This window comes from Pseudonocardia sp. CA-142604, from assembly GCF_050948475.1.
In the GTDB taxonomy this organism is placed as follows: domain Bacteria; phylum Actinomycetota; class Actinomycetes; order Mycobacteriales; family Pseudonocardiaceae; genus Pseudonocardia; species Pseudonocardia alaniniphila.
In genome coordinates this window covers 3226637-3341979 of sequence record NZ_CP192045.1, presented here as the reverse complement: position 1 = coordinate 3341979, position 115343 = coordinate 3226637, and the positions used below count along the sequence as shown (strand labels likewise).

The window sequence follows — 115343 nt, the reverse complement described above, 5'->3', positions numbered from 1 at the left end:
GCCCACCGGCGTGGGATCACAGCGAACCCGCGTTGGCCGGCCGGTTTGCGTACTACCTCGACGGTCATGCGCAGGACGGTCTGTGCCCAGTCCAGAAGGCGTCCGGCGAGCCCGGCATCGGCGAACAGGAACCGCACCGGGGTGGTCAGGTAGGTGGCCAGCAGCACCGTCTTCGAGCCATCGCGGTCCTGGCGGGACGCGGTGCAGACCATGACGGTTAACAGCAGGCCGAGGGTGTCGGTGACGATGAACCGCTTCCTGCCGTTGATCTTCTTCCCGGCGTCGTAGCCCCGGGTTGTGCGTCCAACGGTGTCGGCGCCCTTCACACTCTGCGAGTCGATCAACCCGGCGCTGGGTTGCGCGTTGCGGCCGTCGGCCAGGCGCAGCTGTTCGCGGACCACGGGGAGAATCTTCTCGGTGACCCCGGCCTGTTCCCAGCGGGTGAAATACCAGTACACCGCCTCCCAGGGCGGGAAGTCCGCAGGCAGGGCCCGCCACGCGCACCCGGCCCGCACGACGTAGAGGATCGCGTCGACGACGTCACGACGCGGGTGCTTCTCCGGGCGACCGCCGGTCCTCGCTGGCGGGAGCAGCGGCTCGATCAGCGCCCACTGCTCGTCGGTCATGTCCGAGGGGTACCGCGGTGCACGTCGGGCCATCACTGCACCGTGGAGGATCACGCGGGGTGGGTCACGCAGACACGCCGAGGCTTCTCAAACACGTTCTCAGGATCTACCGCATCCACAAGACTTGATCCACGGGACCCACGCTAGTGCTTCATCAGGCAACGTTGGGTAGGTAATCGGGCTTGCGGATCTTGGAGCCGATGGCAAAGCGGCCCTTCGGGCGAGCACGCTTGTTCGACCAGCGGACGTAGCCGGCGATCGCGGCCTCCTGGGCGGCATGCGTCGGGTAGTCCGAGCCGTCGAGGGTGAAGTAGCGCAGCGCGGTGAACTCGCACTCGATCCAGTTCAGCCACGAGGCGTTGGACGGGGTGAACACCAGCTCGACCTGGTGTCTGGCGCACCAGTCGGCGACCTCGTGCTTGAGGTGGGGGGAGAAGTTGTCGCAGACCACGAACAGCGGCCCGGTCGGGAATCGGGTCCGCAGCTGGCGGAGGAACCCGAGGAACTCCGGCCAACGTTTCCGGTCCCGGAACCGATAGAACAGTTGCCCCGAGGCCAGGTCCAGCACGGCGAACATGTACCGGACGCCGGCGGTGCGGGTGTAGGTCGCGCGCCGTCGGGCTGGCTGCCCGCGGGGGAACCAGCCCCGGCCGGGGCGGGGTTGCAGGTTCAGCGGTCCGAACTCGTCGACGCAGATCACCCGACCGCCAGCGGGGACCTGACCGGCGGCCTGGTCGTAGAGCTCGAGGATGCGGGCCTTCTTGGCCGCGAAATCGGGGTCGCGGCTGTGCTTCCAGGTCTTCGTGGCCTGCCAGGTGATCCCGGCGTCGCGCAGGATCACCCGCACCGTCTCCGCGGAGATGTCGAGCCGGTAGTACTCGTCGAGGTAGCCGGCGAGCTTGGCCAGGCTCCACGTGGTGAACGGCAGCCGTAGCTGCTGCGGGGCGGTCTTCGCGGTCCGGCAGACGAGTTCGCGGGCGTGGGGGCGAACTTAGGTCGTCGGCCCCCGCTCCATTTTGGGTTCAAAGCAGCGAACCTCTGATCGTTGAACGCGTGGATCACCTCCCGCACGTACTGCGGGTCCGCGGCGAACATCACCGCCGCCTCGGTCGGGCTGCGGCCCTGCATCGAGGCCAGCACGATCCCAGCCCGGCGCAGCCGGACCCGATCCTTCGCGGTGCGGGCGATCTTCACCAGGCGCTGTGCCTCAGCGGGGTCAAGCTCTCGGACGAACACCTCGGGCTGTCGAGCCATCACCATCTCCGCCCGACAGCCTCCGACGCATCAGTCACTCGATCAACTCGGACCGATTACATGGCCAACGTTGCTGGATGCAGCACTAGCCGGGGGACAAGCGGGGGTCACGCGCCGCCGCGCCTCGCCGGGCGAAGCCTCTCGTGATCGCAAGGTATTCCTCCTACGTTGTCGCCACGATGTGACGTGCGGGTCGACCCGAATCCAGCTCCACGGATCTCGAGTTCGGGAGGATGTCCCACTTGAGGCATCTGCATCCGCCGCCGCGACGAACGGGCGCAGCATGGGCAGACCATGAGCTATCTAGGCCACTGGTATTCAACTTCAGTACTGTCCGGTCCAGTAAAGTGGAACGGCCTTTGGGATCATCACGGCATGTTTCCCGGGTAGGAGTGGCTCGAAGGACGGGTAGTACAGGACATCATGGGCCGAAAGGGATGTGCAGCCTTAAGGTTCAGAACCAACGTACAGAGCGTTGGGAAACCAGGAAAGTGGACTTGACAGTTCGCCAGGTAACGGAGATGGTTGGCCTGCCTGGTCCAGGAGAGTCGGTTGGTCCGTGGCGGCGGGTTCGCCAATCGAGCGTTCCTGCGAGTCAGCGTCGTCGGCGGCAGGATCGCGGGGTCGCGTTGCGCACGCCGCAGGGCGTCGTGGAGGTAGTCCCAGGAGGAGTCGGGAAGCCGCTCGGTATGGCCGTCGTCGACGGCCGACGTCGCTCGGGAAGACAAAGGTTTCCGACACGGTCGTGGAGGGTCGTCAGTTGCACACGGATGTCGCCCCGTGACGGACTGTCATCGAGAGGGGTTGCCGCTGACACTCGCGTGTCGGCTGGGCCGCGAATGGCTTCGAAAACATCTTAATTCTGAATGTAGCGTGCGCGCCGTGAAACGCGCAGCGGTGATTGCTCCAGCCCGACGGCGACTCGCCTCGAGATGGTGCCGTCGCTATGGTATGCGAATCAATGAGCCGCCTACGAGCGAAACTCGATCAACGGATCGAATGAGCTTCCTGCTCGATCAGCTACGCCAGTCATTCTGATCGAAGTTGTCACGATGCGGAAATGTGCACGTCAACTAGTGGGAGAACAAATTGGAGCGTCGCCAGGTCTCGCAACAGTCATTAGATATGGTGAGCAATTTAAGTCATGGCCACAGTGAGATTCCGGCAAGGATCACGACCGGCGGCTACTTGTTGGGCCATCCGGTCGGGGCGTTGGGCGGTTTCACGCTGTCCGAGGTGTTCTCGGCGGCCGTCGAGGCAGACCCCGACAAGGAAGCGACCACTGCAGGCGAGCGGTACTGGAGGTGGAGACAATGGTGGCGCCGGTCGGAGGCGCTGGCCAGCCGCCTGCAGGACCGAGGTGTCGAGCCGGGCCATGTCGTTGCGGCGCAGCTGCCCAGTAGCTGGGAGTTTCTAACCCTGCATACAGCCGCGGCGTCCGTCGGGGCGGCGTTGCTGCCGGTGCGCCACGCGTACGGGCACGGCGATGTGCGGGCGCTCATCGATCGGGTCCGTCCGGCCGTGGTGGTCGATACTCAGACGTGGCAGGGTCTGTCGGCGGCTGGAGCGGGGCGGAGGCCGGACGAGGTCGTGGTTTCACCGGACGCGCCATTCATGCTGCTGCCCTCGTCAGGTACCTCGGCCGGGCGTCCCATGATCTGCATGGACAGCCACGACGGGCTGCTGAGCAACGCTGCCTCGGTTTTGGCCGAGTCCAGCATGACAGGCAAGGACGTGGTCACCAGCGCCAGTCCACTGACCGACCTTTTCGGATTGCCGTCGATTCATCTGAGCTTGTTCACCAGAAATCGACAGGCTCCGTTGGCTGAATGGGATTTTCCGCGTTTCTTCGAGCTAGCGGAGAAGGCGGCCACGACCGTCCTCTTCGCCGTCTCTGCACTGTCCGATATCCTTTCCGGTGTCGCGAGCCGACCGGGGTTCACGCTGCGGGAGGTACGCGCGAGTGGTTCCTCCGTACCGACCTCACTCGTCACTCGCACGCAACAGGAACTCGGCGCCCAAATGATTGTGCAATGGGGGATGTCGGAGCTAGGAGCGGGAGCGTTCACGCGGCCGGATGAGACGGCGGAAACCATGTCGAGCACCGTCGGCACGCCGGTCCGCGAGGCCGAAGCCCGGGCGATGGAACGCGAGCTGCAGTTCCGTAGCCCCTCGCTGTTCCGCGGCTACTGGGGAGAGCCCGAGACCACCGATGCAGCGATAACCGACGACGGCTGGCTCCGTACTGGGGACACTGTCGACATCGACCCCGATGGCAGGACCATATACCTGGGCCGTTCCGCCGAGCTAATCGATGTCGGTGGCCGCAAGTTCAACGCCCGGGAGATCGAAGACCTGCTCGAGCACCTGGGGCCGGTGGCGCTGGTCGGCCGGCCAGATCCTCGGCTCGGCGAGTACCCCTGCCTGGTCGTGGAACGGCCTGGGATCGACCTGATGGAGGTCGTGCGGCAGCTACGCGAGGCCGGCTTCGCCGAGTACAAGATCCCGGCCGAGCTCGTCACGGTCGGCCGGATCCCGCTGACACCGACCGGCAAGATCAGCCGGCATGGCGTTACCGCTCTGATCGGCCGCACGGCTGCTCCGGATCAGCCTTGGACGGGAGGGCCTAGAGCGGGTCGGCCACACGGACGAGGTGTATCGCTTCCTGCAGGCGGTGCGCGAGTGCGCGGCCGCGGTACTCGACAGCGCGGATCTGCCCGCAGCGGACAGCACCTTCGGCAGCCACGGGATGGACTCCGTCACGGCCGTGAGGTTGCGCAACATCCTGTCCGAGGCGGTAGGCATGCTTTTGCCCGCGACACTCCTGTTCAACTTCCCGACCCCGATCACATAAGACAGAGGCAACTCACTGGGATACGCTGGAAGCTCTGATCGCCAGAATCAGATAACTACTGCTCGGCGTCGAGGAGTTGTATTCTGCGTCAGAATAGAAGGCATCATCAAATTAGCGTGGCATCAGTATGGATGGACTATCGGGCTGACTCTGACCAGGGCGCCGTACGACCCCGAAGTACGGTCAATGACGGGGCCGCCCAACGAGACCACCGAATCTGCCAATGCGGGTATTTCCGCTCGGAGGGATGCTGACGGGGCGGCTTCCCCGACCACGTAGCCAACCGTCCATCCCGTCTCGTCAGGGCGAGGATTGCCGCGGGACCCTCTGGCCTCGCGCTGTCAGTCCTCGTCGCTCACTCACTGCAGCACGCAGCCAGAGGTGTGGCTGAGCACGGGGCGGGAGGCACGGATGCCGCGCTCCGGGCGCTCCCGGTCACCTCTCGACCGGGAGGCGGACGGATCTGAGGGCCGCGCATTCCGCGCCTCTCGCGCGAGGACGTTCGGCGTGGGTGGAAAAAGTCACGAATTAGGAGTCGTCGGTGAGTGCCGCCCGGCAATCGCCATTTCGTAACGATCAAGCACTGCAATTCACGTGAACACTTGCGCTGTGAAGGAGTTCTACTGTGCCTGTCGATTTCCGGATTCGCCCTCCCGAGGTCGCGGCGCGCCGCTGGCGCGCCGCGGGGTGTGGAGCGACTCGGGGCAGATTCCCGAACTGCGTCGGTGGCGGGACGAGACGCCCGACGCGCCGGCCATCAAGGCCTATCGCGCCGACGCCGGCTCCGCATTGATCAGCTACGCCGAGTACGCCCGTCACGTCGAGCGGTTCGCGGGCGCTCTGTACGAGCTGGGTGTGCGGCCGGGACAGGTGGTGGCGTGCCAGCTCCCGAACTGGTGGCAGGGACAGGCGTTGTTACTCGCCGCCGCCCGGCTGGAGGCGGTGGTCGCGCCGATAATGACCACGATCCGGCCGCGCGAGCTGGAGCGGATGCTGCACCGGCTGGGCGCGGGTGTCGTCGTCACGGTCGACGAGTGGGCCGGGTTCGGCCACGCGGCTGCGCTGGCCGAGATCGCCCCCGGCCTGCCCGAGCTGCGCCACCGGGTGGTGATCGGACAACCCTCCGACGGCGAGATCGATTTCCGGTCCTTCTTCGTCGGGACGCCATGGGAGCAGCGCCATCCGGTGGCCCTCGACGACGCCCACGAAGATCCTGATCGGGTCGCCATGGTTCTCTTCACGTCCGGCACGACGGGAGAGCCGAAAGGCGCGCTGCACAGCCAGAACACGATGTACGCGGCCGCGTGCGGCATCATCGAGGTGTACGACAGCGGGTCCGGCGATGTGCGGTTCACCCCGCATGCGCTGATGCATGTCATGGGCCAGATCGGCGCCCGGGCCAGCCTGGTGTCCGGCGGGTCGATGGCCCTGCTCGACGCATGGTCGGGCGAGCGGGGCATGCATGCGCTGGCCGAGAGTGGCGCCACCAGCTTCTCAGGGGCGCCGACCTTCGTCTACGACATGATCGCGGCCACCGGTGGGGCTCCACCTCGGTTGCCCGCCCTCCGCGTTATGACCTGCAGCGCCACGACCATCCCGAGGACGCTCGTCTCGCAGGTGTCGGATGTCTTCGGGGCGCGTCTGCTGAGCGGATGGGGGATGACCGAGGTCGGCGCCGCCACCGTGACCCGCGTCGACGACCCCGTCGATTGGGCCATGCACAGCGACGGCCGCCCTGTCCGGGGCGTGGAGCTCGACCTGCGCTCGGAGGCCGAGATCACGAGGGACCGGCCCGCCCGGCTGTTCGTGCGCGGTGGCAGCGTGTGCCTGGCGACCGTGGGGCGGGACTCCGGGGCGCTGCACGTGATCGCCAACCACGACGACGGCTGGTACGACACCGGTGATCTCGCGGTGCCCGACGGGCGCGGCGGGATCCGACTGATGGGCCGCGCCGCCGACCGGATCGGCGGGGCGTTCATGATCCCGGTCGGTGACGTCGAGTCCGAGCTTCTGAAGAACCCCGGCGTCGCGGATGTCGTCCTGGTCGGTTATCCGGACGGCCGGGGCGGCGAGCTGGCGTGCGCCGTCGTCGTTCCGGCCACCGAGCCGCCGGTCACTCTGGACGAGCTGCGTAAGTACCTCACCGACGAGGGCATGACCGAGTGGTACCTGCCAACCCAACTGGAGTACGTCGAGAGGTTGCCGCGCAACGAGAATGGCAAGGTGCGCAAGGAGCTGCTCCGACGCTGGGTGCGGGGAGAAGCCTCCCTCACCGCGGAGGGTTGAGCGGCGACGCCGTCAGGTCGCCGTGGGGTACGGCGCCCCGCCTTCGTCGGGCGGATGAGCCCTGCGATGCCGGGCCGCCGGATCGCAGGCCGGGTGTCGTCGTGCATGGACGTGTATACCTTGGTGGCTGCGAGACCTGGCCGCGTCACCACCGACCTCCCGGCCGCCAGCAATCTCGTCAGTGGCCACGTTAGTTAGTGTTGCAGCGGTGATCAAGCGATCGGCGCGCGCCATCCTTCTGACCGACAACGGCGAACTGCTGCTGATCAAACGGACCAAGCCCGGGCAGCAGCCCTACTGGACGGCGCCCGGTGGCGGCGTCGAGAACACTGACGCCTCTGTGGAGGCGGCACTATATCGGGAGCTGGCCGAGGAATTGGGTGCGCGTGTGGCGGACGCGTCGCAGGTGTTCCTCGTCAGCATGCCCGCCGAGGGTGGGGTATCGCTGCAGCACATCTTCGCGGCACGCCTGTCGAAGATCGACGAGCAGGCCAGGAGCGGCGAGGAATACGCGGATCCCTCGCGCGGCGGCTACGAGCTCGAGCGCGTAGACCTGCGCAGCGACGCCCTCTCCGCGGTCGATCTGAAGCCAGCGGTGTTGAAAGAGTTCATCCTCGCCAACCGCGACGCGCTGCTGGCCGAGGTGGCCCTGGCCCCGTGACCGTCAGGCCGGCGCAGCTGCGTCGATCTGCGCGGCCAGCCCGTCGGCCCATCATCGGGAACCGACGTCTGGCGACGCCAGCTTCATGGATCGGGCACAGCCTGGGCGAAGCCCATACCGTTCGAGACCCGACCGCCAGACGGATTGTGACGTTAGTCACTGCTGACCACATTTGGGCTCGCTTGGCAAGGATCCCGACCTCATTTGGCCGTTACAGTCAAAGCGCGGAGCATGCCGCTCCAGATTCGCTCCTGCTTGACGTTCCATAACCACAGTGGACAGCCCGCGATGATCCACAAGGCCGTAAGTAAAACCGGCGCCCATTCGTGTTTCCGCAGGTAGAAACGCTGATGGGCGGCTCCCCCGACGTAGGGAACCGCCCATCGTGCCGTCGCGACGACAGGATTTGAACCTGCGACCCCTTGACCCCCAGGGTAGCCGCGAACCAGCTCCCGACCTGCGATAACAGCAGATCTGCAGGTCGTCGCGATGCAGCTGCCGTACGTTGAACTGTGTCCGGCGCAGTTCGCGGCCCATGTTGGCTCCAGATCGGCTCCAGCGACGATCACTCCAGCACGCGCCTATGCGCGATGTACGCATCGTCCCTCCAACGCGCGGACCACGCTGTGGCTTGTCACGCAGCCTCGGCCGGCCAACTGGTCCAGATCCGGATCGGTGAGCCAACGGCGAAGGTGGTCTTCGGCTAGGTGTGGGTGTTGCGCCAGCCGGATGTAGGCGGCAATCGCGGCGTTCTGTTCGGGGTAAGTGGGGTGGTCGGTTCCGTCACCCGGGACGAGCTGCTCGAGGTCATCACCCCCTCGCCCGCGGTCGGCTGGCCCAAGGCCGCGACCGCAGCCAACCATCGCGCGTACACCGGCCCACCGGGGACCAGCTGACCGACGCCAGGTCACAGTCCGCCGTCAGTCTCGCGCTCCTGTTTCACGCAATTCTATCGGCGAGTTCCGACTGCAGGACGTTCGTAAATCGGCGACCTCCGCGGTCAGCTGATGTTCACGACGTCCATGGGGAACGACCCCGGGGACTCGGCCCAGATCATCCGCAAGGCGATCGACGCCGGCATCAACGTCATCGACACCGCGGACGCCTACGGCGACTCCGAGGAGGTGGTCGACAAGGCGCTGGAAGGGTCGCCGGGACGATGTCGTGCTCGCCACCAATGCGGATGGGCTGGTCTGGGCCTGACCAACAGTGCAACGAGCGTCGCCTCACCGCCGCCGGGCCAGCGCCGGCTTGGTGGCGACCCGCAGCTGCGCGTGCTACCTCACGGGGCCCGGTTTCCCAACTCTCGGAAACTGTACGGCTGGTCCTGAGTTCGATGTCGACGCTGCCGGACTGGCTGCGCCAGCTGGCCGCCGTACCGGAGCTCGGCTGGCGGTCCAGCTCGGTCGGCGCGCCGGTCGTGACCGCGCGGACGAGCTCGGGGCGGACCAGCGCGTGCAGCGCCGTGGCGGGCGGCAGCGGCATCGCCTGCACGACGTCCTCGGCAACCCCCAGCAGCCGCGCCCGTTCCCGCGCCGCCAGCAGGCCCCGCCACGGCGCAGGCAGCTGGACCAGCCGGGAGAGCACCTCCGCGTCGACGAACACCGCCTGCCGGCCGGGCTGCGCGGGGTCGGGCCCGACGAACTCGACCACCGCAAACCGCTCCGGGAGGTCGGCGTTCAGCCCGGGCACCGCGTACAGGCGCGGCGCGTGCTCGGCCCAGGCCCCGTCCGGGTCGGCCCTCCGGTACGCGGGGTGCTCCGGCGCGACCTCCCGCATCGCCGGGCGCCGCTCGGCCAGCACCCGCAGCACCTGCGCGTGCTCGGCGTCGTCGAGCCGGGTGGGCGCGCCCGTGGCGCGGAGCACTGCGACCGCTCCGCCCTCGCGTGGGTCGGCCGGTGGGCCTCGCACCGGGTTCCCGGCGTGGCCCGCCGGATCGGCCCCGCCCGGCTCCACCGTGACCGTCCAGCCCGGCCCAGGGCCGGGGTGCAGCCACACCCGCTGCCCGGCAGCGGCGAGGTCGCGCAGCCCGGCCGTCGTCCCCACGTAGCGGCGCTGTCCACCCGGCCGCCCGACCGGCAGCGGCCCCGCGTCCGCCAGGGCGAGCGCCGGCTGGTCGGCGCCGGACGCGGCGACCCCGCGGGCCTGAGCCAGGTCCGCACGCAGCGCCTCGGGCAGGCGGCCGGCCCGGACGATCTCGGCGAACCGGTCGAGCCTGCGTTCGACATCAGCACGGCGTTCCGCACCGGGCACGACCGCGAGCAGCTGCTCGCGCGCCCGCGTCAGCTGCCGGAGCTGCGCGAGCACGTCCTGCTCCGTGAGCGCGCCGAAGACGGCCGCCGCACCCGGGGACCGGATCCGCAGGAACTCGTCGGGCGAGCCGTGGTCGGGCTGCAGGCCGCGGTCGAAGTCGACCCACCACAGCCTGCCGTCGGCGGCACGGACGAGGTTGGCGGCCCTCACGGCCAGCGCGTCGGTGTCGCCGATGAGCGCCGCCGCGGCGAACCCGGCGGCCACCTGGGCCCGCAGCGCCGCCGCGGCGAACCCGGCGGCCACCTGGGCCCGCAGCGCCGCCGCGGCGGCCCCGTGGAGGGAGGGGACCGGGCCGGCGACGTAGGTCCCGACCTCCACCAGCTCGCCCGCCCGCAGCACCACGGCACCGGTCGCGTCGTGCACGTCGTCGACGACCACGCCCAACGAGGTCGGGACCGCGCGCACGCCGGCGACCCGGAAGAGCGCCGCCGTGACGACCGCCGTGACCAGGTCCGCGACGGCGCGGTGGTGTACGACCAGACGGGACCCGTCGGCGGTGCGCACCAGCATGGTCGCGGGCCGGCCGTCGGGCAGCTCCTTGCTGCCCAGGGCCCGCTCGTGGACCACGGCGCGCAGCGGGCGCAGCAGCAGCCCGACCGGCTCGTCCACCACCGGCCCCGGCCCGGCCGTGACGTGCCGCCATCCGCCGGCGGCCGGGTCGTCGAGGGCGCGCAGGAGCTCGTGCTCCAGCCGGACCCGGGTGTCCAGGTCGAGCGCGGCGACCCGGGCGAGACCGGCCGCGTCCGCGACGACCCGGTTCCTCCCGGACTCCAGCAGGTACAGCACTCCCACCGGGCCCAGCCCCGGCACGTCGAGCGGAGCCGCGTCGAGCCCGTCGGCGACGGCGAACCAGTGGCCCTCGGCCCGCCACCACCCCTGCGGGCCTGCCGTGCGCTGCGCGGCGCCGTCGAGCCGGACCGCGTGCCGCTCCTCGAGTGCGCGCACCCGTGCGAGCACCGCCTCGACCGCCGCGGGCTCGGTGACGACCACGTAGCCGTCCGCGTGCTCGGCGAGCAGCGCGGCGCTGGGGCGGTCCTGCCGGATCCAGCGGTGCACCTCGACGGTGCCCGCGTAGGGGAGGTCGTGCAGGCCGCCCCACAGCACGTCGGCCCAGAGCCGCCACTGGCCGTCACCGGGGGCGGGGACGCGGATGTCCACGTGCTCGGCGGGCGACCGGGACACGTCGACGTCCAGGGCCCGCGCCTGCTGGGGGGTGAGCAGCAGCGGCAGGCCGCTGCGGTCGTGCCACCTGCGCAGGTAGCCGCCGAACGCGGGCGCGGCCGGGAGCCGGCTGCTGGTGTAGGGGGCCTCGCTCAGGGGCAGGAGGCCGTGCTCGGTCCGCAGGACCGCGAGCCGGGCGATCCGGTCACCGCGGCCGCCGGCCGGGGTGCGGCGCCACGCGTAGAGGACCGCGATGTCCGGGTGCAGCACGTAGGTCTTGGTGTGCTCGCGCATCACGCCGGTGGCGCAGTCGAGGCAGGACCCGCCGAGCCGCGGGTGGCCGAGCCGGAGGATCTCGACCGGGTCCGTCGCGACGCCCGCAACGACCTCGGTGCCCGCGGAGCCTTCGGCGGGAGCGCGGACCGAGCGCACGATGTCGGGCGGCGCGGAGTCGCGCAGCGGCCGCCCGGTCCGCTCGTGGGAGCGCGTCCCCCACTCCGTCCAGAAGGCGGCGGCGCGGTCCGTGGTGGCGCGGAAGTAGTGGGCGAGCAGTGCGTCGAACAGCGGGCTGCTCGAGCTGTGGTGGCCGATCAGCGCGTCCCACACGGGCGCGTCGAGCGGGTGCGGCAGCACACCGTCGGGGACGGGCACGCCGAGCTGGTGCAGGTACCCGGTGACCGCGTGGAGCTGCAGCTGCGTCGCGGCGGCGGTCAGCGCCGCAGGCCGGGCCGGCGGGGCCCGCGCGGCCAGGGTGTGCCGCAGTGAGTCGACGACACCGAACACGACCTCGTGCAGCGGGTCGGTCAGGACGGGCGCGACCCGCTCCAGACCCCGCACCAGGTCGAGCCAGGCGCCGATGAACTGGGCCCGGTCAGCGCGCCATCCGCGGTCCGGCATCGCCGCCAGCAGCCCGTCGACGCCGTCGCGGTGCAGGTCGAGGCCAGGGTTGACGGTCCACCGCACGAGCGCGGCCAGTGCGCTCTCCGAGCGCCTGCTCTTCGGGAGCTCGGCGAGCCACGCCGGGGCACCGGTCGCGACCGTCGCGAGCGCCAGCGCGAGCCGGTCCCGGCGCGTCCCGCGGGCCCAGAAACGGTCGAGCCACGCGGGCGCCGAACCGCTGTCCGCGGCCAGCGCGCCGGCGAGCCACCCGGGTTCGGCCAGGAACCGCCACTGGTCGCCGTCGTCGCCGATCTGTTGGGCGAGCACCGCGAGGATCCGGTCGAGCACCACGACACGCAGCGGCCCGGGCCGGGCGGCCGGCCGCTGCGCGAGCAGTGCGAGCAGCCGCCAGCTCGCCGCCCACGCGGTGACGGTGTCGCTCCAGTCGACGTAGGCGAACCGCCACACCGCCTGCATCTCGGCCAGCTCGGCCCGGGCGGCGGCGACCGGCCCGCGCAGCTCGGGCGCGATCGCGCCCCCGCCCGGCAGCCGGGCCAGTACCTCCATGCCGAACTCGACCTCGACCAGCGGGAGCAGCAGGGTGGACTTCCAGCCCGTGCCGGTCAGCACCCTCTGCAGCTCGCCGCCTGCCACCGCGAACACGTCCGCCGACCGCGCGAGCAGCGCGCGCTGTCCGGCGGCCGTCCGCAGGTCCGGCACGCCGATCGCCGAGCCGACGGCGGTCCACAGCCGCCCGTCGCCTGCCTCCGCATCACCGGCGACGAGGTCGAGCACGTGGACGGGCACCGTGAAGCGGGCCGTCGGAGCGTCCCCGTCCCGGTCGAGCAGCCCGGCGCCCGCGAGGTGGGCGAGCGCGGCGGGCAGCGCCGGGCCCGCGCGACCGGCGAGGGACCTTAGCTCGCGGGCCGGGGCTCCGCCGGGGTGGGCCGCGACCAGCCGCAGGACCTGCACCCACGGCAGCACCGCGGCGAGCCCGTCCACCTGGCGTTCCCGGGCGTCGGCGAGCTCGCGCAGCACCGCCGCCGCGTCCAGCGCGGTAAACCGGGCCGCACGCCGGGCGCCCTCGGCCGTGAGGCGGTCGGACGCCGCCGCGGCGGGCTCGCCGTCGGCGAGTGCAGCGGCGAACGTCGTGGCCGTGTCGGCCGCGAGGAGCAGCCACGACCGCCGGACGTCCTCCCGCCAGGCTGCGTCGACCCAATCGATCTGACCGTCCATCCGCACCAGCGCGTCGGCCGCTCCGGCGAGCCCGGCACCGGCCAGCACCCGCCTCAGCCCGGCGCCGTCCGCTGTCGCGGGGTCGGTCGCGAGCCGGGCGATCCCGAGCCCCGCGGCCACGGCTGCCGCATGGGCGTCGTGCCCGGCGACCGGCGTCCCGGTCAGGTGGTGGCGCACCTCGTGGGCGATCAGTTGGTGCCACCACTCCATGCCGAGCCGGTCGGCAGCGAGATGGTCGGCGATCTCGCGCGCCATCGCCACGGTCAGGACGACGACCCCGCCGGCGGCGACCGGGACGGCCGGGTCCCGCCAGCCGAAGGCCACAAGCCGGTCCAGCACCCCGGCCGGGCCCGCCGGTGCGGCACCGTCGAGGACCAGGACCGGCGGGGCCCCGGGCGGCCCGCGCGGCATCCCCGCCACGACCGCGTCGAGCGGCCGCAGGTGCCCGGCCACCGTGGGCAGCCACGCCAGCAGCGCGTCACGGTCGGCGGCGGACAGCCCGCCGATGGCCACCGCTCCCCCGTCGGCGCCTCCGCCCGGACGTGCGAACCGGTCGAAGGTCACGGCGTGCTCGGCGGTGAACAGGTGGATCCAGTCGAAGCCGTCCGGGTGCGCCACCCGCACCCGGTCCAGCACGGCGGCCAACTCCTCGGCGGTGGCGGGCGTGCGCGCCCAGATCGCCAGCCTGCCCAGCGACCCGAGCTCCCCGGCCGCGGCGACGGCCTGCCCGGCCAGCTCGTCCACGGGGCGCCCCGACACCGCACCGAGCAGCGCCGGGACCCCGTCCACCCAGGGCAGCCCGGCCCCGCGGATCTCGACCTCGGTGCCCCGGGCGCGCAACGCCGCCGCGACGTCCTCGACGGTGGCGGTCGACTCGTCCGCGGCCGGCGCCGGTCGCGGGGCGTTGCCGGGCGGGTCGGCGCGCGGCCGGGAGGGCTCGGGGCCGGTCCGGTCCGCAGGGTGCAGCGCCCGCTGCAGGGCCGGGAGCACCCGTCCGGGCGGGGCGCCGCGCAGGTCGAGCACCCACGGCTCGCTCGTCGCGTCGTCCACGTGGCCCGCGGGCAGGCTGATCTCCCACTGGCCATGCCCGTACGTCCCGTCCCGCCAGCCGTGGACCTGCACGTCGGCGCCGGTCCCGACGAGCTGCCGCAGCCGGCCAGGGCTCACCAGGCGCATCAGCCGGGATTCCTGCTCCGGCCGGTCGGCCGCACCGGCGAGCGCGCGCTCGGCGTGCACGGGCAGGTAACCGTCCGCCGGGCGCGCGTCCTGCGGGTACCGGGACGCCGCGGCATCGGCCGCCCGCTCCAGGTCGCCCAGCAGGGGCTCGGGCAACCGGGCCTCGGCCGCCATGCGCCGCACCCGGTCGAGCCGCGCGGCGAGCATCCGCCGCCACACCCCGCCCGGCACGCCGGACAGCAGCTGCTCCCGCAGCCGCGACACGTGCTCCAGCTGCGCCAGCACGTCGGCGGGCAGCAGGCGGCCGTAGATCTCCGGCCGCGACCCGATCCGCAGCCCGCGCTCGAACGGGCGCGCGTGCCGCCCGACCGGCAGCGACTGGTCGAAGTCGAACCACCACAGCCGCCCGTCCGCGGTGCGGATCCGGTCGTCCTCCGTGGCGCGCATCAGATCCGAGTCCTGCAGCAGCGCCGTGATCACGAACTCCCCGGCCACCTGCGCCCGCTGCATGCCGCTGCCGGGGGCGTCCAGCTCGGGCGCGGCCCCGTCGAGGAACTCGCGCACCACCAGCACGTCCCCGGCCTCGACGACGACCCGGCCCGCGCCGTCCAGGACGTCCTCGCTCGCCATCGCGAGCCACGCCCGGGCGGTCGGCACGCCGGCCCGCGCGGCGAACCCGGCCGCGGTGACCGCGGCGACCGTCACAGCCGGGTCGTGCCCCCACTGCATGGGGGCGACCAGCCTGCCGTCCGTGTCCCGGAGCAGGAGCACCTTCGGCCGCCCGCCGCGCACGGTCTCCGCAGTCAGCGCCCGCACGAACGTCACGCCGTCGAGCCGGTGCAGCGGCAGGCCCGGCGCATCGGCGACCGCGTCGACGGCCGCCGGCTCGTCGCGTCGCCACATCTGCTCCGCGGGCCGGTCGGGGTGCCGCCACCGCAGCAGGACGTGCTCCTCCAGGGCGACCCGGACGTCCTGCTCCAGCTCCCGCAGCCGCGCGAGGAGCGCCGCGTCGACGAGCACGCGGCCGCGCTCCCGGTCCACGACGTAGACGACGGCGAGCCGGTCGAGGCCCCGCGCGTCGAGCGTGCGGTCGACGGCCCCGGCGAGCCCGTCGGCCTGCACGGGTTCCAGGCCCTCGGTCACCCAGTGCCCGAGCGGGCTCACGACGTCCACCACCGACTGCCCGGCGGGGCGCACGCCACCCCGCTCCTCCACGGTGTGCACGGCGTCCAACACGGCGGCGGCGACCGCGGGGGCGGTCTCGTCCACCCACCGGGCCGCCCGCCGGCCGCGGGTGCTCACCGCGAGCAGCGCCACCCGTGCCGCGTCCCGGACGGCGAGCAGCTCGTCGACCAGCGTCTCCGCATCGCGGTCGTGGTCGGCGCCGTCGCGCCCCCCGCCCAGGTGGAAGCCCACCTCGTGGCCGATCAGCCGGTTCCACCAGTCCTGGCCCAGCCGCCCGGCAGCCAGATGACCGGCGATCTCGCGCGCCATCGCCGCCGTCAGGACGACGACCCCGTCGGAGGCGGCGGGCACGCGCGGATCCCGCCAGCCGAAGGCCACGAGCCCGTCGAGCGCGCCGGCCGGGGCCGCGGGAGCGGCGGCGTCCAGGACCAGCACCGGCGGGGCCTCCGGAGGCCCGCGTGGCATCCCCGGCACGACCGCGTCGAGCGGGCGCAGGTGCCCGGCCACGGTCGGGAGCCACGCCAGCAGCGCGGCCCGCTGCTGCGCCGAGCCCCCGCCGATGGCGACCTGCCCGCCGTCCGGGCTCCCCGTCGTGGCGGGCCGCAGCGGGATCACCACAGCCGTCCGGTCGTCGGTGCCGCCACGCCGCGCGGCCTCGTCAACCAGCCGGCGGGCGGCGGCGGCGGGGTCGTGCAGCGCGGCGGGCACGTCCAGCGCCGCGGCGAGGTCGGCCGGGCCCCGGAACAGGTCCGACGCGCCGTCGGTGAGCAGCACCAGCAGCCCCGGTCCGGACACGGTCACGGTCGCCACGGCCGGCTGCGGCGCAGGCTCCTGACCCAGCCAGCGGGTGCTCACCGAGGTCGGCCGCACCGGCGCCTCGCCCTCGACGGTCTGCGCCGTCGCGAGGTTGTCGTCCGTGGTCAGCAGCTCGACACCACCGTCGTGGCGCACCAGGTAGGCCCGGCTGTCGCCGACGGCCGCCACCGCGACACGCCCGCCTGCGCCCGCCACGGCCGCGATGAAGCTGGTCGTGTCCGGGTCCAGCTCGCCGGGAGCCGGGGTGGCCGACTGTGCGGCCGCGGCGAACACCGCCCGCGCCACCTGCTCGGGCCCGGCGGCGTGGGGCTGGCGGGCCGCGGCGTCGATCCCGGCGGTCACCGCCGCCTCGGAGACCGGCACCGTCCCGGCCGTCCCACCCTGCCGGTCGGCCAAGACACCGACCACGCGGGCCGCCGTCGCAAGTCCTCGCCAGGCATCGCCGCCCGCTCCCTGCCCGGTCCGCCCCTGCTCGCTCGCCGCGCCCAGCGCTGGCCCACTCGGACCGGCCACGCTCTGCACGCGGAGGCCGCCGCCGACCTCGTGCGGCTCACGCAGCTGCGGGGAGGACTCGATGATCGCGTCGACGGTCTCGTTGTTGGCCCGGATCGCGGCGAGCAGCCGCTCCCGCAGCGCCGCCAGCTGCTCGCGCCGCTGGGCGACGAGCTGCCGCGGGTCGACCGGGACCCCGCCGACGGTGAAGATCGCGGAGTACCAGGGCACCAGCACGGGCACCCGCCCGTCGGCCTCGGCCTGCCGCAGCCGCGCCAGCTCGGCCTCCACGATCCCCAGCTGCGCGCGCTGCCTCGTGACCTCGGCCCGGATCCGCGCCATCGCGCGCCGCTTGAGCCGCAGCTCGTGCCGGGCCGCCCGCTCCGGCATGCCCGCCGCCCACCGCCGGACCGGGCGGGGCACCAGCCCCAACAGCCCACGGCCCGCCGCCTGCAGCCCGCGGCGCACCCGTCCCGGCTCGGGCCGGGCGAGCCCGCGGGCGAGGTCGCCGGTGTTGATCATGTTGACCGCGACGACCCGGCCGTCCCGGACGACCTTCACCTTCTGCAGCGCCCAGCGGATCTCGCCGAAGTTGGGCTGTTCGAACTGCGCAGGCCCGATGCCGACACCGACGTGGAACTGGACCATGTACTCCAGCACGCGCCAGGTCGACACGGCCCAGTCGTGGCCGACGACCCAGTTGCCCACCCGCCGCACCGGGTGCCACCCGACCATCCGCGGCGACTGCGCCGTGCGCTCCAGCGGCTTGCCCGGCACGTGGAAGTGCACCACCAGCAGCCCGACGCGGAAGTGCCCGAAGAACGACACCATCACGTCACCGCGCACCAGCGGGAAGAACCCGAGGACGCGGTTGCGCCGCTTCGTCGTCGCGCCGAAGTGGTCGGCGGTGTCGAGCACGGTCAGGAAGCCGTAGTTGCCCGCCGTGCCCTTGAACCCGAGCTCGATGTGCTCCCCGAGCGGGACGGCCACGACGGACGAGACCATCACCCGCGGCCCGAACGTCCCCGCCCGGTTCCACACCGTCGAGGCGCGGACGACCCAGCCCCGCAGCCGCTCCCGCAGCGTCAGCCTGCCGTTCGCGCCGGCGGCCGGGCGCGGAAGCTTCGCGTGCAGCAGCTGGAACATCCACTCCCCGGCCGGGCCGAGCAACTCCTGCAGCCAGGTCGGGTAGAACCGCCGCTCGGTGACGAACCGCTCCCACCACGGGATCCGCGGCGTCGCGGCGGCCTGCTCCAGCACCCACGCCGGCGGGGACCACACGAGCCGCAGCCCGGCCACCGTGTCGATCCACCAGGCCCGGACCGCACGCCCCGCCCGAGCCGCGACGAGCCCCGCCCACAGGCCGCCGACCTGCACCTCGATCGGCAGCAGCGACCACCCGAACCGCGCGGCGGACCGCAGCGCGGGGACCACCCGGTGCCGCAGCCCGGGCACCGCGCGAGTGACCGCGCCGCCGCGGCCGCGGGCCTGCGGGCCCCGACCGGCCCGCCACATCGCGAACCGCTGCCACAGCATCAGCCCGCCGAGGCCGGCCGCGACGATCCCGGCGATCACCCGGGCGGCACCGGTCAGCACCTCGACCGGCGGCCCGCGGATCGACGGCCCGTCGCCGGGTCGCGGCAGGGCCGTCGCGGTCGGCGACGGCGAGGGCGCCGGTGCTTCCGGCCGTGCCGTCGAGGGCGGAGGCGAGGGCGTGCCCGGCTCCCCGGACCGGCCCGGCCGCCTCGGCACGGCCAGCTGCTCGCCGATGTCGATCGCGTCCCGGCTCGCCACCGTCGGGAACCGGGCGGGCAGCGCTCGCGCGAGGTCGGCTGCCGACAGCCGGAACCGGTAGGCGATCACCGTGAGCGTCTCCCCCCGCTGCACCGTCCAGCTCCCGGACCAGTTCGCGGGGACCCGCAGGCGCTCGCCGGAACGGATGAGGTGGCGGTCGGCGGCGTCCGGGAACCGGCCCGGGTTGGCCGCGACGAGGGCGTCGACCGGCATCCCGAGCCCGGCCGCCAGCCGGGACAGCGTGTCGCCGTGCACGACCAGCAGCTCCACTCCCGTCGTCCGGACCGACACGACTGCGGCGGGATGTGCGGGCCCTGCGGCGAACACGGCCGGTGCGGCGGGGGCGACGACCAGCGCCGCGGCGCCGAGCAGCGGCCCGACGACCCGGGCGGCGAGGGCGACCGCACGTGCCGGGCCACCGAGCCCGGCCGCACGGTTGATGCGCCGGACCAGGTCGTCGGCGTGCTGCCGGTGCGCGCGCTCGTCGTGCGTCCGGGGCGTGAGGTGGAAGTCGCGCTCGTGCGCGAGCACCGGCCCCCACAAGCCGGTGCGGGTCAGCACGCGCCCCCGCTCGACGGGCACGACGATCACCGAGGTACCCGAGCCGGTGTCGCGCCAGCTGAACGCCCACAGGCGTCCGGCGAGATCGGCCGCCGTGGCCCGGTCGACGCCGTCGCGACGCAGCAGGCGGGCGATGTCGGCCGTGCGCGGCAGGAGCAGCTCCTCGCCCGTCCGCACGGCGGCCGGTGGCGGGCCGCGGTTGCGCAGGCCGCCGGGCGCCCAGCGGCGCGCCGCCGGGGTCTGCCGCAGCGCGGCGAGGGAGCGCTGCACGAGCCGGGTCTCCGCACCGGTGAAGCCGCCGTCGGCGAGCGGGCCTGCCCGGTCGCCCGCGGTCCGCGGGTCCCAGTACCGGACGCTGTCGATGACCTCGGTGGGCAGGGAGGTCGGCTCCGACCAGGCCAGCGCGTCGGCGTAGATGAGGGCGACCCCGTCGGCGGGGATCTCGAGCATCATCGCCCGCCGCTGCGTCCCCGCCGGAACGGTGAGCACCTCGGGCTCGCCCTCGGCCGGGTTCACCAGTGCCGGGAAGATCAGCGGCCGGCCGGTGGCCTCCGCCCACGTCTGCAGCCAGGCGCCGAACGCAGGGCCGAAGTCGAGGGTCGCGCTCGTCGCGGGGGCGCTCACCACCAGGATCCCGGCGTCGGTCACCAGCGTGGAGAGCCGGGCCAGCCGCTCTCCGCGGGTGCCGTCCGGGTTACGGGCCCAGGCCTGCACCACCACCGCCCGCGGGTGCAGGACGTGACCCTGGCTGTAGGCGCGCATCTCGCCGACGACGCAGTCCAGGCAGGACCCGCCGAGCCGCGGATAGCCCAGCTGCAGGATCTCCAGCGGGTCGCGCTCGGCACCGACCAGCACCTCGACACCTCGGCCGCGGCCGCGCGCGGTCGCGACGACGTCCGCGGGAGCGGTGTCCCGCGCGACGAACGGCTCCGTCCCGTCCCCGGCAGGCAGCTCGGCGCGCCAGCGGAGCCAGAACGCCCGCGCCGCCGCGACGCGGTCCCCGGTGACCTGCCAGGTCCGCAGGTAGCGGGCAAGTAGCGCGGCGAACCGTGCGTTGTGCTCCGAGTGGCTGCCGATCAACACCTCCCACAGCCGCTCGCCAGGCCGGAGCGGCAGCGTCCGCTCCTCCGGCGCGGCCGGGCCCACCCGCAGCCCGACCGCGGGCCCGCCGTCGTCGACGGCGTCGATCTCGGTGATCCAGGCGTCGGTGACGATCCGCTGCAGGTGCTCGGTGCCGCGCTCGACCAGCGCCGCCCGCTGCGCCGGTGGCGCGGCGGCGAGGTCGGCGGCGAGCCCGGCCATCAGCCGGGCGACCGCCTCGCGCGCGGTGGCCCGGTCCGCGGGCCGCTCGGCGACCTCGGCGAAGAAGTCGAACCGCTGGCTCGTCTGGACCGCGTCGAGCAGCCCGATCCATGCGCCGAAGAAGAGCGGCCGGTCGGTCTTCCACCCCACCGGCGGCGCCAGCACGAGCAGCTGCTCCCCGATCTCGCGCAGCGGCTCCAGGTGCCCGTCGAGGTGCCAGGTCACCAGCTCCATCAGCCGGTGCTGGGCGCGGCGCCGCTTCGGCAGCTCGCCCACCCAGGCCGCCGCCCCCGTCGCGGCGGCCAGCAGCCCGAGCGCGAGCCGATCCCGGCGCGTCGCCCGGCTCCAGTGCTTGGCCAGCCAGGTCGGCTCCCCCAGCGCCACGGCGAGCCATCCGGCGGCGTCGAGGAACGACCAGTCCTCGCCCTTCCTGAACGGCTGGTTCATCCGGCCCGCGATGCCGTCGAGGAGCCGGCGGTCCGCGACCGTCCACTCCGCCCGCGGCGTCGACGCGAGCCGGGCCAGCTCCTCCCAGGCTCCCCGCCAGAACGCGACGTCCGCGGCCGGCCTCGCCAGCAGCCGGGCCCCTCGCAGCTCGTCGACGAGCGCGGCGGCGTCCGCGTCGTGCCCGTGGGCGTCCCCGGCCCCACCCAGGTGGAACCGCACCTCGTGCTCGACCAGGCGCGCGAACCAGTCGGTGCGCAGCAGGTAGGCGGCGGCGAGGCGGCCGAGCTCGGCAGCCGTCCGGTCGGTCACGACGACGACACCGCCCGCGGCCAGCGGCACACCCGGGTCGAGCGACCCGAACGCGACCAGCCGGTCCAGCACCCCGGTCAGCCCCGCAGGCACCTGGCCCGCGAGCGCCGCAGTGTCCAGCACCAGCACCGGCGGCCCGCGCGGCATCCCGGCCAGCACGCCGTCCGCCGGACGCAGGTGCTCGACCACGCGCGGCAGCCACGCCAGCAGCGCATCCCGCTGCTCGTCCGACAGCCCACCGACCGCCACCGCGCCGCCGGTCGCGGCGCCACCGGTGGTCTGCGTTGTCCCGACCGGGATCACCACGGCCGTGCGGTCGTCGATTCCGCCCAGCGCGCGGGCGGCGTCGACCAGCTGGCGCGCGCCCCGCTGCGGGTCGCGCAGCGCGGCGGAGACGTCGATCGCCGCGGCGAGCTCGGCCGGGGTGCGGAAGAGGTCGGAGACGCCGTCGGTCACGAGCACCAGCAGGCCCGGCTCGGTGACGGTCACGGTGACCACGCCCGGCTGCGGCGCAGGCACCTGGCCGAGCCAGCGGGTGCTCACCGAGGTCGGCCGCGACGGCACCGGCCCCTCCGCGGTCTGCGCGGCCGCCATGTTGTCGTCCGTGGTCAGCAGCTCCGCGGTGCCGTCGCGGCGCACCAGGTAGGCGCGGCTGTCGCCGACCCCCGCCAGCACGACCCGGCCGTCGCCGGTCGTCACGGCGGCGAGGAAGCTCGTCGTGTCCGGATCGAGCACGCCCGGCGCCGGCGTGGTCGCCGCGGAGGCGGCGTCGAAGACGGCCTGTGCGACCTGCTCGGCCGAGGCCCCTTCCGGCTGTCGCCCGGCCGCCGCGATTCCCGCTTCGGTCGCCACGACGGACGCCGGCGCCGGCCCGGACGTGCCGGCCTGCTGGTCGGCCACCATGGCGACGACGCGACCCGCGTGAGCACCGCCGCGCCAGGCGTCACCGCTCGCGGCGCCTGGGCGGCCCGGCTCGGTCGCCGCACCGAACGCGCGAGCACCACCGGTCACGGCGGCGGGCGATCGGCCCGCGGGCAGCGCCGCGGCCTCGACCGGAACCCCGAGCGCGGTCAGCGACTCGACGATGGCCTTCTCCAGCTGCCGGTTGTCGCGGATCGCCGCCACCAGCTCGGCGCGCAGCGCCACCAGCCGCGCCCGCTGCATCTCCAGCAGGTCACGCGGGTGCAGCGGCGTCCCGGCCAGCGTCGACATCGTGCTGTACCAGGGCACGACGACCGGCAGCGCGCCCGCGGCGAGCGCCTCGTCGAGGCGGGCCAGTGCGGCGCTCACCTCGACGAACCCGGCCCGCTGCCGCTCCAGCTCGGCCCGGAACCGGCCGAGCATCCGCTGCCGGTGCCGCACCTCGTACCGCGCGCCCCGGGCCGCCACCCGCTGCGGCAGCCCGGCGAGGTAGCCGCGCACCCGGGCCGGCAGCACCCGTCCGACGCCGCGGGCGGCCGCGGAAAGCACGCGCCGGAGGCCGGCGCCGGGGCCCTTGATCATGTTGATCGTCACGACGCGCCCGTCGCGACGGGTCACCCGCACGGTCTGCAGCGACCCGCGGTACTCCACCCAGTTCGGCAGCGCGTCCTGCGCGGGCCCGAGCCCCAGGCCGAACTGCGACTGCGAGATGAAGTCGAACACCCGCCACGTCGAGAGCGCGAAGTCGTGGCTCCGCACCCAGTTCACGACCCGCCGCACCGGGTGGAACCCGACCAGCCGCGGAGTGGCCGCCACCTGCTCCAGGGCCTTGCCCGGCACGTCGAAGTGCAGCAGGAACGGCTCGATCCGGAACGAGTGCCCGACCGCGATGCGCAGCGACACCCGGACCACCGGGAACGCCCCGATCGACCGGGTCTTCTTGGTCGTCCGCCCGGCCACCTCGGCCTGGTCGAGCACCGTGACCACACCGATGTTCCCGGCGCTCACCCGCAGCGAGACGTCCACCAGCGCGTCGAGCCACCCGGGCAGCGGCAGCCGGAACACGAGCGGCGGCAGGTACGCAGGCGTCATGCCGCCGGTCGCCGCACGGTTGTAGATCAGCCGGGCGACGACCTCGCGCGCCCGGGAGATCCGCTCGCGCAGCGTCAGCCGCCGACCCTGGACCGGGGCCAGCTTGTCCTTGCGGGCCAGCTTCAGGTGCAGCAGCTGGTCGACGAACTCGCCCGCCGGGCCCAGGATCTCCTGCAGCCACGGCGCGTAGAGACGGTGCTCGACGTCGGCGTTCACCCGGGTCCGCTGCGACGGTCCAGCCCGCTCGAGCACCCACGCCGGCGGGGACCACACGAGCCGCAGCCCGGCCACCGTGTCGGCCCACCACGCCCGGACCGCCCGGCCCGCCCGCGCCGCGACCAGCCCGGCCCACAGGCCACCGACCTGCACCTCGATCGGCAGCACCGACCACCCGGACCGCGCCATCGACCGCACCGCCGACGCCACCCCGGGCCCGCCCGCAGGCCGCGCGGCCACGCCCGACCGCGGTCCGGCCGGGACCACGCCACCGCCGGTCGCCACCGACCCCTGGCCGCCCCGCCGCACCGCGAGCCGCTGCCGCAGCAGCACCCCGCCCCGGCCCGCGGTGGCCGTCGCCCGGCGCAGGGCCGCCCGGAAGCGAGCCGCCGGGGCCGACGCCGCCCGGGCCTGCAGCAACGCGGCGACCAGCTCGGCGGCGGAGGCGTCGTGCCGGGCCCCGGTGTGCTCGACCGCGTCGAGGTGGAACTCCCGCTCGTGGGCGAGCACGTCCCGCCACCACCGCTCCGGCAGCCGCCCGCCGGCCAGGTGACCCTCGATCTCCGCGGCGGTGTCCCGGAAGACGAACACCACGCCACCGGCCGGGGACCGGCCCGGCGAGTTCCAGGCGAACGCGACGAGCCGGTCGCGCAGCGCGTCGAGCCCGGCGGCCCGCCGTGCGGCCGTCGGCACCACGAGCACGGTCGGCCCCGGCGGGCCGCGCGCGAGGTACGGGAACCGGCGCCCGTCCAGCGGGCGGGCGGCGGCGGCCATGGCGGGTGCCGCGGCGAGCAGCGCCCGGTGCTCCTCCTCGCTCAGCCCGCCGACGGCCACCGCCCCGCCCGCACCCGCGGGGAAGCCGATGCCGTGGCGGGCGAACGCGGCCCGGCCGAGGGCGAGCACTGCGCGGTTCTGGGTGTCGGTGTTCCCGCCGTGGTAATGCCCGCTCTGCACGTCGATGTGGACGCCGGTGACGGCGCCGTCGGGGTCGCGGGTGAGGCGGGCCTCGCCGGCTGCCAGCACGGACTGCCCGTCGGCCACGACCGGGTGTTTGACGAACACCTCGCCCGCCGGGCGCGCGAACGCCGTGCGCGGGGCCACCCAGAGGCTGCCGTCGGTCAGCAGCGCCCAGATCACCGTCCCGGACCTGAGCATGATCTGCTCCGCAGCCCTGGTCCCGACCGGGGCCGGGACGACGAGTGCGGCCATCGCCTCGCGCAGTTCGGGGGCGAAGGTCCGCGGCGACCGGTTGGCGAAACGGGACGCCGCCGCGAGCCGTGCCTGCCAGCTCGGGTCGACGGGTGCGGGACGCACGGCGGGTGGGGTGAGTCCCGCCGCGGTCAGGAGCTCCCGGATCAGCGCCGCCGGCACGGCGACACCGGCGGCGCCCGCGGGAAGCACGCCGACGAGCCGCTCGGGCTCGCCCGCCCGCGCCGGGGTGACGACCACACCGGGCCCGGTGCCGCCGTCCCAGCCGAGACCGGTCACCGGGACTCCGGTGCCCTCGCCCGCAGCGGTGACCGCGGCGCTGACCACGACGGTCCGGTCGGAGTCGCTGTGCTGCTGCCCCTCCAGGTACTGGACCACGAGCCGCACGTCCGGGGTCGCGGCCACCACGACCGGCTCGCCTGCCCGCGGCGCGGGCGCGAGCCCCAGCGGCGCTGCCGACAGCTCGGACAGCAGCGGGTCCTCGATCCGCAGGACCGCGAGTCCGGCCGCCGCCCGGCCCGCCGGCCGCGGCAGGACGGTGCCGGTCAAGTGCAGGATCTGCCCGGCCGCGCTGACGCTGACCCGGCGGGTCGCGCCGCCCGTGCCCGGGAGCCGGAACCGCGACGGCGCCTCGGTCAGGTGCGCCACCACGTAGCCGACGGCCCCGTCGGTCCACAGCAGCACACCGACGTCCGCGGGCCCGTGGGCGTCCGACCTGGCGACGTCCACCAGCCGGTCGAGGACGGCCGGGGCGAGCCCGCCGAGTTCGCGGCCCTGCAGGGCCCGCCGCCCGGACTCGCCCTGGACCGGGCGGAACACCGGCTCCGAACGGGTCCCGAAGACGAACGGGTCGGCCAGCGGGGGCAGCCACGGCAGCGGCGCCACCTCGTGCAGCTGCGCCTCCGACAGCTCCGGCCCGGCCGTGCGGGTCAGCCCGTGCAGGAAGAGCGCGCGGCGGGCGGCCGGGCTGGGACCACCGCCGAGGCGGGCCAGCACCAGCTCGGGATCGGCCAGCACCGTCTCCAGCACGCTCGGCTCGGCGCCGCGCAGCGTCGCGAGCACCTCGGTGTCGAGGTACAGCCAGCCGTCGCCGGACGCCCAGATCCAGACGTCGCCGCTCTCGCCCACCACCTGCAGCCGCGCGGTCAGCGCGTGGATCGCCCGCACGCCGAGGGCGCGGTGCGCGCCGAAGTCCTGCGCGGTGAGCCCGCCGGTGAGAGCGGGGATCTCCGGGGCGCCGGCCGGGATCTCCTCCGCCACCGGCGCCCGGGCGGCCACCGCGCCGATGACGGCGCGGCGGCGCGGCGAGAGCTCGCCGGAGCCCGCCGTCGCGTCCCCGGCGTCCGGCAGTAGCGCGTCGATCTCGGCGAGCAGGTCACTGCCCCAGCCCATCGGCCCGGGTCCGTCGGCACGGGCGCCCCGCAGCTGCGCGGCCAGCGGCGCGGTGTGAGCGTCGTGTCGGGCCCCGGTGTGCTCGGCGCCGGCCAGGTGGAACTCGACCTCGTGCCCGAGCACGGCAGGCCACCAGTTCGTGTCCAGCAGGCCGCGGGCGGTCAGCGTGTCGAGTTCGGCCAGCGTGTCGGCGAAGACCAGCACCACGCTGTGCGGGGCGTGCACCGGGTCGGTCCACCCGAACGCGACCAGCGAGTCCGCCAGGTCGCCCAGGCCGACCGCGGACCGCACGGCCACAGGCACGACCTGCACCGGCGCGGCCGGCGGCCCGCGCGCCAGGTGCGGGTAGGCCGACGGGTCCAGGGGACGGGATGCCCGCAGCAGGGCCGGTGCCACGCGGACCACCCGCTGCCGGGTCGGCTCGTCCATCGGGGTGGCGGAGAACCCGCCGCCGGTCCCGGCGGCCGGCGGGAGGGCCGCGGGCGCCGCGAGCTCGGCGGGGTCGACCCGCACGACCACCGCGGTCTTGTTCCCGCTGCCCAGCGGCTGGACGGTGTCGATCAGCCGATCGGCGGCCGCGGCCGGGGTCGGCGCGGTCCGGACGATGTCGCCGAGGTCGGCGCGGTTGGGGTGCTGTCCGGCCCGGTCCGGGTAGAAGTCGTGCAGCTCGTCCGTGGTCAGCACCACGGTGACCGGGCCGGTGACGTCGCGGACGACGACGGTGGGCCGGTGGTCGGCGCCCCGGCCGACCCAGCGGGTGACGAACTGGACCGGGTGCTCGGCGGGCGTGCTCTCGTCCCGGTTGACCACGCTCCACGTGTGGTCCTCGGTGGCCTGCGCGATCCCGTCCCTGGTCACCAGGTAGCCGCGGCCGTCCCCGACGCCGACGAACACAGCGCGCGCGGTGTCCGGGCCGGTCGGGGTGATGACCACGAGCAGGAACGCGGCGATGGCCGGCTCGGCGGCCGCGGCCCGGGCCGCCGCGTGGTACGCCTCGCGCGCGAGCCGGTCGGCCGGGACCGCCGGGTCGGCCGCGAGCGCGGCCTCCATCGCGGCGCGCACCGCGACCTGCGAGACCGGGACGCGGCCGCCGAGGTAGCCCTGCTGGTCGGCCACCGCCGCGACGATGCGCCCACCGGCCGTGCGCGCCGACCGGAGCACCACGGCGCCCATCGCGTCGACGTTGCGGTTCGCCGGGTGCCCGGGATCGGTGCGGCCCGCCACCGGCCCGAGGTCGAAGCCGACGCGACCGGCGCCGGACCCGGTCCGGTCACCGGGAAGGATCTCGGACGCGACCACGCCTGCGGCGGTGCCCGGCCGGGACGCCACCAGGGCCGGCTCGACCGGTGACGCACCCGCGATCGGGGCGAGCGGGCTGCCGGGGCCCTCCTCGATCGCGCCGCGGACGCCCATGTTGTGGTCGATCGCCGCGCGCAGCCCGTCCCGCAGCCGGCGCAGCTGGTTCCACCGCAGGGTCAGCGCCGCCAGCCACGGGTCGTTCGGGACGGCCAGCAGCGCCGGGTTCTGCAGCAGCCGCTGCGCGATCAGGCGTTCGAGCCGTGCCGTCGCGGCCTCGACCCGCTCCAGGCGGGCGAGCTGCCCGCTGACCGCGCGGTCCAGCACGCGCAGACCCCGGGCCCGCAGCGTCTGCTGGTAGGCGGCGCCCCGCGCGGCCCGGAACCCGAGCCAGCGCTCCCACGCGGCCACGGCGCGCCGCTGCGCCCCGTCCGGCAGGGCGCGGCCCACGAACCGGACGGCGCCGCCCAGCGCGCGGCCGAGGGCCTGCGAGACGTCCGCGACCAGGTTGATCGTGCGAACCCGCTCGCCGTGGCGGTAGACCTCGATCGTCTGCCCCGAGATCCGCCACTCGACGAAGTTCGGCAGCATGTCGTGCCGCGGCCCGATCCCGAACACCAGGTGGAACTGGGTCATGAACTCGAACGGCTTCCACGACCACGGCTTCAGGTCGGTCACCCGGAGCCAGTTCCAGATCCGCCACGGCAGGTTAAACCGCTGCAGGCCGGCCTGCAGCGGGGTGTCGACCTTCTGCTCCCACTTCTTGCCCGGCACCGCGAACGTGACGAACCCGAGGTCCAGCCGCAGCACCCCGGCGTAGAGCTGGAGGAACGACAGCCGAAGCAGCGGGAACGCCCCGCTCGACCGGATGTCCTTCGCCTGCGCGGGGTCCCTGCCGATCGTCCGGACGTCCAACGCGGTGAAGTCCGGGCCAGCCAGCAGGCCGCCGCTGACCTTCATCCCGACGCCGAAGAACCCGCCCCCGAAGTTCCACTCGGGCCCCACCGCGGGATGCATGAGCGGCATGCCGGAGGTGAAGGCTCGGTTGTACTTCAGCTCCCCGACGAACGCCCGCACCCGCTGCTCCCAGGCGCGCACCGCGAGGATCCGGCCCCGCAGCCCGCCGGGAACACCCGTGCTGCGCCGGGCCTCCCACCGTGCCTTCTCCTCGGCCCAGGCCTTGCGCGGGCCTGCGAAGACCAGCTTCAGGTGCAGCAGCTGGAAGAAGCCGATCGAGGTCAGCACCGGTCCCACGAACGGAAGTCCGTGCAGCACCGACTGGAGCCCCGTCGGGTAGATCCGGTGCTCGTTCTTGGGGTTGCGCAGCCGCCAGCCCGGAAGCGGCGTGCCCGCGTCGGTCTGCTGCCGGGTGAAGCCGGCGACCGCCGCCCGGCTGCGGGCCTCCTGCAGCGCTGCGGCGAGCGTGCGCTCCAGTTCCGCCCGCCGCTCGTCGGCGAGCCTGCGGGCCTCCTCGGAGACGGTCAGCTCGCCCACGAGCCTGCCCAGCGTCGCGTCCCGGTCGGTACCGGCCCGCAGCCGGGCCCGCAGGGGCGCGGGCAGCCTGCGCCAGGCGAGCCACCCGCGCACGCGGCGGCCGGCCTGGCGAGCGGCCGCGAGGCGCTGGACGGCGGCGAGCGCCCGCGCGTCGGCGCGCTCCTGCGCCCGGTCGGCGCGAACCTCCTGCGCGGCCGGGCGGACCGGCGCCATCAGCCTCCGCAGCTGCTGGACCGCCGTGCGCTGCGTCCACAGCGGGATCGCCCGCTGCGGCACCCACGCCCGCCATCCACTCCGCAGCGCGTTCCGCCGCCACACCACACGGCGCGCGGCGGCGAGCACGGCGGCCCCGAGCCGCTCCTCGCCCAGCGCCGGCAGGTCGACGCCCACCAGCACCGCGGCGGGGTCGACCGCCAGCGCGCCCGCGAACTGCGGCGGCCCCCGGGCCAGCAGCTGCATCAGCAGGTCGGCAGGCCGCCACCGAACCGCGCCCGTCGGGTCGACCGCCCGCACCACCAGCGGCTCCGTCCCCGCCGCCAACCGCGTCAGCGCGTCCCTGACGCCGCCGCGGCGCCCGGCCGCACGCAGCCGGTCGGCGAGCGCCACCAGCACCGCCGGGTCCCGGCCCGCGACGAGGCCCATCGCCGCGGCGCCACCGGTCAGCTGCTCGACGGTGAACCCGCCGACCCCACCTGCCCGCGGCGACCGGGCCCGCTCGGCCCACACCAGCAGGCGCCACACGTCGACCGGTGCGATCGCGGTGCCGGCATCGGGCGCCGTCGCGATCTCCGCCCAGCGGGCCAGCTGCCAGTTCCAGCCCCGCCGGCCCAGCCAGGACACGACCCGGACCGCACCGGCCGCCACCGCGACCCGTGCGATCACCGGGAACCCGGCGACGACGACGCCCACGGCCGGGCCGACCAGGTCGAACACCACGGCCGCCGCCGCTGCGGTCACCACCGCGACCCGCGCCGCCCAGCGCGCCCGTCCCGCCCTCGCAGGGGCCGCGGTCGTCACCGTCGCGGCGGGCGGGCCGCGCGCGGGGTTGGCGGCCAGCAGCCGCCGCAGCGCGTCGAGCGCCACGTCCACCCGGCCGGCGAGAGCACTGGCCCGGTCGGAGCCGGAGCCGTCCAGCACCCCGTCGAGCGCGCCCGCGAGCCGGTCGAGCTCGCGGGTCAGCCGCCTGCCCTCGACGAGCAGGCCCGCGTCCCAGCGGAACCGCGGCGCGGCGGCGAGCCGCTCGCGCGCCTGCCGGACCTGCGGGAGCATCGCGCGCGCGGCCCGCCGGTCGCGTACCCGACCGACCGCGCCGATCGCGCCGCCGGCCAGGCGCAGCGGCGTCCGGAAGACGGCTCGCAGCCCGCGGCCCAGCCCGGCCGCGGCGGCGCGCAGTGCCGCGGTGGACGAGCGCGACTGCAACGGCGACCCGGCCACCGCCTTCCGGACGACCTTCGCAACCAGCCACCCCACGGCCACGGCCGCCGCTCCGGTGGCACCCCACCGCAGCGCCGCCTCCACCCAGCCAGGAACCCAGTCCGCCGCCGGGAACAACCCCAGCGGTGCCGCCGCCAGCGGCCCACCCGACCGGTGGTCGGCGCCGAAGAGGCGCCGCAGCAGCGACGTCCGGCGCTGCGCCGTTGCCGGCTGCTCGGCCGGTGCGGCCTGGGGCGAGTCGTCCCAGGTGACGTCCCACCGGCCCACACCCCCAGCACCGGGCAGCTCGGCGTGCACCCACACCCGTCGCTCGATGCTCACCAGGTCGAGCAGCTGCTGTGCGGTGACCGTCTGGCGCACCCCCTGCGGCACCAGGTCGAGGCTGCGCGCGTCGACGTGCCGGGTCGGCGGCCCGTAGCCGCCCGGCGCCACCGGGACGCGCGGCGTGGCGTGGCCGGCGGCACGACGCTGGGCCCGCTCCAGGCCCACGCTCACCTCGTCCGGCAGCCGGCCGAAGCGCAGTGCTTCGGCCATCCACTCCAGCCTCTCCACGACCACCGCGCGGGCGTCCTCGTTCGGCAGCGCGCCGAGCAGCCGGTCCTGGTCGATGAGCCGGTCGGCGAACTGCGCCAGCACGTCGTCGAGGGAGAGCCGGCCGAAGATCGGGTCGAACAGCGAAACGATGACGCCGAACCAATCGTCCTCGACCAACCGCGCCTGGTCGAAGTCGAACCGCTGCAGCGTGCCCGCCGGGGTCCGGATGAGGTTGTGCTGCAGCACGCCGTCCCAGTCGTCGAGGACGGCGGTGATCGAGTAGTGGCGGGCCAGCTGCTCCTGGAGATCCGCGCCCGTCTCGCCCTGGAAGTCCGGGTGGACACCCTCGGCGACCTCGCTGATCGACACGACCTCGCCGACCTCGAGGACCGGCCGGGTGTAGAGGTGGTCGGCGACGGGTTCGACGGCGACGGCCAGCGTCGTCCACACCGGCGCCGCCCCCGCCACCCGATCCGCCGGCGAGAGCTGGAGCCGGTAGGCGGTCGCCGCGGTGACGCCGCCGACCACCACGCCGCGACCCACTGCGCCGCGCTTGACCACCCAGTGGCGCCCCTCGCCGTCGCGCATCAGCATGACGATCGGCCGGTCCCGGAGCTCCTTGCCGGGCGCCAGGTCCTTCACGAAGGTCAGACCCCGCAGCGGGCGCAGCGGAAGTCCGCCCTGCGGCACGCGGCCGGAGCGCAGCCACGCCCCGTGGAAGGCCCCGATCGCGGAGTGAATCCGGGCGATGAGCGCCCTGGCCTCGTCGTCGTGCGCCAGGCCGTCGGCGAACCCGCCGGTGACGTGACGGCGCTCGTGGTCGAGCACCTCACCCAGGAGGCCGATGTCCTCCAGCACGGCCCAGCGGGACTCGAGGAGCGCGAACACCGCCGTCCCGGCGGCCGGGTCGAGCCAGCTGAACGCCCACGAACCGAGGATCCGGTCGATCTGCAGGGGGGACGCCCCGCGCCGGCGCAGCTGCTCGGCGAGCACGTCCGGGTCCGCGGCGAACCACTCCTCACCCGCCCGGAGCTGCGGCAGGCGACCGGCATCCGCCGGACCGCCCGTGCGTCGCACGCCCGCCTGCATCGCCCGGACGGCCGCGAACGCCTCGTGCGCACGCGCGATCTCCTCCTCGGTGAGGAGGCCCAGCGCCCCGGCTCCCGGCAACGGCTGCTCGCTGTCCAGGACGAAGCCCGGCGCTTCGCCGTCGCGCCTGTCCGAACGGTGCGGGCCTCGCGGCAACGGCAGCCCGAAGACGGACCCGGCAGCGATGGCCCCGGCATCGGGACCCCAGACGAGCAGGCCCACCGTCGCGGCGAGGCCGGCCCCGATGAAGATGACGGTTCGCAGCGCGGGTGGCCCGCGGGCCCTGACGACGTGGCCGATGAGTCGGGCCGCGCCCGCCGCGACCCCCGCCGCCAGCACGCCGGCCCCCACGACCACCGCCGTGGACCAACCGAGCACCGCCGACGCCCCACCCGCCAGGGTGATCCCGACGGCACCTGGAATCAGCCGAGCCGCCACGTGGTGCGCCATCCAGACCGGCAGGGTCCACCGGCCGGCCGGCGCCTGGCGGTACCGCCCGAAGGTCGACGCCTGCCATCCGTCGGGAACGGCCGGAACGGCTCGCAGCGCCTCCAGCACCCGCTGCTGGGTCGCGACATCCCAACCCAACCCCTGCCGGGCGGAGAAGGCCTCGACGATCCGCGCGCCGCGCCGGTGATCCGCGAGCCCACCGGCGCGCAGCAACCCCCGGAGCCGGACCAGAAGGCCGGTAACCCCGTTCCGGACGGTCGGTGCGGCGTTGTGCAACTCGATCAGCTGCTCGACGACCGGCAACGGGACGACTCTGGTCCCGGAACCGCCGTCCCGGACTCCCAGCACGGTGTTGAGCACCGTGAACGTCCGCGCCATCGACGCCAGCGCGGCCCCGCCGTCCTGCCGCGACGGCGGCCGCAGGCCCACCGGCCGACCAGCGAGCCCGGCCCGCTGCGCGGCGATCTCCGCGGCCTCCGTGCGCGCGGCGTCGGCCCGTCGACGCAGGTCGTCCTGGAGCTCGGTCAGCCGGGTGGCGGCCGCCTCGGCCTCGGCCCTGCCACTCAGCCATTGCTGCCAGGCCGGTGTGCCACGCTTCGGCCGCGGCAGGTTCGCCCGCCGCAGCACACCGTCGAGATCCCGGCGCGCCCCGTTGGCCGCCCTCTCCAGGTCCCCGGCCTGGTCCTCCCAGAGGCGCTGCGTCACCTCGAGGGCCGAGTCGCGAGCGGCGGCGACCTGGCGGACGAGCGCGTGGTACTGCCCCCACAGAGCGCGGTGCTGCGCCCAGGCCCTGCCGATCTCGCTCTCGCGGTAGGCCTGCTTGCCCGCTTCGTCCACGGGTCCGACCCGGTACACACCATCGGGGTTCGCGTGCGGATCGGCGCCGGCGTGGCGGTTCACGATCCGCTGCCACTGCCGCCGCGACAGCTGGATGGGCCGGACCCGGTCGAGTTCCTGGAGCATGCCGCGTTCCGCGAGACGCTCGATGGCGGCTTCGGTCAGGGCCGGGTTGACCACCGGACCGAACGCCCACACCAGCCGGATGTCGAACACCGGCACCGTCTGCGCGGGCATCAACAACGGCGCGTACGGACGATCGGGCACAGGAGCGGGGTCCTCGGGCCTGTCCGCCGACCCCGAGGACGCCGCCACGAGGTCCTGCCCCGCCGATGTCCCGGTCGCACTCGACGGTCCCCGCACGCCACGCGCCAGGTCGTTCGCGGGCACGCCCCGGTCGCTCGCGGGCACGCCGCGGTCCATCGCGGGCCCGCGCTCGGGACCTCGCACCTCGGACGCGAGCCTTTCGACGGTGGTGCTACGCCCCGCCTGCTCGGGAGCCGCGCCTGTCGCGCGATTCCCGGCGAGCTTGCTGCCGGTCGCCGGACCGTCCGGCCCCTCCGCCGCGGGACGAACCTCCGCCACGACCGCGACGTCCCGAGGTACGCCGGGCTTCGCGGCGCTCACCGGGGCGAGGTTCGAGACGAACATGATCGCTGCCGCCGCCCCGACGGTCGTCCGCTTCAGCGACGCGGCGACGCGACCTGCCCACGTGAGAGGGCGGCCGCTGGAGCCACCGGGTGCCCGGACGACATCGCCGGCCGATCCGGAGGGCCGCGGGCCCGCCACCGGGCCGCCCCCATCGCCTGCGGTGCCCGGCCGCGCGGCCACCGACAGCTCGACAGTGGCCTCGCCCCGAACGACCAGGTGCTCACCGAGCAGCTCCGGCAGCGCGCCAGGACCGCGCAGCCGCGCCAGTTCGGCTTCGGCCGAGACCAGGTCGTCACGGGCGGCCCGCCGCTGGTCGTGCAGCTCGTTCGACCGGCGCTGCACAGGCCCGTCGTGGTACTTCGCACGCTCGTGCGTCGCCGCGGCGTCGGCCTCGGCGACCTTCTCGCCCAGCTCGTCGACGCGTTCCCGCAGGCTCTGCACACGCTGGTGCTGTGCGGAGACCTTCGTGTTCTCGACGACCTGCACGGTGACGCGGACCGGTGGCTCGGTCGAGTCCGCCGGCGTCATCGCTCCCCGCCGACCGGCGTCCTGCTGCCCGGTCAGGGTGCGGTTCGTGGAGTCGACACGGGACTCTGCACCCCGCTCGCCAGGCGTCGTGTCCTGATCAGGGGTGCGGTCGATCGACGGTGTGGCCTTCTCGCTCGTCCCTGGTTGCGGCTCCCGACCCTGCTCGTGCTCACCGATGACGTCACCGGCCGCATTGCGGCCCGGGGTGTCTGCCTGCCGGCCGGCCTCCTCGTTGTTGCGGGCGGAGCCGGGCAGCTCGCTGGTGCGAGTGCTCGGTCCTTCTTCGTTACGGCTGGCAGCGCCCTCGGGTGTCACGTCCGCTCGCCGCGACGGTGTGCTGCCGTGCGCACCTGCACCGGTGTGGTCGCCGGCCGGCGGTGCTCCCTGCTCGGTGGCAGGGTCCTGGTGACCAGCCCGACCGGCATCGCCGGTCTTGCCAGTGATCGCGGAGCCCGGCCCTGGGGGCGGGATACCTGTCTTGAGGGGGTCGATTCCTCGCGGGTTGCCCGTGGTGTCGAAGCCGTCGAGCTCGCCGTCAGCTGCACCCCTGAGCGGCGGCGGCCCGTCCCCGGCGGCCACATCGCCACCGTTGGTCGTGGAACCGCCGGTCGAGTCGCTGCGACCGCCGGCGCTCTCCCGCACCGGTAGGGCAGGGGGGTTCTGCTCGGCGGGGCCCTGCGGACGTTGCGGCTGCGGCGGGTCGGCAGGATCGTGCGCCGGGTTGCGGCCCGCCCCGTCGGCATCGCCGATGGCGATTGCGCGCGTCCCGGCGCCGGCGCCCGAACCGGGTTCGGAGGCGCTGCCCGGGCGGGGCTCGGACATGACGCCGTCGGAGGTCCCGGCGGGAGCGCCCTGTGGTTCGCCGTGCGGCGGCTGCCCACCCGGGGTGTCGGTGACGCGGCCAGGAACCGGTACCACGCCGGAGTCGCCAGGTGGACTGCGCGCCGGAGGGAGCCCCACCTGACCGGACCGGGCACCGGGGGTGTGCTCCGGCGTGAGCGAGCCGATGCCGGTGGGCTGTGCCGGTGGTTGCGCGTCCGGAGGCGCGGCCTCGAACGGCCCGGCGTGCCGCGTGCCTGCCGGCTGCACAGGGTTGGTCCCGGCGGTCACCGGCTCGCCGGGCGAGGCGGGATCGGCCAGGCCCACGCCCTGGACCGGAGCCGGGTCAGCAGCCGCGGGCTGCGCGTCGGGAGCTCCCGCGGTGGCCGGGCGGGGGGCCTCGGCCGAAACAATGCCCGCGACGCCGACCGGACGCGGCACCGAGCCCGGAGCAGCTGCCTTCTGCTCCGCGCGAGTCTGCGCAACAGCCTCCTGCTCCGCGCGAGTCTGCGCAGCGGCCTCGTCCCGGGCACGAGTCCGAATGCCACCGGCTTCGTCGTGCTCGGCGCGAGCCCGCATGCCGGCCTCGTCCTGCTCGGCACGAGCCCGCACGCCGGCCTCGTCCTGCTCAGCACGAGCCCGCACGCCCGCGGTCTGCTCCTTCTCCGCCTGCGCCCGAACCGCCCGGGCGTCCTCGTCCGCCTGCGCGCGGACCGCCGCAGCCTCCTCGCCAGCACGCCGCGGAGCGACCGAGGCCTCCTCGTCAGCCTGCCCCCCGCGAGCAACCGAGCCGTCGTCGTCAGCCTGCGAGCGAGTGACCGAGGAGCTCTCGTCAGCCTGCGGGCGAGCAACCGAGGCGTCCTCCTCAGCCCGCGGGCGAACCACGGCCTCCTGATCAGTCTGCTGGCGAGCCGCCGCAGCCTGCTCATCGGCCCGGGTCCCGCCGCTGGTGGTGGTGTCGGTGTCCTCGCTGCGGGCACCGGCACGGATCTGCTCGACTTCGGCGCCCTTGCCACGGGCCGGCGGCGTCGCCGTGTCGCCGCTGCTGCCCTTACCACCGGCCGGGATGCCGGGATCGCCGCCCGCGCCCGCAACACCGGCACGCAGTGTGCCGTCGCCGCCGGCGCCGCCCTTGCCACCAGCCGGCGGGGTGGCAGCGTCGCCGCCGGTGCCACCGGCGGGTGGCGCGCCGTCGCCGCCGGTGTCCTTACCGCCGACCCCGCTGACGCCCTTGCCGCCCGGGGGCAGGGTGGCAGGAGGCGTTGCGGGAGTCGGGTTGGTGGGATCGGTGGGCAGGTCGCCGGGGTTCGCAGCGGTCACGTCGCGTGAGGTGGTGAGGTCGGGTACCCGATTGCGGATGGCGGCCCGCCAGCCTGGGCCACCGCCTGCCTTCGTCCAAGCGCGCGGGGGGAGCTTGCCGGTCATCTGCACAGCGCCGACGCCCATCATGAGCCCGTTCATGCCCAGGCTGAGCCCGTCCCAGAACCGGTACTCGCCGCTCATCCGGTTCCAGTTCGCGGCGTAGTGGTAGCCACCCTCGACGAACTGCTCGCCGAAGCCAACGAAGGCGGCGCCGTTGAGGACCTTGGCCGTCCCTCCCGCGACCGCGGCTGTTCGGCCCATCTCGGCAACGGCCGCAGCGCCTGCCCCTAGCTTCACGAGTGAACCCGCCCCGAGCGCGGCACTGCCGAGGACCATGATCGCGTCAGCGCGCGCGGCCGGGTTCGTGAAGACGTTGTTGGACTGCCCGTGTGCGGTGCGGTTGTTCCAGTTCTGCACGGCCCGGACGGTGAAGTAGCCGACCCCGGCGGCGGTCAGGCCGACACCGACGGCGTACATGCCCGCCGCGGCGGGGGCGCCCAGGCCGAGGGTGCCGACCCCGACCGCGGTGCCGCCGACGAACATCAATCCCGCACCGACGAACGAGACGACACCCATGGCGCGGTCGGCCCACTTGTGCTTGACGTGCTTCCCGTTCGTCGTCTCCAGGTGCAAGCTGCCGATCTTCGCGCTCAGATCGGAGGGGGCGAGCAGCTTGGTGCCCTCGCCGAACACTTCGTTGTTGTCGCGGAAGTCGTTGAGATCGTTGTAGTTCGCGCCCTTGACGTCGATGTACGCCTTGACTTTGCCCTGGGAGTCCATCACCCGGTAGATCGGCATGTAGCGCAGCTCGTGGGAGTCGGGGTCCTCGTACAGCGTCATGAGCGCGTCGGTGTGGGACCCGTCCTTGGAGTACTTCTCGATCCCCTTCTTGATGTCGCCGTCGAGCTTGTCGAACTCGTCCCTCGTGAGAGAGACCGACAACGAGTTCATGATCTCCTGCGGGGTGCCCCGCGAAGCGAACTCGGCACGCCGGTCGTCCGGGGTCGCGCCCGCGAACGCGTCGCCGTCGTAGCCGTCGTACTTCTTGACCCCCTCGTCGAAGTACTTCTTCATCAGAGGGTCGGTGACGCTGTCGTAGTAGTGCTTGTTGATCCCCGAGTTGAGGACGTAAACCATGTCCGGCCGGCCGGTCGACGGCAGCTGGAGCAGCTCGGTCCTGCTGTTGTCGGGGCTCCGGGCGAACAGCTTGTTGTTCTCGGAGCGGGAGCCGAGGTCGCGCAGAACCGTGTCGTAGTTCAGCCCGGCCGTCGAGGCGAGCAGCTTGATGTCCTTCGTGACCTGGTCATCGACACCGCGGGTCTTCTCCAGGTGGTTGGCGAGCGTGGTCGCGCGGTCCTGGAACTGGTCCCACTTCGTCAGCTGGTCCGACCACGCCGGGTCGTCGGCGTTGGCGGCGATGCCGATGTCGTACGTGCGCAGGTGCTCGAAGTCCGCCGGGCCCAGCTGCTTGCCGGGCAGCTTCGGCTGCCCCTTGAGGTAATCGCTGATCGATCCGATGTTGTCCCAGTCGCCGGTGATCCCCGATCGGATCGCGTTCAACCTGTCGGCTTCGGCGTTGAGCCGGTCGACGTCGGCCTGGGTCGCGGTTCCGTTCTTCTGTTTCTGCTGGAACGCCGTCTTCTGCTGGTTGTAGGCGGCGCTCTGCTCTTCCCATGCGTTGGTGCGCAGGCGCAAGTCTTCCTTGCGCCCCACCATGGCGAGGTTGACGACGCCCGCGGCGTTGCCCTGGGCCTGCTGGTCGGGTGTGAGGAGGACGAAGGGGGTCCCCTTCGGCAGGGCGTCGGCCTCCTTCTGGCTGGAGACGATGACCCGGCCCTGGTCGTCGAGCTGCTGACCGTTCTTGTTGACGCCCAGCGTCTTCTGGATGTCCTCGTTGATCATGGTCAGCGACTTGCCGCCGAGCTTTCCGGGCAGGTTCTCGTTGGCGACGCTCTGGTTCTTCGCGTTGATGAGCAGGCGCTGGTAGTCCATCTGGTCGAGGCCGTTGACGATGCCCCGGTCGACTTCCAGCAGCGGGAAGCGCTTCTGCGCGGTGTTCAGCAGCTGCTGCTCGTCCTTGGTCAGCGTCGATGTGTCACCCGTCTGCTGGACCTTGTCGAGGATCCGGTTCAGGCCCGGCAGCTCGGCGTTGCCCTTGTCCTTCACGTACTGCGCGTTGGACTCGGCGCCGGCCACCCGCGCCTCGGCGAACGCCTTCTCGACGGCGCTCAGCGGGCGCACCGCCTTGTCGTACGCCTTCTTCTGGTCCTCGGTGAGGGCGTTGTAGGAGGCGGGGTCCAGCGGAGGCAGCTGGTCGCTCTCCGTGAGGTTCTTGACCAACTTGTTGTGGGCTGCGACGTGTTCCTGGTAAGTCTTCTCGCTCAGCTTGCCGGCCGCGACCTGCTTCTTCTCGTCGTCGAGCTTCTTCTGGCTCGCGTCGATGATCGGCTGAGTCAGGTCCTCCTTCAGCTTCTTGTCGACCGGGGCGTCGGTCGCGGTCCGGGTGTAGCTGGGGTCGAGCAGCAGCATCCAGCTCGGGTCGGCCTCACCGCGGCCCTTGACCATGGTCTTCGGGTCACCGCCGGTGCAGCCGTTGGCGCCTGCGCCCTTACCGCAGTACCAGCCGTCGTTCGGGCCGTACTTGTCGATGTCGGTCTGGTTGGGGTACAGCAGCACCGTCGGCTTGCAGTTCCCGTTGTCGCACATCAGGGTCTTGTGCGCCGCGTCCTTCCCGGGCGCGTTGGTTTCGCCGATGCAGGTGCCGCCGCCATAGCAGACGCCGAAGCCGCCGTTGCCCTTGGCGTCGCGGTAGCCCTGCACGAAACCGCAGCCCTTGGCGGCGCAGTACTGGGCGTCGCCCTCCGGCGTGAAGCTGTAGACCTGGCCGGGCCCGTCGAGCCGGACCTCGAAGTAGCCGTTCGGTGTCTTGGTGCCCTCGTTGCCGGCGAACTCGTCGTGCATCAGGCACACGGCGGTGCAGGTCCGCTTCGTCGGGTCGACCTTGTTCAGGTCGTTCGGGCCCTTACCCAGACCGGTGACGGAGCCGTTGCAGATCACCTGGCAGTTCTTGTCAAGCGACACGTTCTTGTTGCCGGGGACCGTCTCGCGGCACATCCCGTAGCAGTCGAAGCTGCCGCCCTTGCCCTCTTCGTCGGGGGTTACTACGACCAGCCGGTCGGCCGCCGTGGGCTTCTGGGCCTTGCAGTTGGAGAGGCAGTTGAAGGAGGGCAACGAGAGGATCAGCGGCGAGCCGGTCCCGAACATCGGGTACGTGTTCTCGATCTTCCGGCCGTCGGGCAGCTCCACCGAGCCGGACTGGCCGTACATCTCGTACTTGCCGTGGGGGTTGCCCCGGCCGGCCGTCATGACGAACGCGGTGTTGGGCTTCCACTTGCCCACCTCGCCGGGACCCTGCTTGATCTGGATCGGGCCGTCACCGTTGGCGATCATCTTGACGCCCTCGAAGGAGGTGAACTTGCCCTGCCCGTTCCAGGAAGCCATGGCGGGGTTGTCGAACTGGTCCCGGGCCATGAGCCAGGCGGCCGCGCCCTTCGTGCCGAACAAACCACCGATGTCGAAGGTGTCGGCGACGGGCTTCCCGTCCTTCGTCTTGCCGTTCTTCAGCACACCGCTGCAGCCGCTCGGGCAGGCGACGACGAACGCGGCACCGTGCGAATCGCCGTAGCTGGCGGTGACTCCGCCGCCACCCTTCGCCGTCGCGGTACTGCCGGTGAAGGCGTCCTTGATCGAGCCGGTGGTCTTCGCCCAGCCCATGCCGCGACCCTGGTCGTCGCGGTAGCTACCAGCTTCCTTCGGGTCGGTGGCCGTGTCGTACTTGCTGCCGCCCGGCGCGGTCGGGTTGTTGACGACGAGGTTGCCGTCGTCGCCGACGGTGAGCTTCTGCCCGCTCGAGCCGACACCGGCCTTCTTGACGCAGTCGGCCTTCGTGCAGGTCTGCCAAGCGCCGTCCTGCGTGTCGCCGAGGTTGCGGTACCGGTACTTGCACTCGTTCCCGTTGCACTGGAATTCGGCGCCGTAGCGGTTGTCGCCGATGTCGCGCAGCTTCGGCCGGCCCGTCTTCGGGTCGATGATGGGCTCGTGCGTCTTGGGGTCGATCTCGACCCCGGCTGCCTGGGCTCGCTTCCACCCGGCGTCGACGGTCTTGACCCAGGAGCTCGCACCAGCTTCCTTGAAGTTGGCGCAGTACCCGGTGCAGTAGGCGTTGCCGCCGTTCTTCTGGCCGGGGACGGCGATTGCCGTGACGCCGCAGCCGCCGTTGTTGCCCGAGCACTCGGCCGTCTTCCAGGCCGTTGAGTAGCCGCCGTCGTTCTCCCAGGTGGCCGCCTGCTCCGCGCCCTTCCTGGAGTCCTTGGCCTTGGCGTAGAAGGGTGCGTTGCAGTTCGCGGCACCCGAGCAGGTGGCCGACGCCGACGCGTGGTTGCCTTCGGCGTAGGCGCTGGCGGACACCGCGACCCCGCCACCGCCCATGCCGCCGCCGCCGGAACCGGACGCGCGAGCCCAGGCGTACGACCCCGTCTCCGGGTCTCGCGCCGATGCGGACCGCGAAGCCGAGTACGAGTAGCTGCAGCTGGTGCCCTTGGTGCCCATGCACGACGCGGACGCCTGCGCGGAGTTCGCGTCGCCGGCTGCGGCCGCCGTGGTCATCACCTGCCCGCCGCCGGTGGTGCCCTTCCCGAAGCCGACCGCGTCGCCCTTGGCGCCGGGGGCGGATGCGTGGCTCTCGGCCCGGTAGGAGTAGCGGCAGCCGGAGTTCTTGCTGCCCTGGCAGGATGCCGCCGCCATGGCGCTGCCGGGGGTGGTCTGCGCCACCGCGCTCGTACCACACCAACCGCTGCCGGCCCCCCCGCGTGAGCCGCAGCCGGCCTTGGCGGTGGCGCGGTTGCCGCCGGTGGCGGACTGTGCCTTGCTGCTCGCCGAGATGCTGTACCGGCAGGTCGAGCCCATGCTGCCCTCGCAGGCCGCGGAGGCCTGCGTCCCGGTCTCGCTCGCGCCGACCCGGCTCGAGCCCGCGCACTGCCCGTTCGTCCCGGCGGTGCAGTCGGTGCGGGAGGACGCCTTGTTGACCCCGCCCGGGGCGGCGGCGCGAGCCTTGCCTTCGGCGTGGATGCGGCATCCGGTGCCGGCACAGCTGCCGGTCACCTCGGCAACACCCTCACCGGCGAACCCGCCCGTGGCGGACTGGCAGCCCCCGGCCGCCGCGCAAGTGGCAGTGGAATGCGCCGTGACTTCGGCCGCGCCGACGGCGTCCGACCTGGACGAGGTACGGGTGGCGCAGCCGGTCGCGGTGCCGTTGTCGCACGTAGCGGTCACCGAGGCGGTGGTGGTGGCGAACCGTTGCTCGGTCTTGACACCCGGCGTGGTGGACGCGGTCGACGAGGAGGCGCTGATCTGCGCCCGGCACGCGGTGGTGCCGTCGCAACCGGTGGCGCCGGTGGCGGTGCTGGTGCTGCGCTGGCCCTTCGGCCCGGCGACGGCCGTGACACTGCCGGTGAGCGTGCCGGTGCAGCCTGCCTCTGGACAGTCGATCTGCGAGCCGGCCTGCGCAATGCCGGAGGAGCCCGGGATCGGCTTGGCCCTCTTGCCCTCGCCGGTGGTCTGGCCGGAGTCGCGGTCGGTGGACGCGCTGGCGTCGCTCGCCACCATGCAACCGCTCGCGGCGGCGGTACAGCGGGCCGCCGTCTCCGTACGGCCCGGCGTGCCGCTCGTGCCACCCGTGGTCGCGGCGGCGCACCCCGGACCGGCGCACTGCGCGGTCGCGCTCGACTGCGACATGGTGGCCGGCGCCTCGGTGACCGGCTTCGCGGCCAGCTCCGCGGCCTTGGTGGCGGCCGTGCGCGCCTGCTTGGCCGCGGTGGCGGCGTCGGCGGCGGTCTTGCGCTGTGCTGCGGTCGCGCCCTTGCGAGCGGCGACCTGTGCGGCCTGCGCGGCGAGCTGCTCGGCCTTGGTGGCCTGCTGCTTCGCCTGCTCGGCTGCGTCGTTCTGCTGTTCCGCGATGATGTCGGCCACGACCTGGCCGGATCCCGCGGTGGAACTGGTCTGCGCCTGGCAGCCGGACCGGCCGCTGGTGCAGGAGGCGCTGCTGCTGGAGACACCCTCCGGAGGACCACGTGCCCCGGTGGCCGGGTTCAACGCCGCCGGGCCGTCACTGCCCGCCGCCGAGCTGCGCACCGTGCCCGAGCACGAGGTGCTACCCGCGCAGTCCAGCGTCGCCGACGCCATCGTCCAGCTGGATGCACCCGGCACCGTCGGGCCACCCGAGCTCGCGCTCGACCCGGGCGCCGTCGGCGCCGGCGGGACCGCGGGCTGCTGCTTCTGCGGCCCCTGCTGCCCCTCCGGCGGCGCCGACCCCCCGTCACCGCCACCGTCGCCGGTGGTGGTGGAGGACACCGTGGCGTTCGAGGTGGAGCGGGCCTGCACCAGCGGCGCGATCACGTTCGCATCCGGGCCGGTCGAGGCACCGGAGTTGGTGACTGCCTGGCACACCCCGCCCGACACCCCGGTGCAGGAGCCCTCGCTGCGCGAGCCGCGCGGGTCCGGCGACACCGACGGGTCGGTGGCGGTCGCCGAGCTGGTCACCTTCCCGGTGCACGCGGTCTCGCCCTCACAGGTCAGAGCGGCACCAGCGGCCGAGGCCGCCGACGGACCGGCAGGTAGCCGGGCCACGTTCACCCGCTTGGCCACGTTGTTCTGCTGGGTCCCGGCCTGCTCCGCGCCCGACTGCGGGGCGGTGGACAGGGCGAGCGCCGCACCGGGGCCGGTGGTCGCCTTCGACACCGACTGCACCTGGCAGCCGCCCGTGCCGCCGGTGCAGCCGGCCGTGCCCTCCGACGTGCGCGGCGCACCTCCGGCGACGGCGCCGTCCCAGGCGGTCGTGCTGGTGCGCACCGTGCCCGAGCAGGCCGTGCCTGCCTCGCACGCCAGGCTCGCGTTCGACGACGAGGTCGACGAAGGCCCGTTCAGCGGCTGCCCGGCAACCGGGAGACCGGTGTTCGGGTCGGTCGCCACGAAGTCCGGGGCGCTCGACGCGGCCGAGGTCGTGTCCCCCGAGCACCCGCCGCCGGTGACCGTGCACTCCGACGTCGCAGAGGTGCCCCGCGCGTGCGGCGACACCGCCGTGTCCCGGGCACTCGTCGACGAGCTCGCGGTGCCGCCGCACTCGGTGACCGCGCCGGCGCACTTCACCGACGCCGACGCGTTGGACACGCTCACCGGCCCCGACACCGGGGTCACCCCGCCGGTGGTGCTCGCCGGGTTCGTGGCCGGGGCCCTGTCGGTGACCGTCGTGTCCGCCGAGGTCGTGCAGCTGCCACCGGCCCCGTGGGCGGTGCAGGACGAGGAGCCGGTGCTGTCGCGCACGCCGGTGACATCACCCGACGCCGCGCCCGAGGTCGTGCTGGACCCGGAACCCGAGCACGTGGCGGCGGTGCAGTCGACCTGCGCGCCGGCCTTGCTCGATGCCGTCAGCTCGCGGGAGGCGAGCGGCTGCCTGGCCGCCCCTGAGGTGAGCTGCGCCGAGCGCGTGGCCGGCCCGGCCGTGCTGTCGCCCACCTCGGAGCTGGAGTCGACCGAGCACCCACCGGCGTGCGCGTCGCAGCGCGAGGAACCGCTGGTCGTCCGCACCGGCGCCGCCGCGCCCGCGGCCGCGGGGGTGCCGGTGACCGAACCGGTCGTGGCGCTGCTCGCCGTGCCGCTGCATCCGGCACCGGCGCAGTCGACGCTCGCGCCTGCCGAGCTGGACGCCGTGGCGGCGCCGTCCGTCACCGCCGCCGGCCGGGCGGTGCCGCCGTCGCGCAGCAGGCTCGCCCACGAGTTGTCCTGCCCGTCGACCGGGTTGTCCACCTCGGTGTTGCTGTGGGCCTGGCACCCGTTGCCGCCAGCGGTGCAGGACGCCCGGCCGGTGCTCTCCCGCTTCGCACCGGCCCGGACCCCGCTCGCGGATCCCGCCGTGGCCGTCGTGCCCGTGCCGGTGCACCCGGCCCCGCAGTCGACCTCGACCGCCGCGTCGCTGCTGCCCGCGGTGCCGCGGGAGTAGCCGTCGCCGGCGGCGTGCGAACCGCTGCGCACGTTGCACGCGCCGCCCGTGACGGTGCAGTCCGCCTTCCCGTTCGTCGCCGACTCCGGCGTGCCCTGCGCGGCCGAGGCAGCGGACGTGGTGCCGGTCTTGTGGCCGGCGTCCGTGCTGCTGCTCGCCGAGCCCTTGCAGCCGGCGGCGCCGGCGCATTCGACTCGGGCGTCCGCCGCGACCTCGTCCGTGGAGGAGTCACCCAGGTCCACCGAGTTCGACGTGCCGCAGCCGGCGGCGGCCGCACAGTGCGACGTGCTGCTGCCCTGCCGGCGCGCCTCGCCGGTCCCGGCGCCCGCCGTCTCGGTGGCGTCGTCGATCGCGGCGCGGGTCGCGGCCCAGCGCGCGTCGGGGCGGTCGGTCCCGGATCCGGTGCTGCTGCTGTCGCAGGTGCCGCCTGCGGTGTCGCAGCGGGCGTCGGCGACCGATCGGCCTGCGAAGCTGTCCACCCCGCACTTGCCGGTGCACGCCGCCGATGCCGCGGTCTTGCGGTCCGCGGGGCTCGCCGCTCCGGACACCGGTGGCGTCGCCGCGTCCCGCTCGGGTCCGGTGCTGTCGCTGCGGCAGATCCCTCCCCCGGCGTTGCAGGACGCCGCCGCGCCGTCCGGCGTCGCGATGCTGTGTTGACCGCAGTCCTGCGCGTCCCCGGAGCACCGCGCGGAGGACTTCGTGACCGTGCCGTCGCTGTCCCGGCTGGAGGCGCTGCTGCCACAGCCCTTGTCGGCCCCGGACAGGACACAGGAGGCCGAGCTCTCGTTGTCGCCCGACTTCGTGGACACACCACACCCGGACGACACCCCAGACAACGCCACACACCGGTCGGCGTGCTGGGTGCCCTTGTCGTCCTGGCTCACCGAGCCGCACTCGACGAACACCCCGCTCGACCCGCACCCCGCAACGGTGCCCGCCCCGCGGGTGCCGTCCGTCGGGACGACGCCCGCGTCGTGGCCGGTGGCGGCCATCAGCTCGTCGGTCGCCGAGTACACCTTGTCACGCTCGGCCTCGTACTTGGCGACGTTGCGCTCGTGCGCCGCCTTCGTCACGGTCCCGGCCGCGACCTTCTTCTGCTCGGCCGCGAGTTGCTGCTGCTGCTTCTCGAGCGTCCGCTGCCCGTCGACGACCTCGTCGACCAGGTCGGACCGCTCCGGCGACAGCTGTGCTCGGTCCTGCGCCAGCTGCTTCTCGAGCGCCTGGTGCTTTTCGGAGCTCTTCTTGTACTGGGCCGCAGTCACCTCACCGGAGGCGACCTTCTTCTTCTCGTTCGCGAGCTGCTCGCGGCTGTTGTCGACGGCTATGCGGCCTTCGAGCACCCGCTCGGTCTGCTGGGCCGAGTCGTCGTAGGAGACCCACTCGCCGTCCACGACGTGCCCGCCGCCGTGGTACGTCGCGTAACCCTGGCGGCCCCGGGAGGACGGGGGGCCACGGGCTTCGGCGTCGGAGAACAGCCGGGAGCGCAGCAGCGTCGTGGCGTCCATCGAGCCGGTGCCGAGACTCCGCAGCTGCTCCCCGCCCACCGCGTGCAGCAACCGCGCCAGGACGACTCCGTCGTCCGCGGCGGACCCTGCGGTGCGGGCCTTCGCGCCCCGGTCCGCCGCCGCTCCGGTCGAGCGGCGCACGCCCTGCTCCGCGGACCCGGCCCGGTCGGCCACAGCCCGCGCCGCGTCCACCAGCCAGCCGCCGGTCGCGGCCAGATCCGCGTCGCGCGACAGCACGCTCCGTGCCACGTCCCGCGCGTGGGCGACCAACCGCTGCACCTCCGCGCGGGTCGCGGCGCCCCGCGCCGAGCCGGCCTGCCCGCGGCCGGACCCGTCCGCGCCTCGGGCGGCCGCGGCCCACTGGCCCAGCGTCCCCGCCAGGTCGGCGGCGATCCGCTGTCGCGAGTCCGTGGACGTCCGCCCCGCACCCGGACGGGCAAGCGGGGTCTCGCCCCGGGTCCCGAGCGCCCGCGTCACGTCGGCGATGAGCCGGTCCCGCACCCCACCCGAGATCCGCACGGCGCCATCCCGGCCGATGGCACGCCCAGCGTCGCGCTCCGTGGCACCCGCAGGGCGGTCCCGCCCACCCGCAGCCGTCGACCCGTCCAGACGCTTCGCCAGCTCCGCGACCACGCGCCCGACGTCCCCGTCCGCCCGCTGACCGCGGTCCCCACCGGATGCCCACTCGCCGCCATTGCGGCCGAGCGCCCGGGTCACCTCGGCGAAGACCCGGTCCCGCACCGTGGCCGAGATCCGCGCGGCGACATCCCGGCCGGCGGCACGCCCGCCGTCGCGCTCCGTGGCACCCGCACGACGGTCCCGCCCACCGACGGCCGTCGGCCCGTCCAGACGCTTCGCCAGCTCCGCGACGACACTCGCCGCGACGTCGCCGCCCGCCCGCTGACCGCGGTCGCGGCCGGTGGCGCGCGTCGGCTCGGCCGTCAGCCCCTGCTGGTCGAGCGCCCGGGCCACCTCGGCGACGACGCCGCGCTTGGCGTCGGCGCGACCGGAAGTACGAGCCGACTCGCCGCGGCTCCGCCCGGACCCGTCCGCCGCGGCCACCCGCGACGGCTGCGCGCGGCCCGAGCCGGCCGCCTTGGCGACCTCGTCGGCCAGTTCCGACCACGACGCAGCACGCGCCGCGTTCCGGCGGCCATCGCCGCCGGCAGTCCGGTCAACGGCGTCGCGCACCTGCTGGGCCACCTGTCCGGTGTGGCCCTGCACAGCCTCGCGAATCACGTCCCGGATCGCATCGCCCCGGTTCGCGACGACCTGCTGGACACGTTCGTCCGCGGTCGTCCGGGTGTTCTGGGCCCGGATGTTCTGGGCGCTGCCGGAAACGCGAGAGCTGCGCTTCTGGTCGCCGCTGTTCTGTGCACCGGGCTTGCGGTCCCGGGTGTCCTCGGCGGCCGTTCCGTGGCCGTTCGCAGGAGCGCCGCTCCTGGCTCGGCTGCGGCTGTCACCGTCCCCGCCGGATTCGCCGCGCCGCTGCTTTCCGCTCGCCCGCTCATCACCGGCGGAAGCGGTGCGCGTCGTCGACGGCCGGTCGGTACGCGTCGCATTCCCGGCATTCCGGTCGGGTTCACCGGAACGGGAAGCCGTCGGCCCGTCGTTGCCCGAGCCCGAGATCGGCTGCGCACGCTCGCTCTGAGGTTCCGCGCCGTTGTCGTCTCGCTCGAATCGGGACGAGCTCGGGCTGTTGGAGCTGTTGCTGTTCGAGTCCTTGCCGTTCGAGCTGCTGCTGTTCGAGGAGCTATCACCGTTCGAGCTGTTGCTCTTCGGGCTGTTGCTCTTCGTGCTGCCGGTCTTCGTGCTGCCGCTCTTCGGGCTGCTGCCGTTCGAGGAGCTGCCGTTCGAGGAGCCGCTGCCGTTCGCGTCGCTCTTCTTGTCCTTCTGCTTCGTCGATCCCTTTCCGGAATCGCCGGAGCTGGAGTTCTTCTTGCTGTCGTCCTTGCTGTCGTTCTTACTGTCGTTCTTACTGTCGTTCTTACTGTCGTTCTTACTGTCGTTGTTCTTGCCGTCGTTCTTACCGCCGGCAGGCCTGCTGTTCCCTCCCTTCGGCAGGCTCTGCTGGGCGGCCACCACCGGAACCGCCGCGGCCGCGGGCGACGCCGTGAGGAACGCCGCGCCGATCCACAGCACCACCACGGCGCCGGCCAGACCGAGCATCCACCGCACCACCGACCAGACCCGCTCGGCCACCGTCAGCCGCAACCGCACGGAGGCAGCACCACAGGCGGCAGGGCTCGAGGCCCCACCGTCGTGTGCGAACTGCCGGTCCATGTCGGAGCAACTCCCGGTGATCGTGGAGGGAACAGGGGTGCAGCAGGAGAGACCGCGGTACAGGAACCGCGGACCACCACAGAGACGTGCGAAAACCAGGGCACCGAGCACGTCGCGCCTGAGGCAGCGACCCGCCGCCGGACGGCGGTATTCGCGTCCGGCAACCCCTGCGGGGGCGGTTCCCGAACCCGTCGCGCAACGTCAGCGACCGGCGGAACCAGCACCGCAACCTCGGAGTGAAGTCACCGAGGCGATCATCAGGTTAACAGATCATGCCGAGAAGGGAAGCCCTCGTGTCGCCGAGCGTGGATGACCAGCCGGAGGCGCGGACGGAGGCCGGCCTCCGACCGGCGCGAGGCCCTCCCCGAGCTGCCCGCGACCCGGTCCGCATCGGTGGCCGGGCCGGGCTCCCGGAGCCCGACGCCCGCCCGCCGAGCGGCCGGATTACGCTGGCGGGTTGGGAACCACCGCAGCCCGCGCGCAACGCAATTTCCTCCGCCGAGGAACGGCACCCCGAGATCCCCTGCGGCGGCACGACCGAACCGGTCATGTTCCGGCATTCCGATCGCTGGTCGTGACGCGCCTTCGACCGGGGCCCGAGCGCCGCTGGAGATCACCCGCCTGCTGGTTCGGCCCCGCCCGTTTCCGCCCCGCGGCGCGTGTACGCCGCCACGATCTGGTCCTCGGCGGCGCGCAGATACACCTCGAGATCGTCGGCAGCACCCGGGCCGTCACCGGCCCGCAACCGGTCGAGGATCTCGCGATTGCGTGCGAGGTACGGCTCATGGAAACGTCGTGGATTGGCCATGCCGTGGAACACGAGCCGGAGTTCGGCGAGCAGCCCGCTCATGAGTTCGTTCGTGCGGGCGCTGCCCGCGAGCGCGACGAGTTCCTGGTGGAATCGGAGGTTCGCGGTCCCGAGGGCCTGCCAATCCGCATGCCGCAGCGGTGCTTCGCCCTCCTCGACCGCGGCCGCGACTCCGGCGAGCGACGGAACCGGATCCCGCAGCGCCCGGACGACTCCGCATTCGACGATCCGGCGCACCCGATAGACGTCGACGACATCCTCGATGGTGTACGTGCGCACGAACATTCCGCGATTGAGCTCGTGAACGAGCAGTCGCTCGTGCGACAGCAGCCGGAACGCCTCACGAAGGGTGTTGCGCGAAACCCCGAGGGCGGTGCCGATGGAGTCCTCGGCGAGCCGCGTTCCCGGCGGGAAGTAGCCGTCGCTGATCCGGCTGCGCAGGATTGCGGCCACCCGCTCCGCCGTGCTGCGAGCGGACCCGCGTCACCGTGCTGGTTCGGCGCCGAGGCGGGCCGGGATCAATGAGCAGCACGGCATCGTCAGCCATGCGCCCCCACGCGAAGGCGGTGTTGCGGCGCGCTCCAGCCGCGGTCACCGCAGCCAGCATCTGCGCGCGGATCTCAGCGACCTTCTCTGCCGTGCCGGGCGTTAGCGGCCCGGGGCGCACGATCACCCCGACCATGCCGCCGCTGGGCAGCCGGAGGGTGCCGACCTCGACCGCCCCCCTGACGGCCAGCTCGGCGCCGTGGCCGATGAGGACGCGGAACCACAGCGCGCCGTCGGGATTGGGCGGCGGGAAGAACGCAACCTTGCCCAGCCCGGTGTCCCGAGGAGGAGGGCGTGCCGGGCTCTCCGGCGTCACCAGCACCGTGACCGCATGCCGCCAGCCGGGACGCACCTCCTCCGGTGGTTCCCAGCGGGCAAGCACCCGGTCGACCGTGTCGGACCACCCCCGAGACTTCGCGTACTGCTCCGTCCAGGCCATGCGCCAGCGGCCATTGCGGTGCAGCGACAGCTTGATCGCGCGGGTCTGTCAGCGCGGCCCGAGGTAGACGTCGTCGTCGGTGGTGCTGCCGAAAATGCTCCACGACTGCGACCGCGGCCCGTCGGGGCTGCCGACCGCCCACCGGATCGAGCCACCGGCCCGTCGGTGCTGCGGAGCCGGAAACGCCTCCAGACCAACCTCTTCTGGCTCTCCACCATCCGCGGTCATCATATGACTCTCCGTGCCGGCATTGGAGTAGTACCACGCTTGACGGGAAACGAGGCGTCGAGACCGTCACGCTCGGCGATCTTGTCGAACGCTCCCCCCGCTCGGCGCTCCACACGGGACCGAGCACGCCCATGAGTATCTGGCGCATCCCACTCCCGAAAGGCCTCCAGTACGGAGGCAGAACCGACGACGGGTTCAAGCTCAGCGTCTCCATGCCAATGGACGAGAACGGACTGATGCTGCTGCGCTGCCCTAGCGAGCAGGACCACCGGTTCGCCGTAAAGATCAACTTCGAGGGCCCCGAAGCCGATCTCATCTACTGCCCCTACTGCGGGCACCGCGCCCTCGCCAACGAGTTCATCACCGACGAGGCCCAGCGGAGACTCATGGAGGCCTCCGGCGCGGCCATGATCCTCCATCTCCAGGACAAGTTCACCCGGAGCGGGTTCAAGTTCACGCCGGCGCCGATGCCACAGGTGATCTTCACCTACGAGCAGGAGAAGACCCGGCGCACCATGCATTGCAACCGGTGCGACGAGCCTGCGGCGGTCTTCGGCATCGCCATGTTCTGCCCCGGCTGCGGACAGCTCGCACCCGCCGACCAGTTCATTGAGATGCTGGAGATCGAGCGCCGGACCATGACGCGTCTGTCCTCTCTTCCGGCCGACGTCCTCTCCGACCTGGAGGCAGACGGGTCCCTCGCACGCATCTACGAGGACTCCGTCGAGAACACCTGCGCAGCCCTGGAGACCTTCCTGAAGTCCGTCTTCGCCGAGCGCGTGCCCAACGCCGAGTCAGTGAGCCTTTGCCAACCTGATCACGCGTTGTCGATCATGAGTGTCTGAACTGCGGCGATGAGCGTGTCGGCGAGGTTCGGGCTGGAGCGGATCTTGCGCAGGATGCGCCAGTTCTTCAGCTCGGCGTTGACTCGCTCGCCCGGGCCGCGTCGTCGGGCGTGCGCGGCGTTGACGTCGCGCTGGTTGCGGGACAGGCGCCGGTAGCGGCCGGTGTAGGGGTCGAGACGGCGGCGCCGCTGCGGCACGGCGACCGTGGGGCCGGCGCCCTGGTAAGCGGTGTCGGCGACCGCCGGGATCTCGTGCGTGGCGAGGGCGTCGATGATGCCGTGTTCGTGGGCGGCGCCCATGTCGTGTCGGGCGCCGGGCAGCGGCGGGGAGATCCACACCAGCCGGCCGATCGGGTCGGCGATGACCTGCACGTTCAGGCCGTGGGCCTTGTGCTTGCCGGAGTAGAACCCGCGGTCGTAGCCCGAGGCCATGCCGACCCGGTCGATGCGAAGGAGGGTGCCGTCGAGGATCACGAACGCCTTACGGCGGGCGACCTCTATCGCCTGCGCCAGCGTCGGGGCCATCGCCGCGAGCAACTCGAGTGCCTCGCGGATGTAGCGATAGACCGTCGACGTGCCGATCTGGAAGCCGCACGCGAGGTCGGAGTAGGTCTCGCCCTTGCGCAGGTAGGCCACCACCAACAGGGCCTGGCGTCCGGCGGGCAACTTGCGCCAGCGGGTCCGACGCTGGTTGCGCTGTGACCGCAGCGCATCGGACAGCACGCCGAGGGCGCGGCTGGACATGGTCATCCCGGACGGGTAGGACAGCACCTTGAAGCTCCTGGTCAGGCGGATTGATCTAGGCAATCGCCCGTCTACCAGGAGCTTCACCCGTTCGAGGTCACGCCACGCCGTACCGCCGATGACCTGCCCGTACATCAGGTTGGCAATGGCTCAGTGCTGAAGGCGGGGAAGATGAGCGGCAACGTCTTCCAGCGACTCGGCGACGTCGAGACGCTGTATCGCGACACACTGGGAATCGATCTTCCAACGGCGCTCGGTCCGGACTGGACCATCCTCGTCGAGGCGATGGCCGCACGACACGTCGTCACCCACAACGCAGGCATAGTCGATCAGCGCTACCTCGACCGCGTGCCCACCAGTCCGCTCCGGGTCGGGCAGCGGATCACGGTGAAGGTCGACATGGTCACCACCTTGCTCGATGCCGCCTCAGCCCTCGGCTCCCTCCTCGCGCCGCCTGCAACGTCCCCCTGATCGCTCGCTGGCGCAGCTGCCCGCCCATGCGACAAGCGTGCAACAGCCCTCAGTCGATCAGGGGGACGCGCGGCGGTGCGTCCGGCGGCCCGGCGGTGCGCTCCCCCGGCGGGCCAGCAGATGCGTGTGGTTAGTGCGCGTCCTTAATCGAACCCCCACTGCGCATGCCAACACCTGCCCGACGCGGAATTTCCCCGAATACGGCATGGAGATACTGCAACCAGCCCGTCGGCCCATCATCGGGAACCGACTTCTGGCGACACCTGCTTCACGGATCGGGCACAGCGTCGACGAAGCCCTTTCCGTTAGAGACCCGACCGCCAGGCCGATTGTGACGTCAGTCACCACTGACCACATTTGGGCTCGCTTGGCAATGATCCCGACCTCATTTGGGCCGTTCAGTCAAAGCGCGGAGCATGCCGCTCCAGATTCGCTCCTGTTTGACGTTCAATAACCACAGTGGACAGCCCGCCATGATCCACAAGGCCGCGAGTGAGACCGGCGCCCATTCGTGTTTCCGCAGGTAGAAACGCTGATGGGCGGCTCCCCCGACGTGGAGAACCGCCCATCGTGCCGTCGGGACGACAGGATTTGAACCTGCGACCCCTTGACCCCCAGGACGTGCGGGTAGCCATCTGTGCACGTCACACGCGCTCACCCCAGCGCGAGAAGCCCACTCCTGCTCCGCGTGAGCAGCTGCGCGCACAGCGTGCGGTCCCCGGCTGGTCCCCGAATCTCTCTAGCCCGATCGACCCCGCCACCGCCGAATAGATCACGGCCGCAGACCCGATCCCCTACCGATACGGGACGCCTAGCTGCGTAGCGCGATCCCGTTGGGCATGACGACGACGGCATCTGGATGATCGACCACGTAGGTGGTCGAGAGCCGCGACCGTCCACAGTTGAGCAATGGTCGTCGAGCCGACCCCACATTCCCCACCACACCATGCCGCTGTGCCCGAGGAGCGGTCGGCCGATGGGAGTCTGGGTGCACGGGTCCCACAGCCGCACCGCGTCGTCTACGCCGATGCCGCCCCCACCGGTGGCGAGGATCGGGCGGTTGTCGAGGCGACCCCAGGCGCCCCAATCTCGACTGGAGCGAGTCGGTAGTTGACAAGCACCTCGGAGAATGTGCATGAAATTCACGTACGTTATCGCCGTCTGCTCGCGAGGCGAAAACAGTACCGCGCGCTTGTTCAATGAGCCGTAGTCCAGCTCGTCAGAACTCGTTTCCACGTCGTCCATGGCTGCGACCAGGTCATCCATGTATGCGACGAGGAGCGATCGGGCCGGGCCGTAGATCGCGCCGTCGTGGATCTGCACGGCCCCGCACCCGGGCACACCGCAGATCATGGTCTCCTCGTTCGCCGCGCTGCAGGCCACGCTGAGTCGAGCGCCTGGCGGCCATCAAGGCCGGTGCGCCGGACTCGACGCTTCGTCCGCGATGCGCAGGTGGGGAGCCGACCGCGCAGGCTCAGATCGCTGCCGACCAGATGGGTGTCCCGTTGAAGTCGGTCCGGGTGGAGTACAGCAACTCCGACCTGCCGCCGAGCGCGGGTGCGTTCGGCTCGGTCCAGACCGCCAGCGTCACCGCCAGCACCCTGGCCACCTGCACCGAACTCAAGAAGTCGGTACTCACCCTGACCCGGCGGATGCCCGACTCACCCCTGAAAGGCCGCAAGCTGCAGGAGCTGGAAGCCCGAGACGGCGGCCTCTACCACCGGCGCAGCGGCCACAGCTACATCGACATCCTCGCCGCCGCCGGCCGTGACCACGTCGAGGTGGTGTACAAGACGAACGTGCCGGCCTTCCTCGCCCGGACCGTGCGCGACCTTCGATGGCGAGCGCAGGCCGCATCGGGGGCGCAGTTCTGTGAAGTCCGGGTCGATCCCGACACCGGCGAGGTCCGGGTGTCACGCTGGCTGGGTGTGTTCGACGTCGACACGGTGATCAACGCGCGCACTGCGGCCAGCCAGCTCCGCGGCGGCATCGTCATGGGCATCGGCATGGCCCTCTCGGAGCAGACCCTCATCGACCCCCGCACCGGCCGGATCGTCAACCCGAGCCTCGCCGAGTACCACGTGCCCGTGCACGCCGAGGTTCCGCGCATCGACGTGGACTACCTCGACGAGCCCGACCCCACGATGCCTCTGGGGCTGCTCGGGCTCGGCGAGATCGGCGTGACCGGCGCCGCCGCGGCCATCGCCAACGCCGTCCGGCACGCCACCGGCAAACGCATCCTCGATCTGCCGATCACCCAAGACAAGCTGCTCTGAGGCCTGTCCACTCCAGCGAACCGAGGAGTTCCGATCGTGCGCGTCGTGGCCATCGAAGAGCACCACATCATCCCTTGGGTGAGCAGCACCTTCCTGGACCCCTCCCGGATTCCGGAGGCGGTGTGGGCCCGCCTCCACCCCACCGTCGACGAGCGGCTGGCCAACATACTCGCCGCCGCGCCTACATCGCAGTGCCCGACGATTTCCACCCGCTCTGGCGCCCCTTAGTCGAGGTTTGCCAGCGAGCGGCCGTTCCCCGGCTGACGGGCTGAATCACCGGACCCCAGCGGCTCGAGCCAGCCTTTACATGTAACGCTGGGACCGCCAACTCGTCGGCGGCATGGGCATGCCGAGGTCAGGGCCGCAATGGACAGAGCCTTTCGGCAGTGTGGGAGATGTGCACTCCCGACCACCCCAGCTCAGCGACCCTGACTTCGTCGTCGTCGAACGGTCGACGCGAGCGAGGCGTTCGAACTGCTCCGACTGCGCTCGCAAGACAGCCACCAGAAATTTCGCGACATCGCCGCCCGCCTGGTCGAGTAGACCGCGCGCGGCGATCGCTGACGTAGACCGCGGGGCGCCGGCCGATCGACCCCATCCCGCCCGTGGGTCGACGCCAGGCACGGCCGCCGAGCCAGTCGGGGCTGCGCAGTCGGTTATGTCAATGTCCTTCTCCGCCGCCTGTCGGACACAAGGTCGCCGTGCGGTGGCGTCCGGCAGGCCGCCCGCGCCCGCACAGCATCGCGCTCGGTCAGCAGCATCGGTAACGGTTGCGGCAAGCCACCACGCGGACTGGGACCAACACTCATTTGTGTTCATAGTTCGTGTCACATCCCCCGCAGGCGACTGAGCACTAGTTCGGGGCCGTCGTGAGCCGAACCCGCGAGTTCTACCGGCGGCCTTCGGTGGGAGCGGGATTCGAGTGTCGGATTTCGATCTGTACAACTACCTACCTGAGTGCCGTTGCGCTCTCGGCGGGCCTCGTTGTGGTCAACCTCGCGGCAGCAGTAGCGCTCGATTTACGCATGGTGACGGGAACGGCGCGACTGAGCTTCGCCCTCGCGCCTGGTACCCCTGCCCGGGAACATAGGCACGAGCAGTATCCCGAACCCCCCGGGCGCGGATGGCTCGCAGATCAAAAACCGCTACAGATCAATTCGATAGATCAGGAGCTACGTGCCGCGAGATTTCGCCACAGATCTGCCAGAATGTGTAACCTAAGGCCGAACCGGGCATCCGGGCAGCGTTCCGCCACACGAGCAGTAGTGGACGAGCGAACAATATCAAACCTGAGGAGAATTTCTGATCTCCGCGAACCCGGACCCGGGCGCAACGAAAGGCGGCCCGATTGGCACCACCACCCATGACGACGCCTCCCGAACTGACCCCAATAACGGCACGTTCGTGGACGCAACCAGCCCATCGCCGTAGCGCCGCCCGGTCCCTCCGCCGCGGGACCGGGCGAGGACCTGGTCACGACGTGCCGTTCGGCTGGATCCCTGTCACGTTGTCCGACCGGCACGTCCGGGCCCTGCGAGGGACGGAGCGGATGTGACTGACAACGAGCAGCAGACTGCGCCGAGCCGGGTGCGCAGAGCACACGACGACAGCGGGCGGAGGGAGCAACACCGGCCGGACGCTCCCGAGGGGACACGACGGTACCGCGACGATCGGGACGGCGACGTAGAGGACGACGAGCTAGAAGACGACGAGCCGGCAGACGAGGAGGACCAGGCCGAGCCGCAGGACCGCGGCAGGCGAACCCGAGGGGGGCCTGCCGAGCGCCGTCGGCCGGCGCCGAGGACCGGTCGCCGGGGGAGGGCCGAGCGCATTCCGGCCAGGGTGGCCGCTCGACGGGCCGCGGAGGACGTAGCGGAGTTCACCGGGTTGCATCCCGAGAACGTGGTGGCGATCGAGCCCCGGGACGGCGACTGGTACGTCGACGTCGAGGTCGTCGAGATTCACCGGATTCCCGACACCACCGACGTCCTCGCAATCTACCAGGTGCGGCTCGACCGCAACGGCAAACTGCGCTCGTACCGCCGGATCCGGAAGTACTCGCGTAGCCAACTGGACAAGGAGTACCGATGACCTCGGGTGGACTACCCCTGCCCAGCACCCGCGCCCGCCCACCGGAACACCGGCAGGAGTCGACCAACCTGTCCGAGATCCTCGAACGCATCTTCGACAAGGGAATCGTGATCCCCGGCGACATCCGGGTGACCTGCTCGACATCGAGCCGCTCACGATCAAGATCCGGCTGCTTGAGGGGTCGGTCGACACTCGCACCGTTCGTGCGGGTAGTGCGCGCGATGAATGCGCCGGGCGACGGCGTTCAGTTGGCCAAACCCACCCCGTCGCTATGAGTCGGGCAACCGCCACCCACGCTCGATAGGAAGACGCAAGGCCTCCCTCGGCCCCCACGAGCCGCGTGGGTAATGTATCGGTCGCGGCGGGTTCCGCAGCAACGGGTCGCACAGGAGCCATAGCAACTCGACCTGTTCCGTGCTGATGAACAACATCGAGTCGCCGCGCATGACATCAAGGAGCAGGCGCTCGTAGGCCTCGAGCGGCTCGGCTTCCGGGAACGCCTCGACGAGGGCCAGCCGCATTCTGCCCCGACCGATCCTGAACGCGGTGCCAGGTACCTTGGCCCGGACGTCGGCGAAGATCGTCGGGTCGTCGGTGAGTTCGAGGACCAGTTCGTTGCATGTGTCGTTTACGTCCCCGGGGAAGATCTTCAATGGCGGTTCCCGGAAGCCGATCGTGATCGTGCGCCGGCTCTCGGCGAGCGCCTTTCCCGTTCGCAGGTAGAAGGGGACGCCGATCCAGTACCAGTCGTCGACGTAGACCTCCATAGCGACGAACGTCTCCGCAGTCGAGGCCTCGTCGACACCGGTTTCGTCGCGATACCCGTCGTATTGGCCGAACACGACGCGCTCCGGATCGATGGGGCGGATCGCGCGGAAGACTTTAATCATCTCATGATGCAACGAGTCCGCGTCCATGTGTGCCGGCGGGGACAGCGCCACGAAGCCGAGCAACTGGAACAGGTGGGTGGAGATCATGTCCCGGAACGTGCCGGTCGATTCCATGAACTCCGCCCGGCCCTGAATGTCGATTTGTTCCGGCACGTCGATCTGGACGTAGCAGATGTGCTGATAGTTCCACACCGGCTGGAAGATGCCATTGGCAAAGCGCAGCGCAAGGATGTTCTGCACGGCTTCCTTGCCGAGGAAGTGGTCGATCCGGTAAATCTGGCGCTCTTCGAAGAATCCATGCAAGGTCTCGTTGAGCCTGCGGGCCGATTCAAGGTCTTTACCGAACGGCTTCTCGAGGACGATCTTCGCCGAACCGGGCACATCGAACGTGCCGAGCATACGGACTACGCTCTCCGTCGCCGACGGTGGAACCGCGAGATAATACAGGGTCTCGCAGTCGTTGCCCAGTTCCTTGGCCGCCTCCGCCACCGCCCTTTCCAGTGCGGCTCCTTCGTCCTCGGACGTGGGCACGAAGCTGATCCGCCGGGCGAACTCCTGCCACGCGAGGTCGTCGATCGTCCCTCGGTAGACCTCCACGGCCGCGTGCACCATCGGAAGGAAGGCATCCTCGGTTCTTGGCGTGGTGTGACTGGAGCAGATGAGGCGGAAACGCTCGGGCAGCAGGTGGAGCTGCCAGAGGTGGAACAACGCTGGGAACAGCTTGCGCCGGGCGAGGTCGCCGGTCGCGCCCATGACAACGAGGACGTGCGGGTCGAGCGGACCCTCGTCGGGCGTCTCGATCGGTGGCCGGCCTCGCGCAGCAGATTCGGGGTGCGTCCTCATCCGAGTCCTGTCCGGTCCAGCGCGTCCTCGGCGGCGCTGATGTGCCGCAGCGCTTCCGCCGCGGCCGCGGTGGCGAGTCCGGTCGGGACTATGCCTGGCTCGAACTCGGCGGTGAGGAGGTCACGGACGTCACCGAGCAGCTCGTACGCCCGGTTGCGAGCCTCCTCGAACGTCATCATGTCCTGCGGTCGCACGGCGCCTCCCGATGCTGGGGTCCCGTCACGCGAAGGCCTCCTCGACGTAGCACCAGCGCCAGTTCTCCCCGGGTTCCATAGACTGGACGACGGGGTGGCCGAGTACACCGGCGTGCGCCCGCGGGTGCCGCATCGGCGGAGGAGTCGCAGCACCCGACGTGACCGCACGTGAGGCACAACCGCAGGTGCGCCGCCCACGGCGTGCCTATGCGGAGGCACTCTTCGCACGACTGCGGGGTACGAGGGACGACGTCACGGATTGACGCGACGTGCGAATCCATGATGCGGCCGAGAACGCGGTACCCCGCGGTTACCGCCCCCTCCGGTCCCCGAGCACGAGCGCGGCACCGATGGCCGACCTCGCTGGCCGATGACGCCTTTGTGAACAAGGGCGGTTCGATCAGGACCGGCAGCGGCGCTCGCTCCGCCACATCGGCGAAGGCGTCGTCGCCTGCATCCGTGAGCCAAGGCAGGGCGTTGCGGCAGTTGCCACATCTGGCAACCCCGTCACCCACCGCGGCAACGCGGTGCTTCCCACAGTGCGGACACTGCACCACCGTCGAACGCTCCTGCCTGACGGTCCTCGCGTGATCGGCCATGACCGGGCTCCCGAGGTGGACGGCTCATTTCACCATCTCAGCGCGGTCGGGACGTCGAACGGGTCCCGCGGGGCTAACCTCGGGGAAGGCCGTCACCCTCCCGGGCCGACCGCGATGCCGCCGACTTGCCGGTCCGGTCGCCTCCTCGTACCGGTGCACCACCTGCTCGCTGCTCCTGTGGATCCTCCCAAGGTCGTCCTCGCGAGAGTGGACCGCGAACGTCCCGGCTACGAGTTCCCACACAGTCGTGGCGAGGTGGTCGAGGAACTCGTAGAGCTCGTGCTCGTGACCGCCGACGGCGACGATGTCAGCTCGTGACGACGGGCCTCCTCGTCCAGCCGTTCGGTCACGGCCCGGTAGTGCCGCTTCGCGAGCAGCTCGACACCAGCGCGGCGGTCACCAGGGCCGTGATCAGGCACACCGGCGGCCGTCCGGAGGGCGGCTATAGGGGACGACGGACCTGCTCGACACGGGCATGTAGCCGCCCTTCTGGCGCCGTCCAGGCGACCTCTTCGCCCGGCTGCGCCCCGAGTAGCGCCTGCCCTAGTGGGCTCTCGGGCGTGACGGCCGGGACGTCCTCGTCGGGAAAGCGGCTGACCTGTACGGTCTCGCAGGAGCCGTCGGGGAAGCGAAGCGTCACCTCGCTGTAGAGGCCGACCCGCTCGGACGTGTCCCCCTCGGGCCGCCCCGCCTCCCAGAGGTAGTGCGCGAGGTCGCGGATACGGCGGTGGACCCAGTCGAGCTCATCCCGGAGTTCGGTTGTCTCTCCCTGCTCACCGAAGTCGTGCGGCCGGTGATCGTCGGACACGAGACTCTCCTCGAGCTCGCGCCTGCGCGTCCGCAGCAGCTCCAGCTCCTCGAGCAACGCGTGGCGCTCATCGTGCGCGGCTACGTTCATACACCACCGTCGCACCGGTAGCCGCCCGGCGCGTTGGCCCGCCAGGACGGATTTCCTCCGCTTACTTCGGTCCCGCAGGGGGAGGCATCAGCCGATCTTTCGGGGAGGGCAATGGGCCGCCGGAATCGTTACGTGCCAGGGTCAGGCTATCCGAGCGATCGGTCACGGTGGAGGCCGGAACCCAGCCGTCGACCTCGCGAAGGTGAACCGATGTGAGCGCCACGGGACTTGTTACGTTCGACTCGACGCCTGCGAAGACGAACGGCATTCTGAAGCAGATCGGACAGGCCTACGAATGGCCGAAGAGCGCCGCAACCAGTTATACAGCGCCCTTTAGGCTGTCCTGCACCCCGTGCGCGATCGAGACCGCAACGGTGCCCGCAGGGGGAATCGAGTGCCCATCCTGGCCATGCCAGGTCCGTGCCAGGACCGGTCCGGTCGAGGACAGTCCCTGCGATGACGGCCGTACCGCAATCCCGCACCTTCGACATCCTCGGCCTCGACCTCGACGGATACGTCGCGATGCCCCCGAACCCAACCGGGCTCGTGGTCTTCGCGCGGGGGCCAGGGGGCAGTCACGACGACGAGCGGGATGTGCGCGTGGCGAACGAGCTCAACGCGGCGCAGATTGCCACTGTCAGGGTCAACCTGCTCACAGAAGCGGAGCAGCGGATCGATGCCGCGACAGCAGAGCTGCGGTTCGATGCAAACCTCCTGGGCGTGCGCACGATCGCGATGATCGACCGGTTGGCGTCCGATCATGTGACCGCGAGCCTTCCCGGCGGCGTCCTGGGCGCCCACGCCGCCGCAGCCGCATGCCTGATCGCCGCGGCGGCGCGGCCGGATTGGGTGCGGGCGGTCGTCTCACCGGCGGGCCGGCCGGACCTCGCAGGCGAGTTCCTCCTCATCGCGCGGGCGCCGACCCTGCTCGTCGTGGGCGAGTATGACGCTCAGCTACGCGCCCGCAACGAGGACGCCGCGGAACGCATCGCCGGCCCCGCCCGAGTCGCTGTGCTCGACGACGTAGGTCACGTGATCGACGAGCCGAGGGCGCAAGCGGTCCTGGCGGAGATGTGCCGCGACTGGTTCCGCGTGCACCTGCGCCCCCAGGCTAAGGCGCGCGCTCGGTGACCGAAGGTGTCCCCATCGGTCGCGCTGTTACTCGAGCTGGGAATCCTGCTGATCGTGCTGAGCGTGCTCGGCACGATCGCGCGCCGGCTGTCGCTGACCCCTGTGCCGCTGTACCTACTGGCGGGACTCGCCATCGGCGACGGCGGCTTCTCGCTCGTCCCGAGCTCGGGGGCCTACATCGAGTCCAGCGCCCAGATCGGCCTCGTGCTGCTACTGCTCATGCTCGGGTTGGAGTTCTCGGGCGACGAGTTCGCCGAGAGCTTGCGGCGCCATCTGCCATCCGTCGCGGTCGACGCCGTTCTCAACGCCACCCCCGGCGCGATCGCCGGGCTGGTCCTCGGTCTCGACGCCGTCGGGGTCCTCGCGCTGGCCGCGGTCACGTGGGTGTCGTCGTCCGGCATCGTTGCCCGACTTCTGGGCGACCTGCGACGACTGCGGAATTCGGAGACCCCGGCCGTCCTCTCAGTGCTCGTGCTCGAAGACTTCGCGATGGCGATCTACCTCCCCGTGCTGACCGTCGTGGCGGCCGGCGGGACCTGGTGGCAAGCGCTGCTCGGCGTGTTGGTCGCGGTGGCAGCGCTGCTCATGGCGTTGCTGACGTCGCGGCGCTGGGGGCACCGGATCGGCGGCTTCCTGGCCCATCTGGAGCCCGAGCAGCTCCTGCTGCGGATCGTGGGCATCACCCTGCTCGTGGCCGCCCTTGCCGAGCTGATCAATATCTCCGCGGCAGTCGGGGCGTTCCTCGTAGGACTCAGCCTGACGGGTGAGATCACCGAACGGGCGCGCGCAGTCCTGACGCCGATCCGCGACATGTTCGCCGCGGCGTTCTTCCTCGCCATCGGCCTCTCGATCGATCCTGCCGATCTCGTGCCGGTCCTGCCGGTTGCGCTGGTCCTTGCGGCCGTGACCGCACTCACGAAGGTGTTCGCCGGCGCCTACGCGGCGAGACGGGACGGAGTGGACCGCCACGGGCAGCTGCGCGCGGGCTGCGCGCTGATCGCCCGCGGTGAGTTCTCGATCGTCGTCATCGGGTTGGTCGCCTCGCCCGCGGATAGTGGGCTCGGCGCACTCGTCGCCGCCTACGTCGTGGCCCTCGCGACAGCCGGCCCGATCATCGCTCGGCTCGTGGACTCCCCGTGCCCGCCGTGAGGCCGGCGGGGGCCTCAGTCAGGGCCGTACACGTGACACGACGGCCTGGCTGTTCATGACCTGTCGGTGCCTGTGCGCCACGTTGGAGCGTCCCGTGCTGCCCTGCCGGGACGGCCACATGCCCGCAGTTCGTCCTGCCGGGCTGTGCACTACACCCTGCTGGTGCTGGCAACGTCCGTGCTGCCGACGAGCGGGAGCCGACACTCGTCCCGAGATCGAGGAGGCTGACCGATGCGACCTGTTCGCCGTGCGGATCCGGGTGCGCGCTCGGCGTGGGCTCTCGTCCTGACGCTGCTCCTGACGGCCACGGCCGCCCTGGCCGGGTGCGCCGGCCGCGACGACACGGCGCCCGCCCCGCGGATCGCGGAGGGGTTGTCGGAGGAGTTCGCCGGGGTCGTTCAGGCCGTCCTGCCCTCGGTCGTGGAGATCAGCCAGCCGGGATCGGTGGGGTCCGGCGTCGTCTTCGACCGCGACGGGCACATCGTGACCAACGCGCATGTCGTCGGTACGGGGAAGGCGTTCGAGGTCAGGTTCGCGAACAGCAGCACCGTGCGGACGGCGACGCTCGTGTACTCCTGGCCGCCCGAGGACATCGCGGTGATCAAGGTGCAAGATACCGGCGGCCTGGTGCCCGCGCAGTTCGGCGCCGCTCGTGACCTGCAGGTGGGCGACATCGTCATGGCGATGGGCAGCCCGCTTGGGTTGGAGAGCAGCGTGACGCAGGGCGTCGTCTCGGCGCTAGGCCGGACCGTCTCGGAGCCGCCGGAGCCGCAGATCGGCTTCCCCGGAACCGTGCTCCGCCAGACGATCCAGACGAGTGCCCCGATCAACCCCGGCAACAGCGGTGGCGCGCTCGTCAGCCTCGACCGCAAGGTCGTCGGCATCCCCTCGGTCGCCGCCGTGAACCAAGGCATCGGCGGGGTGGCAGCCGGGATCGGGTTCGCGATCCCCGGCGACATCGCGAGCGACCTCGCCCAGCAGATCATCGACCACGGGCGCGTGATCAACTCGGGACGCGCGGCTCTCGGGATCACCGGGCTGACCGTCACGAACGACCAGGGGCAGCCGATCGGGGTCGGCGTCGCCGCCCTTGACCCGAACGGGCCCGCCGCGACGGCCGGCCTGCGTGTCGGCGACCTCATCACCCGATTGGGGGACGACGAGGTTCGGACCGCGCAAGACCTGCAGACGCAGATTGCCTCACGTCGTCCGGGCGACGCCGTTCGGCTTACGGGGACACGGCCACCGGCGGCAGAACCGTTCACGATCACGGTCACGCTCGGCGAGCTTCCGGTCTCCTGAGGAGGACGGCGATGCTCGAGGTCGAGACGGTCGACCGCATCCTTGGGATGGACGGCGACGGTCTGCCGGTGCTGTCGGTGTATGTCAGCATCGACCCCGACGACCGCCGGGCCTTTCCGAGCGCGGTGGACGGGGTGCTACACGAGGCCCGCCTGCTCACCAAGGACCCCGATCTGGACCGGGAGGCCCGGTTGTCCCTGCGCGGGGACGTGGAACGCATCGTGGAGGCCGTGACGGAGGAGCACCTCCGCCCGCAGGCCGTCGCGTTCTTCTCGTGCTCCGGGCGGGGGTTGTTCGAGGTCGTCGAGCTGCCGCGCCGGGTTCGCGACAGCCTCGTGGTCGACGCGACGCCGTGGGTCCGTCCGCTGGTGGCGGTGCTCGACGAGTACCACCGCTGCCGTGTCGTGGTGGTCGACCGCGCGCATGCCCGCTTCTGGGACCTCTACCAGGACGAGATGGTCGAGCGTGGCAAGCTGCGGGACCGGGCGCTGCGCAAGCCCGACTACGCGTACGGCATGCGCGAGGTCGCGACGCGGAACAAGGCCGAGCTGCTGGCGAAGCGGCACTACCGCGCCGTCGCGCAGCGGCTGGCCGAGGATCTCCGCCGGCGCGAGTTCGACATCGTTGCCGTCGGCGGCCACGAGCATGAGATCCCGGAGCTGCTGGACCACCTGCCGCGAGAGGTACGTGACCGCGTCGCCGGGACGTTCCCGGCGCACCCTCGCGAGGAGGACCTCGGGGCGATCCGGGACCGCGCGCAGGAGGTCGTCGACCGCTACGAGCGGGCGGAGGAGGAGCGGCTGGTGGCGGAGGCCCTGGAGAAGCATGCCGCTGGTGGGCTCGCCGCGGTCGGTCTCAACGACTGCTTGTGGGCCGGCGCCACTGCCGCGGTCGATCTGCTCCTGGTCCACGACGAGGTCATGTGGCCAGGCGTGGTCTGTGCCGACGACGGCTGGATGGCGACCGCGGGCGACCGGTGCCCGATCTGCGGCAACCCGCTGCGCAGGACTCCGGATGTCATCGACGAACTCGTACAAGCAGTCATCGACGAGGGCGGGAGCGTCCAGCATGTGGAGGCGGAGACGCGGCTGCGCGATCATCTGAGCGCCGCGACGCTCCGCTTCCCATTGCCGCCCCTCCCGGCCGGCTGACGCACCGGGAGGGTGGCGGTTGGCGCCGGAATGACGTCAGCGCGACACCGGCGCGCCGGCGAACTGTTCGACGATCGCCCGGCAGAACGCAGGAAGGTCGGCCGGCGACCGGCTGGTGGTGAACTGCCCGTCGATCACCACCTCCTCGTCGACGACCTCGGCCCCCGCATTGCGCAGGTCGGTCCGCACGCTCGGCCACGAGGTGAACCGGCGCCCCCGGACGACATCGGCCTCCACCAGCGTCCAGGGGCCGTGGCAGATCGCAGCCACCGGCTTGCCCGTGGCGACGAATGCCTTGACGAACCCGACGGCGTCGGCGTTCATGCGCAGCTGGTCCGGGTTCACGGTCCCGCCCGGGAGGAGCAGGGCGTCGTAGTCGTCGACGTTCGCGTCGGAGACCTGCCGGTCCACCGGGAACGTCCCGGCGGACACCATGTCGAACTGGCGGGCCTGAATCTCGCCCGGGTGTATCGAGAGCAGGTCGCTCCGCGCGCCTGCGCCGTAGAGGGCTCCCCGTGGCTGTTCGAGCTCCACGCGCTCGACCCCGTCGGCCGCCAGGATGGCGATCGTCTTGCCCTGCAGCTCCGAGCCCATGAGTCGCTCCCTATTCCGTCTGTCTGTGGTCGTTGTGGTCGTTGTGGTCGCCGCGGCGCTCGCTGCGTCGGCACCGCGACCTTCCCGGAGCCGGGCCACGCGGCTCGTGGGCCTGACGGGACCAGAAACCCGCCCGCAATACACCCGGCGGAGCCAGCCGGGGTGAGCCGGGTTCTCGGCGGAGAGGTCTCACAGGTGACCTCCGGGACGGACCCGCCGGGACGAGAACGGAGGGCGAGATTGCAGCCTGCGGACCGGTGCACGACGTGCCCCGGTGATGCGACCGTCGCTGCGTAGAACCTGTGGGGAGGATCAGCCGATGGCTCGGGACGACCATGAGGTCCTCGACGTGTCCCACGATCCCTGGCTGGTGCGCCTGCAGGACGCCTTCCAGTGGCTGGTCACGGCGCTCCACCTCGGCGACGACGCGGGAGGCGCGCACGGCGGGCGCATCGTCACCTGCCGGCACTGCGGGCAGCGCAATCGGGTGGCCGCCGTCGCCACGGGTGTCCCGAGATGCGGGAAGTGCCACCAGGCCCTGCCGTGGATCGCCGGTGCCGGCGACGACGAGTTCGCCGACGTGGCGGAGCAGGTGTCGATGCCGGTGCTCGTGGACCTGTGGGCGAGCTGGTGCGGGCTCAGCTGCATGGTGCGACCGGTCGTGCAACGGCTGGGTGCCGAACGGGCCGGGGAGATCAAGGTGGTGGAGGTGGAGGTTGTGGCCGCGCCCCGGACGTCACAGCGCTTCCACGTGTGCGGCATCCCGACGCTGATGGTGCTGCGCAGAGGCGAGGTGGTGGCCCGGCGCTACGGCGAGATACAGGCGCCGGCCCTGCGCAGCTGGCTGGACCACGTACTGCGTGATCAGGCCGAATCGACGTCTGATGGCGGCATCGCGCTCCGCACTTCTCCGGCTGCCGATCTGGCAGGCGCCCGGACCACGGAAGGCCCGGGCTCCGGCTACACCTCCGGGTAGAAGTCGGCGAGGTGCAGGTCGAGCTCCATCAGGTCCGGGTGCCCGAAGAAGGCGAGGTTCGCGCTTTCGGCGGGGCAGCCGAGCTGGTGGTGGACGGCGCCGAGGCGCCTGGTGGCTGGGCAGTGTTTGCACGGCACCGGCACCAGCGGGTAACGAGCGGTCACGCGTTCTCCTCGACGATCCGCGCGGACCGGAGGAGCGGGGGCGGGGAGCACCGGGGCACCGGTCCGCAGAGGGATCTCAGGCTATGCGCGTGACAGCGGTGGCACCACCTCCTGTGCCGGGGGTTACGGCCGGCGACGGACTCAGTCGGTGCCGGCCGCCCGACGGTGGGCCTGCAGCAGGTGGCCTGCGAACCACACGAGGGTACGTCCGGAGGTGTCCACCCCGGGCATCAGGCGCAACGACTCGTAGGCCATCTCGACGCAGCGCGCCAGGAGCACTCGTTCCTCCTCCACGGCGGCGGCGAAGGAATCGGAGGAGCCCGAGTCCTGGCGGGCGGGAGCGGTCCTCGTCATGAGCCCTCCTCGTAGATCGATCGGCTTCCCGTAGGACGATGGTCTGCCTTGGTACTGCTCGCACGCACGGTGCCGGCGGCACGAATACCGCTGCCGGGAGTCGGCCCGGGAGGGCAGGTCGGCGTCGGCCGTGGTGGTCGGCCACGGTGGCGGGACCCCCTGGCCTCGATCAGCTCCACGCCGTACCCGGCCACCGCCGCCCGGACCACTCCCGGCCACGCCGCCTGAGGTATGCCATCCCGGGCAGAAATCCCTGTATCCGGGTCGCCGCGCCGCGGCCGTTTTGGACCACCGTCTGCGTCCACACCGTGGTCCTCGGACACGATGTCCACGAGCCGCAACGTCGTCGGTACATGCGGCGGCGGGAACACCTGTGCAGCCCGAACCTGCTCGAGCGCGGCGTCGGAGGCGGCGACGACGCCCGGCCCGCGGGCGTCGCGGTTGCCACCGCTGCTGCCGTCAGCGGTGAACGTGCACGGGTCGGCGCGATCGCCTCGTTGACGTCGACGAGATGGACCGGTTCGTGTTGTGGCGTACCACGTTGGTCACCCTGATCCGTCGCTGCGGCGCGCTCCTGGCGGAGCAGTGGGGCGGCGGCGAGCACCTGGACGATCGTCCTTGCCCTTTCCCGTCGGCGATGTCGGCGCTACCGAGGGAAGCTCGGCGTCCAGACGAATCGAGTGCCGCCACACCAAAGCGGTAAGGGCCAGGACGAGAATTAGCGCCATCAGGATGAGTAGTTCGATCCCTTGCGGGTTCCACTGGAACGACTTCTCGGCGGCTGCGGTCAGGATGAGGACGCTTCGGATGGCGGCGACCAGGCCCACCACCAGGAAGGGCAGGGGGTCCAGGGCACCCCGGTGTTCTACTGCGATAGCGACGGTGTGCAGGAGCTCGGCGACGATGAACAGCAGCAGAGCCTCCTCCAGAATCGCGAGCACGATCACCGGAAGGTTGTACGGGCCGGCCAGTACGACGGCAATGTAACGCGCGGTATCGACGATCAGCACGATCGCCAGCACCGTGAGCAGGATCCCAACCGTCACGTGGACGACGTCCTCGGTGATCTCGATGCCGCGAACCACGCGCGCCACCAACCCGCGTGCCAGGATCGGCATGCCGGCTCTTCCTCGAGTCGGCCGAGCTTCGGCGTCAACGCCACTCATGACGGGTTCCTCGGCGTCGCGGCAGCCACGGCATCGTGGCTGCGTTGGCTGGTCCTGCGGGCATCAGACCGCGAAGGGGTAGGTTTCGGGCATCTCCCCGGTCTCCCAGACAGAGGTGCGTTCGAGGGGTTCGACCGCCCGGGTGTCGTCGATGTGGATCACAGCGTCGAACTGGTCGGCGACCCGGGCGCGGAAGTAGTGGCTCTGGCGCTCCGTCTCCGGGCGATAGATGACTCCGATCGCCCGCTCCAGGCGGGCCGAGCGGAGCACCCCGGCCGCCCGCGTCAACTTCGAGAAGGAAAGCATGAACTCCTTCCGCCCCACCTGGTGAAACATCTCCTCGACACTGCCCGGCAGCGCCGGGCGCACCCACTTGCGCTGCGCCTCACCGCCCCAGTCATCCGCCGCGGTCACCGTGCCGGTGTAAGTGGTGAACCCGAGATTGCGGCAGTCACCGGAGTGGCGTTCGCGCACCAGCTGCCCCACGTTCAGCTCGCCCCGGGCCGCCGCCTCGGTCGCCCTGGCATCGCCGAGATGGGAGTTGTGCTCCCACACCACGATTTTCGCCAGCGTGCCGCGGGAAAGGTGGTTCTGCACCGCGTCCAAGGTCTCGACCATGTGACGGTCACGCAGGTTCCACGACGAGACCCGCCCGCTGAACATCGAGCGGTAGTACTCGGCCGCGTTCTTGACGACCTTGGCGTTCTGTTCGGCGTAGAACTGCTCGTCCTCGGCGAGCAGCCCGTCGCGGCGGGCGTACTCCACCCCTTGGCGTTGCAAATCGGCGAGCTGGTCGATCACCTCCTGCTCGCAAGTGTCGCCAGCCCCCATCGCGGCCGCCAGGCCGTAGGTCTGCCCGTCGTCGGTGCCGTAGTGGTCGAAGCAGCCGTAGCGCTCCCTGGCCCGCTGGGCCGCCGCCGGATCCACCCGGTCCAGGTAGGTGATGACCTCGTCGACCGAGCGGTAGAGGCTGTAGAGGTCCAGCCCGTAGAAGCCGACCTTGCCGAGCTCGTCGGCGACGCGGTCGTTGCGCTCCCGCAACCAGCCCACGAAGTCGAGAACCACCGCATTGCGCCACATCCAGGTCGGGAAGCGTTGGAAACCACGCAGCGCCTCCTCGGCGTCGGCGTCGTCACCGCTCCCCCGGACATACCGGTTCACCCGGTAGCCGTCCGGCCAGTCCGCCTCGACCGCGACCGCGCAGAACCCCTTCTCCTCGACGAGCCGGCGGGTCATCGCCGCACGCGCGGCGTAGAAGTCGCCAGTGCCGTGCGACGCCTCCCCGAGCAGCACGAGGTGGGCGTCGCCGACCAGGTCGAACAACACCTCCTTGGACGGCACGCCCTCCTCGGTCGGGATACCGGCGGATCGGATCACGGCGGTCTCACTGACGGCCCGCTCGGTCCTCCGCGCCGGGGCCGAGGTCGCCGCGGCACGCAGCAGGTCACGGACCTCTTCATCGGTGGTCTGGGCGAAGTCCCAGTACGAGGCGCCCACCGCGTAGAACGGGGACGGGGTCGTCGCGCAGACGACCTCGTCGGCAATCGCCCAGAGCTCCTGGCAGGTGGACTTCGGCGCGGCAGGAACCGCGACGACGATCCGCCCCGGCTCGTGCTCACGCAGCGCGATGAGCGCCGCGCGCATGCTCGAGCCCGTCGCGAGGCCGTCGTCGACGACGATGACCGTTCTGTCCGCTAGCTCGGGCATCGGTCGCCCGGACCGATAGGCCTGCTCCCGGCGCAGCAGCTCGCGCCCCTCCTGCTCGACCACCCGCTCGATCACATCCGAGGTGATGCCCAGGGCACGCACGACATCGTCGTTGACCACCACCACCCCGCCGCTGGCGATCGCGCCCATGGCCAACTCCTCACGGCCGGGCACCCCCAACTTGCGGATCACGAAGACATCCAACGGGGCACCCAGCACACGAGCGACCTCGTAGGCCACCGGCACACCACCCCGCGGCAACCCCAGGACCACCACATCCGGCCGACCCCGGTAGCGCTCGAGCAAACCGGCCAACGCCTGCCCGGCATCTCTTCGATCACGGAACAACCGATCCGGCATGCTTCCTCCTGAGGGTTGTCGACCGGCCCGGCGTCATGCGATTCGATCCGCGTCGGCGAGCCGCACCGCGGTCTCGGTGACGAATCCGAACTGCACGAGTGGGCGCCCGGCCAGCGCATCGAGCAACCAGTCCATGGCCACCCGCGACCGCCCGGCCGGCAGCTCCGCCAGGTGGTAGCCGCGGGTGATCGCCTTGGCGACGACACCGGTGACGGGCAGATGGAACGGGTCGGCGACGGCCTGGGATCCGCCGAGATCGACCACGAATCCCTTGTCCGCGTGCCGGTAGGGGCGGGCCTGCCCGTGTCCCAGCGATGCGGCGATGTTGATCCCGGCGAGCTCGCCCTGCCGCTGGGCATGTTGGGCGGTCATGACTGTGATCTCCCCGGGTCGGCCTGGATCGGGCACGGCGGCCACGTCGCCTGCGGCGTAGATGTCGTCGTGGCCGGGCACCGAGAGGCACTCGTCGACGACGAGGCGACCTCCGCGGGTGGGCAGGCCCAGGGTCTCCACGAGCGGATCGGGGCGCACGCCCACGCACCAGACGACCGTGCGGGTCGGGATCTCCGTGCCGTCACTGAGCACGGCGCAGGTGGGGGTGACCTCGCTGACCGTGGTCCGCAGCCGCACGTCCACGCCCCGGCGCCGGAGAACCCGCTCCGCCGGCGCGGACAGGCGCGGGTTGAGCCCCGGCAGCACGCGCGGAGCGAGATCGAGCAGCAGCCACCGCACCTCGTCAGACCGTAGCCCCGGGAACTGGCGCAGCGCGTCGCGCGTGAGCAGTTTGCCCTGCCCAACGACTTCGGTCCCGGTGTACCCGGCGCCCACCACGACGAACGTGGTTCTGGCCGCCCGCTCGGTTGGATCGCTCGCCTGCTCGGCCAGCTCCAGCTGGCGCAGGACATGATCGCGCAGGTAGATGGCTTCGGCGATTGACTTGAAGCCCTTCGCGTGATCGGCGACGCCAGGGACGGACAACAGCCGCGTGACCGAGCCACACGCGACGACCACCCGGTCCCACTGCAGGGTCCTCTGCCGCCGCTCGATATCGAGAACGGAACAGGTGCGCCCCGCAGGATCGATCTCTGTGGTGTTGCCGAGCACGACCCGGGTTCGGGGTAGCCGGGCTCGCAGCGATACGGCGACCCGGCGCGGCTCCAGGATCGCGGCCGCGACTTCGGGGAGCAACGGAACGTAGAGCATGTAGTCCGCCGGGTTCACCGTGACGAGATCCGCCACGCCGGGTGGCAGTCGCCTCTCCAGCGTCCGCAGGCAGTGGAAACCGGCAAACCCGGCGCCGACGACCACAACCCGCGGCCGGCCGCCTGCGGTCTGCACCGACTCAATGCCAGCAACCACGATCTCACGCTCCAGACACGGGCTCACCCTGCGTAATCCAGCACCGATGACACCGCGTGCGGAGCACCAGAGCCGGATCGGTCACGTGGGTTCGGCGGCGGCGGAAGACGGCATTACGACGTGTCATGCGGCAGTTGCTCACATTCATCGGGCGCGGCGCATCGAAGATGGCGCCTGCTGCTGAGGGCCCCTGGTATCGCTCCGATCGAGTCGCGCCTCGATCGGCTTCTGGACGAGTGCGAGCGCACGACCAGCAGCGGCACAGGGGTCGCTTCCCACATTCGCCCTCCCCTGGATCGCCCTTCCACCGGTGTGCGGCAGACGTGGGCGCGACCGCGGATGCAACGCTCGGCCGTCGCGGCCGCTGGCCGTCCTGAATTCACCCAGCCAGCCTCGTCGCGTCCCGCCGGCCAGTCTTCGGCCTCGTAGGCTCAGCGGTACCTGCCCACCCTGCACTGCTGGACGCATCCGCTCCGCCACCCCGGCTGCGACGTCAACGACGGGTTGGTACTGACTCTGTCGCGACGGATTGCAACTGACCCCTCTGGCCGTAGATGTCATCGAAATGCGCGGATCTCCCCAGTGGTCGGCCCCTTGGCCGACGGCGACAGAACGACCTCGTCCACGTCCGACAGCCCGCGTTGGCGCTCGCGCACGATCTGCCGCGTGCGAAGCTGGCGTCGGTATCGCGCTGGACTTCGATCTGGACCGACCCGAGTTCAGCGAACACCGTCTTGGCCCGGGTGCCGTTGCGGGAGGCTCCGCCGTCGCGCCCCGCCGGGTCGTGCTTGTCATAGCCCAGGTGCTCGCTCATCTCCGCCTCCAGGGCGGTCTCGAGCACGTTCTTGATCAACTGTTCGAGCAGCCCGTTCGGGCCGACCAGCTCGATGCCTCGCGCCCTGGCCTGCGCCAACAACTGCTCAGCGTCGACCCGGCGTCGACAGAGGCAGGGGCGTGCGGTCCCATTGGGTGGTGTTCGAACGCTGCGGTGATCGCAGCCGGGTTGGCTGGGGGAGCTCGTGCAGCGTGACCAGGTGCCGCCCGGGTGGTGCTGAAGGCCGTGGAGACGGTTGGCACAGGGTGAACGCGCGGAGATACTGACCGGCGCCGGGCTGGCCGGGCGGCGGTTGATGGCCCAGCGCAGGAGCGGCAGCGATCTTGTGGGTCCAGGCCCTGCCGGGCGTGGAGGTGGGTCTGCTCGAGCTGTTCGGATGGTGATGCCGAGGTCGTGGAGCCGGTAAATCGCATCGGCTTGGGCCTGAGGCGATCCACGGCCAGCTGGATTGCGGCCTCCATCGAAGGAGGGGCGGCCATGGACGACCGAGCACATGACCGTTCACACGACTCGGCGGGCGGCGGCGGATCCACCCGAGAGGGTCGACAACGCGGCCACCGGGTCCGGGTCGGTCTGTTGGCCGATCCCGGTGTGTCTACCGATCTCGCCGCTGCCCTTGTGCCCGGCCTGCCCGGCGTGCTGGCTGCAGAGGTCGACGACGCGACCGAGTGGGTCGTGAGCACCGAGACCCGCGAGATCCCGCTCAACGACCAGGGCCTAGTCCCGGTGGAGTCGCTCGCGCAGGAGCACCGCACGCGGCAGGGGTGGGACGTCATGATCGTGTTGACCGACTTGCCTCGCCGCATTGGGACTCGCCCCGTCGCCACCGTCCTGATCGCGCGCGCACACAGCGGGATGGTCTCGCTGCCCGGGCTCGGAGCCCTGGGCGTGCGCCGCCGAGCGCGCCAGGCCACTGTTCACCTCGTGCGGGCACTCACCGGGCACGAGTGCGGGTCCAAGGGGGGATGCCCACCAGGCATCCGGCGATTCAGCTCGCTGCGCTACATGAGCTCTGAGGATGACGCCGACGCACATCTCGCCTTGGTCGGGTTGCGCGGCAGGTTGCGGCTGCTCGCCGGGATGGTGCGGGACAACCGCCCGTGGCGGCTCGTCCCCCACCTGTCCACTGCCACCGCGGCGGCCGCCGCGGTGGCCGCATACTCCATCGTGACCACGGACTTCTGGGAGATGGCGGCCTCGCTGTCGCCGCTGCGGCTGCTGGTCATCTTTCTTGTCGCGATCCTGGCGATGGCGACCTGGCTGATCATCTATAACCACCTCTGGGACCGCGCAGACGACCGGGCGGTGGCGGCGCTCTACAACGCCGCCACCGCGGTCACGATCGTCTTCGGGGTCACGTGCATGTATGCACTCCTCTACCTCGCCGGGCTGCTCGCGGCGCTAGCGTTGATCGATCCCGGCTACTTCTCCTCGCAGTTGCACCGGCCCGCCTCGTTCGGCGCCTACCTAAAGCTGGTGTGGCTGGCGAGCTCGGTCGGCATCGTGGCTGGGGCGCTCGGTTCCAGCCTCGAGAGCGAGGAGGACGTCCGAGACGCGACGTACGGCAGGCGGGAACTCGCGCGGCGGCGCGGCCGCAATCCGAGTTCGAAGTAGGTCGCTACGACAGGTGGGGCCAACATTCGTGACAACAACGGCTCCGGGGCCAACTCAGGTGATCACACTCATGCCCCCGGCTACCAAGCCGGGCTCGGCTGCGGCAGGCCCATAGGCTCATTCCACCCCGGTGGGCTGAGTTGTCATACGGCCTTGCTCACGCAGGCCTTGAAGCATCGGAGCGAAAAATCCCCTTCAGCACGCGAGGTGGCTCACCGACTGGTCAACGGACATCGAAGTAGAACGTGCGGAGCTCGCTGGCCAGCAAGCCGAGGGGGCTGCGCCCGTACGCCGACACTTGCCACCGGGCAAACCTCGCGCTGGCGGCGCTCTAGGGGCGAAGGTCTCCACGTGATCGATGGCGGCGACCGGGGCCTCGCGCAGCGGCGCGACGTCCTGGGCGATCCGCGCGAGCAACATCCCGCCCTCTGGCTCGGTCAGTCGTGTGCGGCGCGGTTCTGTTTGACCAGGAGTTCGCGGCGTTGGCGAGTGCGGTGGGAGTCGCCGGTCAGAGTGAGCACTGGTGGCCAGTCGGTCGATCATGGCGGCTACGACGACGTCATCGGAGAACGTCTCGCCCCACGCCCGAAGGGCAGGTTGCTGGTGACCATGACCGCGCCCTGTTCATAGCGGGAGGCGATGAGCTGGACGAACAGGTTCGCTGCGTCCTGATCGGAAGAGGTGTACCCGACCTCGTCGATGATGATCAGCTTGTAGCGGCGGATCTTCTTCAGCTCGGTCTCCAGTTGTCCGGCGTGGTGGGCCGGCCGGTTCGTGGCGGTGTCGAACAAGACCGAGTAGCCGGCTTGGGTGGCCTTGACCCCCAACCCGATAAGTGCGTTTCCCCGATGCCCTGTGGGCCGAGCAGGAGTCCCCCAGCTTGATCTCGCGCCGCTTCCCGTACCGCAGAACGCGAAGAGCACCCGGGTGCTCTCGCGCGGTCGGGTCGCCCCGGCGCGGCCAGCAGATGGCGGTGACCCCGACCATGGAGTGATCGTCGTCCCGACGGGCTGGGTCAACTGTTCTCGTCCTTCTTGTCCTCGCCCTCCCACCACTCGCGGTCGTAGCGGTCGGCCGCCTCGGTGCGCTCCCGGGCGATCTCGAGGGCGCGCGCCGCAGTCTCCCGGTCCGGGTAGGGCCCGAGGCGATCGAGAGCGCGGCAGCCATAGAAAGGCTCGACCCTGCGGTGCCTGAGGCAGTAGAACCACTGCTCCTCAGTCATCACACCACTCGCTGCCCCTGAGGTCTGTCGCTGCGAGGCCCGTCCATCAGGCTCACGGGCCTCCTCGATCTCGCGTCGGAGCTGCAGCAGCCGCTCCTCCAGCCCCCGCAGCTCCGGGTCGAGCTCGACGGCGCGCGGCCCCACGTCACGCAATGCGTCGATCGTCGCGAGTGAGAGCGCCACGGCGTCGTCGGGACGGTCGTCACCGAGCAGGCCCTCGATCTGCTGGGCGAGGGAGGCCAGTGTTCCCGAGTCGGTGTCGGGCACGAGGTAGCCCTCGAGCCCCGGCGGGTACGGCGTGCGCTCGCGCAGCTCCCGCATTGCGGTGACGACCGCTGGCGAGGCGCTGATCTGGTCGAGCAGCCCGATCAGGCGGTGGGCCCGCGCCACGACCCGCGGCCGGCCCGGGTGCTCGTCGAGCCACCGGAGCAGGGCGTCGTCCCCTCCGAGATGCCGGACAAGCCGGGTCAGACGGGCGGCGATGTCCGTCGGCAGCGTGGCATGCCACGGCAGCACGGTGGACACCTGCTCGGCCAGGGCCGCGTCGGCCTGCCGGTCGGCCTCACCGTCGACAACGGCGTCCAGCAGCTCCGGGTCCAACCGGAAGACCGAGGTCGGGCCCTCCAGCTCCGGCTCGGTCACGGAACCGGCGAGCGCAGCGCCACGGCCAGGGCACCGAGCGCTGCGCCGTAGACCACCGCGAACACCCCGAGCAGCACCGCCAGCCCGATCACACCTGCCGACGGCCAGACCAGGATGACGATCCCCGCCATCACCGAGAGAACACCGGCCAGCGCGAGCAGCCAGATGCGACCACCGACCATCCGCAGTCGGAACGCCGTGGCGATCTGCGCCGCCCCAGCGACCACCGCCCAGATGCCCACGACGACAGCGAGGACGAGCGCGGTGATGCCCGGCCAGATGAGCGCCAGCACACCCGCGGCGACGCTCGCGAGGCCGCCGAGTAGGCCCAGCCACCAACGGGACCGATCGCGATGGCGGACCGCGTCGATCACGCTCGCTACGCCTTCGAGGATCGCGTAGATGCCGAACGCGATGGCCAGGGCCAACACCGTCAAGTCGGGCCAGAACAGCGCGACGAGGCCGAACGCCAGCGCTAGGACGGCGCGGACGACGATTACCGTGCGTACGGTGCGGACCCCCAGCACCAGCGGGTCGGTGGCCGGATCGTCGAGCAGCGCGGACGGGCGGTTCGCGTGCATGACAGACCTCCTGGAGCTGAGCGGGGGGCTCGGGCAGACACCCGGCACGACCCGAACAGATCATGCGACCGCACGCGTGCCCGGGGCATGGGCCTGGGAGGGCGACGTACAGTGCGCGGACTGCACCCGCCGGGACGGGGGGCGGTTGTCTGACGGCGGCGCGTCTGGCTTCAGCGCCGAGCAGCCCCGGTCGTCGCTCGTGAACCGGCGCGACCGCTGTGGCGTTTCGACACCTGAAGACTGAGCCGCGTGGCTCACGCGCCGGGGGCCGCAGCTGGCGATCGGGCTGCCGCTCGATTCCGAGCACCGTCACCGGGGCGGCCTCGGGGACCTGCTCAATACGCACGCGCCCTGGTCGGTGGACTCGTGACACCACCCTGTTCCTCCTGCACGGCGTGCTTTTCTGCGCCTGCGGACGGCGGGTGACCTACGGGCGCGGCGCGACGGGCGTCACGATCGCCGTGTTCCTGGCCTCGACGCAGGCGCACCGGGGAACCACGGCGACCGCCGTGATCGGGGCACTCGCCCTCCCCTGCTCGGCGCCCGGCGCTGCACTGGACGCCCACCGCAGCGGCCGAGTTCGCGTTAACGGGCACAGCGGTTGTCGCGGGGACGGCGACTGAGTGCTGCACGTCGACTCCACGCCGTGGTCGATGGTGGTGCGGGTGCTCGCATCGACGGCAGACGCGCCCTCGTCGTGGGACCTCCGCTGTGAGGTGCGCGGGCAGCTGATCGCCTTCCTCCGGGACAAACACCCCCAAGCCCTCCCGCGCACTGGCCGCCGCCAGCTCTCCGTCCTCCGACCCCGCGGGCGTCATCAGAGGCGAGCAGCCCAGGCGCGCAAAGCAGCAGGACGGCTGGTCGCCCTGACGGCACCGAGTCAGCGGTCGGCTCCGGCGCGTCGAGTGGTGCCGCGACCCCGGGGCGGTCCGTAGCTGTCGCGTGACAGCCGCTGCACGCGACCCTCATCCACAGCGTGTCGCAACGCCCGGCGGAACCGGCCGGGACCCCAGAAGCGCCCCCCGGCATAACCGGCCAGCGCCCCGCGCCGGGTCGGGCCCAGTCTCTCGACTGCCCCCTCGATCACGGCGATCTCCCGGTCCATCGCTTCGTCCGACGCCGCTGCCCAGCGGCTCGTCGTGCCCGCGGTGCCGATCTGGCCGGGTGAGTAGAACGCGAAACCGGGGCCGGGCCGGACCGCCCGCAACCCGTGCCGCTCATCCGTCGCCCGCTCGGCGGCGCGCCGCAGGATCCGCATGTTCCGCTCGCGCGCCGCCCGATGCTCCTCCTCGCTCGTGCGGGCGGGCTCCCGGGCCGCCTGGATGGCGCCCTGCTGCTGGGGGTCGGCGTCGGCCTCCTCAGCGGTGAGCGGGGTGGCGATGTTCTCCAGCGACCTGCCCTCGGCGCGCACCCCGAGCGCCAGCTCGGTCAGCCCGCCGACAGCCATGGCGCCGGCGCCGATGAAGAAGCCCAGCGCGATGAGCCGAAGGTCACCGCTATGGATGAAGTTGCCGAAAAGCAGCGGGCCTGCGATGCCGCCCACCGCCGTGCCGACGGCGTAGAACAGCGCGATCGCGAGCCCTCGGATCTCCAGCGGGAACACCTCGCTGACGGTGAGGTATGCGGAACTCGCGCCGGCCGATGCCAGGAAGAACGACGCGAGCAGCAGCACCATGAACCAGGTCGTCGTGAGCCTGCCGTCACGCAACAGGACCCCGAGGCCCGCGACCAGCACCGCCGACCCCAGATACGTCCCCGCGATCATCGGAATCCGGCCGACCGTGTCGAAGAGCCGGCCCAGCAGCAGCAGACCGAGGAAGTTGCACGCCGCGAACACGGCCATATACGCGGGCACCGCCGACGAGCTGACGCCGAACACCCCGCTGAGCAGTGTCCCCAGGTCGAACACGACCGCGTTGTAGAGGAAGGCCTGCCCGATGAACAGCGCGAGACCCAAGACCGCACGGTTGGGGTAGCGCCGGAAGGCGATCGCGACGAGGTCCCGGTAGCGGATGTTCTGCCGCAGCCGAATGACGATCTCGTAGGACGGCGGCGGCAGCTCGACACCCGTTTCCGCCCGCACGTCCTCCTCGATTTGCTCGACGATGCGCTCGGCGTCGCCCGCCCGCCCACGAAGCAACAACCACCGCGGGCTCTCCGGCACGTGTCTTCGCACGAGCAGGATGCCCAGGCCGATCACGAAGCCGAGGCCGAACGCGATCCGCCAGCCGATGCTCGGCGCGAACAACGACGCGTCGAGCAGCAGCAGCGACACCAGAGCACCGAGCCCCGACCCCACCCAGAAGCTCCCATTGATGGCGAGGTCCACCTGCCCGCGGTTCCGGGCGGGGATCAGCTCGTCGATCGCAGAGTTGATCGCCGAGTACTCCCCACCGATGCCAACCCCCGTGAAGAACCGGCACAGGAAGAAGTACCAGGGAGCAAACGCGAACGCGGTCAGGACGGTCGCCACCAAGTAGACGCCAAGAGTGACCATGAAAAGCTTCTTACGACCGAGCCGGTCGGTGAGCTGACCGAAGAACAACGCACCGAGGCAAGCGCCCGCCACGTAGAGCGCCGCGCCCGTCCCGATGTCGGCGGCCGTCAGCGTGATCCCGCTGCCCGGCTCGATCATCCGGGAGGCCACCGCGCCGACGATCGTGACCTCCAGGCCGTCAAGGATCCACACCGACCCCAGGCCGATCACGATCCGCCAATGGAACGGCGACCACGGCAGCCGGTCGAGCCGAGCCGGGAGTGCGGTCCGGAGGGTCGTTTCTGAGCGGGGGGCGTCCATCGGTGCCACCTCCACCAGATCGGGCCAGCCATCAGCCGCATTTTGCGAGTTGCCGGCGCCCACTGGCATCGACCCGGCGACGCAACGCCTCGACGTCTCGTTCGGCCCGCCAGCGCGACCGGGAGCAACAAATGGCGTCGAAAAAAGCATCCGTGAGACTGCGGGCGAGGTCGATGCCACGACCCCGCAGAGACGTCCGCGGTTGAACAATCAAAGGAACAACCACAGGAGGGCGTTCAGGGCAAGCACACGAGCAGCATCGATGTGATCGGGATGTAGATCCTGGTGTTCCCACTGACGATCCGGATATCAGCCGGGAGATGCCCCAGCCAGGACAGTAGCGATGAGGCTCGCGTCAGCAACCGACTGTCCCAAACCGTCGAAGTGCGCCTGGCCGCTCGCGGGGTCCGAGTCACCAGGGAGCACCGACGACACGGACGGCTGTGCCGCCGCATCGGCACGCCCGCTTGACAGGAGGTGCCCCATATCAGGTGACATGACCCCGCGGGGTCGAAAGGCGGCCCGAAGCCTCACCTGCCAGGCGCAGGCCATCAGGCGGCCGATCGGTCACCGTGGGACCCACGACGTGACCCGCCCTCAAGCAGAAGGTGCACCGACGTGAGCTCGACGGGATATGCGACATTCGACACGACACTGGCGAAGACGAACGGGGTTCTCAAGCAAATCGAAGAGTCCTACGGATGGCCGAAGGAGCGCCGCAACCGGTCCTACGCCGCGTTGCGCGCCGTCCTGCATGCCCTGCGCGACCGGCTGACCGTCGAGGAAGCGGCTCAGCTGTCCGCGCAGCTCCCGATGCTGATCCGCGGCATCTACTTCGAGGGCTGGGACCCGACGAAGGTCCCGGTGAAGATGCACCTCGACGACTTCCTCGCGCGGATCCACGACGAGTTCCCCTTCGAGATCCCGGACAGCCCCGAACGGCTACTCGGCATAACGGTTCAGGCACTCCGCCGCCACATCACCGAGGGCGAGTGGAAGGACATCCGGGCGAGCCTGCCCGAGGACGTCGTGGCCGTCCTACCCTGACCATGCTGGCCGGCGTCCGTGTCGCAGTGCTCGGTTCTTTGATCACTTATGACGCGATGTGTGACTGAGCTGACGGCGACCTTGTCGTCGCTGAGCTCTCGGCTGGATCAGCTGCACCAACCCGCCTCCATGAGTAGCACGCTCCCGATCGTCCGGCGCTTCGATACGCCCATGGCCTTCGCCGCCTCGATCACGCCCGGGCTGACCTGCAGCAGGTTCTGCTCCACGAACCGCGACACGTAGGTCACAGCGTTGGCGGCAAGCGGCACGGTCACCGCTTTGACCTGCCCACGATCAGGCGCGTGCCGGGATTATCGGATCAGCAGGATGTGGAACGGGCGCCGTGCTGGCACAAGGTGAAGTTGATCTCGCCGTTACCGACGACGTGGTTGGGCCGCACAATGTCAGTCACGTAGGTGACGTCGACTTCCAGCCCTCGGCTTCCAGCCGCTTGTCTGCAAGGTCCAGCGGGTCGTGGTTGGCCGGTGTGTCGGTGGCGATCACCGCGATCGTGCCGTCACCGTTATCAGCACCGCCGCCGGCACCGCCACCGGCGAGTCCACAGCCGGGTGAGTGCAGCGGCGAGCGGTCCGGCCGCGGCCACCACGTGCAGGATGCGGGACGTTCGGCGCATGCGGGGTTCCGGTCAGGCGAAGAGGGTGAAGGGGTGTTCAGCGCGGAGCAGTGCGCTTCGGCTCGTTCGTGGCGAGCACGAAGGGATCGGTACCAGGGCGTGAAGAGCTGCGCGGCCTACTGCCTCGACCCGCCACGACCGCGAGCGTCATCTCTCTGGCAGGGGTCGACGAAGTACGGGTTGTCGAGAACGACCCCACCCACCCAGAGCTGGCGGTGTGAGCGAACCATCGACACGAACGTGTCGCCGCTGAGGGTGTTCAGGTCGTAGAAGAAAACGCCGATCTGCGGGTATGCCCGGGACCATTGGGCGACCCGAGCCTCGTAGCCGGCGAGGCCACCGACGGAGGCCTCGCCGACATGCGGCAATGCGATGCTCATGTCGGCGACGGCTCGCGCGAAGCGGCTGCCCTTCCGCTCGAATGTGTCCTCCGACCAGTCGCCGATCATGTCCAACATGCGGTCTGGGGTGAACCCGGCACCACTTCGGTACCTCCCGGCCGGTTCACGTACGTCCAACCAGGTCGTGTCGACTTCCGAGTCATCGGCGGCCAGCTTCTTCCGTAGTGCCGCATCTTCGGCTTCTGTCGCCACATACAGGCAGGTGTCCCCGGCTCGGAGCCCCTTTTCCACGAGGTCCAGCACGAGTTGGTCACGTTCGGACTGCTCTCGATACAGGACACAGAGATGTCCATGGCGGGCGACAGGTATTCCTCCGATGTCGGCCACGGGTTCGGCGTCGGCAGCGTTGTGCACGGCAGCGTGAAGATCGGACTTGCTGCCTGAGTCGGTCACGTAAACCTCCACAATTCACAGCCAAGAGCTACGGTCGCGTCCGACTCCGAAGGGGAACTCTGCGGCTGAAGGGCATCGGTTGAACTTACGCGTCGCGCTCCGGCCACGTACACCGGCCCGCCAGGGCAGATCACCGACCGTCATGGTTCGGATGCGGTACGTGCGCAGAACGAATCGGCTGATCAACTGTTTGAAGGATGCGATTTCGGGGAATCGCCGCCGCCGTACCTGTCATCGACTTGCCGAAACGGCTTCAGGCTTATTCAGTGTTTTACATCATGGGTATCGAGGTCGTGTCATCGGCCTGCCGAACGAGGCCGTGACTACGCTGGGGGCCTGAGTCGGGAGTTCTCGTCGGCCCGCCCGCAACTCGAACTAGCCGTTCCAGACCGTGTGCGTGATCTGCGATGTGCACGGTTTCGCCGATGGCCTCGGCACGTGTGAGGTCGACCTGCAGCGCCCGCCGCAGTTGGGTTCGGTCTCTCGCCGCCACGCGCTCGATCAGGTCGTTCGCCGAGACGGGGGCGTCGGGAGGCAGCCCGAGAAGTCTGGCCGCCCGGTGATCCGCCGTGAAACCCGAGGCCAGGCACCATTCGCCGACGGCGATCTGCTCGGTCTGTTGCCGGTCCGGGTTGGTCGGCGTGGCGACACCGAACATACGCTCACTCCCGCGGTCGCCGATGTAGTCGAACATCAGCCAGTCGTACCGACCGTCGGCGCGGAGCGCGAGGACCGGAACGCCCGTGAACTCTTTGTTGTTCATCAGGGCTTCGGCGATGGTGACCAGCCTGTCCTGGTGGTCGGGGTGGACGAACTCCCACCAGTCCACGCACCGCATGGTCGCCTGGGACCAGCCCATCCAGCCCGCGCACATACTGTTCTGCCAGATGAAGTGGCCGTTGAAGCCGATAACAGCCATTAGGTCGTTCCCGTCCTGCCAACGTTCGACGAAGCGCATCGATCGGTGGCTCACCGATGGGGACAGCGCGGGTGCAGGCCCCCAGTCGAGGTTCCCCGCGTCAGACCGTCCGAGATCGAGGTCCATTGCCCAACTCCTCGGGTTCGTGTGTTGCTTGGCCGACGCTTACCCGTTGTTGCGGCGCCCGCACATGCCGGGCCTTCTGTTGCGGCCGGCCCCCGCCGAGGTCGACTCGAGGCATTGGACCCGCGGGGCCGAGACCCATCGGTCCCCCTGGTGCCGGTCGGCCAGCTTCTGCACGGTGTGTTACAGCGTGTGTCCAGGTGCGGTTCCTCGACCGAAGGTTCACGCCGGTGCCGTCGGCGGTGACGGTCCTTCAGATGGCGCGCGCTATGCACACCTCATGAGGTGCAGTTCATTCCGACCCTCGGAGGATCTGCCATGCCCTCGTGGCGACATGCAGGTTGAGCCGATTCTCCACGTCGCCGAGCTCGCGGCCGGTGAGTTCACGGATCCGCCTGAGCCGATACCGCAATGTGCTCCGGTGGATCGTGAGTGCGCGAGCCGTCATGTCGTAGTTCCCGCCGCATTCGTAGTACTGCCACAGCGTGGTGACGAGGTCGGATCGGTTGGACGCGTCGTAGTCGACCAACGTGCCGAGCCATTCGCGGACGAACTCGCGGAGCTCGCGGTCGTGTTCGCCGTCGCCGGTGGCCAGGAGACGGTAGATGCCGAGGCTGTCGAAGACTGTGATGCCGTTGGGCTCCATCGACTGCTGCCGGATGCGAAGGGCTCGGATGGCCTCGGAGTAGGACCGAGGGAGCTCGGACGGCACGGCGACCGACCCGCCCACACCGATTGCACCGTCCTCGTTCTGAAGTCTCCTACTCACCGAGCGGTACATTTCCTGCCACCGCCGCATGCCGTCCCATCCCGGGCTCGGGGTGAGTACGACCACCGCTCCGCCCCGCTGGCTCAGCAGCACGCCGCTTTCCAGCATCGTGGCCGCCACGCGCTCAACGGTGCGGGCCACCACCTCACTGCTCGTGGCCCCCGCCCACTGGATGACCAGTACTTGATGTGGTGGGGACAGATCGTGCCCCAGCGCACTGGAGCGGAACCGAGCGCTCTCGTCATCGGTGCCAGTGAGCAGATCATGGACGAGGTCGCCACGAAGCCGCAGCTCGGTTTCGGCCATACCGCGACGATGAGCAAGTTCCATGGCCAGGACGACCGACGCGTGTTCGAGGGCGAACAGATCGTGTTCCTCGGCCCGGTGATCCGGGTCGATCAACACGAGTACGCCGAGCACCTCGTTGCGGGGTTGGGCCAGCGCGATGAGCCGGTCGCGCTGACGGATCGGACGTCCACTACGCCGCGCGGCCGTGAGCAGCTCGGACCGACGGCGTTGCGACATTCGCGGATAGGGCGTCGGCCGGCCCGGACCGCACCACTCCATCAGGTTGCCGAAATTGTCCTCGATCGCGACCGGCAGTCCGGTCAGGTCATGCAGCGTCCTGCAGATTCCCGCCTCGCCCGCTCCGGCGGCAGCCACGGCAGTGAGCCGCTCGTACGCGCAACGTCGTCGCTCGAGGCCGGAGACTGCGGTGGTCAGCTGCTCGTTCAGTTCCCTGAGCCGGTCGTTGAGGCTTCGCAGTTCGGCCGTGTTCCTCCGCTCGAAGCGGCTGAGCCGGGCGCTGTTCAGAGCGGCACCGGCCTGCTGGGCGAGCGTCCCGAACAGGTACTGCTGGTCGGCGGCCGGCTCGGCGTCCGCGGTGACGACGAGGTAGCCGGCATGGCCGCCGACGGCTCGCAACGCGAAGGCCCAGGCCCAGGGGGCGCCTGCGACGTGAACCGGGCCGTCCGACCCCGACAGGGAGCGGAGCCGCGACTGGAGCTCGGTGCTGCCGTCGCCGACACGCGTCAGATCGTCGCGGAGTAGATATGCGCCCTCGGCACGGGCCGCGCCCAAAGCAGCGACGGAATCGGCCGCGAACTGGATGATCTCCGTCTCGTCAGTACGGTCGAACATCACCATCGACAGCGCGAAAATGCTTGAGAGCTTGGACATTTGCTCCCGCATGGAGTCGATGAGCTTTTGGCTGTCCATCTAGTTCCTCGCAACAGGACGGCATCCCGAAGGGCCACCCGGGAGACGCTACGCGCCTGAGGTTGCAGTGCAGCCGGAGGAAACCGATCAGACGAGCAGCGTACCCTCAAGGCTTCACTAAAAGGGGAATCTCGCCACTGAGGGCGACCGCGCAGCGATCGGGCTGGATCTCTGGCGCCGGCCCATACCCCGTCCGCCCGGCGCGGCTGCGCCGGGCCGGAACGTCCGTGTAGAGCTGCATGTAGCGGTCTGCCATCCGGGCGGGCGTGAACCGGGTCGCGGCCACGCGGCAGCACTCCCTCGGATCCAGGCGTACCGCTGCACAGACGGAGGACGCGAGGGCATCCTCGTCGTCGCAGTCGACCGTCAACCCGGTGCGTCCGTGCTCCACGAGTTCGGGTAGGCAGCCGTGCCGGTAACCGAGGACGGGGGTATCCAGCACGAGGGCTTCGACAACGCCTGTGCCCCCGGCCGTCCTAGCTGATGGGCGCCAGAGCCGCATCTGCGGTGGCGACCAGCTGGTCACACACCGCTTCGCCCACGGTGCCGACCCAGTGCACGCGCCGGCCGTCGACGAGCGCTCCACGTGCTCCCGCCAGTACCGCACGTCCTCGATCGGCGGCGGCCAGCGTCGCGGCAGGGTGGGTGATCTCGGTGGGGTGGTCAGGCCCCGGCAGCGGTGGCATCAAGTCCGACACCACGGCGAGCAGGTCGCGGCAGCCGTCCTCGTCGAGAGCCCGCGGCCCGACCGTGCTCGCGCACCGAGATCCCGACCAGCCGGACGTCGTCCGGGATCCCGTCGCGGAGCAGCCTGGGTGCTGCTGTCCGTCGCCGCAGCGGTTCGTCGCAGGCGTTCTCGTGGCAGCTGAGCTGGCGCCGTTGCATCAGCGTGGTGTCCGTCCGACACCGAGACGACGATACGACGACCGGCCACGTCCGCAGGATCGCCCTCGGTCACGCCCTGCCCTCCTACTGCTTCGGCACGGGCGTCCCCGCTGTGGCCGTCAACCTCGTGACCAATCTGGCGCAGCCGTCCTGACCCTTCCGCGGCCGCGGGGTCGTCGTGGCACGTCGATGTGCCCGGTACGACCTGGCCGATGCACCGGACAGCGTCGAACCCGCCCTGTCAGGCCGGTGTCCACCGCGGGCCTCGTGGTGCACGGTCATCTCGACCGAACGCGAGGCGACGGGCCTGCCGCGAGAGGAGTCGGATATTGAAAAGGAACGTGGTTCCACTCCAAGACGGTGTTCTCAATGAAAGTCGGGCTTGCCTGGGAGAAGACGACGTACCCAGGACAACGATCGTAGAGATCGAAAACCCGGGGACGAAAGTCGTTCACGTTCTCGGCGGGATCGACGCCTTCACGGGGGCGGATCTGGAACGGGCACTTCGTCGAGAGCTGGTGGACCGCCCGGTACGACTGATCGTGGACCTCTCCCTGGTCGACCTGCTGGGGTCGACCGGGCTGGTGATTCTCCGTCGCATGCAGGACGACTGCCTTCTGCAGGGCGTCGAGTTGGCGCTGACGTGCGACGGGCGCAAGGACGTACTCGAACAACTCAAGATGATCGGGCTCGACCGGTTGTTCCTCACCGAGATCTGACCCTCAGAAGCGCAGCGCAAAACCTCCCGGCCATCGCCCGATGAACGCCCCGCGTTGCTCCTTCAGCCAGTGCTCCAGGGTGCGGGCATCCTCACCAGCCGTTGTGCGGACGGTGTCGGTGACCGTGTCGCAGCCTCCGCAGGAGACCCACTCGAAGAACTCCAGCACGCCCTCGGCCTGCCACGGCAGAACGCCGTCGTCAAGCATCATCGACCGGGCCTCCACGGCCGGGATGTCGGCGTAGTCGACCTGGCGGGCGAAGACGGCGGAGACCCGAGCGGCGACATCGGCGTAGTCGAGCGCCTCCAGCCCCGTGATCACCTGGATGTCCGGCGGGTCGCCCTCTGTGAGAGCAGGTGCGACCACTGCCGCGACGTCGCTGACCACCACGAACCCGACGCGACCGCCTCCAGCGGCACGAGGATCAGACCCCGCTCCCGGATCGCGTCCGTCACCGAGAGCAGGTTTTGATGTACAGGTTCGGCGCCAGGTAGCTGATGGGGAGGCCGGTCCGCTCGAGATGCATGGCGATCTGACGGTGGCTGCGCATGAAGCGCACAGTGCAGTCGGGCTCCTGAAACCCGTCAGCGGCAAGCCCGGTGCCCAGCAGTGACGATGGCGTCCACGAACCCCATCTCCAGTTCGGCCTGCTCCTCGTGCGAGGGGCTCATGAGGAAGACGCGGTCGAACTCCCGCAGCACTTCCGCAGGGGGTGGATCGTCGAGCGTGGCCACCGCATGGTCGACCGAGGGCAGCAGGGTCCAGAGCCTTCGCCTCGGCGCGGACCATGGCCGTCACGGCGATGCGCGCATCGTTCAACTCCTCGACCAGGCGCAGGCCCACCTGGCCCGTCGCTCCCGTCACCAGGATCATCATCTCTCCGATATTCGATGATATTCGGTCCGGACGAACAATGCCGAGCCACCGGTTTATGCGACTGAATCCGAGGAGTCGAAGGGCAGCTGAACCGGTCGAACCCGGCGGACCCGGGGTGTGACCGGAAAAGCGTCTGGTCCCTCGGCATGAATTTCCGCGGCGGCGATGTGTGCCACCGGTTGCGGGGCGCCCGCCCCAGGTCGCCCTGCACACGGTCGCAGGCAATCGACAAGGGGTGAGCGGTGCCCCGGGACGGCGCAGGTCGCGGGGGGTTGATGGACCTGGTGGGCCGAGTACCCCGACCGAGGTTGCATCCGGCGGACCGATGCCGCGCACCAGGAGCGGTGCGACGGTTGGCGGAAGCTCGGTTGGCCCGACCCGGCAGGAGGAACTCTGTGACTCTGATGCGATTCGATCCTTTCCGTGAATTGGAACGGCTGGCCGACCAGGCCTTTTCCGTCGGTGCCCGTGCAACACGCAGCATGCCCATGGCCGCGCTGCGTCGGGGCGCCGAATTCCTTGTTTTTCTCGATGTGCCCGGTGTCGATCCTGAAGACATCGACGTGACGGTCGAGCGCAATGTGGTCAGCGTGCGGGCCCGCCGCGCGCCCGCGCACCAGGAGGGCGACGAGGTCATCATCGACGAGCGGCCCTACGGCGAGTTCAGCCGCCAGCTGTTCCTCGGGGACAACCTCGATTCAGACCGCATGTCCGGGGACACCCGTGACGGCGTGCTGACCCTGACGATCCCCGTCAGCGAGGCGAGCGAGCCGCGCCGGGTGCAGCTCGGTACCGCCGACACGTCCGAGGGTGCGCCCCAGCACGGCGCCGCGTCCAGCGCAACTACCGGGTCGGAGACCGCTTCGGCGGCCGACCGGACCACCGTCTGATCGGGAGGTTGTCATGATCGAGGAGCGGCGCGACACCGGAAAGCAGGCAGCCGGACCGCAGGGTCGAGTAGCTAGCGACGCATGGTCCCCCGCGAGCCCGGCCGACCCGGAGCAGCGGCCCCGTCGGCCGATCGGATCGTTCACCAGGTACGAGGACGCCGAACGGGCGGTCGACCGTCTCTCCGATCTGGGGTTCCCGGTCGATCGGGTGGCGATCATCGGTCAGGACCTGCAGACCGTCGAGCAGGTCACCGGCAAGATGGACTACCCGCGGGCCGCGTGGCGCGGCGCGCTGAGTGGCGCCGTTCCCGGCGCACTTATCGGGTGGCTGTTCGGGATCTTCAGCTGGGTCAACCCGCTGATCGCGGGCCTGCTGCTGGCCGTGTACGGCCTGATCATCGGCGCCGTCATCGGCGCGATCGTCGGCATCATCATCTATGCCCTGCAGGGCGGCCGCCGCGACTTCGCCTCCGTGGTGATGATGCGCCCGCAACGCTTCGAGGTGGTCGTCGACGACGACGTAGCCGACGAAGCGGTCCGACTGCTTGCGACGGGGGTCTGAAATGCCCCGCGCTGCTGGTATCGATCTCGGAACGACCAACTCGGTGATCGCGGCCTGGGAGGGCGGCGAGGCCGACGTCATCCCCAACTCCGAAGGCTCGCGTACGACGCCGTCGGTGGTGGCGTTCACCGAGAGCGGTGAGCGGCTGGTGGGTCAACTGGCCCGCCGGCAGGCGATCCTCAACCCCAAGGGAACGATCTACTCCGTCAAGCGCTTCATCGGGCGCCGGTACGAGGAGGTCGAGCAGGAGGCCGAGCAGGTCACCTACGACGTGGTCCCGGACGAGCACGGCAACGCGCGGATCAAGGTCCGCGACAAGCTGTACGCGCCGGAAGAGATCTCGGCCCTGATCCTGCGCAAGCTCGCCGACGATGCCGGGCGCCACCTCGGCGAGCGCGTGACCGAGGCCGTGATCACCGTGCCGGCGTACTTCAACGATGCCCAGCGGACCGCGACTCGGGACGCCGGGAAGATCGCGGGGCTCGAAGTCCTTCGGATCATCAACGAGCCGACCGCAGCGGCGCTCGCCTACGGGCTGGACAAGCGCCAGCACGAGACGGTGCTGGTGTTCGACCTCGGGGGCGGCACGTTCGACGTCAGCATCCTCGATGTCGGCGACGGTGTGGTGGAGGTACGGGCCACCGCAGGTGACACGCACCTCGGCGGCGACGACTTCGACCGGCGCGTCGTGGACCACCTGGCCGAGCAGTTCCAAAAGGAGAACGGCATCGACCTGCGGAAGGACCCGCAGGCGTTGCAGCGGCTCTACGAGGCCGCGGAGAGGGCGAAGATCGAGCTGAGCTCGGTCACCCAGACCCAGGTCAACCTGCCTTTCGTTACCGCCGACGCGACCGGTCCCAAGCACCTCACGATGACGCTGATGCGCTCGACGTTCGAAGAGCTCACCCGCGATCTCGTGGAACGCACGATGGAGCCGGTCAAGCAAGCGATGGCGGACGCCAAGGTCGGGCCCGACGACGTCGACGAGGTGATCCTCGTTGGAGGCTCGACCCGGATCCCGGCAGTGCAGGCCCTGGTTCGCCGCCTCACCGGTGGCAAGGAACCGAACATGACCGTGAACCCCGACGAGGTCGTCGCGGTCGGTGCGGGGATCCAGGCCGGTGTGCTGAAGGGCGACGTGTCCGACGTCCTGCTGCTCGACGTCACCCCGCTGTCGCTGGGTGTGGAGACGCAGGGCGGCGTGATGACCCGGGTCGTGGACCGCAACACGACGATCCCGGTCCGGCGCAGCGAGACGTTCTCCACCGCGGCGGACAACCAGCCCGCCGTCGACGTGGTGGTGCTGCAGGGCGAGCGTGAGCGCGCGTCCGACAACCGGGTGCTGGGCCGGTTCAGGCTCCAGGACATCCGGCCGGCGCCGCGGGGTGAACCGCAGATCGAGGTCGTCTACGACATCGATGCGAACGGGATCCTCAACGTCACCGCTCGGGACAAGGACACCGCCGCGGAACAAGGCATCACGATTTCGGAGAGCACCAACCTGGACTCCTCTGAGGTGGATCGGATGGTGCAGGAGGCCGAACGCAACCGGACCTCGGACCAGCAGCTGCGCCAGGAGGTCGACGCGCGCAACGAGCTCGACAGCGTCGCTTACCAGGTGCAGCGCCGTCTCGACGAGCTCGGCGACGCCGCGCCGTCGCACGAGCGGGCCCGCGCGGAGATGCTCGTGGCGGACGCCCGGCGGGCGGTGGAGGAACAGGCGCCGCTGGACCGGGTGCGCGAGCTGACCGCCGAGCTCCAGCAGGTGTACGCCGGCCTGAGCGCGGTGTCGGCCGGAGCGGGCGGCCCCGGGGGCGTACAGGGTGGCGGCAGCGAGAGCGTCACAAGCGAGACCGACGATGACGTGATCGACGCCGAGTTCGACCGTGGCTGAGGCGCACTCATGACCGAACACGCACCGGACAGAACGCCCGGCCGGCCCGCCGCACGCACCGTCGCCGGCCAGGAAGGCACGCCAGCACCCGAGGAGCGGACCAGGACGGATCGGGTCGCGGAATCAGCCACCCCGACCCGATCCCCGGAGGATCGGCTGGAGGGTGAGCCGGACGCGGCCGAGCTGGAGGATCGCTGGCTTCGGGCCGTCGCGGATCTGGACAACCTGCGCAAGCGCTACGCCCGCGAGCTCGGGCGTGAACGGGAGGCCGAGCGTGAGCTCGTTGCCTCGGCGTTCCTGCCGGTGCTCGACACCATCGACCGGGCCCTCCAGCACGCCGAGTCCGACCCGCGGTCGATCATCGAGGGCATCCGTACGCTGCGCGAGCAGGCCCTCGCCGTACTTGCTGGGCTCGGGTACAGCCGCGAGGACGAGATCGGAGTGCCGTTCGACCCCGCTCGCCACGAGGTGGTGGGCGTGGTCGAGCCCGACGAAGGTGGGACTGCGCCCGGGTCGGTGGCCCAGGTCGTCCGGCCCGGCTACGGCGGCCCTAGCCGCCAGCTACGACCGGCGTCGGTGACCGTGGCGCAGAGTCCGGGGGACTAGCCGATGGCCCGCGACTACTACGAGACGCTCGGGGTGTCGCGTGACGCGGGCCCCGAGGAGCTGCAACAGGCGTTCCGGCGGCTGGCCCGGCAGAACCACCCCGATGTCAACAAGGATCCGGGCGCCGAGGAGCGGTTCAAGGAGGTCAACGAGGCCTACCAGGTGCTGTCCGACCCGGAGATGCGCAAGCGCTACGACCGTTTCGGCGAGGACTTCCGACAGGTCCCGGAGGACTGGGAGGAGCGCGTCGGTGCCGGCGCGGGCCGGTCCCCCTTCGGCGGCGGAGGCGGCGGTCGCAGCTACACCTGGTCGAGAGGTGGCGGTGACGGTCCCGATTTCGGCGGAAGCGACTTCGGCGGCGGCTTCGGGGGCGTCGACATCGAGGACCTCCTTGGTGGGATGTTCGGCGGCGGCCGTGGCCGGGGACGTGCAGGCCCGGTGGGGGGCGCCGACCAGGAGGCGGAGCTTCAGCTCACCGTGGAGGAGGCCTACCGCGGCGGCCGCAGGCAGATCACCCTCAACGGCCCGGACGGACCACGCACGTACACGGTGACGATCCCGCCCGGTGTCACCGACGGCAAGCGGATCAGGCTGTCCGGCGAGGGCGGCCGCGGGATGGGTGGCGGCCCGGCAGGCGACCTCTACCTCGTGGTCCGCCTGCTGCCGCACCCCCGGTTCCGGGTCGAGGGCAAGGACATCGTGGTCGACCTGCCGCTGGCGCCATGGGAGGGCGCCCTCGGAGCGGATGTCCCGGTCACGACGCCCGATGGTGAGACCAAGGTGACCGTCCCGCCGGCTACGTCCACCGGCCGGCGACTGCGCCTTCGCGGACAGGGCATGCCCGACCCGCGCGGCAAGCCGGGTGACCTCTACGCCGAGGTCAAGATCATTGTGCCGTCCCGCCTCACCGATCGGGAGCGCGAGCTGTTCTCCGAGCTGGCCGCGGTGTCCACGTTCGATCCGCGCCGCCCCGGTTCCGAGCGGAGCAGGGGAAGCCGATGACCGTGCCGTATCTGCCTGTCCGCTACCCGCGGTCCCGGGGAGCAGGAAGCGACCGGCTGCGCCAGGAGGAGTTCGCCCGGCTCTGCGGTCTACACCCGGACCTCGTCCGGCGGTTCGTCGCGCTCGGCCTGGTGCCGGCCGCGCGTGATGCCGACGGATGTCTGTGGTTCACCAGGTCACAGGTGGCCGCCGTCGCCCGGCTGCAGCGGCTGCGGGCCGCGCTGCCGCTCAACTACGCGGCGCTCGGACTCATCGTCGACCTGCTCGACCGCATCACCGAACTGGAGACCGAGCTGCGCATCCGGGGGCGCACCGAACCCGTGCGCCCGCCTCCAGGCACCGAGCCCACCGACAGCGACCAGACGCGGAGCACGCAATGGACCTGAACCGCCTGACCCAGATGTCCCAGCAGGCACTCTCGGCCGCGCAGGATCTCGCGACGCGGGTCGGCCACACCGAGGTCGACGGCGAGCACCTGCTGCTCGCGCTGCTCGACCAAGGCGACGGGCTTGTACCCCGGCTGCTCGCCGCCATGGGCGTAGACGAGCAGGCCCTGCGCTCGGATCTAGAGGCCGAGCTCTCCCGCAAGCCGCGGACTACCGGCCCGGCCACCCAGCCGGGACAGGTCACGGTCACCCAGCGGCTGGCCCGGGTGCTCGACGCCGCCGAGCGCGAGGCCCGCCGGATGAAGGACGAGTACGTCTCGGTCGAACACCTGCTCGTCGCGCTCGCCGAGGAGGGTTCCGCGACCGGGGCGGGGCGGGTGCTCGCCAAGCACGGCGTCACCCGCGACGCATTCCTCTCCGCGCTGACCAAGGTGCGTGGCAACCAGCGCGTCACCTCGGCCACACCCGAGGGAACGTACGAGGCGCTCGTGAAGTACGGCATCGACCTCGTCGAGTCGGCGCGTTCGGGCCGGCTGGACCCGGTGATCGGCCGCGACGCCGAGATCCGCCGCGTGGTGCAGATCCTGTCGCGGAAGACGAAGAACAACCCGGTGCTCGTCGGCGACCCCGGCGTCGGCAAGACCGCGATCGTCGAGGGCCTGGCCCAGCGCATCGTGAACGGCGACGTGCCAGAGGGCCTGCGCGACCGGACGATCTTCGCCCTGGACATGGGCCTGCTCGTGGCCGGTGCCAAGTACCGCGGAGAGTTCGAGGAGCGGCTGCAGGCCGTGCTGGCCGAGGTCAAGGGCGCCGACGGCCGGATCCTGTTGTTCATCGACGAGCTGCACAACGTGGTGGGGGCCGGTGCCGCAGAAGGCGCGATGGACGCCGGGAACATGCTCAAGCCGATGCTCGCCCGCGGCGAGCTGCACATGATCGGCGCGACGACGGTGCAGGAGTACCGCAAGCGCATCGAGTCCGACGCCGCGCTGGAACGCCGCTTCCAGCCCGTCTCCGTCGATGAGCCGAGCGTCGAGGACACGGTGTCGATCCTGCGCGGGCTGCGCGAGCGGCTCGAGGTCTTCCACGGCGTTCGGATCCTGGACGGGGCCCTGATCGCTGCAGCGACGTTGAGCCATCGCTATCTCACCGACCGGTTCCTGCCCGACAAGGCCATCGACCTCGTGGACGAGGCGTGTGCCCGGCTGCGGACCGAGATCGACTCGATGCCCGCCGAGCTCGACGAGATCACGCGCAAGGTGATGCGGCTGGAGATCGAGGAGGCCGCGCTCTCGAAGGAGGAGGACCCGGCGTCGATCGCCCGGCTCGACCAGCTTCGCAAGGAGCTGGTGGACCTGCGCAGCGAGGCCGACGCCATGCGCGCCCAGTGGGACGCGGAGCGGCAGGCGATCAGGCGGGTGCAGGAGCTGCGGGCGGAGCTCGAGCAGGTGCGCCGTGACGTCGAGGAGGCGGAGCGGTCCTACGACCTCAACCGGGCGGCCGAGCTGCGCTACGGCAAGCTCGCCGAGCTGGAGCACAAGCTGGAGGCGGAGGAGCAGCGGCTCACCGAGAAGCAGGGCGAGCACCGCCTGCTGCGCGAGGTGGTCACGGGCGAGGAGATCGCCGAGATCGTCTCGGTGTGGACCGGGATCCCGGTGTCCCGCCTGACCGAGGGGGAGCGGGAGAAGCTGCTGCGCCTCGATGAGGTGCTGCACCAGCGCGTCGTCGGTCAGGACGAGGCGGTGCAGGCCGTCGCGGACGCGATCATCCGCGCCCGTTCCGGGGTCAAGGACCCCCGTCGGCCGACCGGTTCGTTCATCTTCCTGGGCCCGACCGGCGTCGGGAAGACGGAGCTGGCCAAGGCGCTGGCCGAGGCGCTGTTCGACTCCGAGGACAACATGGTCCGGATCGACATGAGCGAGTACCAGGAGCGGCACACGGTGTCGCGGCTGGTCGGTGCTCCGCCGGGGTATGTCGGCTACGAGGAGGGCGGGCAGCTCACCGAGGCCGTGCGGCGTCGTCCGTACGCCGTGGTGCTCTTCGACGAGATCGAGAAGGCGCACGCGGACGTGTTCAACACGTTGCTGCAGGTGCTCGACGACGGCCGGCTCACCGATGCGCAGGGCCGCACCGTCAACTTCCGCAACACCGTGATCATCATGACGTCGAACATCGGGTCGCAGTACCTGCTGGACGGCGTCACCCCGGACGGCCAGCTCAAGCCCGAGGCCCGTGATCTCGTGCTGGCCGAGCTGCGGAGCCACTTCCGGCCCGAGTTCCTCAACAGGGTCGACGACACGGTGCTGTTCACCCCGCTCACCCTGGGCGAGATCGAGCACATCGTCGAGCTGATGCTCGCCGAGCTGCGCAACCGGCTCGCGGATCGCAACATCACGCTCGAGGTCAGTGAGGAGGCTCGCCGCTTCTTCGCGCGGGAGGGCTACGACCCGGTCTATGGTGCCCGGCCACTGCGGCGGTTCATCGCGAGCGAGGTGGAGACCCGTATCGCCCGGGCCCTGCTGCGCGACGGGGTGATCGACGGCTCGACGCTGCGGGTCGAGGTCGAGGGCAACCAGATCGTCGTCACCCATCAGATGGCGGGAGCGCAGTCGTGAGTGCGCCGGCAACCCCGCGGACGAGTGTGATCGCCTGCCCGAACTGCGGGCGCCGCAACAGGGTGCCCGCCGTGGCCGAGAGCGTGCCGAAATGCGGAAGCTGCCACAGCCTCCTGCCGTGGATCGCCGACGCGGGCGACGACGACTTTGCCGAGGTCGCGGAGCGGTCCCCGATCCCGGTGCTGGTGGACATGTGGGCGGTGTGGTGCGGGCCGTGCCGGATGGTGAGCCCGGCTCTGCAGCAGCTGGCCACCGAACGGGCCGGGGAGATCAAGCTGGTGAAGGTCGACGTCGACGCCGCGCCACGGCTGTCGGAGCGCTTCGAGGTGCGCGCCGTCCCGACGTTGCTGGTCATGCGCGACGGTGAGGTGGTCGCCCGCCAGCCCGGCGCCGCGCCGGTGCCGGTGTTACGCAGCTGGCTGGACCACGCGTTGCGGCCGAAGGAGGAGAGCAAGTCATGAGCGTGCGCGACTTCACCGCGGGCACCTATCCGGTCGTCAAGTCGATCGAGCCGGCACAGTCCGTCAAAGCGGTGTCGGCTGGCGAGATCACGCTCGGCACCATCCTCCTGGCGCCGTTCGTCCCCGGCAGGCTGGCCGGCGCCAGGCTGCCCGCATACGCCGCAGCGCTGCTCGGGCTCTACGTGAAGACCACCGGGATGCGCAGGCCTGGCACCCCGTCCCCGAGCAAGGACGGCATCGCGCTGGCGAAGGGCTCCTGGCTCGTCGGGATCGGGCTGGCGCGGCTGTTCGGGCAGGCGTCGGATGGAGGCTCGCTGTGACCGCTGCCTGGGGCCGTGTCGGACAGGATCCGCACCTGACCTTCGTCCGCGACGACGTCGTGCCGCGCACTCCGGAGGGCTGCGAGGACTGTCTGCGGATCGGATCGCCGTGGGTACACCTGCGCCTGTGCCTGACCTGCGGGCACGTGGGATGCTGCGACTCGTCGCCGAACCGGCACGCCCGCGCACATGCCGGGCTCGTGGGCCACCCGATTATCCGGTCCTTCGAGCCGGGCGAGAACTGGCGGTGGTGCTACGTCGACGAGGCGTTGGCATGACGGCGCCTACCGCCCGAAGCGGCAGCCACGGAATCGAGGAGCTGCTCGCGAACGTGCCGCACGGCGAGACCCCCGACCTCTCCGGGGGGTACCCCCGGCTCGAGGAGTCGCGGATCCGGTCCCTGGAGACGCTGGGCGAACGCCGGCCCACGTCGCGCGGCGAGGTACTCATCGCCGAGGGCGAGCCGGAGACCATCTTCTACGTGGTTCTCTCCGGCCGTGTCGCGGTGGCCGAGGCGTTCGGATGCCCCGATCAGCGGGTGGCCCGCGTGCACGGATCAGGGCGTTTCCTCGGCGAGCTCGGTGTGCTGACCGGGCAGGCCGCGTTCTTCACCAGTGTCGTCGTCGACCCGGGGGAGGTTCTCGCGATCCCGACCGACCGCCTCCGCGCGTATGCGGCGGCCGACCCCGCCTTCGGCGACCAGGTGCTGCGTGCCTACCTGATACGGCGCTCGCTGGCCCTCGGTGAGGGGATCGGGTTCCGGATCGTCGGGTCCCGGTACTCGGCCGGCACGCGGAAGCTGCGCGAGTTCGCCGCCCGCAACCGCCTCCCGCACCGGTTCGTCGACCTCGAGACCGATCCGTCGGCCGAGCGGCTACTCCGCGAACTGGGGGTAGGCCCCGAGGAAACGCCGGTCGTGCTGTACCGGAACCGGCTGCTGCGCAACCCGTCCATCGCCGAGCTGGCTGCGATGTTCGGGCTGCGGGAGCTCGACGCGAAGGAGGAGGTCTGCGACCTGGTGATCGTCGGCGCCGGACCCGCGGGGCTCGCGGCCGCGGTCTACGGGGCGTCGGAGGGGCTCGACACCGGGGTGCTCGAGGCCATCGCCGCGGGCGGACAGGCCGCCCGGACGTCGCGGATCGAGAACTACCTCGGCTTCCCCGCCGGCATCTCCGGGGGCGAGCTCGCGGAACGCGCGGCGCTGCAGGCCGAGAGGTTCGGCGCCAGGCGGACCGTGCCGGCGGAGGTCGTGGGCCTGGAGCAGCGAGACGGCGAGTACGCGCTGCGGCTCGCCGACGGCGGTGAGGTGCTCGGGCGCTCCGTCATCGTTGCAACCGGGGTGCGGGTTCGGAGGCTTCCGGTGCCCCGGATGGAGGAGTTCGAGGACACCTGTGTCTACTACGCGGCCACGCCGATCGAGGCCCAGCAGTGCGTCGGCCACCCGGTGGTGGTCGTCGGTGGCGGTAACTCGGCGGGACAGGCGGCTGTGTTCCTCGCTGACCACGCCGCTGAAGTCCACCTGGTGGTCCGGGAGCGCCGGCTCGACGAGCAGATGTCCCGCTACCTCGCCGACCGGATCATCCGCGATCCGCGCATCCAGGTGCTCCTGCACACCGAGGTCCGGGAGCTTCAGGGCGAGAACGGCAGGCTCGAGGCCGTGGTCGTCGAGGACACCGCGACCGGCGAGCGGCAGCGCCTGCCCGCTCGTGACCTCATGGTGTTCATCGGCGGTGACCCGTGCACGTCGTGGCTCCCGGAGTCAGTGGCCCTCGATTCGGGTGGCTACGTCCTGACCGGATCGGCCGCGGCCCGTGCGCGGGCCGAGGAGGAGACCGACGGACGCGCACCCGCGTTCCTCGAGACCACACTGCCGGGCGTGTTCGCGGCGGGGGACGTCCGGAGCGGATCCATCAAGCGGGTGGCCTCGTCGGTGGGCGAGGGCGCCATGGCGGTGCGCCTGGTGCACGAGCACCTGGCGACGACACGGTGACTGACAGATGGGCTCGGAGGAGAAGGCATGACCGACGTGACCGGCGTGACCGGGATACCGGAGTTCAAGCGGTTCTTCCGTTCGGCGGGGCGCGTCGACGTCGACAAGGACGATCTGCGGCGGTTCCGGGCGTTCGTCGACCAGAAGATCGACGACATCGCGATCGCCGGCCGCAACTCCGCCAGCTGGAACGACCGGGACATCATCGCCCCGCAGGATCTGCCGATCACGAAGGGCCTGCAGGAGCGGATGCGCGAGTTCGACAAGCTCGACGAGGCCGACGAGATCCGGCAGCTGCTGCGGGGCGCGGTGCGCCGGCCCCCCGCCGACGTGACGTTCAGCGAGGAGACCGAGGACATGCTCCCCGAAGTCTTCGGGGGAATCAGCATCGCGCTGGCCCGGTCGTTCCGGATCGTCGACCCCCATGTCACGAACCCGTCGACCGAGCACTGGGAGCGCGGGTTCGACCTGTTCCGGATGCTGCTTTAGGAGATCACCGTCGACTGGTCGCGGCCGTCGGCCCCGACCAGCGGTGCCCATCGCACTGCGGTGGTCGCCCCTTCTCGACCGTGTGGACGACATCGTCCTCGTTCCGACCTCGACGTGAACGGGCTCCGCAACCCGCTACCGAAGCTTGTGCTGCCGGGACGAGTTGACGGACCCGACCTGGTGCCGCCGGGACGGTTCGGACGGGCGCGCGCGTGGCGCAGGATCACGAGAACCGACGGGCGCTCCGGCCGGCCCACCTCCCGTCGGATCACTGCATCGTTGTTCGAGGCGGAGGACAACCCGTGACCGAATCCCAGGAGGTCGTCGTGGATGAGGTGCCGCCTTCGGACGCGACGCCCCATCCGGTGGGCGTCCGCAGGATCCGATGCGACCACGCGACGCACGTTCGGCTGCCCGCCGAGGCGGCCAGGTACACCGTCGCGGTCCCGTTGAACGGGGCGGTCGAGGTCACGCACCGGACGGGCACGTTCGGCGCCGACTCGGGCCGGGCAGTCGTGGTCCGGCCCGAGAGCGACATCGGCATGTCGTGCGGGGAGCGCTTCTCCTGCTACGCGGTCACGATCGACACGAGCGAGTTACAGGACGTGCTGGAGCGCCGGCTCGGCCACACGGTTCGCCGGCCGCCCGAACTGGCCGTGAGACTGGATCTGAGGGCGCCCGCCGGTCGAGCCTGGGCCGATTTGATCCGGTTGCTGGCAACGTCGCAACTGCTGCGTCATCCGTTGCTGGCCGCCGCGGCTCAGGAGACCCTGGTGGCTCGGTTGCTGCTCGCCCTCGACCACGAGTACCGCGACGAGCTCGAGGCACCGGTGCACTCGTGGGGGCCTGGGCCGGTGCGCCGAATGATCGACCTGATCGAGGCCGACCCGCGGCGCCCCTACACGGTCGCGGAGCTCGCCGACGTCGCCGGGGTGAGCGTGCCCGCTCTGCTCCAATGTTGCCGCCGCCACCGGGGCCTCTCACTCGCCGAAGAGCTGCGCTCGGTTCGCCTGGCACGTGCGCGCCGTGAGTTCGAGCAGGCGGACGCCGGGTGGACCAGCGTGGATTGCGTGGCATCGAGCTGGGGGTTCATGAACGGGGAGCGCTTCGTCGACGACTTTGAGAACCGCTACCGGGAGCCGCCGTGGCTGACGCTGCGCGGGCCCGCCTACGCGTGAACCGCGTCCCGTCGCGTCCGCTCCTCAGCTCTTCCGGGTGCGGGCCGCCCACAACAGGTGCCGCACGCGGGGAGCTGTCCCGGGCGCGATGAGGCGCCGCGCCCCCTCCTCGGCGTCACGGTCCATCGCGGTGCCGCGCTCGAGGTGCTGACGCAGATGCTCGGTCCAGTCGGCCACGGTGAAGGCTTCCAGGAAGCACTCCGGGTCCTCGACGTCGCGGAACAGGCCCCACAAGCGCGCGCCCGTGCGACGTCGAGCGCGGCCCACCGGCACCATGGCGTCGACGAAATCCGGAGCGCGCTCCGTGGGCACCCGCCACTCGACCGTCACGAGTACTCGCCCGGCGCGGGGGAAGGACACCTCCGGTGGCTCGGGCAGGTGCTGCACGGTGGTGAGGTCGGGCGCCGCAGCGGCGAGGGGGAGAAACCGCCGGGCCACCGGCACGGTGGCGGCGAGCCCCGCCGCGGCGACCGTGAACGCGGTTATCGTACCCCACCACTCCGCGATCGCGCCCCACAGCACGCCGCCCAGCGCCTGCCCGCCCATGACCACGAGCTGGTAGTACGCCAGCGCGCGGGCCCGCGGCCAATCCGGCAGCAACACCTGTGCCCTGGCGTCGAGAGTGGAGATTACCGCGACCCACCCGATCCCGGTGACCACCATCGCGACTGCGACCAGCGGTACCGCACGCGTCGCACCGGTGACGAGCACGGCCGCGGCATACGCCAGCGTCGACGCGGCGACCACGACGCCAGGACCGACGCGCGTGCGAACCATCGGCACCACCAGCGCCCCGAGTACGGCCCCGACTCCGGCTCCTCCAAGCAGCAATCCGTAGCCGCCCACGCCCAGCTGCAGCGGGCCCCTGGCGACGACCGGCAGGAGCGCCCAGACCGCGCTGCCGAAGATCATGAACAGCGCGGTCTGGGCGAGCACCGCGCGCAGCAGCGGTGCGTGACGGACGTACCGGCCACCCGTCCGCACCGCCGTGAACAACCGCTCGGCGCCCAGCGCGAGAGGTGCGACCTCACGACGCCATGCGGCGAGAACGGCCAGCACGCCGATGAACGACGCGGCGTTGAGCGCGAACGCGGCCTCCGGGCCCGCGGCCGCGATGAGCAGCCCGCCCAGCGCTGGCCCGACGGCCCGCGCGAGGTTGCCGTTAGCCCCGTTGAGCAGCGCAGCCGCCTCGATGTTCCGGCGGCCGACGAGCTCGGGCTGTACAGCCTGAAACGACGGCACCGACAGCGCCTGCCCGACGCCCAGTGCCGCGGTCAACCCGAGAAGCAGCCCGGGACTGACGGTGCCGAGAGCAGTGAACGCTGCGAGGCAGCCGGCCGCGAGAGCCATGACGAACTGGCCGCTGAACAGCAGAACCCGCCGGTCGACGATGTCGCCGAGCGCCCCGGCTGGCACGACGAGCAGGAACACCGGCAGCGTCATGGCGGTCTGGACGAGCGCCACGGCGAGTCCGCTCTGAATCAGGTCGCCCATCAACCACTGCGCGGCGACGAGCTGCGCCCAGGTTCCGATGTTCGCGACGAACTGGGCTACCCACAGTGCACGGAATACGCGGTGCCGTAGCGGCGCCCAGACGGGCAACGCGGCCGCGGGTCGGGCCGGTAGGTCTGCCGGACCGGTGTCAGTCATGCTCGAAGGTCAGGCGTCGACGGTCATCGCGCGGCGCAGCCTCGCCAGGGTCGCAGTCAGCAAGCGCGACACGTGCATCTGGGAAACGCCGACCTCACGTGCGATCTGGCTCTGGGTCATGTCCCCGAAGAACCGCATGAGGACGATCCGCCGTTCCCGCTCGGACAACGCGTCGATCAGCGGGATGAGCGACTCCCGGTTCTCAACGAGCGCCACGCCCGGGTCGAGGCTGCCCATCGCGGCGGCGAAGCGGGGCGCCCTACTGGTCTTGGCTCCGTTGCCAGCCGACTCGTCCAGGGACATGCAGCGATATGCATTCCTCACCTGGAGGCCGTCGACGACATCGGTGACCGGGACATCGAGGCGGTCGGCGATCTCCGTGGACGACGGGGCCCGACCGAGTTCCTGGCTCAGCACGGCGACGGCAGCGGTGATGCCGACGTGCAGCTCCTTAAGCCGCCGTGGCACCCGAACCGCCCACAGCCGGTCGCGGAACCAGCGCTGGACCTCGCCGTTGATCGTCGGAACCGCGAAGGCCAGGAACGCGTGGCCAAGGTCAGGGTTGAAGCGGTCGACTGCATGGATCAGGCCGACCGTAGCCACCTGCTCCAGGTCCTGGAGGAGCTCGCGCCGGTGGGCGTAGCGCTGGGCGATGTGTTTAGCCACGGGCAGGTGCTCGATGATCAGCTGCTCACGCAGTTCGGCGCTGCGGCGATCCCCTGCGGGCAGCCGGGCGAGCTCGGCGAACAGCGGGGTGAGATGCGCGTATTGGTTGGTGCGCCGGCGCTCAGGCGCGGGTGATCGTCGTTCCGGGACGCCGGGCTCTGGTTCCTGGTGCCCTGTCGGCTCGAGATTGGGTTCCCTCGGACGTATGTCCGGGGGCGCGCAGAGGTATGTGGCGGTCATCTGGTGATCCCCTCTCCTCGTTGCTCCACCTGGTGACGAGCATTTCTGGCCGGTGGGCCGCACACCTCGGCATAAGCGGCCGCCCAACCGTGAGAACACGGTTATCGCAACCCACGCTCAGCGCCCTCTGCTGCCCGTGGGCGATGCCGGCCGACTAGGAGCTGTCCTCAAAGCCACATGCGGAGGGTCGCGAGGTCGATCATGGCCTGGTATGAGGTGGCGGTCTTGTCGTAGCGGGTGGCGATGGCCCGGTACTGCTTGAACTGGTTGAAGCAGCGTTCGACCACGTTGCGTCGCTTGTAGGCAACCTTGTCGAACGCGGGTGGGCGCCCACCCGCCGAGCCGCGGCGAGCCCGGTGGGCTTGCTGGTCACGCCGCTCGGGGATGGTCGCCCGGATCCCACGTCGTCGCAGGTATGCCCGGTTGGCGCGGCTGGAGTAGCCCTTGTCCGCCAGCACCCGAACCGGACGCGTCGCCGGGCGACCTGGGCCGGGGCGGCGGAACTCGACACCGGCTAGGACCTGCTCGAACTGGGTGGTGTCGTTGACGTTGCCGCCGGTCAACACCACCGACAACGGGCGGCCGTGGCCGTCGCAGGCGAGATGGATCTTGGTGGAGGGTCCGCCCCGGGACCGCCCGATAGCATGATCATCTGGCTCGCCGTGTCCGCGGCAGGACCCGTCCACCCCCTGGGGACGACGGCGTGGTGATGGCCTTGCGGGCGCCGGCGGCATGCTGATGGGCGCGCACGATGCTGGAGTCCACCGAGACCTCACGGTCGAGCTCGTCGACCGCCTCGGCGATCACCCGCACCCGCACCACCAGCGCGGTGAGGGTGCCGTTGCGTGACCAGCGCCAGAACCGGTTGTAGACGGTCTTCCACGGCCCGTACCGCTCGGGCACATCCCGCCACGCCACCCCAGTCTTGGCCTTGAACAACATCCCATTGATCACCCGCCGGTCATCCACCCGCGGCCGACCCCTCGCCCCCGAGACCGGCAACAACGGCTCGATCACCTGCCACTGCTCATCAGTGAGCTCGTGCCTGCGCACCACAAGCCCAAGATCAAATCAGAACGGCCACACCCGCTTTGAGGACAGGCCCTAGGTCGCCGCGTCCACGAGCTCGGCGAACTCCCGGCCCAGCTGGGCCAGGACGTCGTCGAACTCGCCGGGGTCGACCGCGTCACGGATCGTGGCGAGCACGGCGATCACGCCCGCGCCGGCGTCCGCCTCGCTGATGCCGGTCCGTCGCGCGACGCGTCGCGCGAACTCGTCGGCGCCGAAGCGTTGTGCCTCCTCCTGCGGCGGGATGAGATCCGGCTGAAGCTCTTTCGGCATCTGAGCCTTGAGGTCCTCGGCTTCGCCGCCGCTGATTCGTTCTGCCAGCACCCGCAGGGTGGCGTGGGTCAAAGCCTCGGCCTCATCGCGCGGCAGCCCGGCGCGTCGCCCTACGGCGTTGATGAACTCCTCGTTCTGCACAGGTCCTCCTGGCACGCGGTGGTATCTCAAGATTCGGCCCACGACCTGGGGACGGGCACCGGCCTGGCCCTACCAACTCGGCGGAAGAGGCTTGACACGACGGGTCGGATTTGCGACCCGGGTGCAGGGGCTGCTGCGGGGCGCGTTCCGCGGTTCCGGCGCGGTCGCCCGTCAAATTGGCGTGGATGCCATCGGGCGAGGTACCCGATTCGACGTTCCGGTGCGTCGAGCCGACGGCGACCGGGTCGTCCCCTCCAGACCACCCGAGGACCAGCGACGCCGAGGGCGCCCACTGGGCCACCCCAGAGCTGGTCGGCGAGGCGCCTTCACCGAACGGACCCGCTTCGGCGACTGCGACATCCCACCTGGCGCGGCCTACGCCCGACAAATCACCTACCAAGGTCGTCCGCAAGTCCTGACGTGACCCGTCCCCTGCAAACCGAGGGACCCAGCTCAAGATCAGCGGATGTCCTCGCTCAGCGAGCCGCCCGGGCTTGGCTCCGCCTCGCCGATGATGCGATCGTGTGCTGGACACAGAACGCCAGCTCTAGTGCTTCGCCGGGGCTCAAGATCGTGGAGACTGTGGCGGTTCCTCACTCCTCGGTCGCCAGTGGGGTCTCCACGAGATGCTCGGCGAGGAACCAGACCTGCATCTCATGGCAGCGCAGAACGGTGCCGGTGAGCAGGTCGTTCGTGCCGGCATCGCCGTTCTGCTCGGTCTTCTGGATCGCGTCACGCAGCACCGCGATGATGATCTCGTGGTCCTCCAGTAGCTGAGACAGCATGGACGGGACCGCCTGCGCGCCGTCCGACGGCCGAGGCAACTCCGTGATCTCCGCGGCGTGCCGCGGGTCGCCCACGGACACTCCGCCGAGGGTCTGGATCCGCTCGGCCAGCTCGTCGACCAGCGTCGCCTGCTCGGCGGCATGCTTGTCGGTCAGCAGATGTAGCTGGTAGAAGGTCGGGCCGCGCATCAACCAGTGGTACTTCTTGTAGTGGCTATGCAGAATCTGCGAGTCGGCCAGGATCCGGTTGAGCAGCTGCACGCTCTGCGCTCGGGTCTCGAACGACAGGGCGAGAGGCAGCTGCCGCAACGTCAGGAACGGTTGGATCTCGGGGCCGTGCTGGTGCAGCCGGGGCTGGCTCGCGCCGGCCACCGGCGGGTCGCCGTCGGGCGACCGCCCGGAGGTCCGAGTGTCCGGGCTGGTGTTCGTGCGCATGGAACGCTCCTTTCCGCGGACGCGGGCACGCGTCCGCTCACCCCCAATCTGCGCCCTGCGGGCGATCAGAACATGGGCCTGGCGGGGCGAATCCACGGTCACCGGCGGTACCGGCAGGCGGAGGCCGCCGCCACGGCTCGGCCGCGACCGAGCCGCCCGCGCCAGTGGTACCTCAAGCCCTCTGATGCCTCCACGATCCGCTTCACCAGGACGACCGCGGACAGGTAGGGCTCCTCATCTAATGTGTTGACCACGAACGTTCACCGGGTTAGCGGCACGCGGGCCCGCGTGCCCGGTGTGGAGTCGTATTGATATCGCCCTCGGTCCCGACGTCAGGGCGGGACGGAGGGTTGGGGGCCTGGACGGCAGAACCGTTCAGAGCGCGCAGGCTCACCGATGAGGAGAGCCAGCGGCTGACCCAGATCGTGCGCCGGGGCAAGCGCGGCTCGATCCGAGTCCGCCCGAGCGATGATCATCTTGGCATCGTCGTCGGGCACCCCGGTTCGGGCGATCGCCCGGCTGGTGGCCGCAGACGAAGACACCGTCCGGGATGTGATCCACGCGTTCAACGAGCGGGGGTTGGCTGCGCTGGACGCCTCGGCGGGCGGGAGGCCGTGCCCGCCTGATCAGCGATGACGACATCGAGTTCGTCGTCGCCACCGCCCGTACCCGTTCACGCAAGCTCGCTGCATATCCGGCCGAGAACCCGGACCGACCGGTCGGATCGGTCGTGAACGGCTGCGTCAGCTGCCGGGCGAGCACCGGGTGTCGTTCCAGCGGACCTGAACCTGGAAGGAGTCCACCGACCCGGACAAGGACACCAAGCTGGACCGGATCGAGGAGGTGACCAGCCGGTTCCGCACCACTGTTTCGCGTTCGACGAGTTCGGGCCGCTCTCGATCCGGCCGTGTCACGGCAGCACCTGGGCGCCCGAGTCGCGCCCGACCCGGCTGCCGGCGACCTATACCCGCACGCACGGGATCCGCTGCTTCCACGGCAGTTGCAGCCTCGGAGATGACCAGCTGTGGGGTGTCGTCCGGCGCCGCAAGGGCGGCGACCCCAGCTTCGCCGTGCTCAAGTCCACCCGAGGTGCTCGACCGGACGGCGCCCCTTCTACGTGATCATGGACAACCTGTCGGCGAACGAGAATCCTGCGATCCGGGCGTGGGCGGCCCGCAACAAGGTCGAATTGTGCTTCACCCCGACCAACGCTTCCTGGGCCAACCGATCGAGGCGCAGTTCGGATCGTCGCGCACCTTCCTCATGGGCGCCTCGAACCACCCAACCACACCGTTCTGGTGCGTGAGCAGGCGTCGCATGATCAAACACGCGAACGTAGGTGGTCAAACGCACTAGCGGATCGATCGCGGGGCGGCACGATCAACGTCCGGTTCCGCACGTTCGCTGCGGGCCTGACGGCGAATACGCTGATCAACCGCACGGATACGCTTCGCGTCGACCCGCCCACGCGGGCAGGTTGCGGTCCCGGGCTTCGTCCTCTCGGGCCGATGCGCCAACCCTTCCGTAATGCGCACCATCGCCTCAACCGCAATGTGAGCCGATCACGCCGTGACGTGACCCGGAAGGACGGAAATCCAGAATGAAGGCAGTCGTGTACCGCGGCCCGCGAGACGTCCGAGTGGAGCAGGTGCCGGACCCGAGGATCGAGAAACCGACCGACGCGATCGTGCGCATCACGAGCACGAACATCTGCGGTTCGGACCTGCACATGTACGAGGGCCGGACCAGCTTCGAACCGGGGCGGGTGTTCGGCCACGAGAACCTCGGCGAGGTCGTCGAGGTCGGCGACGCCGTGGAGAAGATCAAGATCGGCGACATGGTCTCCGCGCCCTTCAACGTGAGCTGTGGGCACTGCCGCAACTGCGAGCGCCAGCTGACCAACTACTGCCTGACCGCCAACACCCCCGGCGTCGCCGGGGCCGCGTACGGGTTCGCCGACATGGGCCCCTGGCAGGGCGGACAGGCCGAGTACCTGCGCGTGCCGTGGGCTGACTTCGACGCCCTGCGGCTTCCCGAGGACGCCCGCGACCGGCAGAACGACTACGTGATGCTGTCCGACATCTTCCCGACCGGCTGGCACTCGACCGAGATGGCCGGGCTCTACCCCGGCGACACCGTGGTGATCTACGGCGCCGGCCCCGTCGGGCTGATGGCCGCGCTCTCGGCCACCCTGAAGAGCGCATCGCGGGTGTGGATCGTGGACCGGCATCCCGACCGGCTCCGGCTCGCTGAGGAGATCGGCGCCACTCCGATCGACGACTCCAAGGTCGACCCCGTCCAGTTCGTGCTGGACCAGACGAACGGATGGGGAGCCGACTGCGGGTGCGAATGCGTCGGCTACCAGGCGCACGATCCAATGGGCCAGGAACACAACAACGATACGCTCGACAAGCTTGTCCGCTCGGTGAAGTTCACCGGCCGGATCGGCACGGTCGGCGTCTACGTTCCGCAGGACCCGAAGGCCCCGGACGAGTTCGAGAAGCAGGGCAAGGTCCCGTTCGACTTCGGGCTGCACTGGTTCAAGGGCCAAACGCAGGGGGCCGGCCAGTGCCCGGTGAAGCGGTACAACCGCAACCTGCGCAGCCTCATCCACGAGAACAAGTGCACGCCATCCTGGATCGTGTCCCACGAGTTGCCACTCGAACGCGCCGCGGAAGCGTACAAGGCCTTCGACGCTCGCGAGAACGGCTGGACGAAGGTCGTCCTCAAGCCGCAGATGTCGGCGAGCTGACCCGCAGCACGACGAAGGGGCCGCACGACGAAGGCCCTCCGCGCCGCCTCTCCGCGGCCGGAGGGCCTCCTCAGGGGATCAATGCTGGTCGTGACCCAGCGTCAGCGGTGGGAACCGGTGGGGCCGCTCGTCGGCCTCGAACAGAGCCATCGCGGACCCCACGATGCGCAGGTCCGGCCTCCCCACAACCTCGGCGTCCTTCTCCGGGTAGTCGAACTGGCTCAGCACGTAGCGCATGGCCTCGAGCCGGGCGCGCTTCTTGTCGTTGCCCTTGATCACGGTCCAAGGCGCGTCCGCGGTGTCGGTGTAGAAGAGCATCGCCTCCTTCGCCTCGGTGTACTCGTCCCATCTGTCGAGCGAGGCGAGGTCGGTCGGGCTGAGCTTCCACTGCCGGACGGGGTCGATCTGGCGGATGATGAACCGGGTCCGCTGCTCGCCGCGCGACACCGAGAACCAGAGCTTGATCAAATGGACGTGGCTGCGGACGAGCATGCGCTCCAGCTCGGGCACCTCGCGCAGGAACTCCATGTAGTCCCGCGGATCGGTGAAGCCCATGACCCGTTCGACGCCTGCGCGGTTGTACCAGCTGCGGTCGAACAGAACGATCTCCCCGCCCGCGGGGAGGTGGGCGATGTAGCGCTGGAAGTACCACTGCGTCGCCTCGCGTTCGGAGGGTTTGGCCAGCGCCACGACCCGAGCCCCGCGCGGGTTCAGATGCTCCATGAACCGCTTGATCGTGCTGCCCTTGCCCGCGGCGTCGCGGCCCTCGAACAGGATGACGATCTTCTGCCCGGTGTCCTTCGCCCAGTACTGCAGCTTGAGCAGCTCGATCTGCAGGGGCCGCTTGAACCTGTCGTAGGTGGCCCGGGACATCCGCTCGTCGTACGGGTAACCCTCCCGCCACGTCTCGACCGGCTCGCCGTCCGGACCGATGAGCACCGGGTCGTCGTCGGCGTCGTCGATCACCCGCATGTCGTCGATGTGCTCGAACACGTCCAGGCGGCCGCCACCGCGCGCCCCCCAGGTACTGGAGCGGCCGACGGCGGACGTCGTCGGGCCGGCCGCGTCGTCGTCCGCTGGATTCTTGCCGCCTCGGCCCATCATGTCCTCCTCCGAGGGGTCGGCTGCAGACGTCGAGGTACCCGGTCGGCGGCGCGCTCCACTCCATTGAAGTCCTCATAGCAGGCTGTATTTCATTAACCACATACGTTCGCCGTTTTGATCATGTGGCTGCCGCGGGTAGGCCCCGACAGCCATATCGGATGCCGTCCGGGCCTGCATCTGCGTCTACGCGGTCCGGCGAAGTGCCTCGAGCATGCCGTGCAGGTGGGCAACCGCGAGCTCGACGTCGTAGTAGTTGCGTTGCCCGGCCCGTGACTCCGCGGCCAGCAGTCCGCAGCGGTGGACCTTCTCGAAGTCGCCGTAGGGGAACTTGTAGCGGCCTTTCTTGTCTTCGTCTTCTTGGCCGTCGATCCCGAGGTGCCACTTGGCGTACTCGCCGATGCCGCGCTGTTGAATGAAGTCGTTTTCCTGCCGTGTGGATGGCTGGTGCTCGCTCCATGCGTCACGGTCGTCGATGACGTACTTGCCCGCCACGATCAGATCGCGCGCGTGGTCATACGCCCTCTGGTTCAATTTGACTGTCATGACCTTTCCATCCCCGTGTGGTGGTGCGGCTCGGGCGAGACGCACGCCGAGATCTGCTCTGATTGCTCGTGGAACCGGATTCCGGGTCGCATCAGCCATCGTTCTCACCGTGTGGGAGCGCCCGGAGGGGGCGGAGGAACCGGTCTCGAGCCAGGTGAGCTACCTGTTCTAGCGTTCCGGGTTCCTCGAACAGGTGCGTCGCGCTCGGAATGATCTCGAGACGGATCTCGCCGCCCACTTTCTGCGCGACCTTGCGATTGAGGTCGATCACGACTGGGTGGCGTTCCACGACGATCAGCAAGGTGCGTTGCCCCGCCTTCGGAAGGTGTGCGTCGGCAAGGTCGAGGCGTCCGCCGCGGGAAACGACGGCCTGCACGGTGTTCGGCCGGTTCGCGGCGGCGATGAGCGCGGCCGCGGCGCCGGTGCTGGCTCCGAACAGGCCGGTACCGAGGCCGGCGGTGGGGCTATCCGCCACCCAGTCGGTCAGCCCCGTGACCCGGCGGGCGAGCAGGTCGATGTCGAACCGCAACGCCGTTGTTCGCAAGTTGAACTGCTCCTCCTCCCGGGGGAGCAGGTCGGCCAGCACCGTGACCAAGCTGGCCCGGTTGAGCTCGTCGGCGACATAGCGGTTCCGCGAGCTGTGCCGACCACTGCCGCTGCCATGGGCGAACAGCACCGCTCCGCGCGTGGACTCTCGGGGCACCCCGAGGTCGGCTTCGAGTAGGACACCGGCGACCGGAACCAGGCTCTGATGGATTGCGCGCGGGACGCTCATGGTGTCCTCCCGGCGATGGGCAGCGGCGAAGACCGAGAAAGTGATCTTGCGGCTCGCGCGGTGCGGGCTACGTTGGCTGGTCGTGTAGGCATCAGACCGCGAAGGGGTAGGTTCGTCGAACTGGTCGGCGAGCCGGGCGCGGAAGTAGTGGCTCTGGTGCTCCGTCTCCGGGCGGTAGATGGCTCCGATGGCGCGCTCCAGACGGGCCGAGTGGAGCACCTCGGCCGCTCGCGTCGACTTCGGAAAGGAGAGCATGAACTCCTTCTGCCCGACCTGGTGAAACAGCTCTTCGACGCTGCCCGACAGCGCAGGGCGCACCGACTTGCGCTGCGCCTGACCACCCCAGCGCGGCCGCCGCGGTCACCATGCCGGTGTAAGTGGTGAACCCGAGATTGCAGCAGTCGCCGGAGTGGCGTTCGCGCATGAGCTGCCCCCGTTCCGCGGTGTCGTGTGCAACCTGGGTTCTGCTTAGCGCCATTACTCGATCAGGGCCGGGCGAGTGCGACCGGAGACCGGGACATGCACTCGGGTAGCGGGCTCTCGGCTGGTCGAGCAGCCCAGCGTCATCACCGACCCGACAACCGCGCGTGCGTCGCAGCAGCGGCAAGGGCCCAGCGCCCTCGACGAGCCCCGCCACGTGCTCCTCTCACCTCGTCTAGCGTGCGCCACCTTCGGTGGCGCTTGCCGTGACCTGCCGCGGTTCCTGGTCACTGGTCTGGACCTCGATCCGCCTAGGCTTGGCCTTCTCGGAGACCGGGATGGTGAGGCACAGCTCGCCGCGAGCGTAGTCGGCGGTCATCTTGTTCAGTTCCATGCTGTCGCCGAGGAACACCTGCCGGGTGAAGATCCCGTAGGCGCGCTCATCGACGATCACCTCGTCGTCCTCCTGGCGGGCAGGACGCCGTTCCGCGCGGATCGTGACGATGTTGCGTTCAATGGTGATGTCCACGTCCTCGGCGCTGACCCCCGGCAGATCGAAATAGGCGACCACCTGATCGCCCCTGCGGACGGCCGACATCGGAATGGACCGAGGTCCCTGCCTCTCCCCCATCATCTGTTGCGTCAGCCGATCGAAACCCGCGAACGGATCGAACCTCAACAATGACATCGGTGTGCTCCTCCACTCGCTGCTCGCTCACCGGGGGCTAATCTGCAGTCTGCCTGCGCACCGGTTCCTGGTTAGGCCCGCATCTGGACGAGATCCACATCTCGCCGGGGTCCGCCCACCGACGCCTCGCCGGGCCGCCCACCAACATTGCCATCCCGGCCGTTGCAGCCCCGCGCCACGGCGCAGATGCGATTGTTAAGAAGGGCCGTTCCCCAAGCCTCGTCCCGGGGGCGTGAAATGGGGCGGCACGAGCCGACCTGCCAGGACCACCAGCCCGTTGGCCCCGCGGCTCACCCACAGCACAGCCGGCCGAGTACCGACAGGCGCACCCCGCACCCGGCGGAACACCACGGCCGTACCCGGCCCATGGTGTCATCCGCGCCGCTCGTGCGCGACCTCGTCGGTCAGCGCCGGGCCCGCGTCCCGGGGCGCTCGAACAGCGTCCGGTACTCCGCGGGCAGTTGGACCGTCACGTCGAAGAACTCGTCGCCCACGTCGTCGCGGAGCACGGCGACCACGGCAGGGATTCCCCGTACCGCGTCCTCCAGGTCGAGCTCGGCACGCTCGGCCACCCGGATCACGAAGTCCGTCATGCGCATCCGGTGATCCGGAGTCTCAGCACCGCGGCGAAGGGGTTCCTGCAGGGCCACCGGCAGCTGGGCAGCGAGGTCGGCCGCATCACCTGGCGCGATCCGCTGGGCGAGTGTCTCCAGCACCGCGGACGTGAGGCGGCCCGCCTGCTCGACTCTCGTGCCGGCGCGCTGGGCGACCCGGGCCAGGAACGCGTCGGCGGGATCCATCGCGGAACGGCCCGACAGCAGCGGGCCGTACTCGCGGGGCAACTGCGCAGTGAGGTCGGCGAACTCGTCGTCACCGATCCCCTGGCGGAGCACGATGAGCACCGCGGCCGCGTGCCGTTCTGCGGTGGACGGGTCGACTCCCTCTCGGTCGGCCACCCGGCGCACGAACTCCGCGACGCCGAACCGCTGGGCAGGCCCCGGAGTGTGCAGGTAAGGCTGCAGCTCCGCCGGGAGCCGTTCTAGCACGTCGGCGGCCTCGCCCCGGCTGAGGTGCTCGGCCAGCGTGCTCAGCACGGCCTCTGTGGCGCGTTCGGCGCCCTCACGGTCGGTGCCGGCGAGCCCGGCGACGAGCTCGGTGAACCGTTCGGTATCCATCGGTGCCCCCTCTCGGTCAGCGGTTCGTGAGCCAGTCCCAGGCGCGGCGCAGCCGGGCCTCGAGCGGGCTCTCCACGACGGATCCGTCGAAGCGCACCCGGGGGCGCTCCGGCTCGCGGGGTTCGCGCAGGGCTTCCCGCCCGACCGAGAGCACGACACCGCGCTCGTGGAGTGCGGCGATCTGATCCGCGTCGGCGTAGAGGTGCCGCCCCGGGAGCGGGAGGGTGTGCACGACGATCCCGTGGAAGATGTCGTGGGGCTCGTCCGCGAGCACGTGGTCCACGACCCCGACCCGTTCGCCGTCGGGCTTGTAGACCGGGGTTCCATCGGCCAGCGCCGTGTAGGCGATGGGCCGGCCGAGATCGCGGTCCCAGGCCTCGCCCGTCATACGTCCTGCACCGGGCCCTCCCCCATGTCGGTGGTCTGCTCCACGTTCGCGGAGAGCGGCCACCCGAGCACCGGCCTGGCCCAGCCAACTGGGTCAGGCGGTCTCGTCACCGCGGGTCGACCACCAGGGACCCCGGCCGGCCCTGTCCTCCCGGGCCGACTCATGGCCGCGGTGTTCGTCGTGCCACCGGCACCATGCGTGGAAGCAGCAGGGCCGACCGTCGTCGTACGCGAAGCCGTCGGAGGAGAGCTCATGACAAGAACCGCTCGCACCCGCCAGGACGGGTCGCAACCGATTCCTTCACCGCCGCTGTCGAGGAGGAACGCGTGCGCCAGGCCCGGACTCGCCGCCGGCGATGACCCACCCGATCCGGTCGAGGACGCGCGTCCCAGGCGAACCGCGCGCCGAGCCCGTCCTGCTTAAGAGGCCTCGCAACTCGGGTGATCTTCATGGGCGGCGCCGGGGGGGTCCCAACGGTGAGTGGTCCGCACTCGTCGGATGAGGGCACGGACGGACGGTGATGATCGCATCAGCCAGGTCAAAGAACGCGTCGGTGACGACGTAACAGCGTTGGCGCCGGGTTGAAGGCGTTTGCGCCAGGAATTCGCGCTCACGTGCCATCCGCCGCTGGCCTGGATCAGTGCTTTCCCCCTCATGGGCGACACACGTCGTTGGGGCGCTGGTCAGACGCATAACCCGGAGCGGAGGTGAACGAAACCGCTTCTGACGAACTGCTGAAGCTGCTGGTGATCCACACCCAACCGGGCCGCCATCGGCTGCATCGACTTGCACTTGCGCCATCGACCCGCGCAGATACGGCCGTGAACGCCTCCAGCCGCGGCCTGACCTGCTCCATCGTCCGTAGTCCCGACCAGACAGAGATCACGCGACGAACCGGATCTGCGGCAGCACGGACCCAACAAAGTATCCTAATGGTCATTGCGGTGCTTGCGGTATCGGGTGCCCCAGGTTGCGCTGCGGACTGTGTCGGTCGATTCCAGGCCGGATCCGAGAGCACCGCCGATGGTGGCCAGCGAGGAGACCAGCCAGGCGAGCCGGAAGTAGTCGGCGAAGCTCACCGGCCGTCCGATCGCGTGGGAGAACACCTCCGGGACCACCACGAACCAGCCGGTCAGGAAATTTCCGACGAGCAGCACCACGTATGACACCATTACGCCGATCGCAAGAGTCAACAACGTCGCTGCGTTGTAGAGACGGATTCGATGGCGTTCCCGCTGGTCGTTGGTACCCGGGTGCTGCCACAGTCCGTGATTCAGGATCAGCCAGCCGATGATCGCGGCAAGGGAGACCGCCGTGGCGATCCACAGCCGGATCGTACTCATGGCCGCGCTGACCTGCCAGACAGGGCTGGACACCAGCCCGAACGCAGCGGTGGCCAGCGCCGCGGCGAGCGCACCGCGCAAACCGAGCACCAGTCGCCACGGGCGGTTCACCCGCACCATCCCGACCAGCATTCGCTGCTGCCCGCCCGACTTGGTCAACCGCAGGTCGATGTCATCGTCGGCGGGCTCGATCCGACGCAGGCTGGTCACCCGTTGCTCGAGTCGCTGAAGGCGATCGTCGGCGTCATCTCCAGACGCCCACTCGAGGATCAGCCCGGCGATGATGTCCCCGGCCTGCTCCGCCGGGTTCAGCACCTTCAACGCGGGAACGACGAGCAATGCAGCTCCCGCCTCCCCGCTCAGCTCCGCCACGAGGGGACGGCCGTCCTCGTGCACCGGCAGGTCGGTCAGGCAGATCGCCAAGTCCCAGCCCTCCTGCGCGCGCCGCTTGGCGACCACGTCGATCAGCCGTTCCCCGTGGCCGTCCCCGCGACGCCGCAGCGTCTCCGAGACCACGACGAACGTGTAGCGCATCCCGGCCCGGGGCTGGTCGGCCAGCAGGTCCGGCAACTCCCTGGCGACCTGCTCCGCGATCTCGGCAGGAAGGCCGGGATCGGCCAGCAGCCCGACGAGCACGTTCCGCGCCCGGCTGTCTTCGGCCTCCCATCGGATCGGCGTGTCGAGCGCCTTCTGCGATGCCATCGCCGCCCCCTTCCGGGCCTGGTCGGCCTCATCGGCCGGTCTCTGCACGCCACGGGCCGACTCACCCGTCGAGCAGGCCAAGCGCGGCCCGATGGGCAGGTCCCTGCCCTCGCCCCCGAACGGAGAGCACGACGAGGTGAACATTTCATGGTCAACGCGCGCAGGGCGTGTAGTGCGATCGGTTGAACGTGCCCGACATTCCTGTGAGCAAAACCTCCGGCACAGACCGGCTGATGTTCCTGCCTTCTCAACCGCCGTAGCGGGGCCGACCACCGACGATCTGGCCAGCACCGATGCCGCACGGAGTGCGGATGCTCGGGTCCGCC

General features: G+C 71.0%; 78 protein-coding genes and 4 pseudogenes (1 of these 82 cut by a window edge). 37 read left to right on the top strand and 45 right to left on the bottom strand.

Annotated features, from left to right (window positions below):
- From ACQPZQ_RS15285 to ACQPZQ_RS15275, 3 genes are all read right to left on the bottom strand, one after another.
- Positions 1–659: the 5' portion of an IS5 family transposase gene (locus tag ACQPZQ_RS15285; RefSeq protein ID WP_433296141.1), read on the bottom strand. The gene continues 178 nt to the left of window position 1, outside the view; the window shows 659 of its 837 coding nt (coding positions 1–659); it begins with the start codon at positions 657–659; the stop codon falls past the left edge of the window.
- Positions 660–780: 121 nt separating this feature from the next.
- On the bottom strand, positions 781–1554 hold the full coding sequence (locus ACQPZQ_RS15280; RefSeq protein ID WP_433299223.1) for an IS630 family transposase: 774 nt from the start codon (positions 1552–1554) through the stop codon (positions 781–783).
- Positions 1464–1721, bottom strand: coding sequence for a hypothetical protein (locus tag ACQPZQ_RS15275; protein WP_433299221.1), 258 nt, complete (start codon positions 1719–1721; stop codon positions 1464–1466). The genes ACQPZQ_RS15280 and ACQPZQ_RS15275 overlap by 91 nt, the downstream gene beginning before the upstream one ends.
- 1248 nt (positions 1722–2969) lie before the next feature.
- Here ACQPZQ_RS15275 and ACQPZQ_RS15270 point away from each other — a divergent pair.
- The 4 genes from ACQPZQ_RS15270 (at position 2970) to ACQPZQ_RS15255 (ending at position 8577) form a co-directional block, all read left to right on the top strand.
- On the top strand, positions 2970–4772 hold the full coding sequence (locus ACQPZQ_RS15270; protein ID WP_433296139.1) for a class I adenylate-forming enzyme family protein: 1803 nt from the start codon (positions 2970–2972) through the stop codon (positions 4770–4772).
- Between the two features lie 571 nt (positions 4773–5343).
- Positions 5344–7020, top strand: a complete 1677-nt coding sequence (locus ACQPZQ_RS15265; RefSeq protein ID WP_433296137.1) for an AMP-binding protein — start codon at positions 5344–5346, stop codon at positions 7018–7020.
- A gap of 208 nt (positions 7021–7228) precedes the next feature.
- Positions 7229–7681, top strand: coding sequence for an NUDIX domain-containing protein (locus tag ACQPZQ_RS15260; protein ID WP_433296135.1), 453 nt, complete (start codon positions 7229–7231; stop codon positions 7679–7681).
- A 770-nt stretch (positions 7682–8451) separates the two neighbouring features.
- The gene (locus tag ACQPZQ_RS15255; RefSeq protein ID WP_433296133.1) at positions 8452–8577 is read left to right on the top strand and encodes a hypothetical protein; all 126 of its coding nucleotides are present in this window, start codon (positions 8452–8454) and stop codon (positions 8575–8577) included.
- 190 nt (positions 8578–8767) lie between these two features.
- On the opposite strand, the gene ACQPZQ_RS15250 is transcribed toward ACQPZQ_RS15255, so the two are convergent.
- The 4 genes from ACQPZQ_RS15250 to ACQPZQ_RS15235 form a co-directional block, all read right to left on the bottom strand.
- A complete protein-coding gene (locus ACQPZQ_RS15250) occupies positions 8768–48454 on the bottom strand; it encodes a DUF4781 domain-containing protein (RefSeq protein WP_433296131.1) in 39687 nt (13228 codons plus the stop codon).
- 676 nt (positions 48455–49130) lie between these two features.
- Entirely contained in the window at positions 49131–49778 is a 648-nt protein-coding gene (locus tag ACQPZQ_RS15245; RefSeq protein WP_433296129.1) for a GntR family transcriptional regulator, read from the bottom strand.
- A complete protein-coding gene (locus ACQPZQ_RS15240) occupies positions 49666–50310 on the bottom strand; it encodes a hypothetical protein (RefSeq protein WP_433296127.1) in 645 nt (214 codons plus the stop codon). The genes ACQPZQ_RS15245 and ACQPZQ_RS15240 overlap by 113 nt, the downstream gene beginning before the upstream one ends.
- A gap of 48 nt (positions 50311–50358) precedes the next feature.
- Positions 50359–50541 (bottom strand): hypothetical protein, encoded by a 183-nt coding sequence (locus ACQPZQ_RS15235; RefSeq protein WP_433296125.1) that lies wholly within the window; start codon positions 50539–50541, stop codon positions 50359–50361.
- 215 nt (positions 50542–50756) lie between these two features.
- Between ACQPZQ_RS15235 and ACQPZQ_RS15230 the strand changes: the two genes are divergently transcribed.
- Positions 50757–51383 (top strand): hypothetical protein, encoded by a 627-nt coding sequence (locus tag ACQPZQ_RS15230; RefSeq protein ID WP_433296123.1) that lies wholly within the window; start codon positions 50757–50759, stop codon positions 51381–51383.
- On the opposite strand, the gene ACQPZQ_RS15225 is transcribed toward ACQPZQ_RS15230, so the two are convergent.
- Complete coding sequence (locus ACQPZQ_RS15225; protein WP_433296121.1) at positions 51356–52153, bottom strand: transposase family protein; 798 nt, start codon at positions 52151–52153, stop codon at positions 51356–51358. The genes ACQPZQ_RS15230 and ACQPZQ_RS15225 overlap by 28 nt on opposite strands.
- Positions 52154–52297: 144 nt before the next feature.
- Between ACQPZQ_RS15225 and ACQPZQ_RS15220 the strand changes: the two genes are divergently transcribed.
- The 6 genes and pseudogenes from ACQPZQ_RS15220 (at position 52298) to gvpJ (ending at position 57239) form a co-directional block, all read left to right on the top strand.
- Complete coding sequence (locus tag ACQPZQ_RS15220) at positions 52298–52597, top strand: hypothetical protein (protein ID WP_433296119.1); 300 nt, start codon at positions 52298–52300, stop codon at positions 52595–52597.
- 1493 nt (positions 52598–54090) lie between these two features.
- Positions 54091–54873, top strand: a complete 783-nt coding sequence (locus tag ACQPZQ_RS15215) for a xanthine dehydrogenase family protein molybdopterin-binding subunit (RefSeq protein ID WP_433296117.1) — start codon at positions 54091–54093, stop codon at positions 54871–54873.
- 78 nt (positions 54874–54951) lie between these two features.
- Complete coding sequence (locus ACQPZQ_RS15210; protein WP_433296115.1) at positions 54952–55101, top strand: hypothetical protein; 150 nt, start codon at positions 54952–54954, stop codon at positions 55099–55101.
- A gap of 222 nt (positions 55102–55323) precedes the next feature.
- Positions 55324–55416 (top strand): annotated as a pseudogene (locus ACQPZQ_RS15205) (ANTAR domain-containing protein); the annotation flags it as partial.
- 1008 nt (positions 55417–56424) lie between these two features.
- Positions 56425–56964, top strand: coding sequence for a gas vesicle protein GvpO (gene gvpO, locus ACQPZQ_RS15200; RefSeq protein WP_433296113.1), 540 nt, complete (start codon positions 56425–56427; stop codon positions 56962–56964).
- Complete coding sequence (gene gvpJ, locus ACQPZQ_RS15195) at positions 56961–57239, top strand: gas vesicle protein GvpJ (protein WP_433296111.1); 279 nt, start codon at positions 56961–56963, stop codon at positions 57237–57239. Before gvpO ends, gvpJ begins: the two co-directional genes overlap by 4 nt.
- On the opposite strand, the gene zwf is transcribed toward gvpJ, so the two are convergent.
- The 3 genes and pseudogenes from zwf to ACQPZQ_RS15180 all read right to left on the bottom strand — a co-directional run bounded on the left by zwf (position 57234) and on the right by ACQPZQ_RS15180 (position 59172).
- Positions 57234–58697, bottom strand: coding sequence for a glucose-6-phosphate dehydrogenase (zwf, locus tag ACQPZQ_RS15190; RefSeq protein ID WP_433296109.1), 1464 nt, complete (start codon positions 58695–58697; stop codon positions 57234–57236). The two genes, gvpJ and zwf, sit on opposite strands and share 6 nt — an antisense overlap.
- Complete coding sequence (locus ACQPZQ_RS15185; RefSeq protein WP_433296107.1) at positions 58694–58891, bottom strand: hypothetical protein; 198 nt, start codon at positions 58889–58891, stop codon at positions 58694–58696. The genes zwf and ACQPZQ_RS15185 overlap by 4 nt, the downstream gene beginning before the upstream one ends.
- Positions 58892–58916: 25 nt before the next feature.
- Positions 58917–59172: pseudogene (locus tag ACQPZQ_RS15180) on the bottom strand (UBP-type zinc finger domain-containing protein).
- 495 nt (positions 59173–59667) lie between these two features.
- Here ACQPZQ_RS15180 and ACQPZQ_RS15175 point away from each other — a divergent pair.
- Complete coding sequence (locus ACQPZQ_RS15175; RefSeq protein WP_433296105.1) at positions 59668–59808, top strand: hypothetical protein; 141 nt, start codon at positions 59668–59670, stop codon at positions 59806–59808.
- A 124-nt stretch (positions 59809–59932) separates the two neighbouring features.
- Here the strand turns inward: ACQPZQ_RS15175 and ACQPZQ_RS15170 are convergent, their stop codons facing one another.
- The gene (locus tag ACQPZQ_RS15170; protein ID WP_433296103.1) at positions 59933–60388 is read right to left on the bottom strand and encodes a GreA/GreB family elongation factor; all 456 of its coding nucleotides are present in this window, start codon (positions 60386–60388) and stop codon (positions 59933–59935) included.
- Positions 60389–60844: 456 nt separating this feature from the next.
- Between ACQPZQ_RS15170 and ACQPZQ_RS15165 the strand changes: the two genes are divergently transcribed.
- The 4 genes from ACQPZQ_RS15165 to ACQPZQ_RS15150 all read left to right on the top strand — a co-directional run bounded on the left by ACQPZQ_RS15165 (position 60845) and on the right by ACQPZQ_RS15150 (position 65121).
- Positions 60845–61519, top strand: a complete 675-nt coding sequence (locus tag ACQPZQ_RS15165) for an alpha/beta hydrolase (RefSeq protein ID WP_433296101.1) — start codon at positions 60845–60847, stop codon at positions 61517–61519.
- Positions 61520–61525: 6 nt separating this feature from the next.
- On the top strand, positions 61526–62668 hold the full coding sequence (locus ACQPZQ_RS15160; protein ID WP_433296099.1) for a cation:proton antiporter: 1143 nt from the start codon (positions 61526–61528) through the stop codon (positions 62666–62668).
- Between the two features lie 231 nt (positions 62669–62899).
- The gene (locus ACQPZQ_RS15155) at positions 62900–63970 is read left to right on the top strand and encodes a S1C family serine protease (protein WP_433296097.1); all 1071 of its coding nucleotides are present in this window, start codon (positions 62900–62902) and stop codon (positions 63968–63970) included.
- An 11-nt stretch (positions 63971–63981) separates the two neighbouring features.
- Positions 63982–65121, top strand: a complete 1140-nt coding sequence (locus tag ACQPZQ_RS15150) for a hypothetical protein (protein ID WP_433296095.1) — start codon at positions 63982–63984, stop codon at positions 65119–65121.
- Positions 65122–65157: 36 nt separating this feature from the next.
- Here ACQPZQ_RS15150 and ACQPZQ_RS15145 read toward each other — a convergent pair whose 3' ends face one another.
- Positions 65158–65715, bottom strand: coding sequence for a type 1 glutamine amidotransferase domain-containing protein (locus ACQPZQ_RS15145; protein ID WP_433296093.1), 558 nt, complete (start codon positions 65713–65715; stop codon positions 65158–65160).
- A 319-nt stretch (positions 65716–66034) separates the two neighbouring features.
- Between ACQPZQ_RS15145 and ACQPZQ_RS15140 the strand changes: the two genes are divergently transcribed.
- Entirely contained in the window at positions 66035–66691 is a 657-nt protein-coding gene (locus tag ACQPZQ_RS15140) for a thioredoxin family protein (RefSeq protein ID WP_433296091.1), read from the top strand.
- On the opposite strand, the gene ACQPZQ_RS15135 is transcribed toward ACQPZQ_RS15140, so the two are convergent.
- The 6 genes and pseudogenes from ACQPZQ_RS15135 to ACQPZQ_RS15110 all read right to left on the bottom strand — a co-directional run.
- Positions 66676–66855, bottom strand: coding sequence for a hypothetical protein (locus ACQPZQ_RS15135; RefSeq protein WP_433296089.1), 180 nt, complete (start codon positions 66853–66855; stop codon positions 66676–66678). The two genes, ACQPZQ_RS15140 and ACQPZQ_RS15135, sit on opposite strands and share 16 nt — an antisense overlap.
- Before the next feature lie 141 nt (positions 66856–66996).
- Positions 66997–67209: a hypothetical protein gene (locus tag ACQPZQ_RS15130; protein WP_433296087.1), complete on the bottom strand. Its 213-nt coding sequence runs from the start codon at positions 67207–67209 to the stop codon at positions 66997–66999.
- A 545-nt stretch (positions 67210–67754) separates the two neighbouring features.
- Positions 67755–68294: a phosphate-starvation-inducible PsiE family protein gene (locus ACQPZQ_RS15125; RefSeq protein ID WP_433296085.1), complete on the bottom strand. Its 540-nt coding sequence runs from the start codon at positions 68292–68294 to the stop codon at positions 67755–67757.
- 144 nt (positions 68295–68438) lie between these two features.
- Entirely contained in the window at positions 68439–70442 is a 2004-nt protein-coding gene (locus ACQPZQ_RS15120; protein ID WP_433296083.1) for an erythromycin esterase family protein, read from the bottom strand.
- A 33-nt stretch (positions 70443–70475) separates the two neighbouring features.
- Complete coding sequence (locus ACQPZQ_RS15115) at positions 70476–71801, bottom strand: NAD(P)/FAD-dependent oxidoreductase (protein ID WP_433296081.1); 1326 nt, start codon at positions 71799–71801, stop codon at positions 70476–70478.
- 520 nt (positions 71802–72321) lie between these two features.
- Positions 72322–72717 (bottom strand): annotated as a pseudogene (locus ACQPZQ_RS15110) (transposase); the annotation flags it as partial.
- A gap of 510 nt (positions 72718–73227) precedes the next feature.
- Between ACQPZQ_RS15110 and ACQPZQ_RS15105 the strand changes: the two are divergent.
- The gene (locus ACQPZQ_RS15105; protein ID WP_433296079.1) at positions 73228–74250 is read left to right on the top strand and encodes a hypothetical protein; all 1023 of its coding nucleotides are present in this window, start codon (positions 73228–73230) and stop codon (positions 74248–74250) included.
- Positions 74251–74798: 548 nt separating this feature from the next.
- Here the strand turns inward: ACQPZQ_RS15105 and ACQPZQ_RS15100 are convergent.
- The 3 genes from ACQPZQ_RS15100 to ACQPZQ_RS15090 all read right to left on the bottom strand — a co-directional run bounded on the left by ACQPZQ_RS15100 (position 74799) and on the right by ACQPZQ_RS15090 (position 76695).
- On the bottom strand, positions 74799–75077 hold the full coding sequence (locus ACQPZQ_RS15100; protein WP_433296077.1) for an ATP-binding protein: 279 nt from the start codon (positions 75075–75077) through the stop codon (positions 74799–74801).
- A gap of 188 nt (positions 75078–75265) precedes the next feature.
- Positions 75266–76114, bottom strand: coding sequence for a hypothetical protein (locus ACQPZQ_RS15095; protein WP_433296075.1), 849 nt, complete (start codon positions 76112–76114; stop codon positions 75266–75268).
- Positions 76111–76695 (bottom strand): HdeD family acid-resistance protein, encoded by a 585-nt coding sequence (locus ACQPZQ_RS15090; protein WP_433296073.1) that lies wholly within the window; start codon positions 76693–76695, stop codon positions 76111–76113. Before ACQPZQ_RS15090 ends, ACQPZQ_RS15095 begins: the two co-directional genes overlap by 4 nt.
- 422 nt (positions 76696–77117) lie before the next feature.
- Between ACQPZQ_RS15090 and ACQPZQ_RS15085 the strand changes: the two genes are divergently transcribed.
- A complete protein-coding gene (locus ACQPZQ_RS15085) occupies positions 77118–77318 on the top strand; it encodes a hypothetical protein (RefSeq protein ID WP_433296071.1) in 201 nt (66 codons plus the stop codon).
- Between the two features lie 257 nt (positions 77319–77575).
- On the opposite strand, the gene ACQPZQ_RS15080 is transcribed toward ACQPZQ_RS15085, so the two are convergent.
- Positions 77576–79492, bottom strand: coding sequence for an MFS transporter (locus ACQPZQ_RS15080; protein ID WP_433296069.1), 1917 nt, complete (start codon positions 79490–79492; stop codon positions 77576–77578).
- 236 nt (positions 79493–79728) lie between these two features.
- Complete coding sequence (locus ACQPZQ_RS15075; protein ID WP_433299219.1) at positions 79729–79947, bottom strand: DUF2905 domain-containing protein; 219 nt, start codon at positions 79945–79947, stop codon at positions 79729–79731.
- 163 nt (positions 79948–80110) lie between these two features.
- On the opposite strand from ACQPZQ_RS15075, the gene ACQPZQ_RS15070 reads away from it, so the two are divergent.
- The gene (locus ACQPZQ_RS15070) at positions 80111–80539 is read left to right on the top strand and encodes a DUF2267 domain-containing protein (RefSeq protein WP_433296067.1); all 429 of its coding nucleotides are present in this window, start codon (positions 80111–80113) and stop codon (positions 80537–80539) included.
- A 107-nt stretch (positions 80540–80646) separates the two neighbouring features.
- On the opposite strand, the gene ACQPZQ_RS15065 is transcribed toward ACQPZQ_RS15070, so the two are convergent.
- The 6 genes from ACQPZQ_RS15065 to ACQPZQ_RS15040 all read right to left on the bottom strand — a co-directional run bounded on the left by ACQPZQ_RS15065 (position 80647) and on the right by ACQPZQ_RS15040 (position 85697).
- Positions 80647–80814, bottom strand: a complete 168-nt coding sequence (locus ACQPZQ_RS15065; RefSeq protein WP_433296065.1) for a hypothetical protein — start codon at positions 80812–80814, stop codon at positions 80647–80649.
- Between the two features lie 475 nt (positions 80815–81289).
- Positions 81290–81901, bottom strand: coding sequence for an MEDS domain-containing protein (locus ACQPZQ_RS15060; protein ID WP_433299217.1), 612 nt, complete (start codon positions 81899–81901; stop codon positions 81290–81292).
- A gap of 337 nt (positions 81902–82238) precedes the next feature.
- The gene (locus ACQPZQ_RS15055) at positions 82239–83012 is read right to left on the bottom strand and encodes a hypothetical protein (RefSeq protein ID WP_433296063.1); all 774 of its coding nucleotides are present in this window, start codon (positions 83010–83012) and stop codon (positions 82239–82241) included.
- 289 nt (positions 83013–83301) lie between these two features.
- Positions 83302–84957 carry a PucR family transcriptional regulator gene (locus ACQPZQ_RS15050; protein WP_433296061.1) on the bottom strand — a complete coding sequence of 552 codons (1656 nt, stop codon included), beginning with the start codon at positions 84955–84957 and terminating at the stop codon, positions 83302–83304.
- A 145-nt stretch (positions 84958–85102) separates the two neighbouring features.
- On the bottom strand, positions 85103–85498 hold the full coding sequence (locus ACQPZQ_RS15045) for a glycosyltransferase (RefSeq protein WP_433299215.1): 396 nt from the start codon (positions 85496–85498) through the stop codon (positions 85103–85105).
- Positions 85473–85697, bottom strand: a complete 225-nt coding sequence (locus ACQPZQ_RS15040; RefSeq protein WP_433296059.1) for a hypothetical protein — start codon at positions 85695–85697, stop codon at positions 85473–85475. The genes ACQPZQ_RS15045 and ACQPZQ_RS15040 overlap by 26 nt, the downstream gene beginning before the upstream one ends.
- Before the next feature lie 191 nt (positions 85698–85888).
- Between ACQPZQ_RS15040 and ACQPZQ_RS15035 the strand changes: the two genes are divergently transcribed.
- Both ACQPZQ_RS15035 and ACQPZQ_RS15030 read left to right on the top strand, forming a co-directional pair.
- A complete protein-coding gene (locus ACQPZQ_RS15035; RefSeq protein ID WP_433296057.1) occupies positions 85889–86035 on the top strand; it encodes a hypothetical protein in 147 nt (48 codons plus the stop codon).
- Between the two features lie 58 nt (positions 86036–86093).
- Positions 86094–86600 carry an STAS domain-containing protein gene (locus tag ACQPZQ_RS15030; protein ID WP_433296055.1) on the top strand — a complete coding sequence of 169 codons (507 nt, stop codon included), beginning with the start codon at positions 86094–86096 and terminating at the stop codon, positions 86598–86600.
- A gap of 3 nt (positions 86601–86603) precedes the next feature.
- On the opposite strand, the gene ACQPZQ_RS15025 is transcribed toward ACQPZQ_RS15030, so the two are convergent.
- Both ACQPZQ_RS15025 and ACQPZQ_RS15020 read right to left on the bottom strand, forming a co-directional pair.
- Positions 86604–86990, bottom strand: coding sequence for a hypothetical protein (locus ACQPZQ_RS15025; protein ID WP_433296053.1), 387 nt, complete (start codon positions 86988–86990; stop codon positions 86604–86606).
- Between the two features lie 194 nt (positions 86991–87184).
- Entirely contained in the window at positions 87185–87334 is a 150-nt protein-coding gene (locus ACQPZQ_RS15020) for a hypothetical protein (RefSeq protein ID WP_433296051.1), read from the bottom strand.
- A 537-nt stretch (positions 87335–87871) separates the two neighbouring features.
- Between ACQPZQ_RS15020 and ACQPZQ_RS15015 the strand changes: the two genes are divergently transcribed.
- The 13 genes from ACQPZQ_RS15015 (at position 87872) to ACQPZQ_RS14955 (ending at position 99869) form a co-directional block, all read left to right on the top strand.
- Entirely contained in the window at positions 87872–88366 is a 495-nt protein-coding gene (locus ACQPZQ_RS15015; RefSeq protein ID WP_433296049.1) for an Hsp20/alpha crystallin family protein, read from the top strand.
- A gap of 13 nt (positions 88367–88379) precedes the next feature.
- Positions 88380–88928 carry a general stress protein gene (locus tag ACQPZQ_RS15010; RefSeq protein WP_433296047.1) on the top strand — a complete coding sequence of 183 codons (549 nt, stop codon included), beginning with the start codon at positions 88380–88382 and terminating at the stop codon, positions 88926–88928.
- Position 88929: 1 nt separating this feature from the next.
- On the top strand, positions 88930–90822 hold the full coding sequence (gene dnaK, locus ACQPZQ_RS15005) for a molecular chaperone DnaK (RefSeq protein WP_433296045.1): 1893 nt from the start codon (positions 88930–88932) through the stop codon (positions 90820–90822).
- A 9-nt stretch (positions 90823–90831) separates the two neighbouring features.
- The gene (locus tag ACQPZQ_RS15000) at positions 90832–91428 is read left to right on the top strand and encodes a nucleotide exchange factor GrpE (protein ID WP_433296043.1); all 597 of its coding nucleotides are present in this window, start codon (positions 90832–90834) and stop codon (positions 91426–91428) included.
- A 3-nt stretch (positions 91429–91431) separates the two neighbouring features.
- Entirely contained in the window at positions 91432–92430 is a 999-nt protein-coding gene (locus ACQPZQ_RS14995) for a DnaJ C-terminal domain-containing protein (protein ID WP_433296041.1), read from the top strand.
- Positions 92427–92816, top strand: a complete 390-nt coding sequence (locus tag ACQPZQ_RS14990) for a chaperone modulator CbpM (protein WP_433296039.1) — start codon at positions 92427–92429, stop codon at positions 92814–92816. Before ACQPZQ_RS14995 ends, ACQPZQ_RS14990 begins: the two co-directional genes overlap by 4 nt.
- Positions 92807–95431, top strand: a complete 2625-nt coding sequence (clpB, locus tag ACQPZQ_RS14985; protein WP_433296037.1) for an ATP-dependent chaperone ClpB — start codon at positions 92807–92809, stop codon at positions 95429–95431. The genes ACQPZQ_RS14990 and clpB overlap by 10 nt, the downstream gene beginning before the upstream one ends.
- Positions 95428–95892 carry a thioredoxin gene (trxA, locus tag ACQPZQ_RS14980; RefSeq protein ID WP_433296035.1) on the top strand — a complete coding sequence of 155 codons (465 nt, stop codon included), beginning with the start codon at positions 95428–95430 and terminating at the stop codon, positions 95890–95892. Before clpB ends, trxA begins: the two co-directional genes overlap by 4 nt.
- Complete coding sequence (locus ACQPZQ_RS14975) at positions 95889–96212, top strand: hypothetical protein (protein WP_433296033.1); 324 nt, start codon at positions 95889–95891, stop codon at positions 96210–96212. The genes trxA and ACQPZQ_RS14975 overlap by 4 nt, the downstream gene beginning before the upstream one ends.
- A complete protein-coding gene (locus ACQPZQ_RS14970; protein WP_241035722.1) occupies positions 96209–96490 on the top strand; it encodes a UBP-type zinc finger domain-containing protein in 282 nt (93 codons plus the stop codon). The genes ACQPZQ_RS14975 and ACQPZQ_RS14970 overlap by 4 nt, the downstream gene beginning before the upstream one ends.
- Positions 96487–98202, top strand: a complete 1716-nt coding sequence (locus ACQPZQ_RS14965; protein ID WP_433296031.1) for an FAD-dependent oxidoreductase — start codon at positions 96487–96489, stop codon at positions 98200–98202. Before ACQPZQ_RS14970 ends, ACQPZQ_RS14965 begins: the two co-directional genes overlap by 4 nt.
- 27 nt (positions 98203–98229) lie before the next feature.
- Positions 98230–98691: a DUF1931 family protein gene (locus ACQPZQ_RS14960; protein ID WP_433296029.1), complete on the top strand. Its 462-nt coding sequence runs from the start codon at positions 98230–98232 to the stop codon at positions 98689–98691.
- Positions 98692–98993: 302 nt separating this feature from the next.
- Positions 98994–99869, top strand: a complete 876-nt coding sequence (locus ACQPZQ_RS14955) for an AraC family transcriptional regulator (protein ID WP_433296027.1) — start codon at positions 98994–98996, stop codon at positions 99867–99869.
- A 24-nt stretch (positions 99870–99893) separates the two neighbouring features.
- On the opposite strand, the gene ACQPZQ_RS14950 is transcribed toward ACQPZQ_RS14955, so the two are convergent.
- From ACQPZQ_RS14950 to ACQPZQ_RS14930, 5 genes are all read right to left on the bottom strand, one after another.
- Positions 99894–101519 carry an MFS transporter gene (locus ACQPZQ_RS14950; RefSeq protein ID WP_433296025.1) on the bottom strand — a complete coding sequence of 542 codons (1626 nt, stop codon included), beginning with the start codon at positions 101517–101519 and terminating at the stop codon, positions 99894–99896.
- Positions 101520–101528: 9 nt separating this feature from the next.
- Positions 101529–102425, bottom strand: a complete 897-nt coding sequence (locus ACQPZQ_RS14945; protein WP_433296023.1) for a SigB/SigF/SigG family RNA polymerase sigma factor — start codon at positions 102423–102425, stop codon at positions 101529–101531.
- A gap of 167 nt (positions 102426–102592) precedes the next feature.
- Positions 102593–103478 (bottom strand): IS5 family transposase gene (locus ACQPZQ_RS14940; protein ID WP_433299213.1). Its coding sequence is split into 2 segments (ribosomal slippage): positions 102593–103090 and positions 103092–103478, totalling 885 coding nucleotides; the frame shifts between segments, so codons are not numbered across the junction.
- A 51-nt stretch (positions 103479–103529) separates the two neighbouring features.
- Entirely contained in the window at positions 103530–103907 is a 378-nt protein-coding gene (locus tag ACQPZQ_RS14935; RefSeq protein ID WP_433296021.1) for a DUF2267 domain-containing protein, read from the bottom strand.
- Positions 103908–104500: 593 nt separating this feature from the next.
- Positions 104501–105127 carry a Dps family protein gene (locus ACQPZQ_RS14930; protein ID WP_433296019.1) on the bottom strand — a complete coding sequence of 209 codons (627 nt, stop codon included), beginning with the start codon at positions 105125–105127 and terminating at the stop codon, positions 104501–104503.
- Positions 105128–105595: 468 nt separating this feature from the next.
- Between ACQPZQ_RS14930 and ACQPZQ_RS14925 the strand changes: the two genes are divergently transcribed.
- Both ACQPZQ_RS14925 and ACQPZQ_RS14920 read left to right on the top strand, forming a co-directional pair.
- Positions 105596–105763 (top strand): helix-turn-helix domain-containing protein, encoded by a 168-nt coding sequence (locus ACQPZQ_RS14925; RefSeq protein ID WP_433296017.1) that lies wholly within the window; start codon positions 105596–105598, stop codon positions 105761–105763.
- Positions 105764–106727: 964 nt separating this feature from the next.
- Positions 106728–107879, top strand: a complete 1152-nt coding sequence (locus ACQPZQ_RS14920) for a glutathione-independent formaldehyde dehydrogenase (RefSeq protein ID WP_433296015.1) — start codon at positions 106728–106730, stop codon at positions 107877–107879.
- 78 nt (positions 107880–107957) lie between these two features.
- Here ACQPZQ_RS14920 and ppk2 read toward each other — a convergent pair whose 3' ends face one another.
- The 8 genes and pseudogenes from ppk2 to ACQPZQ_RS14880 all read right to left on the bottom strand — a co-directional run bounded on the left by ppk2 (position 107958) and on the right by ACQPZQ_RS14880 (position 115017).
- Complete coding sequence (gene ppk2, locus ACQPZQ_RS14915) at positions 107958–108851, bottom strand: polyphosphate kinase 2 (protein WP_433299211.1); 894 nt, start codon at positions 108849–108851, stop codon at positions 107958–107960.
- Positions 108852–109166: 315 nt separating this feature from the next.
- The gene (locus ACQPZQ_RS14910; RefSeq protein WP_433296013.1) at positions 109167–109526 is read right to left on the bottom strand and encodes a hypothetical protein; all 360 of its coding nucleotides are present in this window, start codon (positions 109524–109526) and stop codon (positions 109167–109169) included.
- 91 nt (positions 109527–109617) lie between these two features.
- Positions 109618–110619, bottom strand: coding sequence for an erythromycin esterase family protein (locus ACQPZQ_RS14905; RefSeq protein ID WP_433296011.1), 1002 nt, complete (start codon positions 110617–110619; stop codon positions 109618–109620).
- A 337-nt stretch (positions 110620–110956) separates the two neighbouring features.
- Positions 110957–111292, bottom strand: coding sequence for an Hsp20/alpha crystallin family protein (locus ACQPZQ_RS14900; RefSeq protein ID WP_433296009.1), 336 nt, complete (start codon positions 111290–111292; stop codon positions 110957–110959).
- Between the two features lie 521 nt (positions 111293–111813).
- On the bottom strand, positions 111814–112584 hold the full coding sequence (locus tag ACQPZQ_RS14895; RefSeq protein WP_433296007.1) for a DUF2267 domain-containing protein: 771 nt from the start codon (positions 112582–112584) through the stop codon (positions 111814–111816).
- A 16-nt stretch (positions 112585–112600) separates the two neighbouring features.
- Positions 112601–112972: a PRC-barrel domain-containing protein gene (locus tag ACQPZQ_RS14890; protein WP_433296005.1), complete on the bottom strand. Its 372-nt coding sequence runs from the start codon at positions 112970–112972 to the stop codon at positions 112601–112603.
- Between the two features lie 725 nt (positions 112973–113697).
- Positions 113698–113828: pseudogene (locus ACQPZQ_RS14885) on the bottom strand (IS701 family transposase); the annotation flags it as partial.
- Between the two features lie 73 nt (positions 113829–113901).
- Entirely contained in the window at positions 113902–115017 is a 1116-nt protein-coding gene (locus ACQPZQ_RS14880) for a hypothetical protein (protein WP_433296003.1), read from the bottom strand.
- Positions 115018–115343: the final 326 nt, after the last annotated feature.

What these genes read in the sequence shown, in the direction of transcription:
- ACQPZQ_RS15275 (WP_433299221.1), bottom strand. Translation starts at nt 1,721, where the DNA reads ATGTTCGCCGCGGACCCGCAGTACGTGCGGGAGGTGATCCACGCGTTC.
- ACQPZQ_RS15240 (WP_433296127.1), bottom strand. Translation starts at nt 50,310, where the DNA reads ATGGCCTGGACGGAGCAGTACGCGAAGTCTCGGGGGTGGTCCGACACG.
- ACQPZQ_RS15235 (WP_433296125.1), bottom strand. Translation starts at nt 50,541, where the DNA reads ATGATGACCGCGGATGGTGGAGAGCCAGAAGAGGTTGGTCTGGAGGCG.
- ACQPZQ_RS15230 (WP_433296123.1), top strand. Translation starts at nt 50,757, where the DNA reads ATGGACGAGAACGGACTGATGCTGCTGCGCTGCCCTAGCGAGCAGGAC.
- ACQPZQ_RS15220 (WP_433296119.1), top strand. Translation starts at nt 52,298, where the DNA reads ATGAGCGGCAACGTCTTCCAGCGACTCGGCGACGTCGAGACGCTGTAT.
- ACQPZQ_RS15215 (WP_433296117.1), top strand. Translation starts at nt 54,091, where the DNA reads ATGGGTGTCCCGTTGAAGTCGGTCCGGGTGGAGTACAGCAACTCCGAC.
- gvpJ (WP_433296111.1), top strand. Translation starts at nt 56,961, where the DNA reads ATGACCTCGGGTGGACTACCCCTGCCCAGCACCCGCGCCCGCCCACCG.
- zwf (WP_433296109.1), bottom strand. Translation starts at nt 58,697, where the DNA reads ATGAGGACGCACCCCGAATCTGCTGCGCGAGGCCGGCCACCGATCGAG.
- ACQPZQ_RS15170 (WP_433296103.1), bottom strand. Translation starts at nt 60,388, where the DNA reads ATGAACGTAGCCGCGCACGATGAGCGCCACGCGTTGCTCGAGGAGCTG.
- ACQPZQ_RS15165 (WP_433296101.1), top strand. Translation starts at nt 60,845, where the DNA reads ATGACGGCCGTACCGCAATCCCGCACCTTCGACATCCTCGGCCTCGAC.
- ACQPZQ_RS15155 (WP_433296097.1), top strand. Translation starts at nt 62,900, where the DNA reads ATGCGACCTGTTCGCCGTGCGGATCCGGGTGCGCGCTCGGCGTGGGCT.
- ACQPZQ_RS15150 (WP_433296095.1), top strand. Translation starts at nt 63,982, where the DNA reads ATGCTCGAGGTCGAGACGGTCGACCGCATCCTTGGGATGGACGGCGAC.
- ACQPZQ_RS15145 (WP_433296093.1), bottom strand. Translation starts at nt 65,715, where the DNA reads ATGGGCTCGGAGCTGCAGGGCAAGACGATCGCCATCCTGGCGGCCGAC.
- ACQPZQ_RS15140 (WP_433296091.1), top strand. Translation starts at nt 66,035, where the DNA reads ATGGCTCGGGACGACCATGAGGTCCTCGACGTGTCCCACGATCCCTGG.
- ACQPZQ_RS15130 (WP_433296087.1), bottom strand. Translation starts at nt 67,209, where the DNA reads ATGACGAGGACCGCTCCCGCCCGCCAGGACTCGGGCTCCTCCGATTCC.
- ACQPZQ_RS15120 (WP_433296083.1), bottom strand. Translation starts at nt 70,442, where the DNA reads ATGCCGGATCGGTTGTTCCGTGATCGAAGAGATGCCGGGCAGGCGTTG.
- ACQPZQ_RS15090 (WP_433296073.1), bottom strand. Translation starts at nt 76,695, where the DNA reads ATGCACGCGAACCGCCCGTCCGCGCTGCTCGACGATCCGGCCACCGAC.
- ACQPZQ_RS15080 (WP_433296069.1), bottom strand. Translation starts at nt 79,492, where the DNA reads ATGGACGCCCCCCGCTCAGAAACGACCCTCCGGACCGCACTCCCGGCT.
- ACQPZQ_RS15075 (WP_433299219.1), bottom strand. Translation starts at nt 79,947, where the DNA reads ATGCGGCGGCACAGCCGTCCGTGTCGTCGGTGCTCCCTGGTGACTCGG.
- ACQPZQ_RS15055 (WP_433296063.1), bottom strand. Translation starts at nt 83,012, where the DNA reads ATGGACCTCGATCTCGGACGGTCTGACGCGGGGAACCTCGACTGGGGG.
- ACQPZQ_RS15050 (WP_433296061.1), bottom strand. Translation starts at nt 84,957, where the DNA reads ATGTCCAAGCTCTCAAGCATTTTCGCGCTGTCGATGGTGATGTTCGAC.
- ACQPZQ_RS15045 (WP_433299215.1), bottom strand. Translation starts at nt 85,498, where the DNA reads ATGCGGCTCTGGCGCCCATCAGCTAGGACGGCCGGGGGCACAGGCGTT.
- ACQPZQ_RS15030 (WP_433296055.1), top strand. Translation starts at nt 86,094, where the DNA reads ATGCACCGGACAGCGTCGAACCCGCCCTGTCAGGCCGGTGTCCACCGC.
- ACQPZQ_RS15010 (WP_433296047.1), top strand. Translation starts at nt 88,380, where the DNA reads ATGATCGAGGAGCGGCGCGACACCGGAAAGCAGGCAGCCGGACCGCAG.
- dnaK (WP_433296045.1), top strand. Translation starts at nt 88,930, where the DNA reads ATGCCCCGCGCTGCTGGTATCGATCTCGGAACGACCAACTCGGTGATC.
- ACQPZQ_RS15000 (WP_433296043.1), top strand. Translation starts at nt 90,832, where the DNA reads ATGACCGAACACGCACCGGACAGAACGCCCGGCCGGCCCGCCGCACGC.
- ACQPZQ_RS14995 (WP_433296041.1), top strand. Translation starts at nt 91,432, where the DNA reads ATGGCCCGCGACTACTACGAGACGCTCGGGGTGTCGCGTGACGCGGGC.
- ACQPZQ_RS14990 (WP_433296039.1), top strand. Translation starts at nt 92,427, where the DNA reads ATGACCGTGCCGTATCTGCCTGTCCGCTACCCGCGGTCCCGGGGAGCA.
- clpB (WP_433296037.1), top strand. Translation starts at nt 92,807, where the DNA reads ATGGACCTGAACCGCCTGACCCAGATGTCCCAGCAGGCACTCTCGGCC.
- ACQPZQ_RS14975 (WP_433296033.1), top strand. Translation starts at nt 95,889, where the DNA reads ATGAGCGTGCGCGACTTCACCGCGGGCACCTATCCGGTCGTCAAGTCG.
- ACQPZQ_RS14965 (WP_433296031.1), top strand. Translation starts at nt 96,487, where the DNA reads ATGACGGCGCCTACCGCCCGAAGCGGCAGCCACGGAATCGAGGAGCTG.
- ACQPZQ_RS14960 (WP_433296029.1), top strand. Translation starts at nt 98,230, where the DNA reads ATGACCGACGTGACCGGCGTGACCGGGATACCGGAGTTCAAGCGGTTC.
- ACQPZQ_RS14950 (WP_433296025.1), bottom strand. Translation starts at nt 101,519, where the DNA reads ATGACTGACACCGGTCCGGCAGACCTACCGGCCCGACCCGCGGCCGCG.
- ACQPZQ_RS14945 (WP_433296023.1), bottom strand. Translation starts at nt 102,425, where the DNA reads ATGACCGCCACATACCTCTGCGCGCCCCCGGACATACGTCCGAGGGAA.
- ACQPZQ_RS14930 (WP_433296019.1), bottom strand. Translation starts at nt 105,127, where the DNA reads ATGCGCACGAACACCAGCCCGGACACTCGGACCTCCGGGCGGTCGCCC.
- ACQPZQ_RS14925 (WP_433296017.1), top strand. Translation starts at nt 105,596, where the DNA reads ATGATCATCTTGGCATCGTCGTCGGGCACCCCGGTTCGGGCGATCGCC.
- ACQPZQ_RS14920 (WP_433296015.1), top strand. Translation starts at nt 106,728, where the DNA reads ATGAAGGCAGTCGTGTACCGCGGCCCGCGAGACGTCCGAGTGGAGCAG.
- ppk2 (WP_433299211.1), bottom strand. Translation starts at nt 108,851, where the DNA reads ATGCGGGTGATCGACGACGCCGACGACGACCCGGTGCTCATCGGTCCG.
- ACQPZQ_RS14910 (WP_433296013.1), bottom strand. Translation starts at nt 109,526, where the DNA reads ATGACAGTCAAATTGAACCAGAGGGCGTATGACCACGCGCGCGATCTG.
- ACQPZQ_RS14895 (WP_433296007.1), bottom strand. Translation starts at nt 112,584, where the DNA reads ATGGATACCGAACGGTTCACCGAGCTCGTCGCCGGGCTCGCCGGCACC.
- ACQPZQ_RS14890 (WP_433296005.1), bottom strand. Translation starts at nt 112,972, where the DNA reads ATGACGGGCGAGGCCTGGGACCGCGATCTCGGCCGGCCCATCGCCTAC.
- ACQPZQ_RS14880 (WP_433296003.1), bottom strand. Translation starts at nt 115,017, where the DNA reads ATGGCATCGCAGAAGGCGCTCGACACGCCGATCCGATGGGAGGCCGAA.